At 67.2% G+C, this 115,343-nt stretch carries 106 protein-coding genes and 2 pseudogenes; 38 read left to right on the top strand and 70 right to left on the bottom strand.

Annotated features, from left to right (window positions below):
* Positions 1-516 precede the first annotated feature (516 nt).
* The 11 genes from IU450_RS32955 to IU450_RS33005 all read right to left on the bottom strand — a co-directional run bounded on the left by IU450_RS32955 (position 517) and on the right by IU450_RS33005 (position 13,553).
* Positions 517-1,044 (bottom strand): DUF6301 family protein, encoded by a 528-nt coding sequence (locus IU450_RS32955; protein WP_195153622.1) that lies wholly within the window; start codon positions 1,042-1,044, stop codon positions 517-519.
* Positions 1,041-1,499 carry a TY-Chap domain-containing protein gene (locus tag IU450_RS32960; RefSeq protein ID WP_195153623.1) on the bottom strand — a complete coding sequence of 153 codons (459 nt, stop codon included), beginning with the start codon at positions 1,497-1,499 and terminating at the stop codon, positions 1,041-1,043. Before IU450_RS32960 ends, IU450_RS32955 begins: the two co-directional genes overlap by 4 nt.
* Positions 1,496-1,987 (bottom strand): DUF6301 family protein, encoded by a 492-nt coding sequence (locus IU450_RS32965; protein ID WP_195153624.1) that lies wholly within the window; start codon positions 1,985-1,987, stop codon positions 1,496-1,498. The genes IU450_RS32960 and IU450_RS32965 overlap by 4 nt, the downstream gene beginning before the upstream one ends.
* A gap of 202 nt (positions 1,988-2,189) precedes the next feature.
* Positions 2,190-8,432: a toxin glutamine deamidase domain-containing protein gene (locus tag IU450_RS32970; protein WP_195153625.1), complete on the bottom strand. Its 6,243-nt coding sequence runs from the start codon at positions 8,430-8,432 to the stop codon at positions 2,190-2,192.
* 1 nt (position 8,433) lies between these two features.
* Entirely contained in the window at positions 8,434-8,748 is a 315-nt protein-coding gene (locus tag IU450_RS32975; RefSeq protein WP_195153626.1) for a WXG100 family type VII secretion target, read from the bottom strand.
* Positions 8,745-9,263 carry a YbaB/EbfC family nucleoid-associated protein gene (locus tag IU450_RS32980; protein ID WP_195153627.1) on the bottom strand — a complete coding sequence of 173 codons (519 nt, stop codon included), beginning with the start codon at positions 9,261-9,263 and terminating at the stop codon, positions 8,745-8,747. The genes IU450_RS32975 and IU450_RS32980 overlap by 4 nt, the downstream gene beginning before the upstream one ends.
* A 158-nt stretch (positions 9,264-9,421) precedes the next feature.
* A complete protein-coding gene (locus tag IU450_RS32985) occupies positions 9,422-10,195 on the bottom strand; it encodes an ESX secretion-associated protein EspG (RefSeq protein WP_195153628.1) in 774 nt (257 codons plus the stop codon).
* Between the two features lie 91 nt (positions 10,196-10,286).
* Positions 10,287-11,489 carry a WXG100 family type VII secretion target gene (locus tag IU450_RS32990; RefSeq protein WP_195153629.1) on the bottom strand — a complete coding sequence of 401 codons (1,203 nt, stop codon included), beginning with the start codon at positions 11,487-11,489 and terminating at the stop codon, positions 10,287-10,289.
* 9 nt (positions 11,490-11,498) lie between these two features.
* Entirely contained in the window at positions 11,499-11,933 is a 435-nt protein-coding gene (locus IU450_RS32995; protein ID WP_324197913.1) for a hypothetical protein, read from the bottom strand.
* 85 nt (positions 11,934-12,018) lie between these two features.
* Positions 12,019-12,759: a DUF3558 domain-containing protein gene (locus IU450_RS33000; protein WP_324197914.1), complete on the bottom strand. Its 741-nt coding sequence runs from the start codon at positions 12,757-12,759 to the stop codon at positions 12,019-12,021.
* A gap of 506 nt (positions 12,760-13,265) precedes the next feature.
* Positions 13,266-13,553, bottom strand: coding sequence for a hypothetical protein (locus IU450_RS33005; protein ID WP_195153632.1), 288 nt, complete (start codon positions 13,551-13,553; stop codon positions 13,266-13,268).
* 289 nt (positions 13,554-13,842) lie between these two features.
* Between IU450_RS33005 and IU450_RS33010 the strand changes: the two genes are divergently transcribed.
* Entirely contained in the window at positions 13,843-14,601 is a 759-nt protein-coding gene (locus IU450_RS33010; protein ID WP_195153633.1) for a hypothetical protein, read from the top strand.
* Positions 14,602-15,001: 400 nt separating this feature from the next.
* Here IU450_RS33010 and IU450_RS41075 read toward each other — a convergent pair whose 3' ends face one another.
* From IU450_RS41075 to IU450_RS33025, 3 genes are all read right to left on the bottom strand, one after another.
* The gene (locus tag IU450_RS41075) at positions 15,002-15,418 is read right to left on the bottom strand and encodes a hypothetical protein (protein ID WP_324197915.1); all 417 of its coding nucleotides are present in this window, start codon (positions 15,416-15,418) and stop codon (positions 15,002-15,004) included.
* Between the two features lie 187 nt (positions 15,419-15,605).
* Positions 15,606-16,025 carry a hypothetical protein gene (locus IU450_RS33020; protein ID WP_228835465.1) on the bottom strand — a complete coding sequence of 140 codons (420 nt, stop codon included), beginning with the start codon at positions 16,023-16,025 and terminating at the stop codon, positions 15,606-15,608.
* 274 nt (positions 16,026-16,299) lie between these two features.
* Positions 16,300-16,884 carry a hypothetical protein gene (locus IU450_RS33025; RefSeq protein WP_324197916.1) on the bottom strand — a complete coding sequence of 195 codons (585 nt, stop codon included), beginning with the start codon at positions 16,882-16,884 and terminating at the stop codon, positions 16,300-16,302.
* A gap of 644 nt (positions 16,885-17,528) precedes the next feature.
* Here IU450_RS33025 and IU450_RS40260 point away from each other — a divergent pair.
* Positions 17,529-17,717 (top strand): annotated as a pseudogene (locus IU450_RS40260) (terpene synthase family protein); the annotation flags it as partial.
* A 54-nt stretch (positions 17,718-17,771) separates the two neighbouring features.
* On the opposite strand, the pseudogene IU450_RS33030 reads toward IU450_RS40260, so the two are convergent.
* A pseudogene (locus IU450_RS33030) lies at positions 17,772-18,187 on the bottom strand (transposase); the annotation flags it as partial.
* 558 nt (positions 18,188-18,745) lie between these two features.
* Here IU450_RS33030 and IU450_RS33035 point away from each other — a divergent pair.
* Positions 18,746-20,545, top strand: coding sequence for a serine/threonine-protein kinase PknD (locus IU450_RS33035; protein ID WP_195153635.1), 1,800 nt, complete (start codon positions 18,746-18,748; stop codon positions 20,543-20,545).
* Between the two features lie 77 nt (positions 20,546-20,622).
* On the opposite strand, the gene IU450_RS33040 is transcribed toward IU450_RS33035, so the two are convergent.
* Positions 20,623-21,303, bottom strand: coding sequence for a TetR/AcrR family transcriptional regulator (locus IU450_RS33040; RefSeq protein WP_195153636.1), 681 nt, complete (start codon positions 21,301-21,303; stop codon positions 20,623-20,625).
* Positions 21,304-21,370: 67 nt separating this feature from the next.
* Between IU450_RS33040 and IU450_RS33045 the strand changes: the two genes are divergently transcribed.
* Positions 21,371-22,480 carry an FAD-dependent oxidoreductase gene (locus tag IU450_RS33045; RefSeq protein WP_195153637.1) on the top strand — a complete coding sequence of 370 codons (1,110 nt, stop codon included), beginning with the start codon at positions 21,371-21,373 and terminating at the stop codon, positions 22,478-22,480.
* A 97-nt stretch (positions 22,481-22,577) separates the two neighbouring features.
* Here IU450_RS33045 and IU450_RS33050 read toward each other — a convergent pair whose 3' ends face one another.
* The 4 genes from IU450_RS33050 to IU450_RS33065 all read right to left on the bottom strand — a co-directional run bounded on the left by IU450_RS33050 (position 22,578) and on the right by IU450_RS33065 (position 24,665).
* On the bottom strand, positions 22,578-22,877 hold the full coding sequence (locus tag IU450_RS33050) for a hypothetical protein (RefSeq protein ID WP_195153638.1): 300 nt from the start codon (positions 22,875-22,877) through the stop codon (positions 22,578-22,580).
* Between the two features lie 82 nt (positions 22,878-22,959).
* Positions 22,960-23,331 (bottom strand): DUF1048 domain-containing protein, encoded by a 372-nt coding sequence (locus tag IU450_RS33055; protein ID WP_195153639.1) that lies wholly within the window; start codon positions 23,329-23,331, stop codon positions 22,960-22,962.
* Between the two features lie 2 nt (positions 23,332-23,333).
* Positions 23,334-23,663, bottom strand: coding sequence for a PadR family transcriptional regulator (locus tag IU450_RS33060; RefSeq protein WP_195153741.1), 330 nt, complete (start codon positions 23,661-23,663; stop codon positions 23,334-23,336).
* A gap of 159 nt (positions 23,664-23,822) precedes the next feature.
* Positions 23,823-24,665, bottom strand: coding sequence for a hypothetical protein (locus IU450_RS33065; RefSeq protein WP_195153640.1), 843 nt, complete (start codon positions 24,663-24,665; stop codon positions 23,823-23,825).
* A 388-nt stretch (positions 24,666-25,053) separates the two neighbouring features.
* Between IU450_RS33065 and IU450_RS33070 the strand changes: the two genes are divergently transcribed.
* Together IU450_RS33070 and IU450_RS33075 are read left to right on the top strand one after the other, a co-directional pair.
* On the top strand, positions 25,054-25,557 hold the full coding sequence (locus tag IU450_RS33070) for a hypothetical protein (RefSeq protein ID WP_195153641.1): 504 nt from the start codon (positions 25,054-25,056) through the stop codon (positions 25,555-25,557).
* A 1-nt stretch (position 25,558) separates the two neighbouring features.
* The gene (locus tag IU450_RS33075) at positions 25,559-26,725 is read left to right on the top strand and encodes an MAB_1171c family putative transporter (protein ID WP_195153642.1); all 1,167 of its coding nucleotides are present in this window, start codon (positions 25,559-25,561) and stop codon (positions 26,723-26,725) included.
* Between the two features lie 121 nt (positions 26,726-26,846).
* On the opposite strand, the gene IU450_RS33080 is transcribed toward IU450_RS33075, so the two are convergent.
* Positions 26,847-27,641 carry a hypothetical protein gene (locus IU450_RS33080; protein WP_195153643.1) on the bottom strand — a complete coding sequence of 265 codons (795 nt, stop codon included), beginning with the start codon at positions 27,639-27,641 and terminating at the stop codon, positions 26,847-26,849.
* Positions 27,642-27,704: 63 nt separating this feature from the next.
* Here IU450_RS33080 and IU450_RS33085 point away from each other — a divergent pair, with 63 nt between their 5' ends.
* Entirely contained in the window at positions 27,705-28,736 is a 1,032-nt protein-coding gene (locus tag IU450_RS33085) for a DUF2293 domain-containing protein (RefSeq protein WP_324197917.1), read from the top strand.
* A 106-nt stretch (positions 28,737-28,842) separates the two neighbouring features.
* Here the strand turns inward: IU450_RS33085 and IU450_RS33090 are convergent, their stop codons facing one another.
* The 3 genes from IU450_RS33090 to IU450_RS33100 all read right to left on the bottom strand — a co-directional run bounded on the left by IU450_RS33090 (position 28,843) and on the right by IU450_RS33100 (position 30,473).
* A complete protein-coding gene (locus tag IU450_RS33090) occupies positions 28,843-29,289 on the bottom strand; it encodes a hypothetical protein (RefSeq protein ID WP_195153644.1) in 447 nt (148 codons plus the stop codon).
* Positions 29,264-29,752: a hypothetical protein gene (locus tag IU450_RS33095; RefSeq protein WP_195153645.1), complete on the bottom strand. Its 489-nt coding sequence runs from the start codon at positions 29,750-29,752 to the stop codon at positions 29,264-29,266. Before IU450_RS33095 ends, IU450_RS33090 begins: the two co-directional genes overlap by 26 nt.
* A gap of 157 nt (positions 29,753-29,909) precedes the next feature.
* Positions 29,910-30,473 carry a TetR/AcrR family transcriptional regulator gene (locus tag IU450_RS33100; protein WP_228835468.1) on the bottom strand — a complete coding sequence of 188 codons (564 nt, stop codon included), beginning with the start codon at positions 30,471-30,473 and terminating at the stop codon, positions 29,910-29,912.
* A gap of 210 nt (positions 30,474-30,683) precedes the next feature.
* On the opposite strand from IU450_RS33100, the gene IU450_RS33105 reads away from it, so the two are divergent.
* Positions 30,684-33,449, top strand: coding sequence for an aminotransferase class I/II-fold pyridoxal phosphate-dependent enzyme (locus IU450_RS33105; protein ID WP_195153646.1), 2,766 nt, complete (start codon positions 30,684-30,686; stop codon positions 33,447-33,449).
* Here IU450_RS33105 and IU450_RS33110 read toward each other — a convergent pair.
* The 17 genes from IU450_RS33110 to IU450_RS33190 all read right to left on the bottom strand — a co-directional run bounded on the left by IU450_RS33110 (position 33,432) and on the right by IU450_RS33190 (position 51,367).
* Positions 33,432-34,631, bottom strand: a complete 1,200-nt coding sequence (locus tag IU450_RS33110; RefSeq protein WP_195153744.1) for an acetyl-CoA C-acyltransferase — start codon at positions 34,629-34,631, stop codon at positions 33,432-33,434. The genes IU450_RS33105 and IU450_RS33110 overlap by 18 nt on opposite strands.
* 93 nt (positions 34,632-34,724) lie before the next feature.
* Positions 34,725-35,375, bottom strand: a complete 651-nt coding sequence (locus tag IU450_RS33115) for a TetR/AcrR family transcriptional regulator (RefSeq protein ID WP_195153647.1) — start codon at positions 35,373-35,375, stop codon at positions 34,725-34,727.
* 134 nt (positions 35,376-35,509) lie between these two features.
* Positions 35,510-37,201 (bottom strand): MFS transporter, encoded by a 1,692-nt coding sequence (locus IU450_RS33120; RefSeq protein WP_195153745.1) that lies wholly within the window; start codon positions 37,199-37,201, stop codon positions 35,510-35,512.
* On the bottom strand, positions 37,201-38,784 hold the full coding sequence (locus IU450_RS33125; protein WP_195153648.1) for a long-chain-fatty-acid--CoA ligase: 1,584 nt from the start codon (positions 38,782-38,784) through the stop codon (positions 37,201-37,203). The genes IU450_RS33120 and IU450_RS33125 overlap by 1 nt, the downstream gene beginning before the upstream one ends.
* Positions 38,781-39,233: a MaoC family dehydratase gene (locus IU450_RS33130; RefSeq protein WP_195153649.1), complete on the bottom strand. Its 453-nt coding sequence runs from the start codon at positions 39,231-39,233 to the stop codon at positions 38,781-38,783. Before IU450_RS33130 ends, IU450_RS33125 begins: the two co-directional genes overlap by 4 nt.
* 12 nt (positions 39,234-39,245) lie before the next feature.
* Entirely contained in the window at positions 39,246-40,379 is a 1,134-nt protein-coding gene (locus tag IU450_RS33135; protein WP_195153650.1) for an acyl-CoA dehydrogenase family protein, read from the bottom strand.
* On the bottom strand, positions 40,376-41,560 hold the full coding sequence (locus IU450_RS33140; RefSeq protein ID WP_195153651.1) for an acyl-CoA dehydrogenase family protein: 1,185 nt from the start codon (positions 41,558-41,560) through the stop codon (positions 40,376-40,378). The genes IU450_RS33135 and IU450_RS33140 overlap by 4 nt, the downstream gene beginning before the upstream one ends.
* Positions 41,557-42,330 (bottom strand): 3-oxoacyl-ACP reductase FabG, encoded by a 774-nt coding sequence (gene fabG, locus IU450_RS33145; RefSeq protein WP_195153652.1) that lies wholly within the window; start codon positions 42,328-42,330, stop codon positions 41,557-41,559. Before fabG (IU450_RS33145) ends, IU450_RS33140 begins: the two co-directional genes overlap by 4 nt.
* A 56-nt stretch (positions 42,331-42,386) precedes the next feature.
* Positions 42,387-43,427: a phosphotransferase family protein gene (locus IU450_RS33150; RefSeq protein ID WP_195153653.1), complete on the bottom strand. Its 1,041-nt coding sequence runs from the start codon at positions 43,425-43,427 to the stop codon at positions 42,387-42,389.
* Positions 43,428-43,450: 23 nt separating this feature from the next.
* Positions 43,451-44,140: an HAD family hydrolase gene (locus IU450_RS33155; RefSeq protein ID WP_195153654.1), complete on the bottom strand. Its 690-nt coding sequence runs from the start codon at positions 44,138-44,140 to the stop codon at positions 43,451-43,453.
* Entirely contained in the window at positions 44,137-44,946 is an 810-nt protein-coding gene (locus IU450_RS33160) for an SDR family oxidoreductase (RefSeq protein ID WP_416382930.1), read from the bottom strand. The genes IU450_RS33155 and IU450_RS33160 overlap by 4 nt, the downstream gene beginning before the upstream one ends.
* A 40-nt stretch (positions 44,947-44,986) precedes the next feature.
* Positions 44,987-45,796 carry an enoyl-CoA hydratase-related protein gene (locus tag IU450_RS33165; protein WP_195153655.1) on the bottom strand — a complete coding sequence of 270 codons (810 nt, stop codon included), beginning with the start codon at positions 45,794-45,796 and terminating at the stop codon, positions 44,987-44,989.
* On the bottom strand, positions 45,793-47,052 hold the full coding sequence (locus IU450_RS33170) for an acyl-CoA dehydrogenase family protein (RefSeq protein WP_195153656.1): 1,260 nt from the start codon (positions 47,050-47,052) through the stop codon (positions 45,793-45,795). Before IU450_RS33170 ends, IU450_RS33165 begins: the two co-directional genes overlap by 4 nt.
* A 126-nt stretch (positions 47,053-47,178) precedes the next feature.
* A complete protein-coding gene (locus IU450_RS33175; protein ID WP_195153657.1) occupies positions 47,179-47,769 on the bottom strand; it encodes a QsdR family transcriptional regulator in 591 nt (196 codons plus the stop codon).
* Positions 47,750-49,183 (bottom strand): FAD-dependent oxidoreductase, encoded by a 1,434-nt coding sequence (locus IU450_RS33180; protein ID WP_195153658.1) that lies wholly within the window; start codon positions 49,181-49,183, stop codon positions 47,750-47,752. Before IU450_RS33180 ends, IU450_RS33175 begins: the two co-directional genes overlap by 20 nt.
* Before the next feature lie 10 nt (positions 49,184-49,193).
* Positions 49,194-50,075, bottom strand: coding sequence for a diiron oxygenase (locus tag IU450_RS33185; RefSeq protein WP_324197918.1), 882 nt, complete (start codon positions 50,073-50,075; stop codon positions 49,194-49,196).
* 101 nt (positions 50,076-50,176) lie between these two features.
* Complete coding sequence (locus tag IU450_RS33190; protein WP_195153659.1) at positions 50,177-51,367, bottom strand: lipase family protein; 1,191 nt, start codon at positions 51,365-51,367, stop codon at positions 50,177-50,179.
* A 334-nt stretch (positions 51,368-51,701) separates the two neighbouring features.
* Here IU450_RS33190 and IU450_RS33195 point away from each other — a divergent pair, with 334 nt between their 5' ends.
* From IU450_RS33195 to IU450_RS33205, 3 genes are all read left to right on the top strand, one after another.
* Positions 51,702-52,376 carry a hypothetical protein gene (locus IU450_RS33195; RefSeq protein ID WP_195153660.1) on the top strand — a complete coding sequence of 225 codons (675 nt, stop codon included), beginning with the start codon at positions 51,702-51,704 and terminating at the stop codon, positions 52,374-52,376.
* Positions 52,377-52,547: 171 nt separating this feature from the next.
* Complete coding sequence (locus IU450_RS33200; protein WP_195153748.1) at positions 52,548-54,044, top strand: carboxylesterase family protein; 1,497 nt, start codon at positions 52,548-52,550, stop codon at positions 54,042-54,044.
* 43 nt (positions 54,045-54,087) lie between these two features.
* Positions 54,088-54,615, top strand: a complete 528-nt coding sequence (locus IU450_RS33205; RefSeq protein WP_195153661.1) for a CAP family protein — start codon at positions 54,088-54,090, stop codon at positions 54,613-54,615.
* Between the two features lie 479 nt (positions 54,616-55,094).
* Here IU450_RS33205 and IU450_RS33210 read toward each other — a convergent pair whose 3' ends face one another.
* Positions 55,095-55,583 (bottom strand): hypothetical protein, encoded by a 489-nt coding sequence (locus IU450_RS33210; protein WP_195153662.1) that lies wholly within the window; start codon positions 55,581-55,583, stop codon positions 55,095-55,097.
* 245 nt (positions 55,584-55,828) lie between these two features.
* Here IU450_RS33210 and IU450_RS33215 point away from each other — a divergent pair, with 245 nt between their 5' ends.
* The 3 genes from IU450_RS33215 (at position 55,829) to IU450_RS33225 (ending at position 58,140) form a co-directional block, all read left to right on the top strand.
* Positions 55,829-56,254 (top strand): VOC family protein, encoded by a 426-nt coding sequence (locus tag IU450_RS33215; protein ID WP_195153663.1) that lies wholly within the window; start codon positions 55,829-55,831, stop codon positions 56,252-56,254.
* Positions 56,255-56,462: 208 nt separating this feature from the next.
* On the top strand, positions 56,463-57,362 hold the full coding sequence (gene bla / locus IU450_RS33220; protein ID WP_195153664.1) for a class A beta-lactamase: 900 nt from the start codon (positions 56,463-56,465) through the stop codon (positions 57,360-57,362).
* A gap of 178 nt (positions 57,363-57,540) precedes the next feature.
* Positions 57,541-58,140 carry a hypothetical protein gene (locus IU450_RS33225; protein ID WP_195153665.1) on the top strand — a complete coding sequence of 200 codons (600 nt, stop codon included), beginning with the start codon at positions 57,541-57,543 and terminating at the stop codon, positions 58,138-58,140.
* Between the two features lie 364 nt (positions 58,141-58,504).
* Here IU450_RS33225 and IU450_RS40700 read toward each other — a convergent pair whose 3' ends face one another.
* The gene (locus tag IU450_RS40700; protein WP_195153666.1) at positions 58,505-59,608 is read right to left on the bottom strand and encodes a hypothetical protein; all 1,104 of its coding nucleotides are present in this window, start codon (positions 59,606-59,608) and stop codon (positions 58,505-58,507) included.
* Between the two features lie 236 nt (positions 59,609-59,844).
* On the opposite strand from IU450_RS40700, the gene IU450_RS33235 reads away from it, so the two are divergent.
* The 5 genes from IU450_RS33235 to IU450_RS33255 are packed head-to-tail and all read left to right on the top strand — an operon-like array spanning position 59,845 to position 66,109.
* Positions 59,845-61,851 (top strand): hypothetical protein, encoded by a 2,007-nt coding sequence (locus IU450_RS33235; RefSeq protein WP_195153667.1) that lies wholly within the window; start codon positions 59,845-59,847, stop codon positions 61,849-61,851.
* A gap of 22 nt (positions 61,852-61,873) precedes the next feature.
* A complete protein-coding gene (locus IU450_RS33240) occupies positions 61,874-62,209 on the top strand; it encodes a hypothetical protein (protein WP_195153668.1) in 336 nt (111 codons plus the stop codon).
* 7 nt (positions 62,210-62,216) lie between these two features.
* The gene (locus tag IU450_RS33245; protein WP_195153669.1) at positions 62,217-62,690 is read left to right on the top strand and encodes a YbaB/EbfC family nucleoid-associated protein; all 474 of its coding nucleotides are present in this window, start codon (positions 62,217-62,219) and stop codon (positions 62,688-62,690) included.
* A gap of 60 nt (positions 62,691-62,750) precedes the next feature.
* Complete coding sequence (locus IU450_RS33250) at positions 62,751-65,312, top strand: WXG100 family type VII secretion target (RefSeq protein ID WP_195153670.1); 2,562 nt, start codon at positions 62,751-62,753, stop codon at positions 65,310-65,312.
* Positions 65,309-66,109 carry an ESX secretion-associated protein EspG gene (locus tag IU450_RS33255; RefSeq protein WP_195153671.1) on the top strand — a complete coding sequence of 267 codons (801 nt, stop codon included), beginning with the start codon at positions 65,309-65,311 and terminating at the stop codon, positions 66,107-66,109. Before IU450_RS33250 ends, IU450_RS33255 begins: the two co-directional genes overlap by 4 nt.
* 34 nt (positions 66,110-66,143) lie before the next feature.
* Here IU450_RS33255 and IU450_RS33260 read toward each other — a convergent pair whose 3' ends face one another.
* Positions 66,144-67,097 carry a fatty acid desaturase gene (locus IU450_RS33260; RefSeq protein ID WP_324197919.1) on the bottom strand — a complete coding sequence of 318 codons (954 nt, stop codon included), beginning with the start codon at positions 67,095-67,097 and terminating at the stop codon, positions 66,144-66,146.
* A 668-nt stretch (positions 67,098-67,765) separates the two neighbouring features.
* Positions 67,766-68,290: a hypothetical protein gene (locus tag IU450_RS33265; protein ID WP_195153672.1), complete on the bottom strand. Its 525-nt coding sequence runs from the start codon at positions 68,288-68,290 to the stop codon at positions 67,766-67,768.
* Positions 68,291-68,587: 297 nt separating this feature from the next.
* Here IU450_RS33265 and IU450_RS33270 point away from each other — a divergent pair, with 297 nt between their 5' ends.
* Positions 68,588-69,331, top strand: a complete 744-nt coding sequence (locus IU450_RS33270; RefSeq protein ID WP_195153673.1) for a hypothetical protein — start codon at positions 68,588-68,590, stop codon at positions 69,329-69,331.
* Positions 69,332-69,342: 11 nt separating this feature from the next.
* Here IU450_RS33270 and IU450_RS33275 read toward each other — a convergent pair whose 3' ends face one another.
* On the bottom strand, positions 69,343-69,594 hold the full coding sequence (locus IU450_RS33275) for a hypothetical protein (RefSeq protein ID WP_195153757.1): 252 nt from the start codon (positions 69,592-69,594) through the stop codon (positions 69,343-69,345).
* A gap of 17 nt (positions 69,595-69,611) precedes the next feature.
* On the opposite strand from IU450_RS33275, the gene IU450_RS33280 reads away from it, so the two are divergent.
* On the top strand, positions 69,612-70,268 hold the full coding sequence (locus IU450_RS33280; protein ID WP_195153674.1) for a hypothetical protein: 657 nt from the start codon (positions 69,612-69,614) through the stop codon (positions 70,266-70,268).
* Positions 70,269-70,390: 122 nt separating this feature from the next.
* Here the strand turns inward: IU450_RS33280 and IU450_RS33285 are convergent, their stop codons facing one another.
* Complete coding sequence (locus tag IU450_RS33285; protein WP_195153675.1) at positions 70,391-73,594, bottom strand: BTAD domain-containing putative transcriptional regulator; 3,204 nt, start codon at positions 73,592-73,594, stop codon at positions 70,391-70,393.
* A gap of 27 nt (positions 73,595-73,621) precedes the next feature.
* On the opposite strand from IU450_RS33285, the gene IU450_RS33290 reads away from it, so the two are divergent.
* Entirely contained in the window at positions 73,622-74,368 is a 747-nt protein-coding gene (locus IU450_RS33290; protein WP_195153676.1) for a hypothetical protein, read from the top strand.
* A 136-nt stretch (positions 74,369-74,504) separates the two neighbouring features.
* On the opposite strand, the gene IU450_RS33295 is transcribed toward IU450_RS33290, so the two are convergent.
* On the bottom strand, positions 74,505-74,927 hold the full coding sequence (locus IU450_RS33295; RefSeq protein WP_195153677.1) for a hypothetical protein: 423 nt from the start codon (positions 74,925-74,927) through the stop codon (positions 74,505-74,507).
* 211 nt (positions 74,928-75,138) lie between these two features.
* On the opposite strand from IU450_RS33295, the gene IU450_RS33300 reads away from it, so the two are divergent.
* Positions 75,139-76,122 carry a hypothetical protein gene (locus tag IU450_RS33300; protein ID WP_195153678.1) on the top strand — a complete coding sequence of 328 codons (984 nt, stop codon included), beginning with the start codon at positions 75,139-75,141 and terminating at the stop codon, positions 76,120-76,122.
* A 93-nt stretch (positions 76,123-76,215) separates the two neighbouring features.
* Here IU450_RS33300 and IU450_RS33305 read toward each other — a convergent pair whose 3' ends face one another.
* Positions 76,216-76,416, bottom strand: a complete 201-nt coding sequence (locus IU450_RS33305; RefSeq protein ID WP_195153679.1) for a hypothetical protein — start codon at positions 76,414-76,416, stop codon at positions 76,216-76,218.
* A gap of 222 nt (positions 76,417-76,638) precedes the next feature.
* Entirely contained in the window at positions 76,639-77,178 is a 540-nt protein-coding gene (locus IU450_RS33310) for an AAA family ATPase (RefSeq protein ID WP_195153680.1), read from the bottom strand.
* Positions 77,179-77,642: 464 nt separating this feature from the next.
* On the opposite strand from IU450_RS33310, the gene IU450_RS33315 reads away from it, so the two are divergent.
* A complete protein-coding gene (locus tag IU450_RS33315; protein ID WP_195153681.1) occupies positions 77,643-78,290 on the top strand; it encodes a LysM peptidoglycan-binding domain-containing protein in 648 nt (215 codons plus the stop codon).
* A 16-nt stretch (positions 78,291-78,306) separates the two neighbouring features.
* Here IU450_RS33315 and IU450_RS33320 read toward each other — a convergent pair whose 3' ends face one another.
* Positions 78,307-79,548 (bottom strand): PepSY-associated TM helix domain-containing protein, encoded by a 1,242-nt coding sequence (locus IU450_RS33320; protein WP_195153682.1) that lies wholly within the window; start codon positions 79,546-79,548, stop codon positions 78,307-78,309.
* A 212-nt stretch (positions 79,549-79,760) separates the two neighbouring features.
* The gene (locus IU450_RS33325) at positions 79,761-80,249 is read right to left on the bottom strand and encodes a hypothetical protein (RefSeq protein ID WP_324197920.1); all 489 of its coding nucleotides are present in this window, start codon (positions 80,247-80,249) and stop codon (positions 79,761-79,763) included.
* A gap of 826 nt (positions 80,250-81,075) precedes the next feature.
* Here IU450_RS33325 and IU450_RS33330 point away from each other — a divergent pair.
* Complete coding sequence (locus IU450_RS33330; RefSeq protein ID WP_195153684.1) at positions 81,076-81,633, top strand: hypothetical protein; 558 nt, start codon at positions 81,076-81,078, stop codon at positions 81,631-81,633.
* 17 nt (positions 81,634-81,650) lie between these two features.
* Here the strand turns inward: IU450_RS33330 and IU450_RS33335 are convergent, their stop codons facing one another.
* On the bottom strand, positions 81,651-82,208 hold the full coding sequence (locus IU450_RS33335; RefSeq protein WP_195153685.1) for a TetR/AcrR family transcriptional regulator: 558 nt from the start codon (positions 82,206-82,208) through the stop codon (positions 81,651-81,653).
* Positions 82,209-82,592: 384 nt separating this feature from the next.
* On the opposite strand from IU450_RS33335, the gene IU450_RS33340 reads away from it, so the two are divergent.
* Both IU450_RS33340 and IU450_RS33345 read left to right on the top strand, forming a co-directional pair.
* The gene (locus IU450_RS33340; protein WP_195153686.1) at positions 82,593-84,164 is read left to right on the top strand and encodes an LVIVD repeat-containing protein; all 1,572 of its coding nucleotides are present in this window, start codon (positions 82,593-82,595) and stop codon (positions 84,162-84,164) included.
* Positions 84,161-84,811: a DUF305 domain-containing protein gene (locus IU450_RS33345; protein ID WP_195153687.1), complete on the top strand. Its 651-nt coding sequence runs from the start codon at positions 84,161-84,163 to the stop codon at positions 84,809-84,811. The genes IU450_RS33340 and IU450_RS33345 overlap by 4 nt, the downstream gene beginning before the upstream one ends.
* Positions 84,812-84,871: 60 nt before the next feature.
* Here the strand turns inward: IU450_RS33345 and IU450_RS33350 are convergent, their stop codons facing one another.
* Entirely contained in the window at positions 84,872-85,348 is a 477-nt protein-coding gene (locus IU450_RS33350; protein WP_195153688.1) for an SRPBCC family protein, read from the bottom strand.
* A 168-nt stretch (positions 85,349-85,516) separates the two neighbouring features.
* Between IU450_RS33350 and fabG (IU450_RS33355) the strand changes: the two genes are divergently transcribed.
* From fabG (IU450_RS33355) to IU450_RS33370, 4 genes are read left to right on the top strand one after another with little or no spacing between them, the layout of a single operon-like run.
* Positions 85,517-86,269, top strand: a complete 753-nt coding sequence (gene fabG, locus IU450_RS33355; protein ID WP_195153689.1) for a 3-oxoacyl-ACP reductase FabG — start codon at positions 85,517-85,519, stop codon at positions 86,267-86,269.
* A gap of 55 nt (positions 86,270-86,324) precedes the next feature.
* Complete coding sequence (locus IU450_RS33360; protein WP_195153690.1) at positions 86,325-87,191, top strand: carbohydrate ABC transporter permease; 867 nt, start codon at positions 86,325-86,327, stop codon at positions 87,189-87,191.
* Positions 87,181-88,002: a carbohydrate ABC transporter permease gene (locus tag IU450_RS33365; protein ID WP_195153691.1), complete on the top strand. Its 822-nt coding sequence runs from the start codon at positions 87,181-87,183 to the stop codon at positions 88,000-88,002. The genes IU450_RS33360 and IU450_RS33365 overlap by 11 nt, the downstream gene beginning before the upstream one ends.
* Positions 87,999-89,273 carry an ABC transporter substrate-binding protein gene (locus IU450_RS33370; RefSeq protein ID WP_195153692.1) on the top strand — a complete coding sequence of 425 codons (1,275 nt, stop codon included), beginning with the start codon at positions 87,999-88,001 and terminating at the stop codon, positions 89,271-89,273. Before IU450_RS33365 ends, IU450_RS33370 begins: the two co-directional genes overlap by 4 nt.
* A gap of 296 nt (positions 89,274-89,569) precedes the next feature.
* Here IU450_RS33370 and IU450_RS33375 read toward each other — a convergent pair whose 3' ends face one another.
* From IU450_RS33375 to aztB, 6 genes are all read right to left on the bottom strand, one after another.
* The gene (locus IU450_RS33375) at positions 89,570-90,859 is read right to left on the bottom strand and encodes a YhgE/Pip domain-containing protein (protein WP_195153693.1); all 1,290 of its coding nucleotides are present in this window, start codon (positions 90,857-90,859) and stop codon (positions 89,570-89,572) included.
* Between the two features lie 154 nt (positions 90,860-91,013).
* On the bottom strand, positions 91,014-92,138 hold the full coding sequence (locus IU450_RS33380; RefSeq protein ID WP_195153694.1) for an amidohydrolase family protein: 1,125 nt from the start codon (positions 92,136-92,138) through the stop codon (positions 91,014-91,016).
* 185 nt (positions 92,139-92,323) lie between these two features.
* The gene (locus tag IU450_RS33385) at positions 92,324-94,174 is read right to left on the bottom strand and encodes a hypothetical protein (protein WP_228835473.1); all 1,851 of its coding nucleotides are present in this window, start codon (positions 94,172-94,174) and stop codon (positions 92,324-92,326) included.
* A gap of 364 nt (positions 94,175-94,538) precedes the next feature.
* On the bottom strand, positions 94,539-95,708 hold the full coding sequence (aztD, locus tag IU450_RS33390) for a zinc metallochaperone AztD (protein ID WP_195153695.1): 1,170 nt from the start codon (positions 95,706-95,708) through the stop codon (positions 94,539-94,541).
* A 34-nt stretch (positions 95,709-95,742) separates the two neighbouring features.
* Positions 95,743-96,660 carry a zinc ABC transporter substrate-binding protein AztC gene (aztC, locus tag IU450_RS33395; RefSeq protein WP_195153696.1) on the bottom strand — a complete coding sequence of 306 codons (918 nt, stop codon included), beginning with the start codon at positions 96,658-96,660 and terminating at the stop codon, positions 95,743-95,745.
* On the bottom strand, positions 96,657-98,663 hold the full coding sequence (gene aztB, locus IU450_RS33400) for a zinc ABC transporter permease AztB (protein WP_195153697.1): 2,007 nt from the start codon (positions 98,661-98,663) through the stop codon (positions 96,657-96,659). Before aztB ends, aztC begins: the two co-directional genes overlap by 4 nt.
* Before the next feature lie 58 nt (positions 98,664-98,721).
* Between aztB and aztA the strand changes: the two genes are divergently transcribed.
* Positions 98,722-99,420, top strand: coding sequence for a zinc ABC transporter ATP-binding protein AztA (gene aztA / locus IU450_RS33405; protein WP_195153698.1), 699 nt, complete (start codon positions 98,722-98,724; stop codon positions 99,418-99,420).
* On the opposite strand, the gene IU450_RS33410 is transcribed toward aztA, so the two are convergent.
* Positions 99,417-100,616, bottom strand: coding sequence for an MCE family protein (locus tag IU450_RS33410; RefSeq protein ID WP_228835474.1), 1,200 nt, complete (start codon positions 100,614-100,616; stop codon positions 99,417-99,419). The two genes, aztA and IU450_RS33410, sit on opposite strands and share 4 nt — an antisense overlap.
* A gap of 192 nt (positions 100,617-100,808) precedes the next feature.
* On the opposite strand from IU450_RS33410, the gene IU450_RS33415 reads away from it, so the two are divergent.
* Entirely contained in the window at positions 100,809-102,173 is a 1,365-nt protein-coding gene (locus IU450_RS33415; RefSeq protein WP_195153699.1) for a cytochrome P450, read from the top strand.
* Positions 102,174-102,273: 100 nt separating this feature from the next.
* Here IU450_RS33415 and IU450_RS33420 read toward each other — a convergent pair whose 3' ends face one another.
* From IU450_RS33420 to IU450_RS33450, 7 genes are all read right to left on the bottom strand, one after another.
* Positions 102,274-103,500 (bottom strand): cytochrome P450, encoded by a 1,227-nt coding sequence (locus tag IU450_RS33420; RefSeq protein ID WP_195153700.1) that lies wholly within the window; start codon positions 103,498-103,500, stop codon positions 102,274-102,276.
* 31 nt (positions 103,501-103,531) lie between these two features.
* Complete coding sequence (locus IU450_RS33425; protein ID WP_195153701.1) at positions 103,532-104,653, bottom strand: dihydrodipicolinate reductase; 1,122 nt, start codon at positions 104,651-104,653, stop codon at positions 103,532-103,534.
* 1 nt (position 104,654) lies between these two features.
* A complete protein-coding gene (locus IU450_RS33430; RefSeq protein WP_195153702.1) occupies positions 104,655-106,265 on the bottom strand; it encodes an acyl-CoA synthetase in 1,611 nt (536 codons plus the stop codon).
* Between the two features lie 25 nt (positions 106,266-106,290).
* The gene (locus IU450_RS33435) at positions 106,291-107,541 is read right to left on the bottom strand and encodes a hypothetical protein (RefSeq protein ID WP_195153703.1); all 1,251 of its coding nucleotides are present in this window, start codon (positions 107,539-107,541) and stop codon (positions 106,291-106,293) included.
* 5 nt (positions 107,542-107,546) lie between these two features.
* Positions 107,547-108,098, bottom strand: coding sequence for a nuclear transport factor 2 family protein (locus IU450_RS33440; RefSeq protein ID WP_195153704.1), 552 nt, complete (start codon positions 108,096-108,098; stop codon positions 107,547-107,549).
* Positions 108,098-108,325 carry a ferredoxin gene (locus tag IU450_RS33445; protein WP_195153705.1) on the bottom strand — a complete coding sequence of 76 codons (228 nt, stop codon included), beginning with the start codon at positions 108,323-108,325 and terminating at the stop codon, positions 108,098-108,100. The genes IU450_RS33440 and IU450_RS33445 overlap by 1 nt, the downstream gene beginning before the upstream one ends.
* 61 nt (positions 108,326-108,386) lie before the next feature.
* The gene (locus IU450_RS33450) at positions 108,387-109,589 is read right to left on the bottom strand and encodes a cytochrome P450 (RefSeq protein ID WP_195153706.1); all 1,203 of its coding nucleotides are present in this window, start codon (positions 109,587-109,589) and stop codon (positions 108,387-108,389) included.
* 361 nt (positions 109,590-109,950) lie between these two features.
* Between IU450_RS33450 and IU450_RS33455 the strand changes: the two genes are divergently transcribed.
* Both IU450_RS33455 and IU450_RS33460 read left to right on the top strand, forming a co-directional pair.
* Positions 109,951-110,826: an LLM class F420-dependent oxidoreductase gene (locus IU450_RS33455; protein WP_195153707.1), complete on the top strand. Its 876-nt coding sequence runs from the start codon at positions 109,951-109,953 to the stop codon at positions 110,824-110,826.
* Between the two features lie 114 nt (positions 110,827-110,940).
* A complete protein-coding gene (locus IU450_RS33460; protein ID WP_195153708.1) occupies positions 110,941-111,519 on the top strand; it encodes a TetR/AcrR family transcriptional regulator in 579 nt (192 codons plus the stop codon).
* Between the two features lie 33 nt (positions 111,520-111,552).
* On the opposite strand, the gene IU450_RS33465 is transcribed toward IU450_RS33460, so the two are convergent.
* Positions 111,553-112,419 carry a mycofactocin-coupled SDR family oxidoreductase gene (locus tag IU450_RS33465; protein WP_195153709.1) on the bottom strand — a complete coding sequence of 289 codons (867 nt, stop codon included), beginning with the start codon at positions 112,417-112,419 and terminating at the stop codon, positions 111,553-111,555.
* Between the two features lie 173 nt (positions 112,420-112,592).
* Between IU450_RS33465 and IU450_RS33470 the strand changes: the two genes are divergently transcribed.
* The 3 genes from IU450_RS33470 (at position 112,593) to IU450_RS33480 (ending at position 114,587) form a co-directional block, all read left to right on the top strand.
* Positions 112,593-113,078: a nitroreductase family deazaflavin-dependent oxidoreductase gene (locus tag IU450_RS33470; protein WP_195153710.1), complete on the top strand. Its 486-nt coding sequence runs from the start codon at positions 112,593-112,595 to the stop codon at positions 113,076-113,078.
* 137 nt (positions 113,079-113,215) lie between these two features.
* The gene (locus IU450_RS33475) at positions 113,216-113,614 is read left to right on the top strand and encodes a helix-turn-helix domain-containing protein (RefSeq protein ID WP_195153711.1); all 399 of its coding nucleotides are present in this window, start codon (positions 113,216-113,218) and stop codon (positions 113,612-113,614) included.
* A 208-nt stretch (positions 113,615-113,822) separates the two neighbouring features.
* Complete coding sequence (locus tag IU450_RS33480; protein WP_195153712.1) at positions 113,823-114,587, top strand: hypothetical protein; 765 nt, start codon at positions 113,823-113,825, stop codon at positions 114,585-114,587.
* Positions 114,588-114,641: 54 nt separating this feature from the next.
* On the opposite strand, the gene IU450_RS33485 is transcribed toward IU450_RS33480, so the two are convergent.
* On the bottom strand, positions 114,642-115,136 hold the full coding sequence (locus IU450_RS33485; protein WP_195153713.1) for a hypothetical protein: 495 nt from the start codon (positions 115,134-115,136) through the stop codon (positions 114,642-114,644).
* Positions 115,137-115,343 lie beyond the last annotated feature (207 nt).

Below are 115,343 nucleotides of genomic sequence, written 5' to 3' on the forward strand. Positions count from 1 at the left end.
CACGCCGGCAAGCTGCCGATACGGATGAAGCGGTGCTATCGAAGGGCCTCAAGGTCGTGCTGCATGGTGGGAACGAATCGACTTGCCGCGACGAGGAGAATCGAAAGGAATGACGGCGCTATATCATTCGACTCGCAGGGGACCCCTACGCCCGAAAGGTGGGCCGGACACGGCGAGTGCGCGGCAGCCAGAGCAAGCCGGTGACCGATAGAGATCAGACTGCCGCCATCCGATAGTGGGCGCGCAAGAAAAGCATCGAGGTCTCTAGCTGCGGGCGCATCGCTGCCGAAGTACTCGAACAGTACAAACACGCGAGTCAGTAACCAGCGCTTGCAACGGTCTGTCGCTAGGTTGGGGCGCCGCACGGCAGACCGCCGCTGCAATCGGTTCCAGGCGGCTGTTTCCGTGCCAGCCTCGTCAATGACGCATACCGATGCGTAACTATGGGGCGCAGCCGTGCATCGGCTGCCTCTAAGGCGCCGTACAACTCAGCAGAGATCCACCACGAGCCGCTGATCAGCGGGTCCGCCGCAGCTGCGCGTTGTTCGCCTGGTCGTAATTGGTCAGCCATGAGTTAGCGACCAAGCGCAGTCGTATCGTAAGGCCCAGATCCGTCAACAGCAGCGTCGTTTCCTCACCGCTCCATCGGACCTCGGGACTCGAACCGACGATCTCTGCGGTCGGTGCTCCGAGCGCGCCGGCCAGGGCGGCAGCCGCTCGTGTGTAGGCATCGTGGACCGCAGCTCGGCCAGCGGCGTCGTCCGAAGCCAGTGTGATGAGGGCAATTTCGATCCGTTCTGCGTCACCGTCGCTGCCGATCACGTCACAGCTGCCGGGCCCGAGGCCGCTGTCGAAGCGAACCCAGTCACTGGACTGAATGATCGGATCCCGCCACCCGAAGACCACGAGAAGCCGCATAAGGTTATCCATCCGCCACGACCAGACCAGCGACTCTAACTGGAGGGCTAGCTCGACGATCGCTAAGTCGTCCATCACCCGCCAACCGGCCGCACTGTCGTCAGAGCTCGAACCGACGCTACTCATAGCACGTTCCCTCTTGTCGAGAGTCCAAGGTACGGCAACTCCACCTGGCGATTGCCGTCACGCTCGTTCCATGCCTCGTACACTAACGTCGCCGGATCCGCGATACCGAATGCGTCGCGTAGGCCGGTCACTATCCGCGACGCCAACTGTCGGTAGCCGTCCGAGCCGGCTGGCCACTGCAATTCGTACCACCAGTTGTCGCAGTGGTCGGCGTCGGGTTGCTGCCACCCGCAACTGGTGATGAGCTGGCCTCCGGTGTCACCGACTCGTACATCGGGATCGAGCCAGCTGTCGCCCGGGAGCTCGGCCCAAATCATGTCGTCGAGTTGCCGAAACTGTACGAAGCGGCGCCGCTCTTTCGGTTGCCCAGCCTCACCTATGATTACGACGGTGCCGGTCGACAAGGTCGCCAGGTGCTGGGTCAGACCATCGGCGAACTCTGACCAACTCGTCATATCAGCCCCTGCTCTTGCAGTTCTATCGTCTTGTCGTGCATAGCCAGCCACGAGTTGGTCACCAGATACAAACGTACCGTCGTTCGAAGGCACACCAGTTGCAGCGTCGTCTTCTCTCCCGCCCAACGAATCTCGGGGTCTTCGCCAGGTTGCCGACTCGACGGCTCTCCGAGGCTACTGGTAAGCGTCGACGCCAGGCGCGCGAAAGAATCGCGCAACGATGCTTGACCGGCCTCATCCCTGCTTGCCCTGGAGGTCACTGCCACTTCGATCACTTCAGCCTGGTCACCGCGGCCTTGGACACCGCCGCTTGCCATCCCGAAGCCCACGTCCAGGATGGCTGACCGCTCCCCGAGACTCTGGACATCCCAGCCGAACTCCGCAGCTAACTGCGGTATGTCGGACATCCGCCATGACCAATCCAACGACCGCAGTCGGGTCGCCAGCTCGATGATTTCCGCGTCACTGAGGGTGCGCCATTCAGTCACAGGAACACCCTACATTGCCTGGGGACAGAATCTCGCGATCACGACCAAACCGCGCGATATGTACCTGGTTTGACATGGATAGTCCTCCTTTCTGCACTCTGCGGGCTGTCGTATAGTGCATTGTCCGCCGCCGCAATACAGCGCGAATAATTGCCATGGCAGCACCCTTATGGTCATCACTCACCTCCTGCTCACCGTCGCATCAATACCCCCGATAGAGTCCTCTTTCACGTTCCCGGGCCACGTCTCGGCTACGGCCGCGCATCTGCAATTCCTCAGCAGTTGGCCGCGTAAGAGCCGCCTCCTGCGCCGGAATGGCCTGACTGATCCGGGTCAAATGAACCAGTGCGACGTGATCGACTGAAACTCCCCGTTCAATAGCTTTCGCGGCTTCCGCCAGGCGCGGGGCTAGCGAATCATAGGGGACAAGAATTGGTGCTCGGCCTGGTAACTCGTAGATGTATGCTTGCTTACTCCTGTCGAAGCCACTCGGCTCATTTTCCAGGCAAAGCAGGTACGCCTTAGCGTCGAATGAAGATTCCCGCCCTTCCGGAATCCTCAGGGTGGGATTCTGCTCTACAGCGAGATTATGCTGGTGTATTGCCTCGCGAGCAACAGCTTCTCTCAACGGCGTAAGCGATTCTTCTCGCGATTCCGCAATAGCCTGAGACAGCTCCACTGCGTGTTGAGGGGCAAGGCCGATCGCCTCGATAGTGCGAGTATCGTTTACGCGCTCCGCGGCGACGATTTGCTCGATCGCCCGGTGCGCTTCGACGGCGCGCGTGAAGTCCGCCCCCCGCCCGCTATCGCGACCGATTGTCAGCTCATTGACCTTTTCAGCAGCTTGCGCCAAGAGTTGCGCACGCTCCGGCAGCTGCGATTCTCTGGACTCTACAATTCGTTCCGTCAGAGAATTCATCAATCCGCGATCGACAGCCCGCAGGTTGGCGATGAGCGCTCGGTCCCGATCAACGATCTCGGCCGCCACCAATTCAGAGGCGACCTCTTTGAGGCTTGGGTGCAGATCGAGGTTGGCCAAGATTGCTTGGCTTCTCTCATTCTCCAACTCGTGAACTTTGTCCAGATGTTCATAAGTCGCGAAGAGTTCCTTACTCAAGGTTCCGGGTTCCAGGGCTTGCGCCGAGTTGATCCGTTCCATGGCTTCAAGGATCTGGCTCCGCAGCTCCTCTACCGTTTTCCCAGGGACTGCGCTTGTTTGCGCGAATTCGACCGCATCCAACACGGGTTGGCGGTCGTCGGGATGCAGTGCTTGCAGTAGCTCGACCCGGAGATCCTCCATCTCCTTCGCCATTTGCTGTTCCTGCTCTCGTCTTTCGACGAGCTCGAAGGCGCGAGACTTATCAATGCCGCCAAGAATCTCCGGCAAGAACGACTGACCGTCACGTTCGATATTGAAATGCGACACGTTGACGGTGCCGTCGCGGGATACGTGGACAAGATTGTACTCGACTTGGAGAGTTCCGTCGGCGTGGGCTCGGAGCAGCTGATCGCGAGCCTTCAAGAACTGTTGCCCTTCCGGACTGTTCGGGTCCAGGCCACGCTCACGCATCTGCTCAGGTGTTTCCGAGAGCAGTCGCTGAAGGTTCTTTTCGATGGCCGCGGTGCGCTCGGCGTACTCGCGCGAGCCCTGCTGAGCGCGTCCGTTTTCGGTATTGGCAGCACCCAGCGGTGAAGTGCCGCCCTTACACTCATCAATGATCAGCGTGGGCGGATGACCAGTGAAAGAGATCACATCGAAGGTGTCGCGTCCATCCACCGCGTTCTCGAACGGGGTCAGCAGCACAGCGTCAGGACGGTCGGTGGCGTGGGAGATTCCACCCAACTCCCCCATTTCTTTTGACGTGAGCACCTTTTCGATGCCAAGTCGGTTGTACTCTCGGGCGTTGTCCCGCATCTCGTGCAACCGCTCGAGCTTGGCTATTTTATCCTGGTCGGTGAGCGAGAGGTCGTTGGCGATACGGTCTTCTCTGTCTTCGATAAGCCCGGCGAGCTTTTTCTCGCTCAGCTGGTCGATCTTGTCGACGTCGAACTCTCTCATATGGGCTTTGACCACTTCGGCGGCAGCAGCGCGGTCGCGGTCTTGCCGGGTGGCCTCGGCAGCCAGTTCGTCAAGCCTCGACCGTATGTCTGGGTTCGCTACTTCGTGAGCTTGGGTCGGACCCTTATCTGCCAGGAAGGCGATGTCCTCTCTGGCCGCGGGATCGGTGACCCAGCCACTCCCGTTCCTCAGCTGGTATTGGCTGTCGCGGTAGGTGCCTTCGGGGTCTCCGAATTGATGCCATCTTCCATCGGGGTCTCGGTAGGAGTTGGCCGGATCGCCCGGTCGGTGCAGCATGCCGTCCGCGTCGCGGTACATGCCCGGCGGGGTCGACTGATCGTCACGTGAGGGGTTTGATCCCTCTGAGGAAGAGTCCGGGTCCCGGTCATTCGGCCGCTCATGCGGATCACCCTCTGCTCCACCTGGTTCAGTGTGGCCTGGTGGCGCGATGTCCGGCACCTGTGCCGATCTCGGGGTGAGTACCTCGTTGGGCGCGGCGCCCAGTGAGTTCAGTACTCGAACGTCCCTTGCTCCGGCCAGGTCCCGTCCACCCGGCTGCGCATCTCTGCCCAGGCCACTGCGTTCGCCGAGGTGGTGTCGGTCGGTTGGTAGGACAGGGTGTGCTTGTCGATCAGCAGTTGGTGCGTGATGGTCGGTTCTGGGGGTTGCGCCATCGACTGTGCTTCGAGCTGATACTCGATCGTCTGTTGATCTTCCTGCGTCCGATGGATGCTCACGCGCCACTGGCGCGGGTAAACCTGGCTGCCCTGGATCGGTTGTCCGTTCCGGATCGCTTCGTCGTACATCTGCCCGATCACGTGCGGGGGAAGGCTTGAATGCGCTGTCACTACTCCGGTCTGGGCGTTGATCACGTAGTTCCCCAGCCCGAGTCCTATCCCCTTGGCGGTCTCCTCTGGCGTCAGGATCCTCCGACAGACCCACCCGAACTCGGTCTTGAGTATCTGGAACTGTTGATCGGTCGGGAAGATGCGTGCCAGATACTGTTCCACTTGCTCCCGCGTCTGAAGCTGTTCTGGCACTGTTGATTCCTCCATCGGGGCCATTTGCCATAAACCAGAGCGACGATGAGTTCGCGGACATGTAGGCCGGCGGTGTATCTGATAGCAGTCGCTGCTGCGGATCCCACCATACGGGTCCGCTGGCGTCGTAGGGGTAGACGATGACGGTCGCGTGCGAGCCGTCGACCACCGGCGAGCCGTCTGGGTGGTAGCGCAATTCACCTGTGTTGACGTCGCGGGCATGCCATTCGTTGACGATCAGTGCCGACGATCCCGGGCCCAGATGAGCAATCCATTGGTGGAGTGCGTCGAACTGTTCCTGGATGGTCTTGCCCTGATGGTCGAAGTTTTGCCATTCACCCCCGAGCCATTCGGTAGCGCGTTCCAGTCCCCCCTCTTCACCTCCGGTGCGATCGAGTGTTCCGTCTGCCAGCACATCGGCCCACCTCGGGACCCCGACCTGTGGGTCGCCGTGGAAGGATGAGATCGCGGCCAGCGCTTGTTCGACGCAGTTGTTGCTGCGTCCCGGATTTTCCGGACCGCCGTCGTTGATCAGCTGCCCGTAGGGGTTGGTGCGGGGATCTGCTCCGACCAGGAAGCGGTTGCTATCGCGGAGCGCATCCTCGACCGCGGCTTGGAAGGCCGAATCCTCAAGGTGATTCAGTCGACCGTTGCCGACAACCCGCGTTCGGGGCAGGCCCTGGAACCGGGACGGGGTGTTGGCGCGAGCGATGTCGTTACTGATGTGACGCAGGTCCACCGCGTCAAGACCCGGAGTGTGCCCGGTATCGGTGGGCAGGCCGAGTTGGTCGCGGAGGTGGTCAGCGAGGACGTCGGGGTGGTCGTTCGGGTGCCAAGTGTTCGGACCGGTCGGCGCGTGGTCGACATGGATGTGCAGGTGTGCCGCGGCCGGGTCCTCGGTGTGCACGACGTCGACCAGCAGGCGGTCGCCGCTGAGAAGTCGCTCACCGCTGTTGAAGGCTCGGTCGGCGCCCAGCTGGGCGTTTTCGAGGACCTGCTGTAGTTCCTGCGGGGATATGTGGTCACCATGTGAGAGATGCACCTGGATGGTGATCAGCGCGACAGGGTCATCCGGGTTGCCGGTGAAGCGATGCACATCGTAGGCGGCGTCTTCGTTCGAGCGTCCGCGCGGCGTGACCGAAGTCAGGCGGCTGTCGTCATCGGCCTGGTGTCGGTAGCGCTCGCGCTCGGGGCGAGCTTCGTTGACGTGCGGTGCGTCGCGAGGGGCAGGGTGTTGAGCCGGAGCACCGGGATCGCGCGGCTGCTGATGAGAATCATGCGGCCGAGCGACAGAGGCATCCCCCACGGGCCGGCGCTCTGGAGTGGTCGTAGTCGGCCGATCAGAGTCCGGCCGTAGCTCCGAAGCGTGCGGCCTTTGCTCAGACTCGTGAAGAGACCGAGCGGCAGTGGACTCGGCATCATGTGCCAGGCTTCTCGGCGTTGAGGCTGGGGACGGCGCAGCAGCAGCTTGCGGGAGCCGAGCCTCCGGTCGCGCTGCGGTGGGCGTGTCAGGACGTGCAGCTGCCGGTGGAACCGCAGTAGAGGTGGGCAGTCCAGCTTGCGGAGCATCTGCAGGCACAGCGTGACTGGGTGCGCTCGGCCGAGCGACCTCATGCGCAGGTGCGCTCAGGCCGAGAGTGGGTGACGGGCCTACCGAAGAGGTTGTCGGTACCGAGGGACCATCAGCCACCGCAGTCGACGTCACAGGGGCAACCGCACTCGTACTCGGATGGCTTGGCGACGTCGGTGCGCCCGAGACCACGTCAGCAACACCACTGACTGTTCTGGGGGTAGCGGCCTCGTGAGGCGTCGCGGCTGGTGCCTGCACGCCCGACGGCGGCGCGTCGGGTTGGACGGACGGCGTATCAAGCGCGTGGGTTGACTCGGTGGTAGGCGGATGAAAAACGGTTTCGATGTCCAGTGAGCCGTGCCCAGACAGCAGCGTGGAGCCGTCCGGTAGGCGTTCCATCCGCGGACCGCTGCTTTGGCTTTCGGCAAGCGGCGGCGAGGACTGTTCCTGTGGCAGTGTCGGGGTTTCGTGATGGCCTGGGGGCATCGCGTCGGTATGCGCGGGTGGCGTTGCAGCGGGCGGCGCGTCGCTATGCACGGTCGGCCGACTGGTGGTGTCTGCGGTGGTCGGCGATGGACTGTCGTGCTGGTGATCCGGACGAACTGTTTCTGTGCCAGTCGAGGCCAGCGTCGTAGTGACTTCATGCTGAGTGGGCGACGGCGGTGCCTCAAGTGAGGTGTGCTCGACGGCCGGTGTTTGAGGACTGGGTTTGGTCTCAGTCGTAGCTACTGGAGTTGGCTCGGCCTCGATGGTAGGAGATGGCTTTGTGCCGATGTCCTGGGGGCTGCTGAGGTCGAGGTGCGGCGCGGTGCCATGGTCGACGCTCGGAGCCGTCGAGTCGTGGTTGTGGTGGGCTCCCGCACCGGCGGCGAAGATGGCGCCGTTGGCGACGGATGAGGTCGCCATCGGTGCGCTGAAGTCGAAGTTGCCGCCGAATGGCACCGTCGCTGCGGTGCCCGCTGCGTAGGCGGCTGTGCCGACGGCACCGTCGACCGCGGTTTGGGTGGCGGCTTTGCCGAGTTTGGAGCTTGCCGCCTCGACGGCGTTACTTCCGAGACCGCTGGCACCAAGTCCGCCGCCGATCGCGCCAGCGACCGTTCCGGTCAAGGTACCGAGACCGACTTGATTCCAGTCCTTGGCGTTTAGTCCATCGCGGTGACCGTCGGCGATCTGTACAAGCCGGGCACCGAGGTCCACGCCACCGCTTTGCAGGATGCCCCAGCCAACACCTTTCAACGCGGCGCGGGCGGCGGCTTTGGCCGCGGCCCGTGTCAGCATGCGCTGGATGAGTTGTCTGATCGCCATCCGGATTGTGATCTGAGTGGCGACCCGCGCCGCTACCTCCGCGGCTGCTGCGGCCGGGGCGCCAATCCCTGTCGCAGCAACGCCCAGAGCCCAAAGCGCCTGGGCGGCGAAGATAACGAGTGCCGCGATGATGACCATCTTGGTGTGCTCGATGTCATTGGCGCCGTCGTTCAGGCTGTCAGCCAGGGAGTGGCATCGTTTGATCAACGCTGGCAGTGATCCCTCTGGACCGTCGATCTGCCGCCAGTAGTCGGCGAGCGCGTCGTGGGTCTTGCCGCTATCGAGCGCGGTGAGGACGTCTCGTAGGGCTCCGTCGGCGTCGACCTCGATGTCGCTGTCGAGCACGGTGGCTAAGGTGTCCCATGCGTCGGCGACTCGCCGCATTGCGGTTTCGTCACCCTCGGGCCAGTCACCCGCGCCGACAACCCATTTGGCAACCCATTGCAGTTCGCCCGGCAGCTCTATGCCCATGTCACGGCCTGATCTGGTTCACTCTGTCAGCGGTCGATTGATCTTGCGCCTGAACCTTGTCGGCGATAAGGACGACGCTGTCGCCGAGATTCGTCAGTACTTTCGCCAGGCCGTCGGTTCCTTTCAACCCGTCGTCTGCGCCGGGCACGTAATCCTTGGCGAAGGACTGTCCGATCTTGTCCGACCCCCAACACGTGCCTTCGGCCTCGATAACTCGCCGCAAGTCAGCGGCTGCGGCTTTGACACGATCAGACGCGCCGACGAACCGAGGTTGGGTGGCGCGTAGTGCTTCTGGATTGACGCCGAAGTCGCTCACGGGCGCTCCTCCAGATACGAGGCGTTGCGGAAGTATTCGTCTTCGTCATCGTCCTCGACCCGAGGCCGCTTGGGCTTCGACGGTGCCGGGCTGGGCGGACGCGGAACAACTGACTTGAACAAGTCTTTGACACTAGGAGCGCCGGGAATTAGGTCGGGAAGGTCGGGCATGCCGTCCACCAGCTCCTCGATGGGCCCTAGCGTTTGCTGGGCCCGCTCGGCGACCAGTTGAGCAGCCAACTGGGCAGCTTCGGTGACGGACCGGCCGAGCTTTTCGGGTGTGGAGCGCTTGAATGCTTCCGGCACGACATGTACCTCGATGGGGATTCCGGCGATATTGCTCACCACTCGGACCAGTCGGTCGGAGGACCACGCCTCAGCTGTCGCTGACGACAGGCGGGATTGCGCAGCGACGAATCCCTGGCGCTGCTGCTGCAACTGCTCGAGCATCGAGTCGACCTGCGCCCCTAGCCCACTGCTGTGTGCGCCGAGAGGATCCTGCTCGATGCCAGCCATTCATGCTCCTCATATCCGAGATCGAGTCCGTCAATCTAATCCGACGCAGCAGACCGCCGATCGGTTCCATCGAATCGCAGTTTCTTTGGCGGTGTGCCGCGCCGACGCTGTCGCACGTGCAGCGGTCCGGGCGAGCCACTGTGAGCCCAGTTGAACAGCTACCACCTGGTGCGCGCATCTTCCTGCAGGCGTTGCAGGGCACGTTCGATCCAGGTCGTGAATTGAGTAGACAGCCCCTCCACCGAAGCGGGACTCACCGTGACTTGATCACCGCTGCGGCGCTCGAGATAGCGCCCGTCATCGGTAAGGTCATGCCACTGCAGCACGAACAGGGGCTGTGACACCACATTGACGGGGCCAGTGAGCAGGCCAGCGCTACCGCCGCCGTCGGCCGGACGATGAACCAGCCGCTCGTATCTTTCCCGTGGGCTGGCGCGGGAGACATCTTCGAGACGGGTACCGTCGTTCGGCTGCAGATCTCGGACATCGAAGGTCGCGGGTTTATGCTGACCCGGTTCACGAGCGGGGATCGACTTTGCCAAAAGTGCCGGAAGGTCCTCAGGGTTGAACAGGCGCAGTCGGATTGGTCCGTCCTGTTCGACGTTGGCGGTCTGGTAGAGCGATACGGCTTGGTGCTTGGTCCGCGCACCCACGATCCGGTACATCCGCACGCTGCCGTCGCGGCCCTTGTGCTTGGTGGTGCCGCCGAGTATTTCGATCCGCAGATCGGAGGTCGTCAGGGTGTCGAGAGCGAGCTGGATCCGCTCCATCTCGTTCCAGGAGTAGCGCTCGCGCACGACCAGGCGGTGCGCCGCGAACTCGTCTCGAAGTGCAAAGCGGCTTCGATAGTGCAATGGATTCGGGAAGCGATCGTTGGCGTCGCTGTACCAAAGAGCAGCGAAGTCATCCGGATCCCAGGTCCATTCGTCCATACAACGTCCATTCGTTCATGTCAGCCACCCATCACGCTGCAAGCCGTTGCGGCGACGGCACATCCTCACGCGTTTGCGCGTCTGCCAGCGTTCAGATTTCCGTGGACTCGGTCGTTGGGCTGGCCTCTGTACTTTCGTCGTCGTCCGTCGATAGACCGACATACTGCGGGTCCCGGCCGATCACTCCCGCCGGGATGGTCCGCGGCAGCTCGCCGATCAGCTCAGCGGTGTTCTCCTTAATAATCAGGTAGTCCGGAGTCTTGTGGGTGGACTCTTCATCGGACTTGCCACGACCAGCGCCGCCCATCCCAGGCACCATTCCCGGCGTGCCGATGCCTGCGCGACTGCTCGCCAATGGGCTGGCCGCGGACGCGTTGACGCTTGGGTTCGGCGTACCCGGCACGCTGCTTCCGGGGAGGGGCGCACGACTTTCAGGGCCGCCCGGAACAACAGAATTCGGCGTGTGGGGCGTGCTCGGGGAGAGCGTGCCGGTCGGCACGGTGGTGGCTGGCGTGGTAGCCGGAGAAGTGGGTGTGCCGGTGTCGGTCGCCGTCGGGTCGTAGCCGGTCAGCTTGGTCACCGGCGAATCAGAATTCGGCTGCTGCATCAATTCGTCCGTCGTGGGCACGTCCTGCGCCTGATCCGTTGGCATACTGGGCGAGCCAGGATCGATCGGTGAATCCGGGCTGCCGGGCGACGACGGGTTGAAGCTACTGTCTACCGTCGGACTAGTTCCGGGATTGAACGCCGGTGCATCGGACTGTTGTGTCGGATTGACCCCGGACGGCAACACAGGCACCTGCGCGTCGTAGTCAGCGAAACGAGTGACGTAGATGTTGTGCATGGCATCGCGGGCACTCTGCTCGGCCTCGTTGCGGGAGCGCTCTTCCTCAGCAGCACGGGGCGGCCAGACATTCGCAGTCCACGAGTGATCGGCGTAGCCGGGGATCGCATTGCGCGTATCGACGATAGCCGCCGCCGACTCAGTGATCTTGTTCGACAGCTGCGTCAGCATCGGCTCGAGTGTCCGCGCGGCGTCGGTATACCGCTTGATCGCGTCCTTGGCAGCATCAGCCGCCGACCCTTCCCATGCCTGCGAGATCGAGCTGATCACCGATCGGGCGAAGGTCTCGACGCCTTGATCCCACATCGTAGCGGCGTTGGAGTACTGCACGGCCGCGTTGTAGGCATTATGGGTGTTGAGTGACTCGAATGCATCCTTGATCTCGCGGTGCGACCAGGCGCCGGTGTACTCGCCGTTCCCCGGGATCTGCTTCGGTTCGTTTTCCTGCATGGACGGCCGTCATTCCTTCGCGAAGGGCACTGAGAAGATGCGCTGCAGTGCTGGGGCTTGCTGCGGCAACGTGGCCTCGAGCTCGCGGTAGCGTGCACCCCACTCGGCGTCCTGCTGGCTGTAGCGCTCACGTATGGCACGGAACAGATCCTGGATGTCCTCGACGACCCGGTAGTGCGACTCCATCACCGCATACACGCTGTTCTGGGAGCCTTTGGCCTTCTCGCGGTACCGTTTGACCATCGTCGTTCCTGACACCAGCTCGTTGCCGCTCTTGCTTCGGTAGTGCTCGCCGAGGCCCCAGGCCTGCTGCTGCGCGATGTCGGTCATCATCTGCTGGATGTCGCGAATCTTGGTCTTGAAGAACTCGCAGTCGCGATCGACATAGACGAACTGCTCCGGATCCATCCGCACCAGCAGCCGGCCCTCGCGTGCGTCATTCACCAAGTTCGCCAACGGCCGAGGTAGGTTGTCGTCCCCGCTCAATGAATCCAGTCTCTCTATCAGTGCGTCTTGGCCACCGACCCGGTCACGCCGTCGCGGGCATGGTCGGCACCACTTTCTCCGCGAGCGTCCGGGCGAGTTCACATGAATCAACGCTGCCCGTGTCGCGGTTCGAGGCTGGGTTATTGAGGTTGAACTCCAGGCTGCCGCCCTGCATCGATACGTCCACCGTGCAGGCCTCCTTGATGTAAGGGCCGTCGAACTGCCGGGTGGAGATCGCTTGGCGGCCGGCAATGGTGAATTCCTTTGCCTCCCCGAGCTGCTTGGCACGCACCATCTCGACGGTCAGATTGGTCGTGCGGATACTCACTACATAGCCGTTGGATCGACCGTACCGGCAGCCGCGCCACTTGACGCCGCCATCCGCCTCGGCGTCCGCTTGTCCCCTGAGTGTGAGGTTCTCCGATGACAGGACGACGGCCGGGATGTCCTTGCAAGGGTCGTACCCCTGGGGCGCACCAGCTGCAAGGGGTGGCACTGCTATAGGCGAAGGACTGTCCGAAGATGCGTGACCCCCACTACTCGAGGATCCACATCCGACGAGCGCGACGGCCGCGACGATGGCCAAGCCTGAAATGCTCACTGTTTCGCCGCAGCGTGTCATCTGGCTCCCCTCACGGCCTCGGCGCACTGGTGGCGTCAGGTGGATCAGAACCCGGCACCTGGCTTCCTGTTGGCTGCCTCGGTGCACCGTACCGTGAGCCTCTTTGCACTCGCAAGCACGCCTGCAGACTATGGGTATCGCAGATCTCCGCTGCTGCAACATGTTTCAGCCAGCAGTGCCGTATCCGACGAGCCATAACTCACCAGCCCGCCGTCGCGGCTTTGGCTCCGAATACACCTTCGGACGTCGTCCATGGCTGGCACACCTCCGATCCTGTCTGAAGGCTTATGCAAGAAGGCCGACGCGACGATGATTGCGAATCCGGGTCCGCCGGGTCCATTCTCAGGTGCGCCGGGGCGGGCGTAGGCGTTGCGCTTGGTGGCACCTGCCGCTCGTCGACCGCTACGTCGAAGTCTTCTATCACCAGCTGACCGGAACAGATCCCCAGGTCACCCGCGTTCCCTTCTTCGATGTTCCCCTCCGAGGGCGCCAACCTGCGCATCATTTGCGCAGGTCAGGGCGATGTATGCAGAACTCAGGCCACCGGACCTCGCAAGAAACCCGAGGCCACGCGTCGCAGGTCGCACCCTAGGCGCGCGCACGACACACCGACCACACTGCCACACACCGATCAACCAGATCGCCTGCCTGGCCAGCACCGCCCCGATTCAGCTCACACCGCCACCGTCTCCATGATCGCGGAGCCAGACCAACAGCTCGGCAATCGCCTTGGCCTGCACCGCGGCGAGGCGCTCTCCTTCCGCACCGTCGACATAGCGAATCTCGAACGACGCCGAGACGCCACCGCGCGCACCAGGTAGCTCGCCCAGACGACCACGACTGACATCCTGGCCTTCCGCTCTTGCGGTACCAGCAAACCCCTGACTCGGCGATACTTCCAACCCCGATGCCGTCGAGTCGGAGTTGGCGGGATCGACCTGTTCCTCGCCAGCCATACCGACCATTGTCGGCCACCCACGCACCGAGCGTGGGCAACTACGCGAACATTATCGCCGACAAGCTCACACAACGCGGTCCGACTACCCCACACTTCCCGACGGCAGCCGATGACCGTCGTGAACCTGGCTCCATGCAAGTAGCCGAACTCGACGCTGTGCTTAATGCCTGGAGTAAACCAGGCTTTCGACGCTCGCGGCCATCCACGAAGCTCTACGATCAGCGGCACGGGTTGCGTGCCGCTTCGCCTGTGGCGGGTGAACTAGGGATGCGTGAGGGGAGCCCACTGTGGAGAACGTCGACATCGAAGCCCTGCGGTCGGCATTCCGGAGCACCGTTGGTGACGAGGCAGATCCGGTGCTATTTGCCGCAGCAGCGATCGCTCAACGGGCGTGGCGCAACTCCGAGGTCGAGCTCGCTCACGCCGGTGACGGACTCAACCGGATCAGCGACGGCGAGATGTTCGCCGCGAACGTCGTGATGTTCCGGATCGTGCGTGATCATCTGCGCATGCCCGGGAGCGAGTGGTCAGAGCTGGCATCGGAATTGATTCGCGCAGACAGAGTGATCGCTGGCCGCACGGCCGCCGACCTCCTCGGCACCCTCCACGAGCCTTGGACACACACCGTCACCAGCGTGTTCGACACCTGTTCGCAGATCGAGAGCCAGCACGGACGCGACTACTTGATCGCTATGAACGCCGCACCGGCGTCCGTCAGGGTCAGCGTCACTGACTGGGGGATGCCGCAATGGCCCGCCGTCGTCGACGCTTTCGTCAACGACCTCGACAGTCCGCCGCCGGTGGATAGCGAGGATCTCCGTCGCGGGTTGCTGACGGCTCCTGACACTCTTGGAGGCAAGGTTCTTCAGTGGTGCATCGAAGACGGACGACCGCCAGGCCGTTCAACTGATTGGAAGGTCGGCCCGGAAATTTGGTGTATTCCTGGTTACATACTGAGGAAAAGAAACAGGTCAAGCCCGCCTAACGGGCTTGACCTGCTGTTTCTGCTCCCCCATCTGGACTCGAACCAGAAACCTGCCGATTGACATTCGGCTGGCCGTCGAAAGCTGGGGCCAATCTGGGGCCACACGCTATGCGCGGCCGAGAACGACCAGCACGTTTCGAATGTTGCCGCACGCTCGAATACCGGGTTTGACGTGTGCAAATGACATTAGCCCAGACCTGGGGGTCAAGTGGTCGCAGGTTCAAATCCTGTCAGCCCGACAACGAAAACCCCTTCCTACCTGGGTCGGAAGGGGTTTTCTCGTTCCGGGGACACGCTCTGATTCGAGCGGTTCTCACAGATATCTCACGCTTTTCGGGCCGGTGGAGCCCCGGGCCCACCGTTCGAGCACGTTTCGGTTGTCCGGAACAGTCTCCGGCACGCCGATGTGTGTCTTGGCCACCGCGCGGGTGTTGCCCAGCTGGCGGGCGGCGCGTTCGAGGTCACCGTAGGCGTGGTCGACCGCGGTGGCCGCGCCTTTGCGGAACCACGTCGACCACCCACACCACCGTCCAGTCCCGAGGCGGCCCGCAGGTGTAGGCGGGGGTGCCCGGGATCTCCTCACCGTTGGCCCACACCCGAACCTGGGCACGGAACGCCGGTAGCGCGTCGTGATCCTGGACTTTGCCGCGGGCCGGTGGTTTGCGGCGGGTGAACGCGGCGACCCCGTCGATCGGCTTGCTGTCGAGCACTCCGTGCCGCACACAGCGATGGCCATCATCGCGCAGAATGATTTTGTACTGTTCGGCTTTTCGCCGTGAACCCATGGCTGCAAGGCGTTTGAGGTGGCGGTCGAGTTCACCGTCGCTCAGCGCGCCAATGCCGCCGACCAGCACATCCAGTCGCCGGTTCCCCCCCACCGATCACGTGCTAGAGGAAGCAGCGATTCTGCCGCAGCGACGGCTCGTGGGCATCAGCGCGTCGGTGAGCACCACCCCGCGCACGATGTCGTCGTCGAAGGTCGACTCGATCGTATCGCCCATCGGCCGCTCGAACAGCGCCTCCGGGTGGGCGCCGCCCGCGCGCTGGACCGCGACCCCCGACCGGTCAGCGAGCGGCCCCGGTACCTCCGAACAGCTTGCCCAGCCCCCGTGGGCGGCGTGTGGCCTGGCCTCCGGTTCCCTGCCCGGCAATGGCGCCGGGTGCGCTCGGTGCGACATCGGTGGTACCGGTGGGGCTGGAATAAATAGGTGTGTCTCGGCGGGTTGTTTTGAGTTCGCGGCGGGCGGCACGTCCGCGGCGGGCGGTCCGTCGCGCGCCGGCCAGCAACATGCTTAGACCGGCGATTCCGACGCCGCCGACGACTATGCCGTAGAGGAACAGTACGCCGGTGGATCCGGTGACGTGATAGCCGAATACCGCGAAGTTGTCGGTCAATGCGTGGTTGCCACCACTGTTGGCGAATACTCCCGCGACGCCGATGACCACGGCGGCGACAAGGATGACGAGCCCGATGATGACGATCATAAGGATCCCTCGGATCTGTTGGTGCTTCTCAGTACACGCCGAACCCCTCCGAATGTCAACACCGTAGGTCTACAGCATAGAGGGAAGTCGGGGCGGATGAAGCCGGACACCGCGAACGGTGTCGGACACCCCGCAGAGGGACGAACGTCTACTCCGGCGTGGCAGTCGCCTCGAGCGGCCTGGTGCCGGTGTTCGGCACTACCGACGCTGGCAAGCCCTAACTGACCGCCGTGTGGTGGGCCACGCCGCTCGGCGTGGCCCACCACGTGGTCTGTCAGACCGCGCACCAGCGAACGCGATCATTCGGGCCGTCAGCGATGAGAACACCGCCGCTCGGGTGAACAGCGACCCCGCTCGGACCGTTCATCCTCGCGGCAGTCGCGTCCCCTCCGTCGCCGGAGTATCCGGAGACCCCGCTACCGGCGACCGTGGTGATAATCCCTCGCGGGTCAACCCGGCGGATCCGACTGTTGTTGGTGTCAGCGATATAGAGGTTCCCCGACGGTTCCACGGCCACGTCTTTCGGACCGCTCAATGTGGCGGCCACCGCTGGCCCCGTATCGCCGTCACTGCCGAAGTCCCCGGTCCCGCCGACCGTCGTGATGATCCCTTGCGGATCGATCCGGCGAATTCGGCAACTGCTGCTGTCGGAGATATAGACATTGCCCGCGCCGTCGACGGCCACCCCGCCCGGATAACCGATGTCCGCGGCAGTGGCGTGACCACCGTCCCCCGGAGAACCCCGAGCCGCCGTTCCCGGCCACTGTGGTGATGGTCCCCTGCGGATCGAACCGACGAATCCGGCAATTGCGGCTGTCGCGGACCTCAACGCCGACAAGCCGGAGTGTGGCCGAAACACATTCTCAAACAACAGATTTCACCACCCACCGGCGAGGCGAGAGGTGGGAATCGTGGTCGGCTGCGCTCGATCCGGACTGCCTGTAGGTGATCGCACCATCCGCGACGGATCGCGGCCGGATCTGAGTTTGCCGTTGCGGGCGATCGGATGCCCACCGCCAGTACCGGCGAGCCGGGCGAACGGTCTTCGAACGTCCGCAGATGCCGCGGAGCGCGCGATCTCACTTGTGGCGGCTGGCCAGTTGGGTGGTTGGCCGCCAAGGTCTCCGGAACATTCGCATCTGCGGTGGCATGGCATTTGCCTTTGTGGCACAACCGATTTGATGTCGCTACAAGCTCCGGGCATGCGAGGATCTGTGGTGGCCGGGTATCGGGCCACCGACGCCTTCGAGGGCGCTCGAATCCCCGAATCACAGATAGAGCGTGAGAATGCCACAGAATGTTCAGTTCGAGTTGCCTTTCCCCTTGCGGGTCAGTCCGGACCTGGAACTTGCTCGCCGACACAACCTGGAGTGGGTCCAGCGGCTGGGCTTGGTGACCAGCGAAGAGTCCTTGCGCTGGTACTCGATGTGGGATATGCCCAAGCTCGCGGCGTTCGGCATGCCGTACGCCGTCGCAGACGGGCTGGACCTGTGCGCCGATGCCATGGCGTTGTTCTTCCTCTTCGACGATCAGCTCGACGGCCCCTTGGGCGGTCGTCCTGATCGAGTGGCGAGCCTGTGCCAAGGGTTCATCGACGTCGCGCACGGTGCGCAGCCGTCCGGGTCCCCGCTGCTCCACGCGTTTCACGACGTATGGAACCGGTGCTGCGAAAGGATGCCGGCGCGGTGGCGAGCGCGTGTTGCGGGCGAATGGGAGTACTACTTCGCGACCCATGCCCATGAGGCGCAGATGGATGACGCATGTTTGCACGACGGTGTGTCCCACACGGTGTTGATCGCGTCGGGAAGGCCTGTGAGGCCGTCGCAGACGGCGATGCATACATCGGTGACGCCGCGGTTTTTGACCTCGGTCAGTACCTGCAAGCAGATGTCGGCGAAATGGGCGGCGACCTCGCCGGTGGTCAACCCCTTCGCGGTCAGCGACAACACGATCTCGTCGATCCCGGTCAGGCGGCGCTGACGTTTCTTGACGATCTGCGGGTCGAACGACGAGTTCGTGTCCCTGGGCACCTCGATCTCGACCGGGCCGATCTCGGTCAGCACCGTCTTCGACCGGGTTCCGTTGCGTGAGTTGCCTGTTCCGCGACCAGCCGGGTCGTGTTTCTCATAGCCGACGTGTTCGGTCATCTCCGCTTCCAGGGCCTTTGTGGAACGTATGCGGTGTCCCCCACGCGAATGGTGAACTCCGGAAAGCCTTTCGGAACAACAACGACCACCCACGAATGAAGAGACTCTTCCGTGGACACGGTGGCCGGACTGCCGCTGCGGATTCCTCCGGCCGGTAGGGGCAGAGCACATCGGTATTTCGTAGGTAGCGAATCCGGGGGCACGATCGTAGACCCGGTGCGGGCATGGAAGTGCGGCGGTTCGAGCGGCTCGGCACCGTAATCGGTTCGCTGTCGGACGGGCCTTTTATGCAATATGGCCCGGCTTCCGAGTGGTGCTGGTCGGTCGGTTTCACGAAGTTGGTCACATGCGTCCGAGGTACACTGAAACTCGCGACAAGGTAGTTGGCGAATTTCCTTGGCACGATCCGCGCACTCGGTGGCGGGAGTGCCCGGCCGCGCACTTGCCGACACGAGCACGGGAATTCGCCCGCCGACTCCGACTGTCCGGCCTGGCTGAATCAAGGGGCCACGCTCGGGGTTGTAATGCAATCGAGGACACCGTTCGCCAATCGGGTGGTCATGGGACGGCACGATGGATGACACGTTACTGGGTGGCGGGGACGCCACCCGGGGGTCAGCGGAGGCGTTCGGGCGCTATCGGCTTCTGTCGCTGCTGGGCCAAGGCGGCATGGGCCAGGTGTGGCGGGCGCATGACTCGCTGACCAACCGGGTGGTGGCGCTCAAGGTGTTGCCCGAGCGGTTCGCCGATGACGAGCAGTTGCGCGAGCGGTTCCGCCGGGAGTGCCGCGCGGTGGCGCAGTTGACCGATCCGCATGTGATCCCCATCCACGACTTCGGCGACATCGACGGTCGGCTCTATCTGAATATGCGCTTGATCGAGGGCACCGACCTGCGCACGTTGATCGCGCGCGAAGGGGCCTTGTCGCCGCGGCGGGCAGTGGCGATCATCGCGCAGGTGGCCGGCGCGCTGCAGGCGGCCCACGACGCCGGGCTGGTCCACCGCGATGTCAAACCCTCCAACATCCTGCTCGGAAGCGACGAGTTCGCCTCCCTCATCGACTTCGGGATCGTCCACGCCACCGACGAACGTACGCTGACCACGATCGGCGAGACCATCGGCACCGTCGCCTACATGGCGCCGGAGGAAATCGGCACCGGGGTCAAGGCCGATGCCCGAGTGGACGTGTACGCGTTGACGTGCGTGCTGTACGAGTGCCTGACCGGCCATCCGCCGTTTGCGAGCGAGTTGGGGCCGCAAGGTGTGATCGCCCATCACCTGCACACGCCGCCGCCGCGTCCCAGCACCACTACACCCGATGTACCCACTGCGTTCGATGCGGTTATCGCCAAGGGAATGGCCAAAGATCCGGACGATCGTTACCAGACCGTGCGCGAGCTGGCCGCCGCGGCCCGCGCCGCGGTGGACGATTCCGCGGTCAGCACCCCTGGGGGCGTGGCCGCGCGCCAAGGGTGGCGAATCGGCTTGTCGCCCAGGACCGCCATGCTGCTCGGCGCCGCGGTCACGGTTGCGGTGGTGGCCGCCGTAGCTGTCGTCGTCGGTGTCCAACTGGATTCAGGCGGTGGGGACTCGCCCACATCTATCGCCCCGGACTACTCGTCACAGACTCCGCTGCCGTTCACCGGCGTCAGTCTGCCCACCGGTGTGGAGGTCGACACGGCGGGCAACGTCTACGTCACCGACATGGGTAACGATCGGGTGGTGAAACTGGCGGCGGGCGCGTCGGCGCCGACCGCGCTGCCGTTCACCGGCCTGAAGAATCCTCAGGATGTGGCGGTCGACCCGGCGGGCAACGTCTACGTCACCGATACCAGTAACAATCGGGTGGTGAAACTGGCGGCGGGCGCGTCGGCGCCGACCGCGCTGCCGTTCACCGGCCTGAAGAATCCCGAAGGTGTGGCGGTCGACAGCGCGGGAGACGTCTACGTCGCCGACCGGGGTAATAATCGGGTGGTGAAATTGGCGGCGGGCGCGTCGGCGCCGACGACGCTGCCGTTCACCGAGCTCAAAGATCCCCAGGGGTTGGCGGTCGACACGGCCGGCAACGTCTACGTCACCGAATTGGGTACCGAGCGGGTGTTGAGGTTGGCGGCGGGCGCGGCGGCACCGACCACGTTGCCGTTCACCGGGCTCCAAGATCCCCAGGGGTTGGCGGTCGACACTGCGGGAGAGGTGTACGTCGTCGACTGGGGTAACGAATGGGTGGTGAGGTTGACGCCGGGCGCGTCGACGCCGACCACGTTGCCGTTCACCGGGCTCAAAGATCCTCAGGGGGTGGCGGTCGACACTGCGAACAACGTGTACGTCACCGACCTGGGTCCGAATCCGGTGGTGAAACTCCCGGTCGGCTGAACATCGGTCATACGATTCGTCGTTTCGGCTACCCACCTCGACCGCTCTTTCCTCTGGGCGGTGGACCGCGCCTCCGCCTATCGCCTCAGGTGGGCCTCGATGCCGTCGAGGAGGAAGGCGAGGCCGGTCCGGAAGGTTTCGTCGGCGTCCAGGTGGGCGCCGTCGCGTACGACCGTGGCCAGCGCGGGGAATCGGCCGGTCGCGAAGGTCCGCTCCAGATAAGGCCCGAAGGCGGCCTGCCACTGCTGCTTGTCCATCCCGGTGGCCCGCTCGGCGCGCCTCTCGGTGATCTCCCGGCGGACCGCGCCGATCACATACGCATTGACCGCGTCGACCACCGGCATGACGGTGTCCACGTCGACGCCGGCCATCGCAGCCACCACAGCCTCTCCCCTGGCCAGCGCGTGCGGCCCGAGCTGGGGCCGCCCACCGATCAGGTCGGCAAACCATTCATGCTGATGAGCCGCCTGCCGGGTGGTTTCGGCCAGGGACCGTAGCACCTCTCGCCAACCGTCTCCGGCCGGTCGGATCTCGGCGTAGACCGCATCGACCATCAGGTCGAGCAACTCCTCCTTGGTCGCGATATAGCCGTACAGCCGCATCGGCCCGACGTCCAGTACGGCGGCGACCTTGCGCAGCGACACCGCCGCCAGACCATCCGCATCGGCCAGCCGAATCGCCGCTCCTACGATCCGCTCCCGGCTCAACCGGGCAGGCACCGGTCGATCCGGCGGCTCCGGCCTCTCCCACACCAACATGCCGCTGACAATACAACGCATGGCGCGATACAGTGTATCGAAAAATACGCTGTATCGAAGGGAAACCATGGACATCGCGATAGTCGGAGCCGGACTGGCCGGCCTCACCCTCGCCCGAGTGCTGCACGTGAACGGCATCGACGCCGTCGTGTACGAACGTGAACCCTCGCGCGACGCGCGTGGTCAGGGCGGCATGCTCGACATACATTCCGGGCAGCGAGCGCTGCATGAGGCCGACCTGATCGACCGGTTCCACGTGATCGCCCGCGGCGAAGGTCAGGACATGCGCCTTCTGGAGCCGGACGGCACCTTGCTACTCCAGGAGGACACGCCCGACGACGCCCCGCTCGAGCGACCCGAGGTCGACCGCGCCGATCTGCGCAACATGTTGCTGGATTCCCTCCCCGAGGACGTGGTGCGCTGGGGGCACGCATCCGAATCCGCCGACAACGGCCTGCTGCACTTCGCCGACGGCAGCAGCGCGACATATGACCTGCTGGTCGGCGCGGACGGGGCACACTCCCGGGTCCGCGCGCTGCTCACCGACGCCCGCCCGACGCATATCGGCCAGAACGTCGTCGAACTCGGCATTCCCGACATCGACCGCACCCACCCCGACCTCGCGGCGATGGTCGGGCGCGGCAACTACTGGGTGCTCGGCAACGGACTATCCCTGGCGGCGCAGCGCAACGGCGACGGCCGCGTCCGCATCGGCCTCAGCTTCTACAACACCGCCGAGGACTGGTTCGCTACCAGCGGGATCCCGTTCGACGACCCGGCCGCCGCCCGGGCGCGGCTGATCGACCTGCTCCCCGGCTGGGACGCCCGGTTCACCGCGCTGATCGCGGCCTGCGACGACACGGTCGTGCCGCGGTCGATCACCACTCTCCCGGTCGGCCTGACCTGGCCGTCGACGCCGGACGTCACGCTGCTCGGCGATGCCGCGCACCTGATGCCGCCGGTGGGAGAGGGCGCCAACATGGCGCTGCTCGACGGCGCCCAACTCGGCCTCGCGCTGGCCGCGCACCCGGCCGACTTTCCCGCCGCCGTCGAGGATTACGAACGCGAGATGTTCGAACGCACCAGCGCTGCCGCCCGGATGTCCGCCCACATGCAGGAAATGCTGACATCGCCGAACGCCGGCCGGAGACTGCTCGCGTTCTTCCAGTCGAGCTGAAACGGGGCACAAACATGGCCTTCTACGCCACCACGTCGGCAGGCGAGACTCCCTGAACCCGCACTGTCAGCGAACTCGACGGCTTGCTGGTTCAGTCTCAGCGCTCCCCGCGGCCGGGGGCGACCTCGCGCACGGCCTCGGCGACGGCGCGGAAGTCCTTGCGCAGGATGTTGCCGTGGTTGCTGGGGACCTTCGCGTGGATCTTGATGTTCGGGTTGCGTTCGACCACCTGGTGGAGAGAGGCGCGAATGCGTTCCTGCTGCGTGGCCATGTGGCCGTTGAGGTAGACCACAGGGACACCGGGGCCGCCGGTGTCGGTGACGGCCAGGGCCGTGTCATCGACCGGCACCCAGCCGGTCCACGTCGTATCGGTCGCGGACGTGCTGTTCATCGTCATGTGTTCCACCTGCTCGCGTTGGGCGCGTTGTTCGACTTCGCCAGATCCGCACGCGGATCGCCGATTCGGAGGTTGTGCACGGTCAGCGGGACCCCTGTTGCTCGGCGCGCGTGATGGCGTCGGTCAGCTGCTTCCGCGCACGAGCTGGGACGTAGCCGCCCTCCGAGTAGTTCTGGACGAACACCCCGGCGAACTCGACCGGGTCCTCTCCGACGATCTCGCGGATCGGCGTTCCGTCCGCCGCGGCCTGCTCGAACAGGTCGGCGAGGTCTTCGAACCTCGACGCATCACTGTCGCCGTCGACCGGCACGAAGTACATCATGTACCGCTCGATCGCTTCGACCGCCGTGCGATAGTTCGGCGGAAGGTGGCGCACACGCGCCTTGTACTGCCGCCATCGCCGCTTGGGGCCGATCACTTTCGCGATGAGGCCGCCCTTTTCGACACCGAACACGGTTACTTCCCTCCTTCGTGGAGCTGTTCGAGCCGTTCTGCGAGGAAGCTCCACGTCCTCCAGAACTCTTCGAGATATTCCCGTCCCTGAGCGTTGAGGGAGTACACCTTGCGCGGCGGCCCCTTCTCGGACGGGACCTTCTCCACGTCGACGAGGCCGCGCTGCTCGATCCTGACCAGCAACGCGTAGATGGTGCCCTCGGCGATATCGGAGAAGCCCTGCTCCCGCAACCACGCCGTGATCTCGTAGCCGTAGGCGGGCCGACGGGACAGGATCGCGAGGACGATGCCCTCGAGCGTTCCCTTGAGCATCTCCGTCACCTGCTTGCCCACGGAACACTCCCTCATCTACTAAGTGTTGCTGACTACTAGTAGATAGTAACGCCGACTACCAGTACATAGCAACACTTAATAGCCGAAGGCCGAGCCGAACAAACGTGTGGCAGTGGGCGACCTGATCGCTGCGGTGAGCTCTACGGCCTGAACTCGCGACTACCAGGTTGCGGCTGGAGCGTCGTATATCTGCGTGACCTGGACAGTCTCGGAAGATACGTGGAAAGGCATGCCCGGCAGATGGTCATGCGCTAGACGGGTGACCCGCTCGGCGTCGGCGGTCCTGGTGGCTGGAAAGCCATGGGGATCGGGAGTCTGCGGGTCGAAGTTCCACTCGTCTTCCCAGCGCATAGTTCCGTGGAACTCGTAGTAGATGCTGTCCGAGTGCACGGGCTCCGCCGGACGCGCGGGGCGGCCCGACCGGGAGGGGAGCCTGCTGCGCAACTGCGACCGCAGCTCGATTCCGGCGGCTTCCTCCGGTGTCAGCGCGCTGCCGAAACGGGCCGTGATCGTCCCTTCGACGAACGCGGTGAAAGCGCCGAGCGAAGGCAGGTCATCGTCGCAGACCACGACAGCACTGGTGCGCACCGGGGCGGTCGCGGCGCGGGCGCGAGCGGCCGGCTCGGTCAGTGCCTGCTTGATACGCTCGACCTCTCGCCAGTGCGAGCTGCCCAGGATATTGAGGTGATTGCTGCCAGGCCGGATCACCTGCGTCATCCGTCGGCGATCCAGATGGAACGGCGCACCCCCACCGAACACATAGTGCCGGGTCAGTTCGCGATGCAGCGGATTGTCATACCGGTGGGCAGCGATCTCGGCGAGCACGACGTCGAGGAGGCCCTGGGTCCCGAAATCGGCGGGACCAGAAATGTGATGACCCGTCCAATAACCGGGCGGGCGGCGCAAGTGCGCGGGCGGGGTGGGATCGCCTGACCGCACCCGCTCCCCCGGCCGGACCGTCGGCGGCTCCTGCTGCGCTGGTCCGTCACGCTGAACCGTCAACGGGCGCAACCGCTGTGCGAGATCGGCTACCGCAGCATTTCCCACCGTCCGCTGCAACCCGAGAATGCGCTGGCGAATCTCCTGAACCGCCGGCTCCGCCCGCACGCCCCGCCGCACGGCACTCGCCACACGATCGGCACCAGGGTGCCCCACCGCCCATTCCATACCTCCATTAGAGGCTCAGCCGGTGCAGCCCGCAGGACGATCACGACCGAAGTGCCCGCCCCGACTGCACTTTCGGGCAATCTCCGCTCACCGTCGCGGTGATGTCGTGGCTGATCCGCCAATGGCAAATGCGAGAACGCTTGCGCGACAAGCGACGTCAGCGACAATGCTCCGTAGGCGACAATGTCGGCACAGGTCACGTGCTCAACGAGGGGAAGGCGCAATGGAGGATCTCGCCGCGCGATTCGAGGAGCTGGGTCGCCTGGTACCGATCCCCCACCCATGGGACATCACGGAATACATCGAGCGGGTGGCGCAGTACCGGGGACGGCCGATCACGTTGTGCCCGACCGACGTCGGCGCCCTCTCGGAGAGCGGATGCGGCACCGGAAGTGGCCTGTGGATCGCCCGGGAAGGCGACGACGTGATCATGTACGGGGCCGACACCGAATGGCATGCCGATCACATCATCGCCCACGAAATCGGTCACATGCTGCTCGGCCACGGAGGGACTGCCGGTGACGCGGCGGCTGATCTGCCGTTGCGCGAATTGATGCCCTCGCTGTCGCTGGAAACCATCCGCGGCGTACTGCGCCGCCAAGACTACGGCAGTGAGCGCGAGCGCGCCGCCGAAACCTTCGCCGACCTGCTGCTGGTCGAAGCGATGCTGCCGAAGCGGTCGGCGAGCCGGTTCCGCTCGACGTTCTTCCGAAACCGGCACCGATGAGATGACCTCTCCGATACCGGGTCTGATCACCTGGCCCGTCCTGACCGGTCTCATATTCGTGCTCGCCGGTCGGTGGTGGCTGTTGCGGGACAGCATCGTCGACCGGCTCATCAATGGCGCGATCGCTGCCGCTGTCTTCGAACACCTGTTGCGGGAGGCATGGTTCGAACAGTCACTGACCTGGCTGCTGCCCGGCGACGACAGCGACGTGGTGAACCTCGCCCGCCAGCTCTCGCTGGGAGCAACCGTGTTGGCCATCTCGCATATCTACGGCATCGCCGAGTTGTGGGCAGGCGCCGATCCCGCCCACACGTGGCGCAGGCAGCGGCGCTATTACCTCATCGCGATCACCGCCACCGCGGTCATCCTGATCGCAGGGACACCCGCCCGCCGCGCCGACCAATTGATCGATCAAGCCCTGGGTTGGCCTGCTATCGTGGTCTGGGTCGCGTTTTCCCTGCCGCTCGGGGCTACGACCTTGCTCCTCGGCCGGGTAACTGTGCGCGAGATACGCGCCGCGGGAGACGGCATCTGGCAGGAACGTGCACTATACACAGCGGTCCTCGGCACCGTGGTGGGCTTGGGGATCGTAGCGGTCGTGTACCCGCTCGAGGCCATCAGCAGTGTCCTGACAGGCCGACCGTCACTCGATCCCGAGATGCACTGGAAAGCATGGAGCGGCTTCCTTCTTTCTGCCGTCGGCGCCCCCGCCGTGGTCACGGTGCCGCTGATCAGCGCCCTGCTCACCCACCTCGGATGGGACCGCACCGGCAGATACTGCCGCCGCCTGCAGCCGATGTGGGCCGATCTCACCGCAGCCGTACCCGAAATCGTCCTGGAGATGCGGCGCGACCACAACGGCCGAACCGACCCGGCCATCCGTCTGCACCGCATGACGGTCGAGATCCGCGACAGCCTGCTGCATCTCAAGCGCTACAGCGACAGCCCCGACGATCTGGCCGCCACCGACGGTAACCCACATGTCTATGCCCGCCGCATCGCCGAGGCCATTGCCACCAAAGCCGCCGGGCGCCCCCCGAGCGCGAGCCTTTTCTCGCCCCGGCACCAAGTCCGGCTGGGGACACGGGACCTCAACGCGGAACTGCACCGGCTACTCGCCCTTGCCGAGGCATGGCCACACGTCCGCGGCCTGACGAAGTCGCCGTAGCGTCGCGTACAGATCTGACTGCCGTCGCCGTCGACCTACCTGAGGTGATGCGGTGGCCGGGACGACTCCGTTGCTCGGGCACACGACGCTACAGCTCGCGCCGAGTGGTGGTGAACCGCGGCTAGAGTGGGGCGTCGCGCCACCAGCGGTCGTACAGGTCCTGGCCGGAAGTGCCGCCGCGGACCAGGATCTGGCAGAAATCGCGGATGGGCGGGTCGAACTGCACCAGGACTGTGCCCACCATTCGGCCGTCCGCGCCGGCGATGTCGCCCCAGATGACTCGTCCGGTCCCGGAGACTCGCTGCCACGGCTCGTCTCCGCGCACGGTCATGTCGGTGAACGGTGCCACCGGGTTCGGCCGCCGATCGGTAGTGCAGTTCACGACGAGTCGATCCACCGGGTTTCGGTCGCCGTTGCACAGAAGCCGGGCCAGCTCGCCGAGCTGCGAATTCAATTCGACCGAGTTCGCATCCCGGTCTACCGGACCGCATCGAATGCCCTGATAGCCGACGGCATTCGGCGTCGCGGGCAAAAGCCTCGGGAACTGCCGGACCACCGTCTGATAACTGCTCCGGTCGGTGCGGTCGCCGGTGGCGGTGGTGGGCGCCGCCGCGGTACTCCACCCGGCGACCGACGTCGGCGAGGCCACGGGCCCGCTGTCGGATTTGCCGGTCAGCGCGACGATCGCCCCGGTACCGAGCACGACGGCGGTCACCGCGAGGGCCGTGACGAGCACGAATCGACCCCGCGATCGGGATGCGACGGAACTGGCCGCCGAACTCGGCTGTTCTTCCGCCCCGAGCGCAGTCCCGAGCGCCGCGGCGAGTTCCCCGCACGACGGGTAGCGGTGGTCCGGGTCCTTGGCCAGCGCGCGGGCCACCACCTCGTCGACCCCCGGCGGCAGTGCGGGTCGCATCGCGGACGGGCGCGGCGGTGCGTCCTGCAGAGCCCGCCCGCCACTGCGCTAGGGTTCGAACCCGTGTCCAAGCTGCGGCGGCGCGTGGTCGAGGCTGCGCAAGCAACGCTGGCCCAACGCAAATACGTGTCGGCGGTCGATGTATTCGGCGTTCTGGGGTGGGTGCGAACCCGTCAAGTCGATCGCTGGCGCCACGGGCAGGTTCCGTCGTTGGAGCAAGTAGCGGCGGTGGATGGGCGGCGCATGCAGGAGGCGGCGGAGCTGCTGGGCGAGTGGGCCCGCGAGCACGGGCTCACCGCGAGCACCGCGGCGTACCTGTCGAGCGGGCGTGATCGCGAGACGCTGCGGTTCGTCGACAACGGCGAGGACGAGGCTTTCCGCGTGCACTGGCTCTCGGCGGAACTCAGCCCGGCGCGGCGCGAACAGGTCGTCCGACGCCAGAACCAGGTCCCGGATCTGACGGTAGTCGAGGCCGCGGAGCCATGGACGTGCGCCGAATGCGCCGAAACCGGCCCGTATCTGATCACCTCCGCGGCCGGAGCGTTGTGCCTGACCTGTTCGGACCTCGACCATCTGGAGTTCCTGCCCGCCGGGAACGCGGCGCTGAGCCGCCGCGCCAAGAAGGAGAGCACCCTCGCTGCCGTCGTGGTCCGCTTCAACCGGCGACGCAAACGCTACGAGCGGCTGGGCATCCTCGTCGAGGAGGCCGCCCTCGCCCGCGCCGAACAGCAATGCCTGGCCGACGACGATGCCCGCGCCCGCCGCCGCGACCGCGACCGCGTTCGCCGCGCCGCGCAGGACGTCGAATACCGCGCCCGCATGTCCGAGGAGATCCGGCGACTGTTCCCCGGTTGCCCCAGCGACCGCGCCACCGAGATCGCCGAACATGCCGCGGCGCGCGGCAGCGGCCGCGTTGGCCGCACCGCGGCAGCCAAGATTCTCTCCCCCGAAGCGCTCACCCTCGCCGTCATAGCCTCTATCCGCCACCGCGACACCGACTACGACCAGCTCCTCATGACCGGCATCCCCCGCCCGGAGGCCAGAGCCCGGATCCGTCCCACCGTCGACCACGTCCTCGAAACATGGCGACGATGACGCGCCCCGGTCGGCCGCGAACTCTCCGCCGCCGCACACCTTGACGCGCACGGATACGGATCGGTCGTTCAATGCTTGCTTCCTGGCCGGTGCCTACCCAGCGCGTTCAGGCGGCGCGGTGGAGGGCGTGGACATCGAGAATGTCCACGGACCAGTGATCGGTCAGCGTGAAGCCGAAATGCTGGTAGAGGGGGACGTTTTCCGGGTCGGCGGTGGTCAACCAGATGTCGTCGAATTCACCGAGGATCAGGTCCAGGAGGCGGCGGCCCGCGCCGTGTCCGGGGTGCTCGGCGCCGATGAATTCGAGCGTCCAGGCATGCGGCGGTTTGCGGCGGTCGGCTTCGCGAGAGTAGCCGAGGGTGCGGTGGATCGCTGTGGGGCCGCAACGAAGCAGGATTCGCGCGGCCCAGGTCAACTGCGCGACCGCGTCGGGGGCGCACCCGGGTGGGCTGAGCAGGGCGGCGGCGCCCGGCGTGGTGCGCGTGACCAGATGCGGCAATCGAGCGGTGGCGGCGAACCAGTGACGTTTACGGTCCCCTGCGACCCAGGACATTCCGGGCTCGGATTCGAAAGCTCGGGCGAGAACGAGGGCCGGTTCCAATGGGGACCTCCGGAATCAAATGGCAGATCAGCAATTTGAGATAGAACAGCGGGATGAACCAGGCCAGCAACGCCGGTACCGGGAACGCGATCAGGTTGATCAGGAATACGGTCATGTAGGTCGCCATGGCGACGGGGCGGCGCAACGCGGCCTGCACCGATTCGATCAGCACCGCGGACCCGAGCAGCAGTAGCGTGTTGGCCACGAACCAGGCCGGATCGCCGAGGAGCAGCAAACCCACCACCGCGATGTGCAGGGTGTGAACCGCGACGAACGTCAAACGGCCCCGCGATGAGCCGGTGCGGTGATACCAGCGTTTCGCCGAGTTCGTCGCGTTGGTGAGCACGCCGCCGACCAAGTCGCAGGCTATGACGGCGAGCGCCCCGACCTCCACGACGCTGCGGCCGGAAAGCATTGGCCAGCAATATATTACGAGCAGAATGACACACACGGCGCCGCCGATGCACTCGACGGCCGACTCGGCTCGAGTCTTCCCGGGGCCCATGAACCGCTCCAGTCGCCCGGCCCATCCGGGCCGCGTCGCCGGGATCGTCCAATCCGCTCGGAGGTCCCTACGCACGAGGTCCCCACAATCCGGCCAGAAGACTGAAGATCTGATCGGGGTCGCCGCCACTGGTGAGCGCCCAGTGGTCACCGGCGCGCAGAACGGCCGCGGACGCCGCGGTCAGCAGCTCGCTGTCCACGTCCGCTCGGACGACGCCGAGTGCGACGCCGTTGGCGAGCACGGAGCCGAGCCACGACTGCTCGTCCCCTGCCGGTATACGGGCGATCGCGGCGTCGGCCAGCGCGAGGTCCAGTGGATTGTCCCGGAGGAAACGGACCAGCGCGGCCGAGTTCTCGCGCAGACGCGTCCAGAACGCGTCGGAAGTGTCGGCAGCTACCCACGCCCCCAACTGTTGTCGCAGCCGATCGGCGACATCCGACAGCACCAGCGCGAGTATGTCTTCTTTCCCGTCGAAATACTGGTAGGCCGAGCTTTTCGAGATGCCGGCGTTGGCGATGATCGTGTTGTACGACGCCCCCTCCGGCCCGTGATGGGCGAACTCGACCTTCGCGGCGTCGATGATGGCGCGTTGTCGTTCCGGCGGGAGGCGGTGAAAACGAGGGAGCGGCATGCACCAACAGTACACACCTTTGGTGCACACCAGTAGTGCACTATCATTCGAAGCGACCCGCCCACTGGTGCCGTCGCCCCATCGCTTCTCGAGTTAGCTAGGAATTCGCCGTACGGCGGGGCACAATATCTGCAGGATGAATGTCCCGGAGTGATCCTGTCGGGTTCGACAGATCACTTCGCCCACTGATCGGAGGGCGAAACGGACGACATGCACCGAGACGGCGAGCGCCCGAGAGGGCTTTGCGTTTCCGCGCTGGCGGCGGTGGCGAACCCGTCGTACTCGCGAATCGACACGTGGAACCTGCTCGACGACGTCTGCCGTCGGCTCGCCGATGTCAATCGTGCCGGGCTGGACACCACCCACGAAGTCGCCCGGGTGCGGCGCCTCCTCGATCGTCTCGCCGCCTTCGAGCGGTACTGGCTGTACCCGGGCGCGGCGCGGCTGGCGGCGTTTCGCGGGTATCTCGCCGATCTCGCGACGGTGCGGCTCACCGAGGAAGTGTCGCTGGCCGTGCGGCTGCTCTCCGAGTACGGCGACCGCGCGGCCATGTTCGACACGTACGCGCCGCTGGCCGATCAGGAACTCGTGGCGCGGGCCAAACAGCAGCAGTTCTACACCGTTCTGCTCGGCGACGACTCCCCGCCCGAGGCCCCCGAGGGCTTGGCGGAGAGCCTGCGGGCGCTGCGCGACCCCTCGGACGACGTGCAGTTCGAGTTGCTCGTCGTTTCGAGCATCGAGGACGCCATCACCGCCGTCGCGTTGAACGGCGAGATCCAAGCGGCGATCATCCGGCACGACCTGCCGCTTCGTTCCCGCGACCGGGTGCCGTTGATGACCACGCTGCTCGGCGCCAACGACGACGTGGTCGCGAGCGAGCGCACCCACGACTGGATCGAATGCGGCGAGTGGATCAGGGAGCTGCGGCCGCATATCGACCTGTATCTGCTCACCGACGAGTCGATCGCCGCGGAGACCGAGGACGAGCCGAACGTCTACGATCGCACGTTCTATCGGCTCAACGACGTCACCGACCTGTACAGCACGGTGCTCGCCGGCGTCCGGAGCCGTTTCGCCACACCGTTTTTCGACGCCCTGCGTGCCTATGCGGCCGCCCCGGTCGGCCAGTTCCACGCCCTTCCCGTAGCGCGTGGCGCCAGCATCTTCAACTCAAAGTCGCTGCAGGACATGGGCGAGTTCTATGGCCGCAACATCTTCATGGCCGAGACGTCGTCCACCTCCGGTGGGCTGGACTCACTGCTGGACCCGCACGGCACGATCAGGGCGGCGATGGACAAAGCCGCCGAGACGTGGTGTGCCGATCAGACGTACTTCGTGACCAACGGGACATCCACCGCGAACAAGATCGTCGTGCAGGCCCTGACCCGGCCGGGCGACATCGTCCTGATCGACCGCAATTGCCATAAGTCGCACCACTACGGCCTGGTGCTCGCCGGGGCGTACCCGATGTACCTGGACGCCTACCCGCTCGCGCCGTTCGCGATCTACGGAGCCGTGTCCCTGCACACCATCAAGAAGGCGCTGCTGGACCTCGAGGTGGCCGGCCAACTTGACCGAGTGCGCATGCTGCTGCTGACCAATTGCACTTTCGACGGCATCGTCTACAACCCGCGGCGCGTGATGGAGGAGGTCCTGGCGATCAAGCCGGACATCTGCTTCCTGTGGGACGAGGCGTGGTACGCGTTCGCCACCGCGGTGCCGTGGGCACGACAGCGGACCGCGATGGTCGCCGCCGGGCAACTCGAATCGGCGTTGTCCTCGCCCGGCTACGCCGAGGAGTACCGCGAGTGGCATGCGTCGATGCGGGGAGTCGACCGTGCCGAGTGGAGCAACCACCGGCTGCTTCCCGATCCAGAGCGTGCGCGGGTGCGCGTGTACGCGACGCATTCCACGCACAAGTCGCTGTCGGCGCTTCGGCAGGCGTCGATGATCCACGTCCGCGACCAGGATTTCAAAGCTCTCGTCCGCGAGGCGTTCGCCGAGGCGTTCTTGACCCACACCTCGACGTCACCGAACCAGCAACTGCTCGCGTCGTTGGATCTGGCGCGTCGCCAGGTCGACATCGAGGGCTTCCAGCTGGTCCGGCACGTCTACGACATGGCGCTGGTGTTCCGTCACCGCGTCCGCAAAGACCGGCTGATCGGCAAGTGGTTCCGCATCCTCGACGAGGACGACCTGGTGCCCGACGAGTTCCGGTCCGCTGCGGTCCATTCGTATCGGCAGGTCAGGCAGGGGGGCTTGGCGGAGTGGAACGAGGCGTGGCGGTCGGATCAGTTCGTGCTCGACCCCACCCGGGTCACCCTGTTCATCGGCGACACCGGCATGAACGGGTACGAGTTCCGCGAGAAGATCCTGATGGACCGCTTCGGCATCCAGATCAACAAGACCTCGATCAACAGTGTGCTGTTGATCTTCACGATCGGCGTCACCTGGTCGAGCGTGCACTACCTGCTCGACGTGCTGCGCCGGGTGGCCACCGACTTCGAGAGCAGCCGCAGCGCGGCCGGTAAGGCCGATCGCGCCCTGCAACAGCGCCGGGTCGACGAGATCACCAAGGATCTGCCTGCGCTGCCCGACTTCAGCGTGTTCGACAGCGCGTTTCGTCCCGACGGCGCCAGCTCGTTCGGCGACATGCGATCGGCCTTCTACGCCGGATACGAGGAGTCCGACCGCGAACACGTTCTGCTCGGCGACGCCGGGCGACGGCTCGCCAAAGGGAAAACCCTGGTGTCCGCGACCTTCGTCGTCCCCTATCCACCCGGCTTCCCGGTGCTGGTCCCGGGGCAGGTGATCTCGAGGGAGATCCTGTATTTCCTGGCCGACCTCGATGTCAAGGAAATCCACGGATACAACCCCGACCTCGGGTTGTCGGTCTTCACCGAGGCCGCGCTGGCGCGGCTGGCCGCGGCTCGGCAAGCGCCGAGCGCGGCCCTTGCGTCAGGCAACTTCGAATAGCCCGGCTGCCCCCATTCCGCCGCCGATGCACATGCTGACCACCACATAGCGGACGCCTCGGCGGCGACCCTCTATCAATGCGTGGCCGACCTGTCGTGAGCCGGTCATCCCATAGGGGTGACCTACGGAGATGGCGCCGCCGTCGACGTTGCAGCGTTGTGGGTCGATACCGAGTTCGTCGCGGCAGTACAGAGCCTGAGAGGCGAAGGCTTCGTTGAGTTCCCACAGGCCGATGTCGTCGACGGTGAGGTGGTGGCGCCGGAGCAACTCGGGTATCGCGAAGACCGGGCCGACACCCATCTCGTCGGGTGCGCATCCGGCGACGGCCATGCCGCGATAAACCCCCAGCGGCGTGAGTCCTCGGCGCTCGGCCTCGCGGGCTTCCATCAGCACGCAGGCGGATGCCCCGTCCGACAGCTGAGAGGAGTTGCCCGCGGTGACGCTGGCTCGGGTGGTGAGTTGTCCGTCTGCCAGTACGGTCCGTAACGCCGCCAGGTCGGCCGCGGTCGTCGTAGGGCGGTTTCCTTCGTCATGTCGCAAGGTCACCACTTCTTCTGTGGGGGAATCGCCTTCGGCTGCTGGGACGGTCTTCACCGTCGTGATGGGGACGATCTCCGCGTCGAACCGCCCGGCTGCTCGAGCTTCGGCGGTTCGCCGCTGGGATACGAGCGCGAACTCGTCCTGCGCCTCGCGGCTCACGCCATATCGCTCGGCAACCAATTCGGCCGTGTGCAGCATCGGCATATAGATATCGGGACGATGCTCCAGCAGCCAGGGATCCTGCGCACGATACAGATTCAGATTGTTGTTCTGCACCAGCGAGATCGATTCGACGCCGCCACCGATCGTGGTTTGCATTCCGTCGACGACGATTTGCTTGGCCGCGGTGGCGATCGCCATCAGGCCGGAAGAACATTGACGATCGATACTCATGCCGGGTACCGATTCGGGAAGTCCGGCGCGGAGCACCGCCTGCCTGGCGATATTGGGGCCGGAAGAGCCCTGCTGCAGTGCACAGCCGAGCACGACGTCATCGATCTCGGCCGCGTCGAGGCCGGCTCGCCGCACGGCGTGGGAGATCACGTGACCGGCCAGCTCCTGGGCCTGGGTGTTGTTGAACGCTCCGCGGTATGCCTTGGCAATCGGCGTGCGGGCGGTGGAAAGGACAACGGCTTCTCGCACTTCGTTCACTCTCTCGAACATGACGTCAACATCAAGTTGTGGCGCGTCTGGTGATGCTTCGGTTTCGGGTGGTTGCCGGGGGCGACCCGGTTCTTACGGTTGGGAGGGGGAAGACAGTCTGAGGGAATTCGCCCACAGCCGTGTGGTGAGTGACACCAGATCGTCGAGGGTGCGCGGCCGCCCGGGGTCCCCGTCCTCGGAGGACACGAAATACCAGTACGCGATGCGGCTGACCATCGCAGACAGCGCCCACGACGTGAAGACCGGATCCAATTCATCGTCGACCGCACCGCGCCGCTGCAGTTGTTCGATGCTGTGCGCGTTGCGGAGAACGAACGCGTGCGCGCGTTTGCGCCGTAGATCCCGGAATTCCGGCTCGATCTGAACGACCTGTTCCAGGATCGCCATCAACTGGGCATTGCGTTCGTAGGCGGTGAAATAGGCGCGATTGCTCGCCTCGATGACCGCCCATGGGTCGTCGTCGTCGCTGACGTGCGGCGCGCCCGGGTGCAGCATATCTTCCTGAGCCTGCTCCAGCACCGCCGCGAAGATTTCTTCCTTGCTCGCGAAGTAGGTGTAGAAAGTGCCCGTCGAGCAGTGGGCCTCCATGGTGATGTCGGCGAGCCGTGCGTCGAGGTATCCCATGCGCTCGAAGACCGCGCGAGCCGCGGCGATCAGTGTCTGCCGGGTGCGTTGGCCGCGTTCGGTGGTGGGCAGCTCGCGTAGCAGGGCCTTCGGCACCATTGACGGCGGCTCGGAATCACGTCCCCGGGTTGATGACGGCATAGCAGTAGTTATACGGGACCGGTTGGCTGCCCTCCGATGAGCGCGGATCCGGAACGGCCGATGCCGGCACGTCCCGATGCGGGCGGGTGACTTCATCTCGCCTCCCGCGCCGCCTCGGACAGACCGAGTTCGGCCAATTGCCGTCCGACTTCCGCTCGGTGGCGCGCCTCGTCCTGCCGTGCCCGTTTCGGGCTCCATCGGCCGCTCATGACGAACGTCAGCGGGATGAAGACGAGCTGGCCTGCCAGGCACACCAACCACCATCGCTGCCATTGCGCCGGGTTGCGCCGTTCGGCGTCGGCGACGGCCGGGCCGTGCACCCGAAGGAATTGCTGGTCCGCCCGCGGGATCGGGTGGTCGGTCAATTGCCGGACTCGCGCTCGGGCGGTCGGTTCATCGGGGGCGGCCCCGCCGGCCAGCAGTTGCGTGACCGCGTCGTCGCGTGTACGAGCATCCGAGGCTCCGTCGGCCAGCGCCGCGCGGGTCGCCGGAGTGAGACTGTCCAACGTGGCGAGCTGGGACCGATAAGCGGTGGTGATCCGGGACACCTCGTGACCTTGGTCGGCGAGGGTGGACACCGCAGGCAGCATCAGCCCGAACCCGGCCAGCGCCAGGGTGACGACGAGTCTGTTGATCCATGCCCACAGGGCCAGGCCGGTCGCCGTGGCGGCCGGATTGTGGCGTTCGACGGTTTCGGTGAAGCCGGCCATCCAGGTGCAATACGCCAGCCCGGTCCCGCTACCGAGCACCACGAGCACGATCGCGAAATGGTGGAAGCTGGTGTCGGGTCGCGTGGCCAGCCCGGCGAACACAGCCACCGCGCCGGCGCTGAGAACGCCACCGGCGATCATGAAAGGTTTACGTACGCGCAGCCGGTCCGAGATCGCCCCGCTGATCGGCAGGGCGAGCCCGATACTGATCCAGAACCATTCGGCGAGCGCGTTGGCCCGCGCCTCCGAATAGCCGAAGACGGTGGCGAAGTAGACGACGAAGAATCCGACAGCGATGTAATAGAAGATCAAGTACACGCTGATCGCCCCTGCCGAGGCGACGACATCGAGGCGCAGCATCTGTCGCCAGTGCCCTTGCAAGGCGCGGACAGGATCGATCTGGCGTGCGCGTGCCTCGATCAACTCCCGGTCGCGCAGGCTGACCATGAGTTGGTCACGCAGCCTCGGCGCCAATTCGCGCAAACCGAGCAGGGCGATCACCGCCGCGATCAAACCGATCGTCCCGCAGACCCGGAACTGGAACTGCCAATCGGGATGGGCGGCCGCGGTGCGGCTCGATATGGTGGTCACCAGGATGCTGCCCAGGACCGGACCCAAAGTCCAGTACCCCATCGCCGAGGCGCGGCCCAACTGCGGCGAGAAGTCGCGGATCAGCGCCGGGGTGGCCACCAGGACGACGCCCTCCACCGCGCACAGCAGGACGAAAAGGCAACTGTACATGCCGAAGCTGGAAGCTGCGGGCAAGCCGAACAGGACCAGCAATCCGGTGATCAGCAGCCCGGCGACGACGAGGTTGGCGCGGCCCCACCGATCCGCGAGCCCGGCGGCGAGCGAAGCGAAAGCGCCGAGCAGATTCCCGATCACGGCGATCCCCACGAATTCGCCGAACGAAGCATCCAACGCGCTCATGATGGTTGTCGCCACTGCCCCTTGGACATACAGCTCGTAGTACAACACGACGGTGCACAACACCGTGATAGCCAGATACGAATACCGCTTCGGGGCAGACGGATAATGATCCAGCTGGCGGCGCCACAACCAATTCAAGGGCATCACGTGGCCCCCCTCTTTCCTTCGGCAGTACTCTGCGAAACGGGCCGGTTCGTGAACAGCGCAGGCAAATCACGCTTGACGATCTTGCCGGACGGCCCTTTGGGTAATTCATCGATGATTCGGACGCTGCGGGGGTATTTGTAGGCGGCGACACGTTGGCGGCAGAATTCGATGATTTGCCGCGGCTCGGCCCGCGTGCCGGGTCGCAGCGTCACCACGGCGTGCACTTCCTCGCCGAGGCGTGCGTCGGGGACCCCGATCACGGCGGCCTCGGCGATGGCGGGGTGGGTATAGAGGACTTCTTCGACCTCGCGCGGATAGACGTTGTATCCGCCGCGGATGACTAGGTCCTTCTTGCGGTCGACGACGAACAGGTAACCGTCGTCGTCCCGGTAGCCCAGATCGCCGGTGTGGAGCCAACCGTGGGTGAAAGCGGCGGCGGTCGCGTCGGGGCGGCGGTGATACCGCTCGATCACATTGTGTCCGGTCAACACGATCTCGCCGATGTGGTCCGGTCCCGGCGGGAGAGGATTGCCCTGGTCGTCGACGATGCGCAGCTGGACACCCCAGATCGGTTTGCCGACCGACCCGAACCGTCTGTCACCGGGCCTGTTGACCGTGGCCGAGCCCGCGGTCTCCGACAAGCCGTACCCCTCGACGATCGGGATGCCGAATCGCTGCTCGAATCGGCTGTGGATCTCGGCGGGCATGGACGCTCCCCCGGACGCGCCGATCCGCAGTCGGGACAGGTCGAATCGAGAGGAGTCGGCCCCCAGCAGTTCGAAGTACATCGTCGGTACGCCGAGCACGATGCTCACCCCGTCCCGTTCCATCTGGCGTAGGGCCTCATCGGCACTGAATCGGCGCATCACCGACAGCGCGGCGCCGAAACGCACTGCGGCATTGAGCATTCCCAGGCCGTAGACGTGGAACATCGACAGACCCCCCAGAGCGATATCGCCGGGGCGCACATCGACCGTCTCCGCCGACAGCGTGCAGTTCATGTACAGCTGGAAGTGCGTAAGGGGGGCGCCTTTGGGCGCTCCTGTGGTGCCACTCGTGTACAGCAGCACCGCCGTGTCGGTCGGGGAGGTCGGCTCGATCCCGCCGACGCCGATCCCCGCCGCACCGCTGTCATCGATCAGTAGCTCGCGATAGGAACGCACCTGGGCCGGCAACTCCGCCGCCGCTTCGCAGACCGCGAAAATACTTACACCATCGCTTATTTCGGATCCCACGCAGACCTCGTCGAGAAACCGGTGATGGGCCAGCACGGCGCATGCGCCGGAGTCGGCGAGAAGGTAAGCCAGTTCGCGAGCCTTCAGCAGTGGATTGAGCAGCAGGACCGTAACCCCTGCTGCGAGGGCCCCGAAATAGGCGACGACGAATTCGACGCCGTTCGGCAGCGCGATCGCGAGCACCGAGCCCCGCTCCATACCCTCGCGGGCGAGCCCGCGGGCGAATCGGCTGGCCTCGTCGTCGATCTCGGCATAGCTCATCGGACGGCCATCGATGAGCAGACAGGGCGCTTGCGGGGCGGCGGTGCGCGACTCACGCAAGATGGCGGCCAGGTTGAAACTCATAGCACGACCAGGGCGAGTATCTCGGCCACGCAGGCGGGTTTGGGCGCCCCCTCGATCTCGATCGTGTGCCGCATCGTGAGCCGGGCTCCGTCGGGAAGCTCCGACACGTCGAGCAGTTCAGCGCGGTCGCGCAGCCGCGAGCCGACCGGGACGGGGGCGGGGAACCGCACTTTTCCGGTGCCGTAGTTGACCCCCATGCGGGCGCCCTCCATCGAGAACAACCGCTCGCTGAAGTACGGGATCAGCGACAGGGTGAGGTAACCGTGGGCGATCGTTGCACCGAACGGGCCGCGAGCGGCCCGTTGCGGGTCGGTGTGGATCCATTGATGATCTCCGGTGGCCTCGGCGAACCGGTCGATCCGCTGTTGGGTGATGGTGAGCCAGTCGGTGATTCCGACGATGTCGCCGACGGCGGCGGTGAGCTCGTCGAAGGTGGCGAATACTCGCATCTGTGTGCCGTTCTACGCGGGGAGGTCCAGCAGGGTTGCCAGGGCAGCGTGGTGCGCCTCGACCGAACCGAGTGCCAACTGGTCGGCTTTGGCCCGCTTCAGATACAGATGAGCGGGGTGTTCCCAGGTGAAACCGATGCCCCCGTGCAACTGGACGGCCTCTTCGGCGGCTTGCACCGCGGTGCGGGAACAGAACGCCTGCGCGACGCTGACTGCGATCGGAACGTCGCGATCGGCATCGGCGACACAGGTTGCGGCGTACCTAGCGGCCGCACGGGCTTGGCCGAGGTTCACGTGCAGGTCGGCCAGCCGGTGCTTGACCGCTTGGTAGGAGCCGACGGGACGACCGAACTGGTATCGGGTCTTGACGTATTCCACGGTGGAGTCCAGACAGTAGGCGGCGATTCCGACCTGCTCGGCGGCCAATATCGCGGCGCCCACCGAGAGCGCGTGGCGCAGCGCGGCTTCGGCGTCACGGCCGTGGGCCAGCAAAGTGGCAGGCGCCGAATACAACCGCAGTGTCGCGATCGGACGGGTGAGATCCAGCGACGTCACCGCTTCGATGGCGACACCGTCGGAATCGGCGTCGACCAGGTAGAGGCCGACGGTTCCGTCGGCCGCTCGGGCGGGCACGACGATCCCCTGGGCAGGCATCAGATCGGCGATCGAGTCGATGGCGCCGGTCAATTCGAGGCCATCCGCCTGCACCGTGGTCGCCACGTCGCCGGTGGGCGACGCGGTCAAGGGCACCGCGAGCGTTGTGAGCGTGGATCCGTCGGCGATCGCGGCGAGCAGGTCGAGTGTGTCGGGCCGGTGCGGCGCGCCCAGCAGGGCCGCGGTAGCGAAGACCGTGCCCAGGTAGGGCAGCGGCGCGACCGTTCGGCCGATCTCTTCGGCGACCACCGCGACCTCACGCCAGGTCGCGCCGGCTCCGCCGGATTCCTCGGCGATCGGCAGACCGGCGAGACCGATCTCGTGCGCGAGAGTCGACCAGGCCCGGCCGTCGTAGGGCTCGTCGGTCTCGATCCGCGCCAGGATCGATGTCGCGGTGGCCGCGTCGGCCAGAAACGCGCGTACGGTGGCGCGCAGGTCGTCTTCGTCCGCGCTGTAGAGCAGATGTTCGGCCGGTTCCAGGGTGGCGTTCATCGGGGCAGGTCCTTCCAGGCGACGCCGGTGTCGTGGCGGGTCTCGGCGGGCAGGCCGAGCACTCGCTCGGCGATGATGTTTCGCAGGATTTCGCTGGTGCCGCCCTCGATCGAATTGCCTTTGGCGCGCAGGTACCGGTAGCCGGCACTGCGGGCACGGAAATCGACCGTGGCGGGACGGCGCATTTCCCAGCGCTCGTAGCGCAGTGCCTCCTCGCCGAGCAGATCCAGTTCCAGCGATGACGCCGCTTGGTTGATGCGGGCGAAGGCGATCTTCGCGCCGGCCCCTTCGTTGCCGGTGCCGCCGGAAGCGAGCAGACGACGCTGCCGCTCGCCGGCCAAGCGGGCGACTTCGGCTTCGACCCACAACCCGACAAGTCGTTCACGCAGACCGGGTTTGCGCAGTTCGGGGCGATCGCGCCAGAGGTCGGCGACGATGCCGATCATGCCGTCCTCGCGCGGCGCCGCGCCGCCGCCGATGAAGACTCGTTCGTTCATCAGCGTGGTCATCGCGACGGACCAGCCTGCACCCACCTCGCCGAGCCGGTCGGCGTCGGGGATGCGCGCCTCGGTCAGGAATACCTCGTTGAATTCGGCCTCACCGGTGGCCTGACGCAGCGGGCGAACATCGACGCCGGGCTGGTCCATATCGCACACGAAATAGGTCAGTCCGCGATGCTTGGTCGCCTCGGGGTCGGTGCGAGCCAGCAGTATCGCGAATCGGGCTTCGTGGGCCATGGAGGTCCACACCTTCTGGCCGGTGACCACCCAGTCGTCGCCGTCACGGATCGCCCGTGTGCCGACCGCCGCCAGATCCGAGCCCGCATCCGGTTCGCTGAACAGCTGGCACCAGACCTGTTCTCCGGTCCACAGCGGTCGCAGCCATCGCGACTGTTGTTCGGCTGTGCCGTGGGCCAGGATGGTCGGCGCGGCCATGCCCAGGCCGACACCGATCCGTCCTGGATCGTTGCCGGGTGCGTCCGCCTCGGTGAACAGGGCGTCGACATGGGGTTGCAGCGCTCGCGGTGCGCCCAGGCCGCCGAGACCTTGTGGGTAGTGGATCCAGGCCAGCCCGGCGTCGAATCGGGCCCGCAGGAAAGCCAGTGGTTCGGTCTGCCGCGGATCGTTGGCGCGGAGGAATTCGGCGACGTGCTTTTCGATTTCGTCGATGGTGGGATTCACGCGACCGGACCTCCGGCGACGTAGAGCACCTGACCGGAGACGTACCCCGCCCCCTCGCTGGTGAGGAAGGCTATGGCATGGGCGATGTCCTCGGGCGAACCGACCCGGCCGACCGCGATTTTCGCCGCCATCGCGGCTTGGAGCTCGTCGAAGTCGATGCCGGTGCGGGCGGCCGCTGCGGCGGTCATGTCGGTCACGGTGAACCCGGGGGCCACGGCATTGACGGTGGCGCCGAACCGGCCGAGCTCGATGGCCAGAGTCTTGGTGAATCCCTGCAAACCGGCTTTGGCGGCAGCGTAATTGGCCTGCCCGCGGTTGCCCAGCGCCGAGGTGCTCGACAGGTTCACGATTCGTCCCCAACCGGCATCGGTGATGTGCTTTTGCACCGCACGCGACATGAGGAAGGCGCCGCGCAGGTGGACGCCGACGACCGTGTCCCAGTCCTCGTCGGTCATCTTGAACAGCAGGTTGTCGCGGGTGACCCCGGCATTGTTGACCAGCACTGTCGGCGGTCCCAACTCCTCGACGACCCGGCCGACCGCGTGCTCGACCTGCCCGGGGTCGGCGACATCGGCGCCGAAAGCCGCGGCGCGCCCGCCGGTTTCGGCGATGGCGCGCACTGTGTCGGCGCACTGCTCGGAGTCGAGATCGAGCACGGCCACGGCCATGCCCTCGGCCGCGAGCCGCACGGCGGTCGCGGCGCCGATGCCGCGCGCGGCGCCGGTGACGATCGCGACGCGCTCGGTGGGATCAGGAACGGAAGATGTCATGAGTTTCCTCGAAAACGTTGAAGAAGTGAGTATTTCGATGCCGTCGAGCGGCGGCTTCAGTCGCTGAGCGCGGATAGTCCGTGCGCCGCGATGGGCTCGACCAGTGCGCCGATGCGCTCGAAACCCGGTCCGACCGTCTTGCCCTTGCGGTATCGGAAGTGGATTCCTTCGAGAATCGCGGCGACCTTGAAGAACCCGAAAGCCAGGTACCAGGACAGATCGGACAGGTCGGCGCCGGTCTGAGTGCCGTAGCGGCGCAGCAGCTCCGCGGACGGCGCGAATCCGGCGTCGGCGCTGACACCGCCGGACAGTGGGTTGCCGGGCATCTCCGCCAGCCCGTCCCAGTACGCCGCGAACAGCCCGAGGTCGGCCAAGGGGTCACCGATCGTGGACAGCTCCCAGTCCACGATCGCGGCCAGTGAATCGTCCTCGGCCACAATGGTGTTGTCGAGCCGGAAGTCGCCGTGCACCACCGCGCCGGCCCGATCGGGCGGGACCGCGCCCATCAGCCGATCGCGCAGTCGGCCCAGGTCGGGAAGTTCGCGGCTGCGGGAGGCGGCCAACTGCTTGGACCAGCGTTGCAGCTGGCGGCACAGATAGCCCTCCGGACGGCCCAGTCCTTCGAGTCCGACGGTGTGTGGACCGATCGTGTGCAGCTCGGCCAGCGCGTCGACGAGCGCGAACGATATGCGGCGCGCCCGTGCCGGTCCGAGGTGGGCGGTGTCGGCACGGGTGCGATAGACCGTGCCCTCGACCTCACGCATCAGATAGAAAGGCGCGCCGATGAGATGCGGGTCGTCGCACAAGAGGACGACATCGGGCACCGGGACGGCGGTGGGCGCCAATGCCGACATGACCCGGTATTCGCGGGCCATATCGTGTGCGGTGGCGAGCACGTGACCCAGCGGAGGGCGACGCAGCACCCATCTTCGCGTGCCGTCGGTCAGGCGATAGGTGAGGTTGGAGCGACCGCCGGCGATCAGCTCGATGCGCAGGGCGCTCGTATCGATCTCGGGCAGTTCGCTGCCCAAGTACTGTCGCAGGGCATCGAGGTCGACCCCGATGTCGTCGCCGGGTGATGCGGGAGTTTCGGTCACGATATTTCTCTCTTGCTGCGGGATCACCGCGTCCAATGGGCGGGGCGGTGACGTCGCCAGATCGTCTTGTGCTGGTTCGGTGTCGGCGGCAGCTGCGGGAACACCCCGAAGCGGGTGGCGAGTTCTTCCGCGGTGGTGGCGGCATCGCCGTGCACGATGCCGTCGATTCCGGCGCGGCGGGCGCCGTCGATGTTGTGCGGCAGATCGTCGATCATGACGACGTTCGCCGGATCGACTCCGAGTTTCCGGCAGGCCAGCTGGTACATCGCCCGGGACGGCTTGCGCAGTCCGACCTCGGCCGACACGATGGCGACATCCACCAGCGCGCGGAGGTCGACGCCGTCGTAGCAACCGCGTCCCAGCGAGTTCGACACCAGCGCAACCGGATGCCCCGCCGCCTTGATCCCGGCGACCAGTTCGATCATCGCGGCATCGGGTCGGATTCCTGATCGCATTCGCTGCAGCAAACCGGTGGCCTCGACGGTCCCGCCGTGCTGGGTGAGCGCGGTGGCCATGACCGTTTCGAAATGCTCGTCGGTGAGGCGACCTGTCTCGAATTCGATGAAAGCCGAATGGACGAGCGGATCGGAAACAAGGAGGCGGAACGGAAGCTCCGGTGCGACACCGATACTTCGCGCGAACGCTCGAAATCCATCGAACACGCTCGTGGTCAGCACTCCGCCGAAGTCGATGAAGACGGCCCGGGTCTTCATGTCGTCGATGTCCTGTCATCAGGGGCAACCGCCGAGAAGGACCGGAACCGGCCTGCGTCGCCGAGCATCTGGCCACCGTCGACGACCAGTGTCGTTCCGGTGATCCAGGACGCGGCCTCGGAGACGAGGAAGAGGATGGCGGCGCCGATGTCGTCCGGTTCTCCGATCCGCGTCATCGCGGTGGCGCTCGCTACTTCGGACTCGTGCTCTTCCCACAATGCCTTGGCCAGTTGGGTGCGGACCACACCCGGCGCGACCGCGTTGACCCGGACTCGCGGACCGAGCTCCAGCGCCAGCTGCTCGGTGAGGTGAACGACGGCGGCCTTGGAGGCGTTGTAGAAGCCGAGGCCCGACTCGTGGAGAAATCCGCCGATCGAGGCAGTATTGACGATTGCTCCCCCGTGCTCGCCCATCCATGCCTCGACAGCCAATTTCGTCCACAGAATCGGCGCCCAGACGTTGACGTCGAAGGTTTTGGCGAATCGGGCTTTGTCTTGGCCGATGAGTGGGCCGAAGGCCGGATTCGTACCGGCATTGTTGATCAGGATATCGATGCTGCCGTAGGTCCCGAGTGCGAAGTCGATGCACTTGCGGGCAGCGTCTTCGTCGGCGACGTGTGCGCCGAATCCCACCGCGCCCGCACCGATGGCTTCCGCCGCCGCCTCGGCGTCCGCCTGCGAGCGCGATGTGAGTACCACTTTCGCTCCCGCCGTCACCAGCGCACGGGCGGTCGCCGATCCGATTCCCCGCGAGCCCCCGGTGACGATCGCGGTCTTCCCGCTCAGTTCCTGCAAAGGGTGGTTCACCAGCCCTCCTTTTCGATGCTCATGTCCGTCCCTCGGGTGCTCACCGCGACCGCAATGCTTGGAAAGCGGGATCTCGCCGCTGCAGATAGCTCGTCACGCCTTCGGCGGCATCGGGGTGGCGGAACGACTCGAGCATGAGCCGGTCGGCCTCGACGGCGGCAGGCTCGAATTCGGTGTGCAGGCCCTCGTACACCTGCTGCTTGATAACGCTCATCGAGCTCGGCGAGCTGAAGGCGGCGAGCTCGGCGGCGTAGTCCACGGCGGCTTGGACCAGGTCCTCCGCCGCCACCACACGGTCGGCGAGGCCGAGTCGGCAAGCTTCCTCGCCGCTGACCACCCGGCCCGACAGCAGCAGGTCCAGCGCCTTGCTCGTTCCGATCAAGCGCGGCAGCAGCCAGGCGATTCCGTATTCGGCGATCAGACCGCGCCGCACGAACGCCGTGGTGAATTTCGCCGCGGGTGTGGTGAAACGAAGGTCGCAGTACAACGCCTCGACCAGGCCCAAACCCGCCGCGGCACCGTTGACGGCTGCGATCATCGGCTTGCGCACCGTCAGCGGATGCCACCGTGGCCGCGACCGCTCGGGCGGTCGCAAGTCGTCCGTGGTGCTGACGTCGTGCAGGTCGTCCAGATCCGCACCGGCGCAGAAGCCGCGGCCTGTCCCGGTGACCACGATCGACCGCACCTCGGGATCGCTGTCGGCGGCGTCGAGGAGTTCGAAGTATCGCTGCTCCAACTCGTCGTTCCACGCATTGAGGCGCGCGGGCCGATTCAAGGTGAGAACGAGCACGGCACCGCGCCGCTCGGCGAGCACCGGCTGTTCGGTCTCGGCACGCTCCGGCTGACTCATCGCTGTTCCCGTCCTTCGATCGAAGCGGTGTGTCCGGATCGGACGGTGGCACGGTGTTTACGCAGTTCGTGCGTGGCGATAGCGCGTTTGTGCACTTCATCGGGGCCGTCGGCAAGGCGCAACGTGCGCAGGCTCGCCCAGAAGCGGGCCAACGGGACATCGTCGGTGACCCCTGCTCCGCCATGGACCTGAATTGCGCGATCGACGATTTCGAGCGCCATGCCGGGTGCCGCGACCTTGATGGCGGCGATCTCCGTGCGGGCGGCCTTGTTCCCGACGGTGTCCATCATCCAGGCCGCTTTGAGTGTCAACAGCCGAGTCTTCTCGATCTCGACGCGCGCCTCGGCGATCCAGTCCTGGATATTGCTCCGCTCGCTCAGCGGCGACCCGAAGGTCACGCGGGCGTCCGCGCGCAGGCACATCAGTTCCAGCGCCCGCTCCGCCACACCGATCGCTCGCATGCAGTGGTGGATGCGGCCTGGTCCCAGACGAGCCTGGCTGATCGCGAAGCCCTCCCCCTCACCCGCCAGCAGGTCGGCGGCCGGGACCCGGACGTTGCGAAAATCGATTTCGGCATGTCCCTCGCGGTCGAGGTATCCGAACACGGGAAGACTGCGGACAATCGTGACGCCCGGGGCGTGCATCGGCACGACGACCATCGACTGCCTGCGATGTACGGGGCCTTCCTGCGTGGTCTTGCCCATCACGATCAGCACCGCGCAGTTCTTGTGCATGGCATTGGAGGCGAACCACTTCCGGCCGTTGAGTACGTACTCGTCGCCGTCTCGCTCGATTCGCAGCTCGATATTCGTGGCATCCGAACTGGCCACCGCGGGCTCGGTCATCGCGAACGCCGAACGGATCGTTCCCGCCAGCAACGGTTTCAGATATTTCTCCTGATGCTCCGCGGTCCCGAAGAGCGTCAGCACCTCCATGTTCCCCGTATCCGGTGCGGCGCAGTTGCACGCCTCCGGCGCCAAATGCGGGCTGCGGCCCATGATTTCGGCGAGCGGCGCGTATTCCAGATTCGTCAGCCCCGGTCCCCACTGCGGGTTCGGATGAAAGAGATTCCACAGCCCGCGGCGGTGAGCCTCGGCCTTGAGCTCCTCGAGGACCGTCGGGTGATGATGCGCATCTCCCGACGCCCGTATCTGTTCCTCGTACACAGCCTCGGCCGGATAGACGCATTCGTCCATGAATGCCAGCAAATCGGCCTGATACCGCTTCGCGCGGTCGGACACAGTGAACAATTCCACGAAAACTCCTTGATCGAGCGTTACGGCCGGACTCGGCCCAGAAACCCCTGTTTTTTGTTGTACTTGAACATGACGTCAATTTCAATATCTTCGGCAGAAGCCTCCCGCGAGGCCCTCCGGTTCGGCTCAGCTCGCTTGCAGCGCCCCGTCGACAAGGGCCGCGACCAGCGTCGAGGCAGCGGATACGCTCGCCTGGCGACCAGCGACGATGTCCGCGTACAGAATCGACTCACCCAGCCTGACCACCCCGTACGCGAGGGTGTCCAGATCGACCAGCGGACGCAGGCCGGCCGCGTCGACGTCTCGCTCGAGCAGTTGCCGCACAGCGGCGACCATCCGCGGCTGCATCGCACCCATCGGGTCGGTCAGGGCCCGGATCGCGGTCACCGGCTCCTCGGCCAGCAACTTCTGCAGGCTGGGGTCTCTACCGCTTCGGGCCCCGTGATCGGTCATGATCCACACGCTGCGCAGCCCGCCGTCGTGATCGCGCACCCGGTCCCCCCAGGACTGCCGCCAACGTCCGGCCGATGTGGCCAGGCTTCGCTCGGCCAGCCACCAGAGCGCCTCACTCAAGAGCTGATCGCGGTTGCCGGCCCGGCGGAACAAGGTGGCTCGAGAAATATGCAACTCGGCCGCCAGCGTGCCGAGATCGAGACGTTGTCCCGCCACGATGGACGCGACCGCACGCTGAACGATGTCATCCTTGGCCACCGGCATGTCCCCTACCGTATGCCGACGTCGCCGCTCGACGGGGGTCGCTCCGGATGCGCTCGATATCGGCGACGATTCGGTCGACCGTTTCGGCAGCACATCGGCGGTTGTCGCCGACGCCTCCGTGGGCGCCCCGCTTGGCCCAGCCCACCACGTACAGTCCGTCGATCGATGCACCGGTGTCAGGCGAGACAACTCTGCCGCGACGGTTGGACACGACTCCGTCCTCCGCGAACGGAACTCCCGCCACCGCGGTGGAGGCGAAGCCCGTCGCGTTGACGACCGAATCGGCGGTGAATGTTCGCTTCGCGGTGGTTTCCAGCCGGATTCGACCGCCGACGGAATGCAGTGACGTGACCTCGTTACCGAACCACAGGGTGACCGGGAGTTTGCGAGTATCAACGGTCGGCCTCCGATCTTCGGCCAGCTCGGCGAACAGCCGCTGCACCGGATCGGCGGACCCGACGTCAGGCGGTGCCCCGTCGCGGGCAATGGTCAGGTCGATGTCCAGTTCGGTCAGTTCGTGCAGAGCCGACATGGTGAAAGACGGGCGCCGGACAGACGATCGAGCGACCACAGCCACCTGTGCGATCGGCTCCCCGGCGCGGGTGACGATGCGCCGCCTGGCGATAGCCGCCGCCACATCCAACGCGACGTTGCCGCCTCCCACGATCAGGGCCTTCGGACCTCTCAGCAGCCGTGCCTGCGTGCCGTGCCGGACGGCGTCGTTCGCCGCGGACAGCAGAGTTATCGCCTGATGCATCCCGGGAATTCGCGGTACCCCGATCGCCCGCGACCTCGAGGCTCCGAAAGCGAGGACAACCACATCGAACTCTCGCTGGAGAGCAGCGATCGAGACGTCGGCGCCCACACGGACGTTCATCCGCGTCTCGACCCTGTCGTCGGAGAACGGAATATCGAAAAGGCGGACCATATCTCGGATTCCCTGGTGATTCCAGGACACTGCCGTACGCAGCAGCCCTCCGACCTCGGCTTGCTGTTCGAAGACGGTGATCCGAATCGAGCTGGATCGTTGCAGCAGCTCTCGCACCGTGTACATGGCGGCCGCTCCAGCGCCGACGACAGCGAGCCGCAGTGGCCTGTCGGCCTGCGGGAATGCCCGCGGAAGACCGAGACGCACCGGGCCGCGCTGCCGTGCCGTAGGAAGATCGGCGAAGAAATCGCGAGTACGCCGGGCGTACAACCGCTCCGAACCGGAGAGCGCGCTGTCCGGTCGGATGGCTCCCGCCGGGCAGGCTTGGACACATGCCGAGCAGTCGATGCAGGCGCCCGGGTCGATGTACAGGTGTTCGACGGTGTCGAATTCCGGTTCCGCGGGCGTCGGACGGATGCAGTTCTGGGGGCACACCTGGATGCAAGAAGCATCTTTGCAGCAATGCCCGAGGATGACGTGGGTCATGAACGTCCGTTCAGAGAAGGTTCGACTTGCGATAGATCCACCGCGCGAACCCGTTCAGCAGATCTTCTTCGTCCAAGAAGGCCACCAGCGGTGCCGCGGCGCGCCGGAACATCATGCGGTGATGTTCGTTGCGGCCGATTTCCGCGCTGACGGACCGCCATTGCAAGCCGAGGCCGCTGTATATCCGTCGATTGATCAACCCTTTGGCAATGAGATGCGCGCCGACTGCGATGAGTACTGCACTGAGATAACGTCGCGTCCGAGATGCCCGCACCAGAGTGTCTCGGATTCTCTGGCGCGCAAACGCCATATGCCGCGATTCTTCGACTACATGCACGTAGGAGGTGCGACGCACCGTCTCCGCGACCCGGTCGTCAGCCATCCAGTCTCGTTGCATGACATCGAAGATCTCCTCACCGGCCAGCACGATCGCGTAGGCGATCTCGTCCCACGCGAAGTTCCGGAACAACCAGCCGGTGAAGATGAGCGAGCGATCCAGGGGGTGGCGTCGCACCTCCAGCCGATGAATCGCGTCGGCGAACATGAGCGAGTGCAAATTCTCGTCGGCGCATTCGTTGAACAGGAATTTCACGTCCGGCCGGGTCGGATCGGCGCTGTGATTGCGGCGCAGCAGGACGATTTGCAGTGCGACTTCGAGCCAGATCGCCACGCTCAGAAAGTGGGCCGCCTCGGATCTGGTGAGCTCCCTCCTGACGGCTTCCGGCATGCGCGTCCAGGTCGGCGTGCCGAAAAGCGGAGACCACTCGGGAGTCATTCCGTAACGATCATGATCTACCTCGTCGACATCGATTCCGCGCAGATCGAACGAGAGGCGTTGCGCCGAACGGAGGAGGTCCTCGTACATACGCGCGGAATTCTCAGGCACAGCCACCGCAACACCCTCCACTGGTGATGGCCCGAACCTTCAGCACCGCAGCGAGGCGGATGTACCGGGATGCACGCATATCTCCTCCGTTTCGGCTGGTTCGCGGGTCAGCTCGCGCAATTGCCTTGGGCAGGTTGACCGGCCAGCCTGCGCCCCAGCCAATCCAGCGCCGCGTTTCCGCCGAGCGCGGCAGCGACGATATGGTCGGCGGCCGGAAGGGCATGCCATTCGACCACATTGCCGAGCCGGCACCAATCGGAACGAACTTGTACGCCGAATTCGAAGGACACGATGTCATCGTTCACCCCGTGGAACAGGTAGATCGGGTAGCCCGGCGCCCGTGTGCCCAACCGGTCTGCCGCCAGGCGCGCCTGCCACTCGGGCGTCTCGATCGGATCACGTGTCAGCATCCGGTCCAGTGATTTGCCTTGACCGGCCATCAGATTGTCCAGGACACAGCCGGTCCGGACCTTTTGCGCGAAGCTGCGCCCCTCGTCGGTCAGATAGGAATCGAGCTGCAGCTCGGGGTAAGCCGCATCGTGACCGATAGCGATCATGAAATACGCAGCCGGATTGCCGAGCCTGCCCTGTTGCTTCAGGGCGTCCGTAAGGGTGTCGGCCGGAACCCCGCCTGCGACCACAGCCTTGATGTGAAGTTCGGGCGCATATTCCTCGGACAGCTCGGCGGCCCATGAGCTGGCGTGACCGCCTTGCGAGTACCCGACTATTCCCACCGGAGAAGCCGCGGTGACCCCCCGCGCGTTGGCTTCCGGCAATCGTTCGGCTGCCCGAGCCGCATCCAGGACCGCAGTACCCTCGGCACGTCCGACGAGGTAGGTGTGGTCTCCGGGAGTTCCCAAGCCCTGATAGTCGGTGACCACGACCGCCCAGCCTTTCTCCAGAATCCCACTGATCTCCCGCGGACCGCCCGTGGCCGACGGCGCGCACTGATCGCCGATTCCCACCGTCCCCACGGCGTATGTCACCAACGGACGCGTCCCCGCGCGGCCGTCTCTCGGAATGAGGATCCTGCCGGAGACGACATTCGGCTGCCCCAGCGCGTCGGTCGAGCGGTAGTGAATCTTCCAAGCGTCGACCGGGGCAGGCACGCCGGGAAAGAGATCGAACGTGGACGGCTCGACACGGACCACATCTCCGGCCAGGCCCGCAACGTCCGGATCCTCGGAGCGAGCGATACCTGCGCCGGCCAACGGGCTGGCCATCAGCACGGCCGTGACCGCGGCCGTCGTCAACCGTTGCCCGAGCGGCTTCCGCAGCCGGGGGAGGATGGACTTCATTGTTCTCCTCGAATCTTGTTGCATGACAGGATGTTCGATCCGTAACGACCTACCGGGGTGCTGGACACCTCACTTGTCGACGGAATACGCTCATGAAACACTTCGTCACTCTGTTTCACAATCCTTGATTTATCCGAGCGAGAGTGGTATATGCAGTTCGCTTCCACCAACACCGCCCATCCCGCGCGCCGGAGAGGCCTTGACTCGCCCGAGAGAAGGGCATATAGCTATATGAACCCGACGTCACATTCAATTCTGGGACGTCGCGCCTGTAGTGGCACTCGGCCACCGTCTACCCGCGGCTTTCTGCCGCGAAGAACCGAAAGAGAAGACCATGGACGTCACAAATCGTGCACTGATGACAGCGGCGGCCTTGGTCGCGGCCGGCACGCTCACCGCCGCAACCGCCCACGCCGAACCTCCGGCCGTAGATCAAGCCCCCCAGGTGCACTACACCGCGTCGGTCGACGGTGACACGGCGGTGATCACCGTGGACCCGTCCAGCGAGTTGAGCGCGGACGGCGCGATATTCCAGATCCGCACCGCCTCGGGGCAGGTGCTGGCCGGAGTTCCACTGGAACTACACGTCGACGACATCGCCTTCCCCATCGATGTCACCCTCACCGGCAACACCGCCCGGCTGACTCCCAGCCTGGACATCGCGCGAGCACAGTACCGGCCCATCACGCAATCGGTTGCAGGGCAAGTCTCTTCCGAACGTGAGCAAGACGCCTTGGCGCGTGTCGGCTCGACCCTCGCCAAGGGCGTCGGCATCGCAGGAGTACTCGGCGCTGCGGGCGCGGGTGTCATCGGCTGCCTGCTGGGCGGAATCGCCGGGGCGGTCGCGACCGCCCCGCTGGCGATGATGCTCGGCGCAGGCCCCGTTATCGGATGCCTGATCGGCGCGGTTTCATTCGCCCCGACGGGAGCTGTCACCGGCGTTCTCCGTGCCGCGGTCCCCGTGGCAATCCCCGCGTTCCTCGAGTACTTCACCACGGTCAACACCTGAGCACCGGTGCCACTGCTCGCCTGAACAGCTCGTCCCGCCTCCATCGCGCTACCGCGCCCGCGAGACGGTGGTATTCGGGCGCCACCCGTCTCACCACATGCGCATTAGATGTCCAGCACGTTGCCGGTGCTGTTGCTCGACTTCCCGCGGGTCGCGGGCGAAAGGGTTGATATGGAAACAATCGTCTCGACAACGAGCGGAAAGATACGGGGCTTCACCCGGCGGAATGTCGGCACATTCCTCGGCATACCGTATGCGGCAGCACCGGTCGGCCCGGCGCGGTTCGAGCTGCCCAAGCCCGTGCCGATGTGGTCCGGGGTGCGCGACGCCGTCGAGTACGGGCCCGATTGCGCGCAGACACCCTATCCACCACCGATCGCGGCGCTCTTCGGCAGCGAATGCGCTCCCGGCGACGACTGTTTACATCTGAATGTCTGGACGCCCGATCCCGGTGGCCGCGGGCTGCCGGTACTGGTCTGGATTCACGGAGGCAGCTTCACCCGCGGCTCCAACGCACGGGCCCTGTACGACGGCAGCGCCTTCGCACGCGATGGCGTGGTCCTGGTCTCGCTGAACTACCGACTGGGCATCTCCGGCTTCGCCGCCGTGCCGGGCACGCCGCTCAATCGCGGCCTGCACGATCAAATCTCGGCGCTGCGCTGGATACAGGACAACATCGAGGCCTTCGGCGGCGATCCCGGCAATGTCACGATCTTCGGGGAGTCGGCAGGTGGAATGAGCGTGATGACATTGCTCGCCTCCCCACCAGCCCGCGGCCTGTTCCAGCGCGCGATCGTGCAGAGCGCCAACGGCTCCGCGGTCACTACCGCCGCCGATGCGGGCAAAGTCGCGGAACGACTCGCCGCCGAGCTCGGAATAGCGCCAATCGCGGAGGAGTTCGGTCGGGTCGACACGAAACAGCTGTGTGCGGCACAAGACGCGATCGACCGTGATCTCATGAGGGATCCGGACCCCGCACGATGGGGGAACTCCGTCGTCGTCAACGGCCTGGGCCTCATGGGCTTCCTGCCCGTCGTCGACGGTGAGCTGATTCCTGCCCCACCACTGGAAGCCATGGTCAACGAGCCGAGTCGAGCGGTGCCGATCCTCGCGGGCTGGAACACCGAGGAGTTCCGGTTGTTCACCATCCCGACCGGAGTCGCCGCGGGCATAAGCTACGACACGTTGCCGACAATCCTGTCGCGCTCCGGCATACCCCCACAGGTCACCGCGGCCTACGGCGCCAACCGGCCGCAAGCGTCGGCCGCCGACGTCTTCGCCGCCGTACTGACCGACTCGGCCTTCCGCAACGATTCGGTCCGCGTCGCGGAAACTACCGCCGCCACGGGGGTTCCCGCGTATCTGTACGAATTCGCCTGGCGGTCGGGCATCCAAAGCCTCGGCGCATGCCACGCCCTCGAGATACCTTTCGTATTCGACCAGCTTTCGAAAGCGCATACGTTGACCGGCCCCAATCCGCCCCAGCACTTGGCCGACGAAATGCACCGCGCATGGGTCGACTTCGCCGATCACGGCGACCCTGGCTGGCAGCGCTTCGATCCCGGCACCAAGCTCGTACACACCTTCGACTCGCCGCAGTCACGTGACGTAAGTGATCCACGCGGTGACGAGTTGCGCGCCCTGCGTGAATCTCGCGCGAGCCGGTGACCCTCGTCGCCCTCTCCTCAGTCTGGTACCGGGAAGGAATTCGATGAAGTTTTCGCGGACAGCGGTCGCCGGGGTCGTGGCGGCTGTCGTCACCGGGGTGGTGTCGAGTGCGGGTCCGGCTCATGCGGATGCGTGGAGTGACCAGGTTCTCGCCTCCCACGATCAGGCGCGCGGGCAATACGGCGCGCCCTCGCTGACATGGAACTCCGCTCTGTACGCCGACACGGTCGCGTGGGCGAAGGCCTGTAGGTTCGAGCATTCGGACCCGCAAGGGCGATATGGCGAAAACCTCTACGCCGCCGGGAACATGGACGCCGGCATCGATGACGCGGTGACGGCGTGGATGCAGGAGGCCTCCCAGTACGACTACGCCAATCCGACGTTCTCCATGGGAACCGGTCATTTCACTCAGGTCGTGTGGAAGTCCACCACCCAGGTCACCGCGGCTGTCGTCGACTGTCCGGCGGGCACCATCTTCCCGGGATATCCGGCCAGATTTTTCGTTGCCCGTTACACCCCACCCGGTAACCAGCTGGGGCAGTTCGAGCAGAACGTGGGCCGCCACGTGTGAACAGGATGCATCGCCACCCGTCGTCAGACTTCGGGCGGGTTGCGCACCCGTTCCTGTGTCCCCGGCACGGTCGTCGTCCGAACGCGAGGTGATGCACGAGCCGTAGCGGGCGTGTCGTGACACAGGGCAAATCGGTGGCGAGGCTCCGTATGGGTAGCGAGTATGTACCGATGCCGCATTCATCTGAGGGTCAGAATGTTTCGTCGAATATGGAACCTGAGAGCATGAAGGCCCGCCCTCGAAGGGTTCGTGTGGTTCGAGCGGGCCTGCCATCACCGTGTGGGGTCCACATTCGACGTCGCGCCGCGGTCGAATCGGGCCCTGGTCGGCCTCCAAGCCGCTACGGTCCGAGGTGGGTGCGGGGTGCCCGCCCCCTGGGGGCACTCCCACCCACCCGGGGGGTGGGCGCCCTCCACCCCCCGGGGCCCCCGAGGGGGCTTGTGCGGGAACGTGAGTCCGGGCGGGGCCTGATCAGCTGATCAGGCCGGTACCCCGACCAGTCCCCACGCTTCGACCGCGTCGCGGGAGTACCAATGCCCCGTCCATTCCCGCCCGGAATCCAAGGCCTCATAGAACTCCTCGTCATCGGGCAGCGCCGGGCCGTGGGCGTAGACGATTCCAGGGCTGTCGCCGTGGAAGCGGCGGGCGCGCTCGACCGCGCGAGCGGAGCGCTCCGCCACATACGCCCGGTGGGTGATCAACCACTCCTCGCTCGTGCGACCATCCGGGCCGCCGTAGTCGAGGGGGTAATGCATCTGATACTCCAGCCGCGCCACCTGCTCACCGGCGTGCTCGTACACCCACACGATCCACCCGGGAACCTCCGGCTGCGCAGCCAGCGCACGGGCAGCGAATCCACCACGCGCGATCGGGCTTTCCGAATCGCCGTGCGCCGCCGCCGTGACACCGGCGACTGCGGCGGAGTCGATGCCGCTCCATACCCGGTCTTTCCGATGCCTACCTCCCATAGCCGATAACTCTAATTCCCCGCACCGACACAGACGACGGTTCGCTCGAAGTTGGCCCGTGACCAGCCGATCCTCGGATGCGAAGTGGGGCGACCAGCACGTAGGCGAGAAGTGAAAGCCCGCTGTCCGAACCCGCTTTCACGACAGCTGACGGAAAGAACGGCCAGGCTGTCGCGCCGACGTGCTTCTCGGCCATAGAGCACGCGATCCCCACGACGACGCGGGCGCACTTCTAACCTCGTCGAGTGCACTTGGAACTGATCGCCGTAGTCGTCGCGGAGTACGACCCCGCCATCGACTTCTTCGTGAATACTCTCGGCTTCGAACTGGTCGAGGACGTCCCGTCGATGACCAACGACGGACGTCCGAAACGATGGGTCGTCGTTCGCCCGCCCGGCGCGCAGACCGGGATCTTGCTCGCCCGCGCCGACGGCACCCGCCAGCTCGCTGCCATCGGTGACCAGACGGCAGGCCGCGTCGGATTCTTCCTTCGCGTGGACGACTTCGAGCAGGCATACCGGCGGATGACCGCGGCGAACGTCGAATTCGTGACCCGGCCGCGCACCGAGCCCTACGGCAGGGTCGCCGTCTTCCTCGACATCGCAGGCAACCGCTGGGACCTTCTCGGCCCCGTCGACAACCCGGCCGCCGATGCCGGGGAAAGACGATAGTCCCAGGTCGCAATAGTCTTGCTCCACCGACAGCGGCCGGCGCTGCCTTCGGCGAGCCCGGGCTCGAGAGTGACGCATGAGCCGATCGCGTCGACTGCCGGCTCCACCTCGCTGAAGGGCATCAGCCATCCGAAGTCTGGTGCAAGTAGGTGTCCGGCGCCGGCCGCTATCGTCGTTGCAGTCGTCCCTGTGGAAGGAAGGCCGGAGCTTGTCGCCCTCAACCATCAGTCGCCGCAGACTTCTCGGGGCGGCAGCGCTCTTACCGTTGGCCGGATGCGCGACGGAGAACCCACCACCCGCTTCCCCTGTCGCGCGGACCGACGACCACCACGCTCGGCTCAACGAGCTGGAACAGGAATTCGACGCGCGGTTGGGTGTGTACGCGCTCGCGACCGGCACCGGGACCACCATCGCTCATCGGGCGGACGAGCGATTCGCATTCTGCTCGACGTTCAAGACGCTGGCGGCGGCGGCCGTCTTGCACCGAAATCCGCTGACGCACCTGGAAACGGTCGTCACCTACACCGAAGACGATCTGCTGAAAAACGCCTCGATCACCCCGCGGCACGTGGCCACGGGGATGACGATCCGCCAGCTCTGTGACGCCGCCGTCCGCTACAGCGACGGCACGGCGGGCAACCTCCTTCTGCGGGACATCGGCGGACCCGCCCAGCTGACGGAGTATGTGCGCAGCCTCGGCGACATGGTCACCCGCATGGATCGCATCGAGCCGGCGATCACGGAAGCCACGCCCGGAGACCTCCGCGACACGACTTCCCCCCGCGCGTTCGGCACCGTGTACCAAAAGATCGTGCTAGGCGACGCGCTGCCCGCCGACAAGCGCGCTTTCCTCCGTGACCTTCTGGAGCGCAACGCGACTGCCGCAGGGGCGCAGCGCATCCGGGCGGGTGTGCCGCGAGGATGGACGGTAGCCGACAAGACAGGGACGGGCGACTACGGCACCCTCAACGACATAGCCATCGTGTGGCCCCCGGCCTCCGCGCCGGTCGTCATCGCGATCATGTCCAGCAAAGCCACCGCGGACGCCGCATACGACCAGGCTCTCATCGCCCAAGCCGCCGAATACGCAGTAGCCGAACTCACCTGACTGCTCACCACGTCTGTCGGACACTTGCGAACCGCCCGAGTGCCTGCGACTTCCGTGTGACTCGCAAGCGTTCGGTGGCGGCCCACCGCCGGTAGAGTTCGGTCGAGGGCATCGCCGAGCGCGAATCGGGCGTCGGGACTGGCATCGAGATGAGGAGGCTCCGATCGAGACATCGCGTGTGCGTGATGGGCATACCGAAGGCGGACAGGACACCACCACTGCACCGGGTTTCGCGGTCCTGACGGGAACAGTCCTCGGTGTCGCGGTTCTTTTGTGCGTCCACCTCGACTGGGCGCCGTTCGTCCAGAACCCGACCGGTCCCGACCAGCTCGTCGGCCTGTTGATCGGCGGGCTGCTGCTGAGCGTTTGCCTGCTGGTGTGGGCGATCAAGACGCTCTACTTGCTCGGCAGAGCGCGCCGGTGGTCATGGAAGGTCGCCGCGGTGCCGGTGGTCGTGCTCGCGGGCCTGGTGACCGGATTGGTTCTCCGGCCCGCCAGCTTCGACTCCGCACAGGAAGACGTCGCGGTCGCGATGCTGCGCGAGACCGGGCCGAGTACCCGCCGAGACCTGAGCTTCGGTGGGCTCGAGATCAGCTTGGTCGATGGGTTTGTCGGCTCCGCTGCCAGCGGATGGGTCTACTCCCCCGGGGCCGAGCCGGTGGCGACTGGCGATCGTCGGTTCGAGAAGTTGTCCGGAGACTGGTATTCGTTACCCCACCGTGCGCCCGCCGCGTTCACCGCCGATCCGCCTGCCTCGGTTGTCGCCGACGGATCCTGACAGTGCGCAAGATCGCGGGAACGAATCCGACCGCGATCGACACCGACGCCGCCATCACAGCCAGAGCCGTTGCGCGCCACGGCCACACGGGGCCGTCGAGTCGTAGGTGCCGGTCGGGATACTCGGTGAATTTCGCGGCGACCCTGGCCGTGGCGCGATCGGTATGCGCAGCCAGATCCCGCAGCAACGGGTCGAACGCGAACTCGCCAGGGCGGGGGTTCGCGCCGGGGCGGATCTCCCGATCGACCTGCGCGACGGTCAGAAGCGAGTGTGGTCGAGCCGCGCGCTCCCCAGGATCCGGCGCTGTTCGTGCCGCATCGGCGGACGCGCTCGGTGTCGCGGTGCCACCGAGCCCCCGGCTCGCCTACTCGCCCGCCGCCACGCCCGCCATGGTCAGCTGGAGGTAGGCGTCATCGATTTCGCCCTCGCCGAAAAACTCGGTGAGCGCGGCACGTACGATCTTTCCGCCCTCGGCGGCGTGCACCAGACCGAGCGCCGCCTCGCGAACCCGGGTGCCCGGTTCGTCCTCGACCAGCGCGGCGACGACGGCGGCGGTGTTCTCCCGGCTCCACACAGCGGGGACTGCCGGGGCGACGTCCACGGCGGCCGGTGCGGCTCCGCGATACCACCTGCCGCGATCCCACCAGTAGCAGAAGGACAGCAGGCCGGTGCCTGCGCGCGGGTTCAGCAGCGGATTCGCGACCCAGGCGGGTGCGCCCGCGTAGAGGTCCGGCATCGGCGCCCCGGCGTTGTAGACCGCGTCGAGAACGGGGTCGTTCCACACTCCGCCGGACAGGACGGCACGATCGCCGGGGACGATCCAGAGCGAGGACCCGCTGCGCTCGGCTCCCTCGAACAAGCCGAGCGCGGGCAGGACCCGCGGCCCCCACGGGGAACCGACCGCCACGAATGCCGCCGAGAGCACCGCCCAGCGCGCCACCAGTAACGGCAACGCGGGCAGACCGTCCTCCACCACCGCCGTGCCCGGCTCCGCCCGCGCCGCCGTCTCGGCGGGCCGCGACTGCCGGTCGGCATGCCCGATATGAGCGGCGAGCCACACCGGCAGCCGGTCGCGCGGGAATGCCTCGAGATCCGCTTGATAGACCTCGGCGGGGAAGAGGTGATCGTCGGGGAACGGTTCGTCGCCGAAGTCGTAGTCGGTCTGCACTTCACCGGACGCCGAGACCACGAGCAGATATCGCCACCAGGGCCCATCGGGCCGGGCGGCCGACGCCTCCCGATGCGTGCGGACCAGCGCGAGGACCTCCTCCGGCGGCACGATCTGGACCGGACGGCCCTGCTCGTCGGTGGCGACGACCGAGGCCAGCTCGGCCACGGCCGTCAGCACGAAGATCGCCTGGATCTCGTGGCTGCCCTGCGGCCCGAGCCCGGTCAGCAGCTCGGCGATCCGGCGGCTCGCCTCATCCGGGGGCTGTCCGCCCGCGGGCGGCTTCTCGGCAGCGGTCACGACGTGGCACCTCCTCGTTCGCGGCGCGAGGCTACCACCCGGTGGAGAACGAACGGTGTTGCCGACACCGGGTTTTCGCCTCCGGCCGATCGACCAATGCTGTGCGCGAGCAGAATTCGCTTGCGTGTCGATGAAGGTTCAACTTGTTGCGGTGTAATCCGATGACGTCGACCGCCGAGGAGGCGAGCTGTGGGGAGCAAGCCTAGAGGGCGCTTCGGAGCCACCACGGAGCCGCGGTGACCATCTACATGCCCGAGGGGTTGCAGTGGCTGGCCTGGGTGGCGGGCACGACCTGGCCGAAGGGCGACGAGGACGCCGCGTGGGCGGCCTCGGAGGCGTGGAAGACGGCAAGCAAGGAACTCGAGGCGCTGCTCGCAGGCATCGATGAGGCCGAGCAGGCCACCGTGGCGGCATACCCGCAAGGGGAAGGCGGCGCCGCGATGGGGGCCCGCTACGACGTCCTGCGCACCGGGGATCAATCCCTGGAGGCACTGGCGAAGCTGATGAGCACGGTCGGCGACAGCGCGTTCGACATGGGCACCGAGATCCAGGCGACCAAGATCACCGTCATCGTGACCCTGGCCTGGCTCGCCCTCGAGATCCTGTGGGCATGGCTGTTCCCACCGACCGCGCCCGCCGTGGAGGCGGCCGCGATCACCACGACCCGGTCCTTCCTCAAGGTGTTCGAGGACTTCGTCCAGAAGATCATCACGAATATCGCCGCCCGGCTCGGCGCACCGACGGTCAAGCGGCACTTCTGGACCCGCGCGGCGCAGCTGCGGCCGGTGCTGCCCACGGCGAAGGGGTACGGCGTCTACGGGGCGCGGGCGATCGAGGCCGCCGCCATCACCGGAACGATCAACGGTGCGGTGCAGGTTGGCCAGCTCGCGGCGGGCAAGCGCCGCCACTTCAACGGCGGTGAGTTCGGACTGTCCATTCTCGCCGGTGTCGCCGGTGTGATCCCCGGCCGCGAGTTCGGCCGGTATCTCGGGAAGGGCATCGACAAGGCGGCGGGTAAGAACCTGGACAACGTGTTCGGCCGGGTGGGCCGCGGTGTCGTGATCGGCGGCGCCTCCGGCGCCGTCGGCACCGCGTTCGGCAACGTGGCGGCGGGCGCGGTCACCGGTGACTGGTCGTCGTTCTCGTCCGGCGCGGGCTGGGTCGGCGGCATCGCTCGCGGTGGCCTGGTCGGCGGTGCGCGCGGCGGATTCGCCCTGGGAACTCCGATTCCCCCGGGGCGCGGGGACATCCGCTCCTACGTGTGGATGCCGAAACCGTCGACCGGCAACACCGGACGCCCACCGGTCCAGGACGGATCGTCCACCGGCACGGGTACCGGCCGGTCCGGGTCGACCACCGGCTCGTCGGCGAGCGTGCCCTCCGGGCGCGCGTCGCAGGCGGCGTCCACGGTCGCCGGTTCCACCGGTACTCCGGCGGGCCCAGCGCCGCACCCCACCGGCTCCACCTCCGGCGGCTCGCGCCCACCCTCCGGGGTCGTCGGCGGCGGCGTCGCGTCGACCCACTCGGGCCGCGACGACGGCGTCTCGTCCTCGGGCGGCTCGGGCCACACCGTGTACCACGACGCCACCAGCCAGTACAGCGGAGGCGGGCCGTCCTCCCGGCCCGCCACGCCCGACAGCGTCAGCACGGGATCGGGCCCGTCGGTGTACCACAGTGCGGTCAGCACCATTTCGAGTTCTTCTTCCTCGTCCGGGGGATCGGCGTCGGGCTACACCACCGGTTCCAGCGCGGGCCAGTCCGGCCAATTCACCGGCCGGCCGCCTACCTCTTGGGAGTCGTCGGTGGACGGCTGGGGCTCGACCGGAGGCCCGCCGCCCGGCAACACGGGATCGGGATTCCCCGGGGGAGCGCCGCTTCCACCCGTGCCCCACGGTCCGACGCTGCCCGCGACGCCCGCGCCCAGCGGGCACACGGCGCCACCACCTCCCCCCGGTGGTGGCCCGCGCCCCTCCGGCTCGCAGGTGACCGGTACGTCCGGCACACACGGGAACCCGATCGCCACCAGCGCCGACGAGCCGTTCCTCGGTGAGGGCAAGGACGTGCGCGGCAAGCCCCGCCCGAAGCAATGGCCCTCGGTGGAGCCGCTGCCCGGCCCCTTCACGCCACCTCCCGGCGGCGCTTCGCAGCCGAACGACTGGTTGCCCGGTGCTGCCTCCCCCGGTTCAGGCGCACAGGCCGGCGCCGCGGGGTCCGAGGAAGTCGATGTTCCTTTCACCCTCTAGACCGCTGATCGAAAGGAGTGCCATGGCCGCCGACCACGTGGAGGTCGACCCCCATAAGCTGCGCCGGGCCTCGGAGCTGACCGCGGAGTTGTCGACGAAGGTCACCGCGACCGCCGAGAAACTCCGGAACACTCTGGCGGGCATCGAATCCGACGCCACCACGATGCCGTGGGGAGACGACAAGCGGGGCAGGAAGTTCGCCCAGGGCGACAAGGGTTACCAGGCGGCGCGCAAGAACCTGCTCGCAGGCGCCACAGGCGCCGCGCAGACCTTGCACGACATGTCGGAGGGCCAGCGCGAGGCCGCGGACTCGCTGACCGGCACCGACCATGCCTCCGGCGGGCAGCTGGGGAAGTGAGCGGCACATGGTGAACGAACGCCTGCGCGCGGACATGGCGACAATGCTGGAGGGCCTCGGCGAGCAGTTCCGCGGGATCGCCGAATTGCAGAAGCAGCGCTCGCTGCTCACGGCCACGGTCACCGCGTGCGACAAGCGCATCGAGGTCACGGTCAACGCCGACGGCGTGCTGATCGCCACCAGATTCGCCGACGACGTCCTGGATCTGAGCCTCGAGGAGATCGCCGAGAACATCACGGCGGCCGTGCAGGCGGCGGCCGCCGAGGTCGCTGAGCGCGGTAGGGAACTGATGGCGCCGCTACTGGAACGCAGGAACGCGCTGCCGAAGCTCTCGGAGATCGTCGAAGGGGCCCCCGACCTGGGCGAGATGATCCCGACCGCGCCCGCCCCGCCCATGGCGCCGCCCGATCCGACCCGCTGGCCCGTCGATGATTCCGGCGCCACGGGACCGCGGTCGGTGGTCGCCGACAACGACGACTGACGCCTCGGCAGTGGACACCCGAAGGAGCCGGGCCCCGATCCCCGGCGGAGAAAGGTGACGATGGCCCTCGAACCGAAAACGTGGTCCGGACTGGAGAACCAGGCGAAAGCGGGATATCTGAAGTTCGATCCCGCCGACGCCCTGGCCGCGGCCAAGGCTTGCGCCGATCTGGTCGACGACCTGCTCGGGATGGCCGCCGCGGTGGCCGACCTGCGCCTGAACAACTTCGCGCCGATCGGCACGCTGACCTCCGGCGCCCAGCTGGCGATGGCGTTCACCACCAAGGGGACCCGCCTGCACACCATCCTGAACGACCACGCGAAGATCGTCACCGACATGGGCGAGACCTATATCGCCGCGGGCAAGTCGTACACGAAGACCGACGGAGTTTCCGGGGACACCTTCAAGGCGCTCAGCGCGCTGAAGATGCCGACCGAGGCGACACCCTACACCCCGGGCAAGAAGGCCCCCGGTGCGCCCGACGCCGAATTCGACAAGCCCAGCGGTGGTTTCACCTGGAAGGACAAGGACGGGCACATCCACGTCGAGAAGGCGAACGCCGAGAGCTTCCCCTCGTCATTGAAGGACTACCAGGGCGCGAAGGACACCGGCGTCACGGCCAACATCGAGAACAAGGACAGTCTCAGCTTCACCGAGTTGTACGAGCTGGGGCGCGATCTCGATCCGCAGCCGGTACTCGCCGCCGCGGGCACCTGGCACAGTCTGGCCAACGATCTGCTGGGCAAGCTGAACGGTTTCGTGTCCGTGATCTCCGCGGGTACCGAGGCATGGGAGGGGCAGGGCGCGACCGCGGCCGCCGAAGCGGTCCGCAGCTACGCCGACGGGGTTCAGCCGCTGATCACCTCCATGATCGCGATGAGCCAGAATCTGGACTACACGGCGCAGTGGCTGCATCTCACCAAACTGAGCATGCCAGCGACCTCGGATCCCGGTGACTGCTGCCCGGGCAGGGTCACCCGGCGGTACCGCGACGAATGGCAGAAGCATTACGGCGAGGGCATGAAGAACACGGTGTCGGTGATGCCGGTGGTGAACGGGCCGATCGCCGCACCACAGCCCTCCGGCGGCCAAGGGCAGAACCAGCCCGGCAACAACCAGAACAGCCCCGGGAACAACCCGAACGGCCAAGGCTCGCAGACGGGAACCGGTGGTGGGCAGTACCCCGGCTACGGAGACCATGGCAACGACGGCCAGACCCCCAGCGAGGACTATCAGGCCGGTTACCAGGAGGGTTACCGGGAGGGTCTGGAGGCCGGACAGGGCAACGGCGGCTCCGGATCCACCGGCGGCGGTACGGGCTCGGGCACCGGCGCTGGTCTGCCCGGTGACACCCAGACCGCGGGCGCCTCGCACGAGAGCGGTGGCGCCTCCCTGCCCCGCGGCTACGACGCCGCTTCCGCCGGAACCGGCGCGCAGTCGGGCGGCGGACCCGCCGGCAGTGGCTCCGGTTCCGGCCCCGCCGGACTGTTCGGCGGTTCCGTCGGGTCCCAGGGCAGCGCGGCGCCCGCGCGTTCGTCCGGCGGGTCGGGAAGTTCCGCCTCTCCCCGGGGGAGCACGTCCTCCGGCGGGCAGCCCGAATCCTCCGCGGGCGGCAGTATGCCCGATGTTCCCTCCCTCGGCTCGGTCCCGTTGCCGCGCATGTCCTCCGGATCGGGTGGCTCGCCCGGCGGGACGCCGTCGAAAGCGAGCGGCACGGCTCCCGGCGCGGGCACGGCGTCGCTCGAGGACGCGCTGGCACGGGCCACGGGCACGGACCCCGCACAGGTGCGGTCGGTGCTCGACAATCTCCCCGGCCTGCTGAACGAGGACACCCTGTCGCAACTCACCGGGTTGCCGCCGGAGCAGGTGCGCTCGATCCTGGACAGCATTCCGGACGTCGTCGACGAGAACGCGCTGTCGAAACTCAGCGGTGTGGACCCGGCGGGGGTGCGCTCGGTCCTGGAGAACCTTCCCAACGCACTCGACGAGCAGGCGCTCGCTGCGGCGACCCGCACGGACGGGCCGTCAGCCGCCGGAGCCGGTCTCGCACCGCGAGACTCGGCATCGGCGGCGGGTGCCGCGGGCGCGCAAGGCGCCGGTTCGCTCGCCTCCGCGGGCCGGGATCTGCTCGGGCAGGTGGGGAAGGCGCTCACCCAGGGTCTCGAGGCGCTCACCCAGCTCGGGAGCACGCTGCCGGGTGCGGAGAAACTGCAGGAGCTGTTGCGGCAGTTCGATCCGAATGCGCTGGCGGCCGGGGCCGGGCACGGTCCCGTCGAGCCCGCGGGTGCGGGTGGCTCGGGACCCGGGCCGGGCGGCGTGGGAACCGGAGTGGAGGCCGGGCTGTCGGAACATCCGACCCAGCAATCCCGTGCCGCGCACCTGTTCCCGCGCGCGTCGCTGCCCGGCGCCGAAGCGCCGATCTATCCCGCCGCGGCGGCCGGTGCGCACCAGGACGGTGTGCCCGCCGGCGCGCCCATGATGGGAGCGCCAGGCGCCGCCGCGGGCGGCGCCGGACAGGGCAACACCGCCCACAAGCCCGCGAGGTTCCTGCAGTCGAAGACCCATCTCGACGACGCCATCGGGGCGGTGCCCGATCGGGTGAAGCCGGTGATCGACTCGTGAGCGCGACCTGGGAATTCACCGATCTGGAATTCAACCTGCTGTGCGAGGAGGTTCGGCAGGGTGAGCTACCCGCCCCGTTCGTCTTCACCAGCCGCACCCGGCTCGCGGCGGACTACGAGCTGGAGAAGGCCCAGATCCGGCAGCAGCTGCGGCAACGGCTCGACCACGATCTGGACGCCATGGCCGGCGCGCTCGCCAAACCCGACGTCTTCGTCGTCGCGCACGCTTGGAACGACCAGGATTTCGGCAACCCCGAAGCGCGCACCCGGGTGCACGCGGTCCGGCACCGAGCGCGCGGCTATGTGATCACCCAGCGGCCTGGCGAAACACTGGCGCACAGCGGCGGATTCGACGCCGCCGAGTGCGACCCGCACGCCTTGGCCGACACCGTGGTGGGACTGCTTCCCCGCTGCGGAGCGGGCCGCCTCGACGACATCCGCCTCTCGCTCCCGGCTGGTGAACCGGAGCCCGAGCGCGAGCGCAGGGCCACGATCTCCGACAACGACGACGATCCCGACGACGACGCGCACCGTAGCGCCGCGTTCTTCGATGCCCCCGCCGTCAGCACCGGAATCGTCAAGGTGCTGCAGGGCCGCTCGAAGTACGGACCTCGCGGACGTATCGAAGCGGGCCTGCTGTGGCGGGACCTCCCCGACGACGGACGCTACGTGATGCCCCTGGATCACCCGGCCCCGGTCGCCACCGCCATGGGCAGCGACCGGCTGACCCTGTGGGTGCGCGACCGGATCGAGGAGATCCTGTCGCGGATGGATTCGCACATGGAAACCGAGGAGTGATCCGCCACGGCGTCGCCGTCGCACCCGCGTCGGCTCAGCGATCGGTGCGTCCGATCGGGCCGTGGATCTGGCGGGCCACCGCACGGAACCAGCCCGAGTCGTACCGGCCGTCCTCGGCCTCGAAGGCGGGCCGGAGTTCGTACCAGCGCAGGCCCGGCCGGCGATGGTGCATGCCGTGCAGGTTGAAGCTCAGGGCCAGGATCTCCAGTGGCGCGGGCAGTTCCAGGTTCAGCGCCTCGAGCGGCTCGTCGAGGTCGGTGCCGTAGTGGTACGCGTTGTCCGACAGCGAGACGATCACGGCGCGCCCGGCCAACGCCGCGAGCAGCATCCACCAGTGCGCACCGTAGGCGGCGAACGCCGCGCCGTGCAGCACCGTGATCGCGGCCGCGTCGACGCGCAACTGCCGCAGCACCTCCCCCTGCGCGACGCGCTCGAGCAGCGGCCCCGCCACCGTCTCCGGACCGTCCACCGTCCGGGCGAGGCGGCGCACCGCCGCGGCGGGCAGCACCGCCAGCACGACGGCCGCGACCTCGAGTAGATACAGTCCGCCGAACAGCCGCAGGTAGTACCCGGGCGCGGCCTTCGCCCAACTGGAGGTCGCCGGGTCGTAGATCTCGGCCCGCTCACGGGTCCGGCTGTAGCGGTGGTGCAGCAGGTGACCGGCTTTGAGCAACGCGAACGGCGAGCCGTACAGCACGGCGAGCACACGTCCGTTCCGGTCGTTGCGGGCGCGCCGACGGTGTAGATTGCCGTGCACGGCCTCGTGGATCACCGACCAGAGCGTCGTCGTCAGCAGCGCCGACGGCAGCAGTACCCAACCCCAAGCACGGTCGCGGGGCAACAGCAGCAGCGGTAGCGCGAAGAGCTGGAAAAGACCGAGCGCCAGCACTCCGGCGGTCAACCACGATCCGATCCGCCGGTCGTCGTCGCGGCGCCGCGCGCGGACGGCGTTGCCGGTGCGCCGTTGGGTCATCTCGCCCTCGATCACCTCTCCGGTCTTCCTCCGGAAACCGAGCGTGCCCGATCCGCCCCACGAACACCCCTACACACGCTGTCGCGCCCCTTACGTCCGCGCAACGAAACGGTGATGTGGCAGAACAACGCACGGGTTTCACGGGTGGCAGGGGCTGATCGGCGCACCGAGGCGAGGACACCGGCTCATACTCTCGGCTAGGCGGACGGCCGAGGCGGACGTTCCTGATCGTTTCGACGCGGTGAACTACGCCGAGGCCGAGATCGTAACCATCTGTCCCGCAGTTCCAGACTGATCTCCGGCGTGTAGTCGGCGGCGTACACCGACATGTAGACGGCAGTCACGCCGAAGTAGCCGAGCAGGAAGAATGCCGGGCTGAGCCCCACCTGGATATCGAAATCGCAGACCACGACAGCGACCAGCAGCGCACCGAGGTACTTGTGGAAGAAGCCGAGAGTCTTGTCGGTCTCGGTCGTCTCAGGTGGGCGTGAGTGGCGTCCGCTTCGATCCGCCCGATGACCACGAGGGCGAGCACGATTAGCAGAAGGAGCCAGTTGTGCCGGAGGGGGATCCAGTCTGCTCGGCCGGTTCTGTTGAAGATCGCACCTCCGAAGATCTCCAGATCGGGGAGATCGGCCCGCACCCCCGATGGCCAATCGGAATCGTCGCCGAGTTCCTGCCCGCTATTCGCCGGAAGCGTCACGATGGCGGCGTACACCGAGATGAAGATGACAGTCGGATATACCAAGAGCTGCAAGGGATTGAACTTGAAGTCTCTCTGCAGGCGCTGCATCTCGAGCGCGCTTCGCCGGGCGATCCGGAGATTCCCGTGTGATTCGCTGAATGGCCGGCTGCAATGTCGACATCAGCACTCGGGTCTGGAACAACGAAACCCGGACAGGGAGCAGCACGGCGGCGAAGACGCCGCCGGCGAGGAGGACGGCCAGCGGCCACGCCGCGACCAATGGCAATGAGACACCGTCGAGCACTCGGACGGCGAAGGCAAGGATTCTGCGCCAACAGCCGGTCGCCCACTCGTTGTTCGTCACCGCAACGACCGACGGCACCAGAACCGCGTACGCGACGAATGCGGCAGCGGCCTGCTTGGCGTTGCGCAGGCCTTGCACAAGCTTCGGAACACCGACAACCGCCACCACCAGACTGAGGATCCCGGCAAGCCAGCTGACTTTCTCGACTGCGTCCCACACGTCGCGCTCCTCACCCAGCGTGACTCACCGCAGACAACGGAAGTGATGCGGCGATCGACAGTTGTATCGTGCCTGACGCTGTGCCACGGTGGGGGCTATGTCCCATTTTTTTGCAACGCTCGCGCGACGGCCGTTGCGGGATTCAAGATCGCGCTGATCGCAATCATTCTTCGAACATCTTGCAGCGCTTAGTGTCCCGGATACCCCTCTGTCCGGACCGGGTCCGATGTGGACCGCAGTGGACTGCGATGCCCACCTCGGTCCGCGACACCGAACCTACTTCTGATTCGGAGCGACGTGCAGCCAACTCCTTGGTCGGCCAATGACTCTCGACTCGATCGAGTACCGAGCGCGGCGCCGGGACGGCTCGCCGGTTCCCGCCCGTCGCTGTCCACGCTGAACGGCTACTGGGGCTATCTGGGCGCCGTGGCAGGCAGCATCGTCACGCTTGTCCTGCTGTTCCAGCCGTGGCTGAGGGTCGCCGGCGCCGACGGCAAGGCCAGCGCCAATGCGTTCGGCCGGGTCAGCGCGACCACCTCCTACCTGAACGCCTGGTCGGCGACGCAGGCGCCCGCCGCGCGGATCAGCGGCGGCCTGGCGCTGCTCGCCGCGGCCGCGATCGTCGTCACCGTCTGCTCGGTGGCGGCGAATCTGCGGTATCGCACCGAGGTGCTGGCGCGGGCGGCGACGATCTCCACGGTGACCACCGCGGCGCTGGTCGTGCTCACCGTGCTCTACATCAACAGCAAAGCTCCCGAGCTGCGCGCCCCGCTCGCTCGCTCCTCGGACTTGGGTGGACAAGTCGGAATGGTGACGAGCTGGGCCTTCGGCAACGGCAGCCTCATCGTGCCGGGAGTCAGGCAAGTCTCCTACGACACCGCGGGATTGACCTACTGGGCGCTGCTCGCGGGCGCCACTTCACTCGGCTCGGCCATCATCGCGGTCACCCAATGGGTGTACAACCATCCACCCGCGGCCCTCCGCCTGCCGTATCGCATCGCCGGCTCGAAACGCTCCGGCGATCCGGCCCGGCGAGAGTGAACAGGCTGCGCTCACTGCCGCTGCGCCGGTCGGCGGCGGAACAATCGCCGGATGTATTCGCCGACACCGGCGAGCGCCCGCGGTTCCGCTGTGGTTTCGACGGTTTCCTGGGCCGACGTCGCCTGGGCGAATCGCACGTGCAGTTGTTCCCGGACCTGGTCCGGGGTATAGGCACGGCGGCGGCGCTCGGCGCGCACCACCACGACACCGGTGGCGACCACACCGGCCGCACCCGCCAATCCCAACGCCTTCCACCACCTCATACGCATAGGCTACGACCATGACGGGTGCGGGCATCAGTCTCGACCGAGCGGTCGAGGTCACCAGGACGGGCGACATCTGGCTTTTCCGAGGCCATTCGACAGCCGACCGGGTGATCCGGATGACGACGAACAGTCCGGTGAACCATGTCGGGATGTCCGTCGTGATCGAGGATCTGCCCGCGTTGATCTGGCACGCCGAGCTCGGGCGATCCCTGCCCGACATGTGGTCGGGAAACGCGCACCGTGGCGTCCAGTTGCACAACCTGCGCGATGCCGTACTGGTGTGGGCCCACCGCTACGGTCAGCAGGCCTGGTTGCGCCAGTTGGACCCTCCCGCCACCCGGGAGATGGAGGACAGCGTGCTGCGCACCATCGCCCGGCTCGACGGCACCCCGTTCCCCTCCACCGCCGGTCTGGCGGCGCGCTGGCTACGCGGTCGCGCCCGCCTGCCGCGCCGCAAGTCGCGTCGGTCCACTGCCCGCGAGGTGGAGAACGCGTACTGCGCCGAAATCGTCGCCGCGACATACCAAGCGATGGGACTGCTGCCGCAACACCGGAGCCCTGACTGGTACGACCCGGGCCGGTTCTGGAGCGGAGACGGCTTGCGGCTGTCCGGCGACTACGAGCTGACCGGCGAGATAGCCGTCCGAACACCGCCTCCTACGGACTCCTGACCGACGAGTTCCCCGCTGTCGGTTGCCCGTATCCACCGCTGTTCGCGGTCGTGATCCCGAGCCACGGAAGGGGCGATCGTACCGGCACTCGTGAGCTGCCTTCCGGCGCAGGGGATTACCGCTCAGGCGAACGGCCACCGGGACAGGCGGGCCTCCGCACGCGACTCGTACGGCCGCGCGCCGAGTGCGCGCGCCCGGTTCCGCGCGGCGACCACCTCGTCGCGGGCGCCAGGGAGACCGAGGATTCCGCGTGCGGTGCCGCGGTAGAGCCCGGACGGGCCGAGACACACCAGTCCCGGCCATTGCACGATCAACGTCTCCCCCCACCCCCTGGTCAGCGGCTCGAGTTCGGCGGTGAATTCGACCACCCGGTCGCGATACCGCGGCGCGCGCAGGCCGACCACGAGCAGCGCCTCGATCAACAGCGGCACGCGCACGACGACGCGCGGGCCGTGCAGGCTTCCCGGCAGGGCGATGATCGACTCGATCGATGACATCGCCCGGTCGTGGTCATCGATCTCCGCCGCGGCCATCGCGACCACGAGCGCGAAGTCCTCGTCGAAGTCCTCCGCCATGCGGTCGGCTTCGCCCAGTACCTCGCCGAGGCGTCCGCGATGCCACAGCTCGATCGAACTGCTCGTCAGCACCGACGCCTCGGCGAGCAGCCGAGCCCGGTCGTCGACCGCGCCCAGATCGTCGGCGAAGCGCGTCATCAGCGCCCGTGACTGCTGGTAGTCGCCACGCAGCACGGCGAGCATCACCTGCCACCACAGCTGGGTGGCCGCGAGATCGGTGCCTGCGTCGGAGGCGAGCCCGGCGAACTCGGCCGACAGCCGGCGAACCAGCCGCATATCGCCCGCCTCCAGGGCACAGACCCGGCGCAAGTGGACCGCCGTCGCCCGCGCCGTGCGGTCGTGGCCCGCCAGTTCCTCGAGTTCCTCGGCGATCTTGCGCCGGTCGGCGACGGTGGCCGGTTCCCAGGTGCACACGAATTCGGCCAGCAGTACCTGCGGCCATGATCGGCTGCCCGGTGCGCTGCGCGCCCGCGCCTCGGCCAGGGCGTCGAGATCGCCCGCGATGCCGTGGATCGCGCGGTCGGCGGCCTCGATCGCTTCCACGTCGGCGACCAGATCGGCGTCGAGATCGAGGCGATGGGCCAGTGCCTGTGCGCGTAACGCCGACGAACCGGCCTGCACCACACCGTATCCGGAGAAGTAACCGGCCACACCCCGCGGCGCCGCCAGCAGCGCGGTGCGCGCCAGTCCGGACCAGTCGCGGCGTTCACCGCATCGCCGACCGGCTCGGTCGAAACACGCGGCGGCCGCGTCGTAGTGGCCGAGCCGGTTGTGCGCCTGTCCCGCGAGCAGATCGAACTCGATCGACAGCTCCGCATCATCCGGATCCGCGTGCCGGATTCCGCGCGCGGCAAGGTCGGCGCACTCGGTGGCCGCGTCCCGCCGCAGAGCGTCCCGCGCCGCCGCGAGACAGGCGCGCGCCGCAGCGGAATCCAGCGCGTCGAGTGCGGCGGCGCTGCGATGCAGTGCCTGCGCGGTCAGGGCGCCGGGTCGCAGCTCGGCCAGCGCGTCCGCGATCCGCCTGTGCAACAGCGCCGTCCGTACCCCACCGATCGTGGCGAGCACGGCGGCGCGCACGAGTTCGTGCCCGAAGGCGGCGACGCCGTCCTGGACCGAGACGACCCGCGCGGCGACGAGTTCACCGATCCGATCGTCGAACCCCGCAGCGCCGTCGGCGGCGGCGAGCAGTCCGATCGAAGCGTGCGGGCCGATGACGGCCAGCACCTCGGCGAGCGCGCGGGCCGACGGCGAAACGACGCCCAGCTTCGCCGCCGTGATCTCGGCCGCCGCGCCTCCGACGTCCAGCGGTCGGCCCGCCCGGACGAGATCGCACAGTTGTGCCGCGACGAACGGACTGCCCCCGCTCAACTCGACGATCTGAGCGCGCACCTCGGGATCGACCGACCCCGGACCAGCGCGTACCAGCTCGTCCACGGCCGCGTCGGACAGCGGCGGCAGCTCCACCGCGACATGGGTTCCCGCGGACTGCAGCGACCGCACCGCGGCGCCCACCTCGTCCGGAAGCGGCTCGGGCCGGACGGTGAGCATCAGCAGGACGGGGTGGGCGCGCAGCACCCGCACGGCCGCCGCGATCATCCGTACCGAATCGGGATCGGCCCACTGCACGTCATCGATGATCGCGACCACCCGGCCGGTTTCGCGCGCCACGTCCGCGAACAGCGCGGCGAGCGCGCGCGGCGTCGGGAGGTCGGGGAGGACGCGCCCGGCCAGGGCCGCCTGATCCAGCCACGGCGTCAGCGTCGCCAGGGCAGAGGCGCTCACGCCACTGATGCCCGCGGTGAAGAAGGCCACGTCGCCGTGGCGTCGCACGGCGTCCTCGACCACGGCCGTCTTGCCGATTCCAGGGGCGCCGCGCACCGTCACGACGGTCAGCCCCTGCTGCGAGCGGGCGCGGGCGCGGTCGAGGACAGCGGCGACGTCGGCACGTCCGACGAGGGCCGACCGCCCCGTCGACGGCGTCGCCGGATTGCGGATCTCGTTCTCGATCCGAACCGTGTCGGGTGCGGGATCGAGCCCGAGATCTTCGCGCAGCGAACGCCGCAACCGGACGAGAACGTCCAGCGCCTCCGCGATCCGCCCGCTGTCGCGCAGCGCCAGCGCCAGCAGCCTGGCCGTGCCCTCCCGATGCGGATGCCGTGAACGTTCGTCGGCGAGGACTGTGACCGCGTGCCGTGCGCGGCCCAGCACGATCAGTCCTTCGGCGCACAATTCGACGAGTTCGGATCGCAACTCGTCCAGACGCGCCCGTTCCGGCGCGAGTTCGGCGACGTCGTCGACGTCGGACAACGCGTCGCCGCGCCACAGGCGCAGAGCGCGTTCCAGCAGATCGACGGTCCGGGCCACGTCCCCGTCGGCGTGGGCCGCGCGGGCATCCCTGGACAGTACGTCGAGCAGGTCGAGATCGGTGCCCGATCCGCCGCACCGCAGCACGTAGCCGTTCGGACCCGTCTCGATCCGGAAGTCGGGAACGGGCCGCAGCGCCCGGCGCAGCCGCGACACGTAGCCCTGCAGGGTGACCAGGGCGCTGTCGGGCGGGTTTCCTCGCCACAGCAGTTCGCACAGGTAGTGCGCGCTGCGGGTGGTGCGCTCGGCGGCGAGGATGACCAGGAGGTCGGCGTGTTTGCGCGCCGGGATGGTGAGGCGGGCGCCGTCCGGACCGCGCACCTCGAGCGGTCCGAGCACCGCGATGGCCGGCGGGTGGTCGCCGGACCCGCCGCGCACCAGCGTCACACCAGCGCCCTGGTCGAGTCTCGGCTCATGACACACACCCCAGCACTCCTGCCAACCCCGACCACCGGCGAAGATCGGACCGTCGTCGGCGGCCCCTCTCGCGAGACTGTACTGCGGATGTGCGGTGCGGCGCTGACCATCGGCGGCGTCCTGTGCATCGCGGGCGGCACCCTGCATCCGATCGTCGCGGGAAAGGGCCATTCGGTGGAGGCGCTCACCGCCTCTGGCACACCGATCGCGCAGATCCTGCTCGGCATCGGCACCGTCCTGCTGATCCTCGGCCTGCCCGGCATGTACGCGTGGCTGCGGCCGAAGCTCGGCGTGGCCGGATTCGTCGGCACGGTCTGCTATCTGGTCGGCAACATCGTCACCGGGACGGGGCATCTCACCGTGGAAGTGTTCGTCGCCCACCCGTTCGCGTCCGATCCCGCCACCGCGCACCTGATCGCCGACAACGACAACATGATCGACACGACCGCGTTCGCGCTGCTCAACACGATCGGCGGCTCGGTCATGCTCACCGGAATGGGCCTGCTGGGCGCGAGCATGCTGCGCAACAACACGGTTGCGCGCTGGATCGCGGTGCTCACACTGCTCGGCATGGTGGGCTTCTTCCTCCCGATTCCCGCCACTCAGGGGCTGTCGGGATTCATCTACGAAGCGCCACGCGGCATCGCCGTCGCCGCGATCGGTGTCCTGATGCTGCGCCGACCGAGCGGCTTGCGTCGCTGGGCGAAGCGCCTGACCTCGTCGGATGACGAGCGGACCGAGTGATCGGGCCGATTCTGGTCGAGAAGCCTGCCCGAGAGGGAAGAAAATTGCTCCCGCCGGTCCGGAGCGTTCTGGTGCGAACGATCAGACCGGCGGGAGACTTGGTGTTCCCGACTGCCGCCGAGCGGAACGGGAAATGTCAGGCGGCGGTGACGGTCAGCACGTAGCTTGCGGCCGCGCCGTCCGCGGAAGAGACGACGACCTGGTAGTCGTTGCCGTCGGCGACGAGATCGGCATGCGGAACCTCGGCGGCGACCTGCGGCCCGATCAGCGGGGCCACCGAGACGCGGGCGTTGCCGTTCGCGGAGGTGACGTCGAAGCTCAGGCGCTGGCCCGGCGCGGTGGCGATGGAGTAGCTGTCGGACTTGCCCTGGCCCACATTGCCGCTGGCCTCGGTGCTGTTCTGACCGGGGTTGATCTGCAGGCGATACACAGTGCCCGGCACCGACGGAATGCCGGGCGCGGCCTGTGCGGTCGCGACGCCTCCGGCCGCGAAGGCGACGACGGCGAGCACCGCGGGCACGGTACGCCACGACGAACGAAACACTCGAGATGCGATCATGGTCACCATCTTTCCTCACGCGGTGGTCGAGTTCACAGGCGACTCCGCGGAATCGGTGGCCGGTCGCCCAGGCCACCGCGTCGGGATGCCGCCGCCCCTGGACACGTGCAGGTGTTTGTTGTCGGCCATTCCCCAGAACTGCCGGTCACAGATATCCGACAATGGGAAAGCCCGGCGTTCGTCGCGGGCCAGTGGCCGATAGGAGAACCCGATGACCCAGCTCGAGTCCCCCTCCACCGCAACCCACTCCCCCACACCCGAACATCCCACGGCGACCAGCGTGTTCGTCAACGGGCACTTTCCACGACGGCGCCGACTGGTCCTGCTGCTCGGCGTGCTCGGCGGATTCGCGCTCACCGTGGTGTGGTCGGCGTCGTTCGTGGACAGCGCGATCGGCGGCACGGTGGCCGACGGGCTGCTCGGGCACGATGCGGAGGAAACCGCGATCACCGGCATCGGCGCAGGCGTCGTCTTCGCGCTCGTCTCCGGTCTGGCCGGCACCTTCACCGCGTGCAATATCGCCGTGTTCGGTGCGGTGGCTCCGCTGGCGGGCAGCGCGGGCGACTGGCGCAGCCGGATGCGGACGGTGCTGCGGCCGCTGCTGTGGATGGCGGCCGGAATGGTCGCGGTATCCGCTGCTTACGGCGTTGTCGTCGGCATCTTCGGCACCGATATGCCGCAATTCTCCACCGCGCCCAGCCAACCCGGCCTGCTACCGGCGCGCCTCGTCCAATCCATGGTGGTGTTCGGCGTGATCGGGCTGATCATGATCTACCTCGGCCTCGCCGTCCTCGGCCTGGTGCGCGACCCGTTCGCCCGCATCGCCGCCCGCTTCCCCAACGCACCCCTGGTCTTCTTCGGCGGACTGATCGGCGCCTTCCTGATCGGACGCCCGTTCCCGTTGTTCCGCAAGCTGTTTCGCGATGTCGCCGAAGAGGGCAATCCCCTCTACGCCGCTGGCGCCTTCGTCTTGCAGTCCCTCGGCAACATCCTGATCCTCGCCGCCCTGCTGATTCTCACCGTCCTCGTCGGTGGCCGCCTGCAACGCTGGTTGCAAGCCGACCCGCGCCGGGTGAGCGTCCTCAGCGCCACCGCGCTGCTCATCGTCGGCGTCTTCACCTTCCTCTACTGGGACGTACGCCTGCCGGCCATGCGAGACATCATTCCGTGGTACCCGGTAGCTCCTTGGGTATAGGCCCTTCGCCAGGTCCGGCGGAACTCCACGCGAACGTTCCGGCACGCCAACGGGCCGGGCGGTCGATGCCGCCCGGCCCGTGTTCGATCGGTGTCAGCGACCGCTGTGGCTGTGCTGGCCGCCCCGCGCCTTCGCCTCCGTGGGCTGGGCTTGCGCGCCCTTGCGCCCGGCCGCGCTCGGGTCGGCGGAGTGGCTCGCGCCGAAGCTTCCTGTGCTGGCCCGGCCGCCGCGGCGCGCCTGTTCCTCGGTGTCCGAACGGTTACCGAACTGACCGGGATTGTTCTTGTCTGCCATCACTTGCTCCTTTCGGTAGCGGATGAAACCGACTGTGGCTCTGTGCGCCACGTCTTCGTGCTACCCGCCGCATGGGTGGGGAATCAGCTCGCAAGCTTCTTCACACGATCGCAAAGGTTCGTCTCCCGGTTCCGCGCTGCGCGGTCCATGGCCGGCTGTGCAGCGATCCGACGGCAGGCCGCGCGTTGTGGCGCATCTCGATCGTCGTACCACCACCCCGTTTCAACTCAATCGGTATTCGCCCGAAGCGAGGACGCGCCGGACTTCGGCGGCGGTCTCGACGGCGTCGAGCCGTCCGGTATCGATCGCGTGATCCTCGAGGTCGGCCAGATGCGCGAATGCGGCGTACAAACCGGTGATCGCCTCGACATCCTTCAGTTCGCGCTCGGCGCGCTGCCTCGCGCGTGACAGCGTGGTGTCCAGGTCGGGCCTGAGGACCACATAGGACAGCGTCAGGCCGTCGCGTTCCGCGGCCGCGCGGAACGGCGGCAGGAACCACGGTCCGACGATCCCGTCGACCACGACGTCGTAGCCGCCACGCGCGAACGTCGTGACGGTCGCGACGATCGCGTCGATGACCACTTCGTTCTGCCGGTGCGCTTCGGACAGGAACGGCAGGACGAATCCGCTGCGGATCGAGCGATAGAACAGGTCGGTCGTCAGGTGAACCGCCGGGGAACTCGCCTCGGAAGCGAGCAGTTCGGCCACAGTCGTCTTACCCGCCCCGGGCGGGCCGGTCAGGATGATCACTTCACCGGTCACATTCTTGGAAGGTAGTCGCGTGACCTGGTGAGAAACAGTCTTGTCTTTTCAGCTGGGCTCGGCCGCCCACGGGAAGTCCGCGGCCGCGATCAGGCCGGAAGGCGCCCGGCACGGTGGCTCAGCAGGGCGGCGTGTCGAGTTTGTCGAGCCGCTCGCCGCATGATCAAGGACCGGCAATGGACCCGGCCCGGCAACAGCTGGCTGCCCGGCACCGACACCCCGGCCTCTCGCGAACCCTGACGGGGCCGGTTCGGCACGACGCGAGGCAACCGGCGAAAACGAGTAGTCCGCTACTCACGATCGCGCGACCGGGAACGACGAGCATTCAGGAGTGCGGGAACCCCGCGTGGACAGCATGTGCGCGTACGGGAGGCGGCCGGACTCGAGGCTCGCGGCAGCGACGAACGGCCGGACCCGTGCGCGTCACCAACTGTCGGCAGCCTCGGAAAGGAAACGCGAGAGAGATGAAGAAGTACGAAGTTCGACCCGGCGACACCCTCTTCGAGATCGCGCAGCGGGAGTACGGAGACGGCAGCTTGTTCCCGGCGATCGCGCGCCAGAACCATCTCGCCGATCCGGATTCGATCGAAATCGGACAACAGCTCCTGATCCCGTACATCACGCGCCGTCACCTGGTCACCACGACCGATTCCACCGCGGCGCGCAAGCAGATCACGCACCGCCACTACGGGACCGAGGATGTCGACATCCAGCTGATCTGGGAGGTCGTCAACGGCGTGGCACAACACGAGATCCAGCGAGGTGCGTGGCTGCACATGCCGGAACTCGCCGATGTCGGACACCACACGGTGATCGAAGGCGAGACGTTCGGCCTGCTCGCCGCCCGGTGGTACGGCGACGACCATCTCGCGCTGATCATCGCCCTGGCCAACCACCTGCCCTTGCAAACGGAACCGGATCCCGGCCAGGTGCTCATCGCGCCCGGCCTGAACCGCCGCCGCAGCGTGGCGGGCGATACGCTCCGATCGATGTGCGAGGACGAGTACGGGCCCGCGGATCTGGACACCAGGGTAGGGGTCGTCGCAGCGGCGAATCACCTCGAGCAGCCCGACTCGCTCTTCTCTCGCCAGGTGATCCACTTCCCGTCCTGACCCCCATCGGGAGTGGCTAAATGGTCGCGCGGTCTCGGCGGTGTTCGGTCCGGCGGCGCAACAGCCAGGTCGACAAGCCGGTGAGCGCGAGCGCGAGCGGAGTCAGGCCGAAGGCCAGCCACACCAGTCGCCACCATCCGTTCACCATCCAGCCGAAGTGCGCGGGCTCGAAGACCTTGGCGTAGAAGGTGTTCGCCAGCGGTCTGCCGTGACTCGCGTCGACCACCTTGATGTCGGAGCCGTCGTGGGCGTTCACGTACACCAAGACGTCACCGCTGTAGAACAGGCGGTGCTCGCGGGGTGAATAGGCGCCTGCGACGGAGGCTCGGTAATAGGGGGCGGCATCCGTGGGCAACAGAAGATAAGCGAGCCTGCCGGAAGCGGCCCGGTGCGCGATCGCGCCGGCCTCGCCGATGGTTATCGGCGGTCGGTCAGCGCCGGTCGAACGCGGCACGAAATACTTCTCGGTGCGTTCGAGGGTCGTGTTGCCCCCGGTCGCGACGAGCCAAGCCCGCGCGACGGCCGGCCACTCCATGGTGATTCCGGTGATCCCCCACATCAACAGGAACGGCACGGCGAGAACGCCGAGGACGCTGTGCAGGTCGCGGTCGCGAGCGAATCGACCCTTCCGCAACCGCACCCGGAACCCGTTGCGCAGCCGTTTGAGCGACGGCCACCAGATGATCGCGCCGGACACCGCGAGCGATATCAGCAGCAGGCCGAGCGAGCAGAGAATCGACGCCGCCCACGTGATGCCGATGAGCGGAGCCTGGTTCTCCAGGATCGGCAGCGCACCGGAGTAGCGCAGACAGCCGAATGCGCAGTCGTGCAGGTTGACCAGCCAGCCGAGTACGCCGTCGGTCAGATTCACCCGCTCGCTGATCCGTCCGGTGCCCGGATCGACGGAGTACGCGGCGGTGAACGTCGTGTTCCCGACCACGATCACGCCGCCGTCCCTGCCGATCCAGCCTGCGTCGAAACCGGGATCGGCCGCGCGTACCAGCGCGACGGCGCGCTCGGTGTCGACCACCGGCGGCGCGTCCGTGTGCCGATAGAACGAGGAGTGCTGGGCTCGGAACAGTTCGGCGTGGTACAGCAGGATCGCGCCGGATGTCGACTGGACGACGAGGACCGTGCCGAGAATCAACGCCGTCCAGCGGTGTATCGAGATCAGCGCGCGCCGCACCGGTTTTCGAGAACGCTTCCGCGCTCGAACGATCCGCTTGCCAGGCTCGTGCACCACCGCGGTCGCGTTCATAAGGTTAGGCTAACTTGAACAAGCGCCTTTCCCTGGAGTGGGCAGAGCGAGCTCGGACGGTCGACGACAGCGAAACTCCCCGGCCCAGCCCCGATCGGACGGACGGACACGCACGCCCCGCTCCACCGGTCCCGGCCGGGCACGGGCGTACTTCCGCGCACACGCATGCTCGGCGGAGGGCCTCAGACGCCCTGATCCGCTGCGTGATTCCCTTACCCCGCGGGCACGTCGACGCCGTATCTCCGATACACCGACGACTCCCCCGCCCGGAACGCCTCGGTGTGGGCGACCACCTCGGTCGCGAGCCCGGCGGCCTGTAGCGCTCGCGCTTTGAAGGCCCGCCCGGCCAGGCTGACCCGATGCTGGACCGCCCCGACCCGATGGTCGAGTTCGGCGGGAAGACCCTCTCCCCACATCGTCACCTCGGTGAGCCCGCGATCGAGGCAGTCGAGTACACCGTCGCGAACTCGACTGTCGCACAAGTACATCTCGGATGCGACGGCGATCGCGTGCGGCCACGTCTCGCGCACCGGCGCGGCCATGAACTGCTCGAGGTCGAGCACCGTCGCGCCGAGGATGCGCAGCGGGCGGGTATCCGGGTGACCGGCCACCAGCACCGTGACCTCCCATCCCGCGACGGTTCGATCGAACAACCACCCGCCCGCGTAGCGCACGACGTCGGCTACGTCGGGTGCGGCCACCGCCAAGCGGTACCGATGTGGGCACCGGCGAGCCTGAGCTCGCCAGCGAGCGACGGAGCGCAGTCCTGGAGCGCCTCGGTCAACGGAATCGACGGATCGTACAGCCATGGTTCCCATCCCGCTATCACCAACGAAGGTATCGATAGGTCCGGCCGCGGACACCAACTCCGATGGGTACCAGCCATCGTGCCGGCCATAGCGGATCAGCGAGTCGGGCGGCCCGTGGGCGGCCGCATGCCGAACCAGCGAAGGATCCGGAGAGCGGGACGGCGGGTAAGGGTGGATCGCCGGACCCCTCGCCGGAAGGTTCTGCCGCACACACACTAAGGCGGGCGGCGAGCCTGCGAGAGCGCTTCGAGCGAGCCATATTGTGACCTATATCACTAGCTCAGCAACTTGCTGGTCAAATCACTCGACCCGCCTACCGACTGGGCTTCCCGCGACGGCGCTACCGCCCGTTCCCCGGCCACGGCAGACAGAGACGGGTAGCGGCGCACGAATCGGACCGCCCGGCGCACGCGCCGCACTACCCGGCACGCTTCCCGATAACCTCACTACAACAGCATTTTCCGGCACATTCGATTCGACCCGCACTTACTCGCGCTCGCGGAACTCACCGCGGACGACATGCTTGACGATACTGCGCACATCGTTCAAACTGTTCTCTACCGGACAATGTTGTCCGGAATCTCACCAGGGCTGAACCGTGCCTGTCGGCAATATTGCGGCAATCGCTATCGAGCGATTGCCGCGCAACGATTCCACCTGCGACCGAGGGGGGCGGCACGGGCAAGTCGGCGTCTCGGCGACGATCATCAGGAGACGCATGCTCACCTCCACCAGTCGTGCCGATCCGGACGACCCGCTCACCGCGACGGCGTTCGATCTCCGCGCGGGCGCCGCCGTTCTCGCCGAGTTCGGTGCTCCCCCGGCCGACCCGTTCAGCATCCGGCACCGCCTGGCGGACCTGATGCCACTGGGCACACCGATCCGCCCGCTGCCCGCGCACCTGCGCCACCTCGGCGTCCTGCTGCGCTGCTGCATCGACCACATGGCGATCACCGCCGAGATCGCGCAGATCCATGATCTGATCGGGCTCGCCGACGAGCTCGTCGAACTGGTCGACATCATCAGTGACTCCGCCGCTCATACCACCGAAGGCATTGTCGCCGTAAATGATTCGATACAGCGACAGACCCACGCCGCAGCGGTGAGATCGCGCACCCGCGGCGCCGAGGCCACGGTACACCGGTTGCTCGCGCGCTGGTCGGCCGAAGCCGGAATAGACTTCGCGCAACGGGAATTCGCCAATGGGCTGCTGAACGTGATCCGTTCCTTCGAGCGCGTCGCCGACGCGCTGGCGACCATCGACCGCTCGCCCTGAACGCGGCCGCCGCGCCCTCAGCCGCGCAGAGCGCGATCCAGCAAGGCCCACGCCTGCCGGGCAGTCTCCTTTTTCGACTGCGCGTCGGTCTTGGACAGGACGGCCGCCAGCATCGCCAGCGCCATGACGACGTCCGCGGTGGTGATGTCCGCACTGATCGTGCCGCGCTGACTCGGATCCTCGAGCTTCTCCGCGATCAGGGTGATCAGCCGTCGCGCCACCTCGAACAGGCGCATGTCGTCGGTGTTGGTCGGATGGATCATCGCGATGAATGCCGCCGAGGTGGTGATCTGGTCGACCATGATGGCCAGCAGATCGTCGACGGTGACCGCGGGGTCGGCCGCCACCGCCTCGATGCCCTCGATGTTCTCCTCGAACACCGCGAGCGCGATGCTCTCCCGCGTCGGGAAATGCCGATAGAGCACACCCTGCCCCACCCCGGCGGCCCGCGCGATGGAGCTGAACGGCGCGTCGAAGCCGCTGTCCGCGAAGACCTCCCGCGCCGCCTGGATCAGGGCTGCCCGATTGCCGGCCGCCGCCTTCGGCCCCCTGTTCACACGGCGTGGCGAGGTCATTCGGGCAAGGTTACCGGACCCCGATGTACCGGCCGCAGCACGCCGAACGCCCAGCACGGGAGCGTGCGCCCGCCCGTTGTGGCGGCTCGGTATTGACGCGGCGTGGTGATCTCCCGCACACTACCCTGGGGTAACCGGACAACACAGTCCGGCAGGGCGTGGGCCAGATCGTCCCAGCTCGGCGGGTAGGGACGCCGGTCTGCCGTGCCGGATCAGGCGCTCGTTCGACGCCGTGCCCCACCGGGCCGTCCGGATGACAACGCTGCCGTCACCACGGCAGCCGCACCGCAAGCGCTCGGAACCGACTACCAGCCGTCCGAGATCGCAGGGACTGTATCCGAGCAATGGGAAAGGCGCCCTCGCCCGCCGAGGGCCGGTACGTCCATGACTTCGTTCATCACCCGCTGGGTCCGGCGCTCCTTCGCGATCGTCAGCGCCGCGGCGGTTCTCCTGCCGGTCGGCATCGTCGCCGCACAACCGGATTCCGAGCCTTCCGGCCGGGTTCGAGAGATCGGCGCCATCGCCGGGACCGCGGCCGCGCGTGCCGTCTGCAATCCCGGTTCGGCCCCCGAAACGGGATTGCAGGGAGACGTTCCCGCGGCCGACCGCGACAGCGGCCGCAGCACTCAGGGCTACAGCTGCAACGTCACCCGGCTCGGCACCTACGGCGGCCGCGGCGGCGGCATCAACTCGGTGACCTTCGACCACTGCGCCTATATCGGCACCTTCTTCCCGGGCAACCTGCTCGGGCCGGAGGAAGGTGTCCAGGTGCTCGACGTCGCCGATCCCACCGGCCCCGTCCGCACCGCCACGCTCACCGAACCGGCCATGCTGGCGGGCACCTGGGAGAGCCTGAAGGTCAACCAGGCGCGAAAGCTGCTCGTCGGCACCGGCGTTCCCGCGTTGGTCGGTGTGGGCCTGCTGTCGGTCTACGACATCACCGACTGCGCGCACCCACGCCTGCTCAATCCCGGGCCGGGAACCGACCTGGCGATGCCGTTGCCGATCACTGCCCATGAGGGCGGGTTCTCCCCCGATGGCAACACCTACTGGAGTTCCGGCGTCGCGCCGGGCCTGATCAGCGCCGTCGACCTCACCGACCCGGCCGCTCCCCGCGTGATCTGGCAGAGCCTGCCCGGTATGTCCATGCACGGCTTCGGGTTCAGCCTCGACGGCAACCTCATGTACCTGGCCGACAACATGGGCGGGCTGATGATCCTCGACGTCGCCGCGGTGCAACGCCGCGACCCGGACCCGCAGGTGCGCGAACTCTCGCACCTCACCTGGACCGACGGGTGGGCCAGCCAGCACAACATCCCGGTCACCTATCACGGCAAGCCGTACGTGTTCGCCACCGACGAGGCCGGATCCGGTGGCGTGAAGATCATCGACGTCTCCGAGCCCGCGAATCCGCGCATCGCCGAGACCATCAAGCTCGAGATCAACCTGCCCGAAAACCAGGACACCGCCATGGCTTCCGCCGCGGGCGGTTCCCTGTTCGCCTACGACGCGCACTACTGCGCCGCCGACCGGCCGGCCGATCCCACGGCGCTGGCGTGCAGCTGGACCTCCTCCGGCATCCGCGTCTTCGACGTCCGGGACCCGTCCGGCGTCCGCGAGATCGCCTACTACAACCCGCCCGCGCGCACGGGGCACAACACCGAGCTCGCGAATTCGCCGCACGCCCTCGCGTCGATCATCGGCCCGCCGGTGCTGGCCGGTCCCGCGGTGGTGCAGGCGGTGCTGCAGGGCGGATTCGATGTCTCGCAGGCCACGAGCGAACGCACCGGCATGCTCGCCTTCGGTGACCTCTCCACGGACTGGTGCTTCTCGCCGCCGGAGTGGCGCGGCAACCAGGTGTGGACCACCTGCGCCGACAACGGCTTCCTCGCGCTGGAGGTGGACCGCGACGTCTACACCCCGCCCGCCGACCAGCGCTCGACCACGGGATCATGACCCGCGGCGCGTGGTCCAAGGCCGCCGCGCTCGCCGCCCTGGCCGTGCTGCTGCTGGTGGCGGTAGCGGCGCTGCGACCACTGGTGGTCGGCGCGGACGGCACCGCCGCACCTCTGCTCGACGACACCGAGATCGGTTTCGTGCGAGACATGGTCGCCCACCACAACCAGGCCCTGCTCATGGTGCAGCGCCTGGACACCGGGGTCGACCCGGCGGTACGCGCGCTGGCCCAGCAGATCGCCGACAGCCAGCGCACCGAGATCGGCATGATGCTCGGCTGGCTGCGGATGGCCCGGATCGCGGTGACCAATCCGCACCCCATGGCGTGGATGGACACCGGCACGCCCGGCGCCCATCACGGCCAGGATCCGGCCGGTGCGGACCCCACCGCACACGCGACGATGCCCGGCATGGCGAGCCAGGCCGACCTCGACGCGCTCGCCGCGGCCCGCGGCGACGAGGCGGCGAGCCGGTTTCTGCGCTTGATGCAGCGCCACCACTACGGCGGCATACAGATGGCGCAGGCGGCGGACCGGCGATTGAACGGCGGCGTTGTCGAGCAGACCGCCCGCGACATGATCAGCACACAAGGGCAGGAAGTCGGCGTCATCGGCTTACTGCTGGTCCGAGGGACCGCACTGCGCTGAGATGTATTCGAGGTCGTCCAGCGCCGCTTCGGCCTTACCCTGCGCACCGTCGTCGAGTACTTACTCCTGCGTCGAAACCGCCTGCTGTTCAGCGAGTTCGGCGAGGCGGTCGAGGGATGCCGACAGTTTGTCCGCCGTGGTGGCGCGGGCGCGGACCTGACGCTTCTCGTCGGTGAGCGTCGTCCAGTCGTAGGTGTGGGTCACTCGGGTGCGGCCCTCGCCCGCCGGCTCCAGCTCCCAGCGCCAGAGGTGGCCGGGCGGCTCTTTGCCGGGTTCGGACGGGCGCCATGCGATACGGCTGCCCTCGGCGAACTCCACCACGTGGTTGTCGCGTACGGCGCCGTTGGTCAGGGTGGTGCTGAAGACCGCACCGGCTTCGCGCACCCGCTGCCCCGTCGCGGCCTCGGCCAAGTTGTCGTTGCCGTCCCACCGCGGCTGCTCGGCGGGATCGGCGATGAGTTCGAAGATCTCCGCCGGACCCGCGCTGATCTCGCGGCTGGCGCTGACGATACGGGGAACCTCGTTCTGGTCGGTCACGTGCCGATCGAAGCATCGGGCGTACAGCTGAGCAAGCCTTCTGCTCGAGCTTCGAGGTAATTCCGGCGCCGATGCGGGCGCGTGCCCGGCGGCGGGTCGCCGCCGTCATCACGGCGGAGGCGGTGCGGTATGACTGACTCGACATCCGACCGACGAAGGGATGCGCTCATGGGCGAGCGAGTTGCGATAGTGTCCGGCGCCGCACGAGGGATCGGTGCGGCGATCGCCGGGCGATTGGCCGCGGACGGGCTTCGGGTCGGCGTGCTCGACCTCGACGCGGCTGCCTGCGCGGGCACCGTCGGCGCGATCACCGAGGCGGGCGGGCAAGCCGTCGCACTCGGCGCCGACGTATCGGACGAGGAGTCGGTGGCCGCCGCCGTCCGGCAACTGGAGGACGAACTGGGCGCGCCGACCGTCGTGGTGAACAACGCGGGCATCCTGCGGGACAACCTGCTGTTCAAGATGACCGTCGAGGACTGGGATGCGGTGCTGAACGTGCACCTGCGCGGAGCGTTCCTGCTCACCCGCGCGGTGCAGAAGTACATGGTCGAACAGAAGTGGGGACGGGTGGTCAACCTGTCGAGCACCTCGGCGCTCGGCAACCGTGGTCAAGCCAACTACTCGGCGGCCAAGGCGGGCATGCAAGGATTCACCAAGACCTTGGCGTTCGAACTGGGCAAGTTCGGTGTCACGGCCAACGCCATCGCCCCCGGTTTCATCGTCACCGACATGACCGCCGCCACCGCCGACCGCGTCGGCGTCTCGTTCGAGGACTTCCAGAAAGCGGCCGCGGCGCAGATTCCGGTGCAGCGGGTCGGCACTCCCGAGGACATCGCGCATACCGCCTCGTTCCTGGTGAGCGAGGGCGCGGGTTTCGTCTCCGGCCAGGTGATCTACGTGGCGGGCGGTCCGACCGACTGACGCCGCCGCCCCGCCCGGCGTGTGGCGGCGGGCGGGGGCGGTAACGTCGCAGCACATGAACCGGCGTGCGGCTCGTCGTACCGTGACGAGCTATGTTCTTCTGCTGCCGAGCCTGATCGGTGTCGGAGTGTTCCTTGTGCTGCCGATCCTGGTGGTGACATGGCTCAGTCTGCACAGCTGGAACCTGTTGGGACCCATGCGATTCGTGGGGCTGAGCAACTGGCGCTCGGTACTGGGTGACGCCGCGTTCGGCCATGCCCTGCTGGTGACGCTGGCATTGACCGCGATCGTGGTCCCCGTGCAGACCGTGCTGGGTTTCACGGTCGCGGCTCTGCTGGCGCGGCGGCGCGGTGCGACGGGTCTGCGGGTGCTGTACGCGCTGCCGTGGATGTGCGCGCCGGTGGCGGTGGGCGTGGTGTGGCAGTGGATGTTCGCGCCGACCGGGGGCGCCGTCAACGCCGTGCTCGGCCGGCGCGTCGAATGGCTGTCGGATCCGGCGCTGGCGCTGCCGTCGGTGGCCGCGGTGAGCGTGTGGGCGAACTTCGGGTACGTGGCACTGTTCTTCGTGGCCGGGATCCGCGCGATACCGAGTGAGATCCTCGACGCGGGAGCGCTGGACGGGGCCACCGGCTGGCGCCGGATCCGCTGGCTGATCCTGCCGCTGCTGCGCCCGACGATGTTCTTCGTGCTCGTCACGGGTGTGCTCACCGCGTTCCAGACCTTCGACACCGTGTACGCGCTGACCAAGGGCGGACCGGGCGATCGCACGGACGTGGTCGCGATGCGGATCTTCTCCGAGGCGTTCGACGCGGCTCGGCCCGGGCGCGCCGCCGTCATGGCACTCGTGGTGTTCGCGGTGATGCTGGCGATCACCGTGGCACAGCACCGCTACTTCCGGGATCGGACCACCTATGAGCTCTGAACGTCTCCGTTCCACGGCGGCTTACGCGGTGGTCTCGGCCGGTGCGCTACTGACCGTCGCGCCGCTGCTGCTCAGCGCGGTCACCGCGGTGAAGACGCCCGACCAGTTCGCGGCCGGATCGCCACTGGCCCTGCCGCATCCGGCCACCACGGACAACTTCCGGACCGTCCTGGACTACGGGTTCGGGCGGGCGGTGCTGGTGACCGCGCTGATGACGGTCTTCGTCACCGGCGGCCAGCTGGTCACCTCCGTGGCGGCGGCGTACGCGTTCGCCCGCACCGAGTTCCCGGGCCGCGATGCGCTGTTCTGGGTGTATCTGGCCACCATGATGGTGCCGCCCATGGTGACGTTGATCCCGCTGTATCTGATGTTCGCGCAACTGGAGCTGCTCAACACCTTCTGGGCGCTGGTACTGCCGTTCGTGTTCGGCTCGCCCTACGCGGTCTTCCTGCTGCGCCAGTATTTTCGCGCGATTCCGCAGGAGCTGATCGGTGCGGCGCGGCTCGACGGCGCGAATACCCTCGACATCATCGTGCACGTGATGGTGCCGATGAGCAGGCCGGTGCTGGCGACGCTGACGCTCATCACGATCGTCTCGCAGTGGAACAACTTCATGTGGCCGCTGGTCGCGAGCAGCGGCCGCTCGTGGCAGGTGCTGACCGTGGCGACGGCGAATCTGCAGACCCGGTACAACGCGCAGTGGACCCTGGTGATGGCGGCCACGACGCTGGCCATCGCGCCTTTGGTGGTGCTGTTCGTGGTCTTTCAGCGGCAGGTGCTGCGCTCGATCGCGTGGACGGGAGTCAAATGAGGACCTCGACCCGCGTGCTACTCGCCCTCGCGCTCGCCGCCGCGCTGCTGGTGGGCGCCGTCTTGTGGCTGGGCCGCGGCGGTGAAGGGACCGGCCGCACCGTGGTGGGATTGCGGATCTGGGACGAGAGTTTCGTTCCCCGCTATCGAGCCTCGCTCGCGGAGTTCGAACGGGCGAATCCCGACCTCGAAGTGCGGATCACGGTGGTGCCGTGGTCGACCTATCAGCAGAAGCTGCGCTTGGACGTGGCGGGCGGCACCGCCGACGACCTGTTCTGGACCAACCTGTACGAGGACTACGCCGATGCCGGGCGGTTGCTCGACATCGGGGCGGCGCTCGGTCCCGACGCCGCGCGGTCCTGGGACCCGTCGGCGGTCGCGCAGTACACCCGTGACGGAACACTCTGGGCGGTACCGCAATTCGTCGACGCGGGCACAGCGGTGTACTACAACCGGGAATTGCTCGCTGCCGCACAGGTGGATCCCGCCGAGCTGGCCGCGCTGCGGTGGAGTCCGCACGGTGACGACGGCTTACGTCCGCTGCTGCGCAGGCTGGCGGCGGTCGGCGCGTGGGCGTACAACGCGGGCCACGACTTCCAGTCCATCGAGCTGCCGTATCTGGGTTCGGCGGGCGCGCGATTCCAGGACGACCACGACCGCTTCGTGTTCGACAGCCCGCAAGGCATCGCGGCGTTCGATTATCTGGTGCGGTTGATCGCCGAGGGGCTCACGCCCTCGCCCGCGGACACCAACACCAATCCCGACTTCGCGAAGAATGCCTTCCTGCAAGGCAAACTCGCGCTGTTCCAGTCGGGAACGTTCAACCTCGCGCAGATCTCCGAGCAGGCCCGCTTCCCGTGGGGCGTAGCGCTGCTGCCCGAAGGCCCGGACGGACGGGTGAGCACGAACAACGCGATCGGCGTCGCCGCGAACGCCGACACCCGGCATCCGGACGCGGTGCGCCGGGTCCTGGCCTGGCTCGGCAGCGGCGCGGGCAATCGCTACCTGGCCGAGGACGGCGCCGCCATTCCGGCCGTCGTCGCCGAACAGCAGCGCTATCGCGACTATTGGGGCGGGAAGGGAGTAGACGTCGCGCCCTTCTTCGACGTGCTGCGCGGCCCGCGCATCTCCTCCGGCGGCGGGCCGGGCTTCCCGGCCGCGCTCCGCGCCGTCGATCCGATCTTCGCCGAGATGTATCTGCGCCGGATTCCGGTGCCGGAAGCGCTGTCCCGCGCGCGCTCCACGGCCGAGTCGGCCGCCGCCCAGAACTGAGCGAGGATGCTGCGCGACGATCAGTGTGACCAGTCCACCCCCACTGCCGCTGGGCGGTGAACAGCACGGATGTCGAATGGCGATATCCCAGGTGCAGACGCCGTTGGATCTGCGTGCGCACCTCGTCGACGAGGTCGACGTCGCGCCGTGGCGTGCCCGGGCCGACGACGAAGGCCAGTTCCACATCGAGCCTGCTCCCGACTTTGGAAGCGCGCCCGCGATTCCCCACACCAGGGGACAGCACGACGAAGCACACCGAGGCCCGCAGCGAGAACAGAAGCGCGCGCACGGCCGGACTACGTCTCGGCGCCGCGACCGCGATCCGCGGTGCGCGCCAACCCTTTCCGGTCGTAGAAGATCGTCACCGCCGCACCGAAGCACAGGCCGATGACGAGTCCGAGCAACGCCATCCAGATACCGCGTTCCAAACCCGCCGCGCCCCTGGCTTCGAAATAGAGAATGGCGCGGATGCCGAGAAAGACCTGGTGCATCGGCTCGAAGATGGACAGCCAGGCGAAGTACGTGGGTGTCGCTTCGATCGGCACCGTTCCGCCTGCCGAGGGCAGCCCCAGGACGATGAACAGGATCAGGTTCACCAGCATGCCCACGGCTCCGAACGCGGCCAGTATCGACAGCGCCGTGACGCCGACGGCGAGAATGGCGAACGCGCTGTAGAGGAACAACAGCAGGGCCCGGTCGATGGGCATGTCCAAGACCGTCGCGACCGCCAGGAACAGGGCGGACACGATCGGTGCGACGACGGCGAGAACGCCCCACTTGAGCAACAGTGTCCGTACCCGGGAGATCGGGGTGGGCGGGTAGTGCACGTACCACGGCCCGTATTCGGTGGGTGTGAAGCCGAGGGAGGCGTCCACCATGGTGTGGATGATCATGGCGCCGGTGAATCCGGCCAGCAGGATCAGCAGCGTGTAGAAGAAGGCCGACAGCCCGCCGCCGGTGCCTTCGGGCAGCGGCCGGTACGGCGCGATCACCACGTCGATGGGATCGGCCAGCAGCAACTGACTGGCGCCGGACAGCGGCGGCGGGGCCGTTCCGGAGGACCGGAGCTGGGCGTCGACGGTGTCGGTGAGCTGCTTGCCGACGGTGGCGTCGACCTTCTCCAGCGCCTGTTCGGCGATCCGGAGCGTGATCTGCGTGGCATAGGTCCCGGTGCGCGGGTTGGTTTCGACGGTGATCACCGGTCGGTCGACCTTCCCGGAAACCACACTCGCTGCGCCGAGGATGGCGAGCCGCTTCGTGAAATCGCTCGGGATGACGATCGCTCCGTAGATCTTGCCGTCACGCAACAGGCGCTGCGCTTCGGTGACACCGAGAACGCGCAGGTCGACTTTGTCGGCCGGGACGTTCGCGGTGAGCGCTTCGGTGATCTGATTGCCGACGTTGGCCGGCTGCCCGCCCAACGTGTCACCGACATCCTGATTCACGACGGCCAGCGGCAGGTCGTGCAGATTCTTCTCCGGGTTGACGACGTACCCCAGGTACATCACCGACAGCAAGGCCATGAGCAGGGTGACGACCACGACGGGTCTGGTCCAGGTACGAACACGCGTGGGCTTCCCTGCCATGGGACCGGCTCCTCTCGGTGACTGCTCGGCGGTGGCGCGGACGTGTTCGGCGAACTCTTAGTTATCTTCGCCGGTGCGCGGCCGTCAAGGGCGGGATCGCGGTTGGCGAGTGTCGCTGTGCGACGCGGCCGATGGCGGATCGACACCGACCGGGTCAGGCGCCGACCGCTTCGGCCAGCCTGGGAAGCTGCCGCAGCGGGTTGATCCGTTCGATTTCCATCCGCTGTTCGGCGTCGAATACCTCATCGAGCCCGGGCGCCGGATCGTGCGTGCCGGTCTGCGGGAGAGTGAGCGCGCTGAACGGCCAGTCGGAACCGAAGACGACGTGCTCGCGCGTGCTGACGGCGAGCACGCTGGCCATAGCCGCGGCCGAACCGCTCAGCGCGGTGTCGTAGTAGAAGTTCGCGATCTGGCGTTGCATGTCGAGTATCGACGGCCGGGGCAGATCGGCGGGCCAGAGTTCGCCGAGCACCGTCTGCGAGGCCACGCTGACGCGGTGGGACACGAAGGGCAGGGTGCCGCCCGCATGCGCCAGCTGGAAGCGGATGTTCGGGTAGCGCTGCGTCAAGCCGGTGGCCATCATGAAGGTCGCCGCCCGAGTGGTGTCGAAGGTGAATTCCTCCAGGAAGTCCGGCAGCGGCAGCTGCGGTTTGGCGTCGGCGGGGATGGCGGCCGGGTGCACGAATACGTAGGCGTTGCGCTGATTCAGCGCGATCATCAGTGGCTCGAAACGCGGATCGCCGAGGTAGACCCCGTCGTAGGCGGACAGCAGGACCACACCGTCGAGGTGCAGCTCGTCCAGCGCGTAGGCGGCCTCCGCGATGGAAGCGGGAATATCGGGCATCGGCAGCACCGCGAAGGCGCCGAATCGGTCGGCGTGCGTCTTGAACAGCCCCGCGGCATAGGTGTTGCAGTAGCGGGCCATGTCCTCGGCTTCCTTGCCGTGCAGGAACGACACGCCGGGGTCGGAGACCGACAGTGCCTGCGCCTGGATCCCGTAGTAGTCCATGAACGCCAGCGCCTGTTCCGGCGACCAGTCCGGCGTCGGGTATCCCCCGATGGTGACGTGACCATGGTCGAGTAGCGCCGCGCGGTAGTCCGGCGGGAGGAAATGCGCGTGCAGGTCGATCCGGTAGGCGCCCGAGGGCGCAGGCTGCCGGGTGCGCGCCGGGGTCGCCCGAGCGACCGCCGCCGTCGCTGCGACGCCGAGCGTTCCTGCGACGACGCCGCCCAGGGCACGACGCCTGCTCATCTTCCTGCGGGATCGGAAATCGGTCATCAAAGTCCTCACGCTGCCACGAATGTCGATGAAATCATCAGTCACGATGAAACCGTCGTCAAGAGCAAATGACGAAATAGTCAGAGCCGTGGCTGTGGCCATCCAGCTACCGCTAGGCAGCACAAGGCAGCGCCCGCGCGGCCCGTCGATCACGACCTGAGTACGCGGAGAAAAGCGGCCGCGGTTCAGTTGTCGTACGACGCGACACCGACCGGGCCGACACCGATGCAGAGATCGAGACCTGTTGTCCGGGAAGCGATTCGAAGTGCCGAACCGCTGCCGACGACGCGAACGAACACGGTGTTCGGCCCTTTGCGGACCGGCGCAGACACGGTCTCGCCCTGTTCCATGGCGACGCTTATCCGGCCATCGCGACTGGCGAGGTAGTTGAGCTGCGCCGTCCACTTGTTCGCGATCATCGGGCCATCGAGGGGCAGTCGGGCCTGCGCGCTGCCGTGGATCCGGTGTCCACAGCCGGGCTCCGGTCCCGGGAGGATGATCCGGTTCCACCAGACCGCCGCCTCGACGATCGCCCCCTCGTCGGTGATCATGCGCAGGTGGGGTGTCGAGTCCGCGAACGTGCCGGGAGCGGCCACGGGCGCCAGCGCGTTTCTGGTGAGGTTCTGCGGATACGCCAACGGATTCAACACATTCCACGGCACCTCCTGCTCGAGCAGGGGCGCGCCGTCCCACGCGCGCAGTGCCGATTTCACGTTCGTGACATAGGTTTCGGTGGGACCGACCCGCCACGATTGCACGAACGTCCGCGTGGACCACAGACTGCTCACCAGGAACGCCACCGTCACCGCGACCGTCACAGGTCGGCCGGGAAGCGCCGCGAGCATCGGGCCGCGCGACGGCCGGGGGTGAGCACGCAGCATCAGTGCACCCGCGGCGGCCACCACCACGGCCATGTCGGCGAAGTAGCGCAGCGACTGCATGAGCTCGCCCGCGGTGTTCGGCCCGCCCCGCGCCAGTGCCACGGCCAGCTGCGCGATCAGGACGTAGGCCGCGGCCGTCAGCCAGACCGCTGCGATCCGCTGCCGGGCGCGCATCGACAGCGCCACCACCAGGGCCAGTGCGATCCAGGCCGCCACCACCGCCCATCCCGGCGGGTCCGCCCACGGCGTCGACGGCAGCCACCGCTCCCACACCCAAGGCCCGCCGAACAAGGCGGGCACGATCCCCAGCGAAGCCGCGCCGGGCAGCAGGTCGCGCAGTTCGTCCGCGCTACTCGGCAGGGCGGGATCATCGACGACCACGAGATATCCGATCGACCAGCAGGCCAGCACCGCGCTCGAGCCGATCCACAGCGCCGCGCCCCGCCGCGCCACCACTCGGATCGCGGCCGCGCGGCCGTCGACGTGGCGGACCAGCGCCGTGACGGCGAAGGCGACGAACGGCACGACCGCCGACTTCTCGAAGAACAGCAGCGCCACCACCAGCACCGCTACCCCGGACAGCGCGTGTCGTCGCCGACCGGTCCGGACGAGCAGCACCGCGTCACCGATTACCCAGGCCAGGGCGAACTGTAGCGGCAATGCGTTCAAGGCGGCCGCCCACCAGGCGAACGCCGGAATCGTCAAGGGGCAGAACAGGTAGAAGACCAGTGGGGGCAGCATCGACCAGCGTGGGCCCAGCAGCACCAGCAGCATCCGCACCACGGCCACCGACGCGCCGAGCTGCATGACCAGCAGCACCACCACCGGACCGGCCCAGGACAGCGGGGCCACGGCGGTCACCGCCCACGCCGTGACGAAGGCCAGCGGCATGAAGTGTCCGTCGTGGTCGTACAGCAGCAGGTCCGTGGACCACAGACCGAATCGAGCCGCTCGGCCGACCAGGATGAAATCGTCCCAGTAGAAGTACCCGCTGTCCGCTACCCACCAACGAATCGCCAGCTGCACCACGACCAGGCAGCACGCGATGACGACGACCGGCCGCGCGTTCGCGATCCTCCGGAACCGACCCCGCGCCGACGCCCCGGACCGAGGGGCGCGTGCGGACTCCGGATGGGCGAGCACAGCAGTGTCCATGCCATCCCACCGTAGCGTCGGTCGGGCCGGGAATCCTGCCTTCGCGGCTACCGGCAACTCATGTCCGCTACCGCCAGTACGTCGGGGAACTCGACGGCTGGATCTCCTCCGCGCTGAACGCCACGATGACCGACGAGCCGCCGTAGATGTCGCCGAAGCCGTCCCGAAGCCCGAAATAACATTAGTCCGGCGTTTCGGTGTGCCCGGCGAGAATGCCCGACAGCCGCTTCAGCGCCGCTGGGTCGAGATCGCCCGCGCGATCTTGCACGGTATCCGGATCGTCGTCGGGTGCGGCGGGATGGAACAGCGGGCGTACGGCGCGAACACCGTCGCGGCGGGCCGGGTGTCCCGGGAGAGCCCCGGGTCAGTGACCGACCGCACCGCTCACTTCGTTCGGTGTGCCCGGCAGGGTGGCGGTCGCCGTCTTCGCTCCGCTCGCCAGGTCGATGCGGTGGACCTGCTCGGTGGCGGGATCGGACACGTAGGCGATGCCGCCGCGGACGAACAGCGCGGGTCGCGGCTTCTGCCATTCCAGCGGCTCCTGCCAGGCGCCGATGACCGGGATCGTGCGGACGACCGCGCCCGCGACGGGATCGATCACGTGGATGCGGCCGTCGGTGCCCAGGATCAGGGCTTCGCCCTGCGGGCCGCGGGCCAGCGAGCGGAAGGTGTAGCTGGTGCCCAGGTCGACCAGTCGCAACATGCCGGTGACCGTGTCGATCAGCGAGACCTGCTGTGGGCGTTCGAGTTCGGCGTCCTCGTCCTGCTTGTAGTCACCGAGGACGACAGGCGAGGCGTCGCTGCCTGCCTGGTTGCCGATCCGGCCGTACGCGGTCGGACTGGTCACTTTGGTGATCCTGCCGTCGCGGTAGACGAGCACGCCGTTCTGGCAGCCGATCACGACGGCCTCGCCCGCGGCGGTCGCCTCACCGTGCACGCCAGGGCAGTCCTCGTTGCGCGCCTTCTCGGCGCGGTTGCGGTCCAGCACCACGATTCCGGTGCGCTTCTCCTCGGTGCCGAGCGTGACCACGAGGTCGCCGTTGGTCAGTTCGATCGCCACGCCGTGGTGCGGCGCGGCCGCGCGGTAGGTCGACGTCTTCGGCTTCCCGTCGGCGAGTTCGGCGGTGTCGAACGCGACGACTTCGCCGGTGCCGTCGCTGAACAGGACAGTGCGCCCGGCATGGCGCACCACGTGTCCCGGTTCGGGGCCGGGGAAGTCGGTGCCGGTGAATTCGGCCGTAGTGGCGTCGAAGACGCGGAAGCCCTCTTTGGTCGAGACGATCAGGTGCCGGTCGTCACCCGCCGGGTTGAGCCGGTTGAAGCCGTCGAGACCGACCGTTTCCGCGAGATCGAGGGTGGTGCCGTCCAGCACGTAGATTCCGCCGTCGTGGGTGACCGCGACAGGGTCGGCGATCCGTTCGCGCCGGGTGTCCTGCTCGGCGGAGGTGTCGGCGCCGCATCCGGCGACGGCGAGTACTGCGGTCAGCAAGCCGGTCAGGGCAGCCGATTTCGTGGTTCGTGACCGAACAGGCATGGGTGACTCCGTCTTTCGTTCTACTGGTTGGGCGCTAAGGGGCGGCGAGGCCGCGCACGATCGACTCGGTGTTGGCGCGCATCATCTCCAGGTAGGTGCCCGCGCCGCCGCCGGGTTCGGTGAGCGATTCGGAGTACAGGGGAATCACCTGGACGTGCACGCCGACCTGGTCGGCGAGCACCCGGGTCAATCGGTCGGGTTGCGCGGAGTCGGCGAAGATCGCGCTCACCCCGGCGGCGCGGATCGTTCCGGCGAGCGCGGCGAGATCCGACGGACTCGGTGACGCGAGCGTGGTTCCACCCGGTATCACGGCGCCGACCACCTCGAAACCGAATCGCTGTGCCAGATAACCGAAGACGTGATGGTTGGTGACCAACTTGCGCCGCTCGGCCGGGATCGTCGCGAACCGCTCGGTCATCCAGCGGTCGAGCCGATCGAGTTCGGCCAGGTAGTCGTCGGCCCGGGCTCGGACGGCCGCGGCGTCGACGCCGTCGACGTGGTCGACGATCCGGTCGCGGATGACCTCCACCGCCCTGCGCACGCGGCGCGGATCGGTCCAGAAGTGCGGATCGGGCTTCCCGTTCGCGTCCTGTGCCGAGTAGCTGATCGGATCGATCGCCGCTCCGACGGACACGCCTGCCACTCCGGACGCCTCGGCCGCCTCGACGTTGTGGAGAACGCTCTGCTCGAGCCCGAGGCCGTTGTAGACGATCAGGCTCGCCCGTTCGAGCTGGGCCGCCTGCTGAGCGGAGATCGCGAAGAAGTGCGGGTCCGCGTCCGCCGGCATGAGGACGGTGACCTCGACCGTGTCACCGGTGACGGCGCGGGTGAGGTCACCGAGGATGTTGGTGGTGACGATGATTCCGGCGCGATCCGCGCCGGAGTTCGAGCATGCGGTCAGCGCGAGCAGCGCGGCACCGATCAGCGCGCACAAACGAGCGGTGAGTCTCATCGGCCCGTCTCCACCATCGCGGCCGGGGTGATGTCCAGGGTGAACGTTCGTGCGGTGCGCAGGTTGTCCGTGTAGTCGATCTCGTGGATCAGCCTCGCCACGGGGTCGTTGAGATAGGCGCGGTGTTCGTCGACCAGGATCACCGGCGCGGGCGCGCCGTCGAGCACCGGCGCGGTGAGCGCCCGCGCTCCGGTGGACTCGCGGCCGGACGCGGCGTCGTAGCTGTGCAGGAGACCATCCGCGGTGAGGGTCAGCAGGGCGGCCCCCTCACCCGCCGTGTTCGCCGCGATCACCGGACCGGTGTCCACCGGCGTCCAGGTCTTGCGCCGGACATCGAGCACCCAGACGCCGCGCCGACCTGCCTTCGCCGCCAGCGTGGTGCTGCCGGGGCGGTGGAAGAATTCGGTCGCGCGATCGGCGTCGGCGGTTCCGGGCGGATAGGGGATCTTCTCGCCGGTGAACACCGCGTCGCGTGCCGTCACCACCAAAGCCCCGTCGGCGCAACCGAAGACGACGCCACGTCTGGTCACCGCCGAGCCGCGCGGATCGGGACACCGCTCGGCGACGACCGCGGCCGGTGCGCCGTCCCGCGTGCGGACTTCGACCTGCGCACGGGCGGGTACGGCCACGAGCACGTGCTCGGCGTACGGCACGGCGGCCGCGTCGGCGATCACGCCGTGCCTGCGCAGTGTCCCGGCGCCGAGCGCGGACCGGTCCAGCAGCGCGGTGGCGCCCGATTCGAAAGTCACTGCCGTGAGAACACTGTCGCCGTGCGCGCTCGTCACCGGACCGCCGTCGAACGTGCCCAGCTCGTGGGCGGGTGCGCGGTAGTAGTGCACGTGATCGCCATGGTCGACCGTCCAGGAGCCCGCGTCGACGACCCGCACCCGGTCGCGAGCCGACAAGAACGCGAAGCGCCCGTCGGTGCGCACACGGTCGACGCCCGCCGTCCCGCCGAGGTCGGTGACGTCCTCGGTGACGAGGTCGATCACCCGCACGGCGCCGGTCGCGTTGTCGGCCACGACGAGACGCGGCTGCGCCTCGTCCGCCTCCTGCGCACCCGCCACGTACCCGTGCGGCGTCGGCACCGCCGCCGAGTCGGATTCCTCTGTCCCGCAACCGATCAGCGGAGTCACCGCGGCGAGGACCAGCAGCAGCGCCAGCGGTTGCGGAGTCACGCGAAAGGAGCGGACCCGGTCACGCAGCCAGGCCGTCAGCGCCGAGACGAAGAACAGGCCGACGGCCGTCGCCGCGATGGTGGCCCCCGCGGCGGTGCGCGCGTGCCACGAGACCAGCAGCCCGGCAACGGTGGCCACGGCGCCCAGCGCCGCGGCGGTGAGCATGATCGCCGGAATGCGATGCACCCAGTAGACGGCCGCCGCGGGCGGCGCGATGAGCAGGCCGAAGACCAGCAGCGTGCCGACGATGTGGAACGACGCGACGATCGCGAGGGTCACCAGACCGATCAGCGCCACGTTCGCCACGCGCGGCCGCAATCCGAGGGTGTGCGCCTTGCGCGGATCGAAAGTGAGCGCGACGAACGCCCGGTAACCCAGCAGGGAGACCACGGCGGCGATGACCACAGCCACTGCCAGGTACCACAGGTCGCGCTCCCCCACGGCGAGCACGTCACCGAAGAGGAAGCCGGTCAGGTCGACCGCGAACGAGGGCGAACGGGACACGATGATCACGCCCGCCGAGAGCATCCCTACGAACAGCAACCCGATGCCGGTGTCCGCGGCGAACCTGGTGCCACGGCCGAGCACCGAGACGCCGACCGCCATCGCCGCGGCGCTGAACGCCGCGCCCAGCAACAGGTTTCCGCCGAGCAGCGCGGCGATCGCCACGCCGGGCAGCATGCCGTGCGCCATCGCGTCGCTGAGGAAGGCCATGCCGCGCAGCACCACCCACGTCCCCGCGAGGGCGCACAGGCACGACACGAGCAGCCCACCCCACAACGCCCGCTGCACGAACGACACCTCGAACGGGGCCAACCACTCCATGGAGCAGCACTCTACAATGATAACGGTTTTCATTTCAACGAGGTGATCGGAGCCCGCCATGTCGCCGCCAGCTGTCCATGTCGCCGAGGTGACGGCCGGTTACCGCGGCCATGCGGTCCTGCACGAGGTCACCGCCACGATCCCGGGCGGACAGGTGACCGCGCTCGTCGGCCCCAACGGATCCGGCAAGTCCACCCTGCTCGGCGTTCTCGCCGGCGTCACCACGCCCACGACGGGAACCGTTCGCCGGGAGCATCTGCGGCGACCGGCCTTCGTCGTGCAGCACAGCGGCGTCCCCGCGACCCTGCCGATCACCGTCCGCGAGACCGTCGCGATGGGACGCTGGGCACATCGCGGAGCATGGCGGCGTCTCACCCGGCAGGATCGCGCCGTCGTGCTCGCGTGCCTGGACCGGATGGCCATCGCCGACCTGGCCGACCGCAGGCTCGGCACGCTCTCCGGAGGTCAGCGTCAGCGGGCCCTGCTGGCCCAGGCGCTCGCGCAGGAGTCGGACCTGCTCCTGCTCGACGAACCGACCACCGGACTGGACGCGGCCGCGCAGCAGGAGATCGCCGACGCCATCCGCAGCGTCGGGGCACACGGCGTGACAGTCGTCCACGCCACGCACCGCCACGAGGATGCCCTGCGCGCCGACCACTGCCTGCTGTTGCACGACGGCCGCGTCACCGGCCAGGGCGATCCGCACACCGTCCTCGGCCGACCCGGCACCGAACCGCGGAAAGTCACGGTCGACTAGCGCGGCACCCCGGGCAGACCGGCGAAAAGGATCTGAAAGACCTTGGGAGCGTTGGGGGTGACCGTGGTGGTCGGCGTGAAAGGCGCGCCTTTGTTGGTATCGGTGACCACGTAGTCGGCGTGGGAGCCAGGGACCCGGTCGAGGATTCCGGCGCAGCGCGGGCCGCCGGTCGCGTTCACCTTCGGCAGGTCGTCGGGATATTCGTAAGGCTGCGCGCCGTACATGAAGCTCGCGTTGAAGATGGCCCCTGGCGCGAATCCTCCGATGATCGCCTCGGCCGCGGGAAGCGCATTGGCGATGCCGACGACCACGCAGTACAGCACTGGTGAATACGTGTCGAGCAGCGAACTGGTCGGCCGCAAGGTCTCCAGTACCGCGGTGAGCCCCGGCTCGTTTTCGGTGAGCGCCGACCGGGTCGTGTCGGCCAAGCCGATGAGATTGAGCAGCACGGCATCCAGGTCGGCAGCGCCCTGCGCGACCGTCCCGCCGGTCACGGTGGCGTTGCCTGCCGTGCGCAACAGATCGGGCGCGGTGTCGGCATACAGCCCGGTGACCCGACCGGCCGAGGACAGATCCCGCCGCAGCGCGGGCAGGCTCGGATTGATCTGCCGCAGATAGTCGTCGGAGCGGGCGAGGAGATCACCCAGCCGGTCGCCGCGGCCCTGGAGCGCCGTGCCGAGCGCGGACAGAGCGGCGTTGAGTTCGGCCGGTTCGATCTGGGCCAGGATGTCACTCAGGCGCTGGAACAGCGTGTTGTATTCGACGGTGACCGAGTCCGCGCGGATCGTCGCGCCGGGTCGCATGGGCGTCGGCGAGGGGACGCCCGGCACGATGAAATTCACGTATTTGGCGCCGAATACGGTGGTGGAGCGGATATCGACGGTCGCGTTGGCGGGCACCAGCTCCAGCAGCTCGGGATCGAGCGCCAGACGCAAGCGCGCCCGGTCGGCCCGGGACTCCACCGCACTCACCCTGCCGATCTCGACGCCCCGCATCCGCACCTTGGCATCGGGATCGAGGACCAGTCCCGAGCGGGGCGCCTCGACGGTGACGGTCACCGTCGACTGGAACCGTCCGGCGTACATCGCGACGGCGACTACGACGACCGCGGTGACGAGCAGGATCAGCGCCGCCCCGGCGATCTTCAGCCGAAATATCCGCCACGTGACCACCATGGTCTGCCTGCCGAAATTCATCTTCGATCCACCGATCACTTCTTGTCGCGGGCTGTGCCCAGACGGCGGTGCGGCACACCTTCGGCTCTCGGCGTCCGGTCGGCGCGACGACGGCCGTGGCCGGGTCGTCTTGCCGGACGCCGACTAGCCGTAGTACTGTCCAGACACGTGTCCATCATAAAACTTGGACACTTATCTGGGGAAGGATTTCCAATGACTCTGGTGAAACCACATCGGGTATCCGGAGGCGACCACGAGCACGGTCATCTGGAGGAGTTCCGCGTCGACCCGATCGGACTGATGCGGCGGGTCCGCGAGGAGTGCGGCGACGTCGGATCGTTCGACCTCGCGGGGCGTCAGGTCATCCTGCTCTCCGGCGCGGAGGCCAACGAATTCTTCTTCCGCTCCGGTGACGACGACCTCGACCAGGCCGCCGCCTACCCTTTCATGAAGCCCATCTTCGGTGACGGCGTCGTTTTCGACGCCAGCCCGGAACGCCGCAAGGAGATGCTGCACAACCAGGCCCTGCGCGCCGAACACATGCGCGGGCACGCCGCCACCATCGCGCGTGAGGTCGAGCGGATGCTGGCGCGCTGGGGCGACGAGGGCGAGATCGATCTGCTCGACTTCTTCGCCGAACTGACCATCTACACATCCTCGGCCTGCCTGATCGGCGTGAAGTTCCGCAACGACCTCGACGACCGCTTCGCGCACCTCTACCACGACCTGGAGCGGGGCACCGACGCGCTGGCCTACGTCGACCCGTACGCCCCGATCGAGAGCTTCCGCCGCCGCGACCAGGCGCGGGCCGAGCTGGTCGAGCTGGTCCAGGCGATCATGGATCGCCGGGCTGCCGACCCGCCGACGGGCAAGGACGACCGGGACATGCTCGACGTGCTCATCTCGATCCCGGGCGACAACGGCGAACCGCGATTCAGCGCCAGTGAGATCACCGGCATCTTCATCTCCATGATGTTCGCGGGGCATCACACCACCTCCGGCACGGCGGCCTGGACGATCATCGAATTGCTGCGCCACCCCGAGGTGCTCGGCCGGGTCGTCGCCGAACTCGACGAGCTCTACGCCGACGGCTCCGACATCAGTTTCGGCGCGCTGCGCCGGATCCCGCACCTGGAATCCGTGCTCAAGGAGACGCTGCGCCTGCACCCGCCCCTGATCATCCTGATGCGGGTGGCCCGAGGTGAGTTCGACGTCTGCGGACATCGCATCGCAGCCGGTGACCACGTCGCCGCCACGCCCGCCATCTCGAACCGGATTCCGGAGGACTTCCCCGATCCCGACGCTTTCGATCCCGGCCGCTACATCGATCCGAATCAGGCCGACCTCGTCAACCGCTGGACCTGGATTCCGTTCGGCGCGGGCCGACACCGCTGTGTCGGCGCGGCGTTCGCGCTCATGCAGCTCAAGGCGATCTTCTCGCTGCTGTTGCGGGACTGGGAGTTCGAGATGACCCAGCCGTCGGAGAGCTACCGCAACGACCACTCCAAGATGGTGGTGCAGCTCGCGCAACCCTGCACCGTGCGTTACCGCAGGCGCCGTAAGTCCGACAACGGCTGACGGCGCGGCCGGGCCCGCAGCGCTCCCCGCCCTCGACTGCGGGCTCCCAGCCACTGGCGACGGGAGCACGCCGCCGGGGGCGGGGAGCATACAGCCGCGGCTACTCGTATCGCACCCGCCAGCTCTTGATTCCGTTGATCCAGCCCGACCGCAGCCGCACCGGATCGGACACCTGCCGCAGGCCGGGCATCACCTCGGCGATGGCGTTGAACATCAGATCGATCTCCAGCCTGGCCAGGTTCGCGCCGACGCAGTAGTGCGTGCCGGTGCCGCCGAAACCGACGTGCGGGTTCGGACTGCGCAGCACGTCGAAGGTGAACGGATCCGCGAAGCCGTCCTCGTCGAAATTGGCCGAGCTGTAGAACAATCCGAGCCGCTCGCCCTGGCGGATCCGCTGCCCGCCCAGCTCCAGGTCCTCGGTGGCGGTTCGCTGAAACGCGGTCACCGGGGTCGCCCAGCGCACGATCTCGTCGGGGGCGGTCCGCGGACGCTCCTGCCGGTAGATTTCCCACTGTTCCGGGTTGTCCACGAACGCCTTCATCCCGTGGGTGATGGCGTTGCGGGTGGTCTCGTTCCCCGCCACGGCGAGCAGGATGACGAAGAAGCCGAATTCGTCGGAGCCGAGCGCCTCGCCGTCGACGTCGGCGTGCACCAGCTCGCTCACGATGTCGCCGACCGGGCAGGCACGGCGCTGCTCGGCCATGTTCCAGGCATAGCCGAGGATTTCCGCGGAGGCCATGGCGGGATCGCCGTACTCCGGATCGTCGTAGTTGAGCATCTGATTGGACCAGTCGAACAGCTTGCGCCGATCCGCCTGCGGCACGCCGATCAGCTCGGCGATCGCCTGCAGCGGGAGTTCACAGGCCACCTGCTCGACGAAGTCACCGCCCCCGGCCCGTTTGGCGCCGTGCACGATGCGCGCGGCACGCTCGGTGAGCGCCGCCCGCAGGTTCTCCACCGCCCGCGGCGTGAAGCCCTTGGAGATGATCCGCCGGATCTTGGAATGTTTGGGCGGGTCCATGTTCACCAGCAGTGCGCCGGTGAGCGCCATCTGCTCCGGCGTGATGTCGCCGGGCAGCCGGATGATGGCCCCTTTGCGCTCCGAGGAGAACAGTTCCGGGTGCTTCGAGATCTCCTTGATGTCGGCGAGCTTGCTCACCACCCAGTAGCCTCCGTCGCGGAAGCCGCCGGAGGTCTCGTCGGATTGCGCGTTCCACCACACCGGGGCGGTCCGTCGCAGGTGCGCGAATTCCTCGATCGGACTTCGGTTCTCCCACAACGCCGGATCGGTGAAGTCGAATCCGACCGGCAAGGCCGGTGCTGCCATGACTACCTCCTAGATGAAACGTGCGAACCGATCAGCGCGGCGAAGGACGGCGCGCGACGTCGGGATCGGCAGGCGAAGCATCGGCCGCGTCGCCACCGGTCCCGCGCAGCGAGGCGGCGGCGCGACCCGCGACGAGCGGCAGGTCGAGATAGGTCCGCACACCCGGTTCGGCGGCGACGACGTACGGAATGGAATTCACGCAGTGCATGGCCGTGGCGACGATGCCGGGGTTGCGGACCAGACCGGCGGCGGCGCTGTGCGCGTGCATACCGGTGAACGTCACGGTCGCCCCTGGATCGCCGACGATCTCCACCTCGTATCGCTCGCCCGCCGGACCGAAGGCCCATGGCGGATCGAGGTTCTCCTCACCCATGAACCAGTTCACCGCGGCCGTGATCACCGGTGTGCCCCGCACGGTTCCCTGCCAGCGGAAGCGTTGCGCGGCGACGCGGCCGGGGGCGATCGGACCGATCGGCGAGTCGATCGGCGCGGTGGCCACCGCCACCTCGTGCGTCACGCGCAACTGCTCGTCGAGTGCGATGCCCAGCGCGTCCGCGATCATCCACACCGACTGGCCGTAGCCGCCCGCGAGGACGTTCGCCATCACACTGGTGGCGGCCTGTTGCGGCGTGGCGCCGAACAGCATCCAGTCCCGAATCACCTCGGGCGCGCCGTAGGTGCGGATATCGGAGAACTCCTCGGCGCGGACTTCGGTGATCGCGCCCGACAGCGCCGAGACCACCAGCGGAATCTTCTCGGTGATACCGCCGGGATGTATTCCCGCGCCGTGCAATGTGACTCCGGCCGCGCGGCACAGCTCGTCGTACCGCTGCCGCTCCGCGCGGCGCGGATGGAACCAGCCCAGGGGTGTGACGATGTTCTTGCCGGAGCGCAGGATCGCGCGCACGGTCTCGGTGTCGGCCATGAAGGGGCTGTAGAGCACGCAGTCGGCCTGCATGGCGAGCAGCCGGTCGGCGTCGGTCGTCGCACGCACTCCGATCGGCCGGCGGCCGACGAGCTCACCCAGATCCCTGCCGTCCTTGTCGGCGCTGTGCACCCACGCTCCGGCCAGTTCCAGCTCGGGATGGTCGAGAATGCCCTCGATGGCGGCTCGGCCGACCCCGCCGGTCGCCCATTGGATCACCCGGATCACGTCAGTCCACCTTGTGGTCGGGTCCCCGGCCAGAGACGTACTCCTTGGCCCACCGGTAATCGGGTTTGCCGCTCGGCGCCCGCACGACGGTCTCCGCGATCCAGATCTGCTTCGGCACTTTGTATCCGGCCAGATACCGGCGAACGTGGGCGTGCAGGTCGGTGAACTCGACCGGCCCCGGGCCCGACAGCGCCACCACCGCGGCGACCTGATGTCCCCAGCGCTCGTGCGGCACCCCGATCACCACCGCGTCGGCGATCGCGTCGTGCGCCTTCACGACGCTTTCGACCTCTTCGACGAACACCTTCTCGCCACCGGTGTTGATCACCATGTTGCCGCGGCCGATCAGCGTGATCGACCCGTCGGTCTCGGCGCGGGCGCGGTCGTCGGTGACGACCATGCGCAGGCCGTCGACGGTCTTGAACAGCTTCTCGGTCTTGCCGGGATCCTTGTAGTAGCCGATCGGCACGTTGCCGGTCTTGGCCAGCCAGCCCTCCGAACCGGGCGGAACCCGACGTCCGTCGTCGTCCACGACGACCGCGCCGCGGCCGGTCTGCACCCGCGGTCCGCGCGCGGGATCGTCGTGCTTCTGCGCGAATCCGATACCGCCGAAACCGGTCTCCGACGATCCGATGGAGTCCGACACCACCGCCCACGGAAACAACTCCAGCAGTGTGTTCTTCACCGATTGCGACAGCAGCGCGGCGCCGGAGGCGATCGCGAGCAACGACGACGCGTCCACCGGCTCGCGCCGGTACGCCTCGATCAGCGGGCGGGCCATGGCGTCACCGGTGATCACCATGACCTGAGGTCGCTGCCGCGCGACGGTCCGCCAGACGCGTTCCGCGTCGAAACGGGATTCGAGGATCACGGTGTTTCCCGACCACAGCGCGGTGAAGGTGGGCATCATGGCGGCGGCGTGGATCAGCGGCGGCAACACCAGCCAGGTGCTCGGATCGGTCTGGGCGCCGGTGCGGGACTGCTGGAACTCGTCGGCGACCGGCTCGCCGGTGTAGAAGTCGATGCCGCCGCCGAGGACCCGCCACATGTCCTCCTGCCGCCACATCACGCCTTTCGGCATGCCGGTGGTTCCCCCGGTGTACATCATGAACAGGTCATCGGGGCCGCGCCGGACCACCGGACGGTCCGTCGGCCGGTCGGCGAGAGCCGATTCGTAGGTCGCCTCCGCGAAGTCAGCTGTGCCTGTAACCAACTCGTCCTCAACACAGATCGTGTGCCGCAGCATGGACGTTTGCGCCCTGGCTTCCTGCACGGCTTCGGAGTAACAGGAGTGATGCACGAGCACTTCCAGATCCGCGTTGGCGTAGACATAGGCCAGTTCGCCGACGCCGTACCGGTAATTGATGTTGATCGGGACGGCGGCGAGCTTGAAGCACGCGATCAGCGTCTCCATCGTCTCGATGCCGTTGTGCATCTGGAACCCCACGTGGGTCCCCTGGCCGACGCCCACGGTCACCAGATAGTGCGCGAGCTGGTTGGCCCGGGCGTCGAGTTCACCGAAGGTGACCCGGCGTCCGGACTGGATCAGCGCCGCCCGCTCGGGCATGGCGTCCACGGAGTGCTCGAAGAGGTCGGCGAAATTGTTGGCCATGTCGTTCCATCTCTGGGTGGGGCTGTCACACGACGGTGAGCGGAAGGGGTATCCCCCGGTCGGTGAAGGTGAAGGCGGCGCCGGTGCTGAACCGGGTGATCGCGACCTCCGTCGCCTCCCGGAACGGTTTGTCGCCCAGCGTGATGCCCGCGCACCACCCGTGCTCGCCCGCGGTGCGGACCTCGGCGGAAAAGCGCGGATTCACGCCGCGGACCAGGGCGTTGAGGGGCTCCAGGTGCTCCGGTCCGAGCATCGACGGCCAGGTTCCGTCGGTGTGCGCGCCGCTCGCGGACGGAAACGTCACCGTCACCGTCTCGCCGGTGTCGCCGATCTCGATTCCGGTGTAGGGCAGCGGATTCAGAGCGGGATGTAGCCGCAGCACCGTCGCGAGCGCGACGGCGTCGTCACCGAGACCGAGACAGTTGCGCAGGCGTTCACTGGTGATCCCGGCGATCCCGGCGAACTGTCTGCGCCCGATCTCCAGCGCCGCCGCGGCGTCCGTCCTGGCGCGTACCGCGATCATGAAACCCAGGGTGAGCAGATGCTGCTGCAAGCAGACCTCGTCGGCGAGGCGGACCAGCGCGGAGCGGGAGAAGTCCGCGAAGCGCACGTCGCTGAGCAACGGTCCGGAGTAGTCCGGCCGCCCTTCGTCGTCGCGGTCGATTTCGCCCAGTTCCAGCCCGGCCGCCGCCGACCCGGCGACCAGTTCGGCGTTGGGCGGCACCGGCGGCGGCGCGTGCGCGGGATCGATGATCACCGTCCACGCGCACACCGGCTTCCGATCGGCCGGCTTGCGCGGTGGCCGGTGGATCGGCCGGACCTGGGCGTGCGGGTTGGTGGCCAGGGCGGTCGCGTCGAACGTGGGGTCTTCGATGTCGTGGCACATCGACACGACGAAGTCCTCGCCCATCGGTTCCACGTCGGCGAGCGCGCCGCAGTGGTCGAGCCAGAACTCGCCGTGGTGGTGATCGTCGACCCGGAAGCGAAAGTCCATGAACTGCGGTGGCGCGCCGATGTCCAGTTGCAGGCCTTTGAAGATGGTCTCCACGCCGTCGCCCGCGAAGCCGAGCGCGCGCTGCATGCGCCGGGTGTAGACCGGGCTGGCCACCTGCCACTCCTCGATGGCGATCTCGGTCATGCCCTCGCGGCCGAACGCGGCGATCGAATGCGCCATGCCGGAGCGGTCGATGAGGTGCCCGCACAGCAGCAGTTCGGGCACCAGCGCGGCCAAGGTGTCCCGATCCAAGTCGGCGAATCGGCTGTGGGGTGCGGCCATGTCGGTCACCACAGCGCGACGGGCGATTCGCCGATGCGATACCAGCCCGGCAGCGGCTTGCCGGAAACGGAGCGCTCGATGCGCTTCTGCATGCCCGGCGTGAGCGCTTTATCGGTGATCATCTCGAGAAACAGCGCCGAGACGTTGCCGAAGTCGAAGAAATCGCGCTGCCAGGACCACTGGAAGTCGCCACCGTAGCGGAACCAGCTGCCGCCGATGCCCTCGGGCGAGTAGTTGCGCCCATCGGGACGTTTCGCCTCGCTGATCTGCTTCCACAATCCGATGACGTTGCCGCTGCGTTCGTCGACCACGAATTCCTGGTAGGGATAGCTCCACCCCTCCAGCCCGGCCATCTCCTGGCCGAGGGCCAGCTCGCGGATCTCGTCGCGCCCGACGGCCATGAATTCCTGGGTGGGGCCGTAATTCCAGCCGTAGGTGGCGTCTTCGGTGTACATCTGCGCGAGCGGCTTCCAGTCGCCCTTCTCCTCGCAGCGCTGGTTCTCCACGATCCAGCGCTGAATCATCTCGTCGAGTTCGGCGCGGTCGAAACTTGGCATCAGTCGGTACCTTTCGGAGAAGAGTCGGTCGCGCGTTCGCCGGCGATCGACAGGGCTTGGGTGGGGCAGTATCGAATCGCGTTCGCCACGGCGGGCTCGTGCTCGCCGGTCGGTGCGTCGTCGAGGATCTCGACCAGGCCGCGTTTGGGCACCGTGAACACCTCCGGCGCCTCGGCCTGACAGACCGCGTGTCCTTGACACAGATCGAGGTCGGCCCGGATTCTCACGGCCGGCTCCTCGCGGCCAGGCGGAGCGATCCCGGCACACGTGTCCGGTCGGGTCGACGGCTCATCGGGTCTCCACGGTGACGGGCAGGTGTGCGAAGCCACGCACGTTGGACGAATGAACACGGGCGATCCCGGACTCGACGACGTCATAGGAACGCACTCGGGAAGCGAACTCCTGCAACGCGACCGTCGCTTCCAGCCGCGCCAGGTGCGCCCCAAGGCAGAAGTGCACCCCCGCACCGAAACTGGCCGACCCCGACTTGTCGGCGCGATCGATTCGGAAACTGTCGCCGTCCTCGAACACCGCGGGATCACGATTGGCCGAGCCGATCAGCAACAACACCTTCGCCCCCGCCGGAATCACACCGCCGTGGTAATCGAGATCCTGTGTCGCAGTGCGTGCGATCACCTGGCTGGAAGTGTCGTACCGCAATGTCTCCTCCACCCAGTCGGAGACCAGATCCGGGTCCGCGACGACTTTCGCGTACTCCCCCGGATTCCGCGCGGCCCAATACAAGGCGTTGCCCAGCAGTTTCGTGGTGGTCTCGTTACCGGCCACCACCATCAGGAACAAGAAGCCGATGATCTCCTCATCGGACAACCGGTCGCCCTCGATCTCGGCGTCCAGCAGCGCCGAGGTCAGATCGTCCTTCCGCGCGCGGCGGCGCTCGGCCACCATCTCGGTGTAATAACCCAGCAGCTTCATCGACGCCTCCGCCGCGGCCATCGGGATGTCGAGTACACCGTCCTCCCGATGCACCACCAGATCCGCCAACCGGCGGATCTCCACCCGATCCGCGGCCGGGACCCCCATGAGTTCGGAGATGACGTCCATCGGCAGCTTGCCCGCGACCTCATCGATCCAATCGAAGGCCCCACCGGCCAGCGCGGGCTCCAGATACGACAGCGTCAACTCCAGGATCCGGTCTTCCATCTCCGCGACCCGCTTCGGCGTGAACCCCTTGAACACCAATCGCCGCATCCGCACGTGTCGCGGATCGTCCATCGCCAGAAACGACATCACCCGACGCGCATGCGGCCCCCACGCCGCCGGATCCAGCGACACCCCATTGGCACTCGACAACCGCACGCTGTCGCGGAAACCCCCGATCACATCCGCATGCCGGGACAACGCCCAGAACCCCAGAGCCGGGTTGTGATACAGCGGCGCCTCCTCCCGCAGCCGGCGGTACGTCGGGTACGGATCCTCATGGAACCCGTAGTCATACGGATCGAACACCAGCGGCTCCACCGCAGCCGTCATCGCCCACACTCCGAATCCGAGAACAAGTTCTCCACGGGAAGCAGCCAGGCCCCACTGAGGAGAGACACATAGCTGGACATGTGTCTGGACGGTACCACTGTCGCATTTTCAGGACAATCCCGAACGAGCGATCTCTTCGAAACCGGCATGGAGGGCCCGCGAACCGCCGGGCCGCCCTCCAAAACAAGAACGCGTTCTTGCCCGACTCGATCTGCCGGACTATATTCCGAACAGATGTCCAGACACTAAGTACGCAGCCCGCGCGCCCCGCACCGGCGGCGCACACCGGCAGCGCACCGAGGGGCGCCCGGCGGCGGTGGACCGATCGCCACATCGAACAACCCGAGAAGGCAGGGATTCCATGCGATTCGGCATCGTACTGTTCACCAGCGACCGGGGCATCACCCCGGCCGCGGCTGCCCGTGCGACGGAACAGGCGGGATTCGACGCCTTCTACGTCCCCGAGCACACCCACATCCCGGTCGCGCGCAACGCGGCGCATCCGCAGACCGGCGACGCTTCCCTCCCCGACGATCGGTACCTGCGCACGCTGGATCCCTGGGTGGCGCTGTCCATGGCGGCCGCCGTCACCGAACACATCGAGCTGGCCACCGCCGTCGCGCTCCCCGCCGAGCACGATCCGATCACCCTGGCCAAGACGATCGCCTCGCTCGACCATCTCAGCGGCGGCCGGGTGGTCCTCGGCGCCGGATTCGGGTGGAACACCGAGGAACTGGCCGATCACGGCGTGCCCGCGAACAGACGGCGCGCCGTGCTGCGCGAGTACCTGACGGCGATGCGGGCGCTGTGGAGTCAGGACGAGGCAAGCCACGAGGGCGAGTACGTGCGCTTCGGCCCGAGCTGGGCGTGGCCGAAACCGGTGCGGCGCTCGGTACCGGTACTGATCGGCGCGGCGGGTACCGAACGCACCTTCCGATGGATCACCGAGTCCGCCGACGGCTGGATCACCACACCGGGGGAGACGGACATCTCGGATCGGCTCGCACAGCTGCACGGGATCTGGCGGCAGGCAGGGCGAGCCGGACGTCCGCGCGTGGTGGCCCTCGACTACAAACCGGACGCCACACGCCTGGCCGAGTGGGACCACGCCGGCGTCACCGACGTCGTGTACGGCCTACCGGACAAGGACGAACCGGCGGTGCTGGACTACCTCGCGCGCCTGTCCGACAAGTTGGCGCGGATCGGCCGCCCACTCGGCGCGGTGGACCGACCATAGCTCCCAGCTCCCAGCTCCCACCACCGCCCGGCAATTGCGCCGTGGCCGGAAACACAACGGTTCCAGCAGCGTGAATGTTGCTCGAACAAAATATCGACACTACCATCTAGACACATGTCCGAAAACAATTCCAGAACTGTCGAGGCGACGCGGCGGCGCTTGTCCGGAAAGCAGGCCGACACCGTCGACAAGCTCACCCGGTCGGCGCTGGAAGTGCTTTCGCGGGAGGGTTTCGCGGGCATGACCATTCGCATGGTCGCCGCCAACGCCAAGGTCGGCACCGCGACCGCGTACACCTATTTCTCCTCCAAGGAACACCTGATCGCGGAAATCTTCTGGCGCAGACTGCGGGCGACGCCCTCGCCCGTGAGCGAAGATCCGGACGCCACCGTGCGCGTGATCGCCGAATTGCGCGGTATCGCACTGCTGGTCGCCGACGAACCGGAATTGTCCGGCGCGGTCACCAGCGCGCTGCTCGGCCGCGATCCCGACGTCGAACATTTGCGAGCGCGCATCGGACTGGAAATTCGGGCGCGTCTCGCGCGCGCCCTCGCCGGAAATGCCGACCCGGATATTCTGGAATCGCTCGAATTGCTCTACGCGGGCGCGCTGCTACACGCCGGGATGGGTTACGAATCGTATTCGGATATCGCGAACCGCATCGAACGGTGCGCATTGCTCATCCTGAAGTGAAGCTCATCCTGAAGTGACACACCGCCTTTCGCGTCACTGACCGGCCAGGCCCAGTTTCAGCGACGCCCCGCCGTCGACGAACATCTGCAAGCCGGTCACGTACCGCGACTCGTCGGAGGCCAGGAACGTGACCGCATTCGAGATGTCCGAGGACTCGACGAACGGAATCGGCATGGCCTGCATGAAGGGGAAGGTGACCTCCGCGTCCTCGCGCGTCGGGTTCTGCACGTCGGGACGGAAGATCTGGTACATGCCCGGGTTGTGCAGCATGTCGGTGTCCACGTTGGTCGGGTGCACCGCGTTGATCCGAATCGAGCTGGGGCCCAATGTCAGCGCCAAAGTCTGGGTGTAGGAACGGACCATCTTCTTCGACAGACCGTAGCCGTCGCCACCGGGGCCCTGCAGCGCCTGCTGGCCGTTGAAACCGGTTTGCGGCACCAGCCCCGCGACCGAACCGGTCACGATGATCGAGGCGCCCGCGCCCAGATGCGGCAGGGCGGCGTGCACCGTGTTCACCACGCCCACGAAGTTGACGTCGAAGACGTCGACGAATCCCTGCAGCGGCACATGATGGCCGAGCGGGCAGATTCCGGCGTTCGCGACGACCACGTCCAAACGCCCGAGTTCGGCGACGCCCGCCGCGATCTCCGCTTGCAGCGCGGGGCGATCACGCACGTCGACCTTCTTGGCCACGACCCGGCGACCCGTCTTCGCCACCAGCTCCTTGGTCTCGGCGAGGTCCGCCTCGGTCGCCAGCGCGTAGTCGTTGCTGCCGATGTCGGCGCAGATGTCGAAGGCGATGATGTCCGCGCCCTCCTCCGCCAGAGCGACCGCGTGACTGCGGCCCTGGCCCCGCGCCGCACCGGTCACCAGGACGACTTTGCCGCTGACCCGATCCATGTTTCCTCCACCGCGCTCGTCACCGGTTCCGCCGCCCGTGCACCGCCGGGCGCATCTATGGAATAGTTACCGGACATCTGTCTGGACGATACTACGGACAAAGGTATGGATCAATCATTCGCTACGCCGCTCGACGTCACCCCGGCACCCCTGCTCCCCCGGGAGGCGCGCTGATGCCGGACCGACCGCGCCATCTCGATTCCCCGCTCGTCACGACGCTCATCAAGTACATGTCCAAAGCGCAGGTCTGGGCCTTCCGCCGGACCCGGGGGCGCATCGGCGGGCAATGGCGCATCGGCGCGGGCTTCCGGAAGCCGGTACCGGTCTTGCTGCTCGAGCACCGGGGCCGGAAGTCGGGCAAGCTGTTCACCGTTCCGCTGCTGTATCTGGTCGACGGCACCGACCTGGTGATCGTCGCCTCACAGGGCGGGTTGCCGAGCCATCCCCAGTGGTACTTCAACCTCCTGGCCCATCCGGCCACCCGGGTGCAGATCGGCGCCGAGCACCGCCGCGTCCACGCCCGCGTGGCCACGCGGGCGGAGAGAGACCGATTGTGGCCCTTGCTGGTAGCCCTCTACGCGGACTTCGACACCTACCGGTCCTGGACGGAGCGCGAGATTCCGGTGCTGCTGCTCCAGCCGGAGGACGGGTCGCACTGAGCAGGCGCCCGGCGCGTCGAGCAGGGTCCGCGGCCCACGCTCCCCCATGATGTTCAGCGTTCCCCGCGCGGTGGACGCCGCCCGCCGCCGGAGCGGTGCGACGCAATCGATCGACTCGACAGAGGATGGGAGAGCGTGTGGCGAAAATGGGTAGGCGGAAACGATCCAGGCTGATCACCAACGGGATGCTGCGGGAAAAACATCCGACGGAAGAGCCCGGCGCTCCTGCGCCGCTCGCCGAGCCCGGGCCCGAGCCCGAACTCGCGGAGGTGGCCGAGCCGGCTCCCGCGCTCGACCTCGACACGCTCGCCGCGCGCGTCCGTTCGCGGCGGCGTGAGATGAAGTGGACCCAGGCGGACGTGGCGGGCAACGGCGGCCCACCGGCCAAAGTGGTCAGCGAGATCGAGCGGTCTCGCAACCCGGAGCCCAGCGCCGAGGTGCTCGACCGGCTCGACGCGGGTCTCGACTGGCCACCCGGTACCAGCGCGTCGATCCTGCGGGCCGAGCCGGCAAGCGAACTCGCGGTGGCGCGCTGAGGCGACGGATTCGGAAAGCGGCCGGTCGGAGAAATTTCTGGACATCTTTCCGGACATCTCCGACCGGTCGAGCCGGAACGCTCATAGGTTGCTGCGGGCGCTGCTAGGCTGCTCAGCGACCTTGGACGACTGCTCTTGCGCCACCGGAGTGCGCGGGTCCGGCCGTGCTGGACGCAGCTGCGAAACCTGATGAAGGAATGGACGAATCATGAGACTCCGCGGCATCACTGCGGCAGCGATACTCGCCATCGGCTCGTTGACCATCGGCGCAGGCCTCGCTCACGCCGAACCCGCTCCCGACATCACCTACTCGGCCAGGCTCGTCGACCACATGGTCGTCGCCGCGCTGCGGGGCGGAACCTTCGAATTGTCCAAAGCGCTGCGGGACAAGCCCGCGGGTGACGAGAACGCCCGACTAACCGAGCGGGACGGCGTGCTCGTCGACCGCACCGGCGCCCCCGCCGACGTCGCGCAGGTGATCGACGTGGTCGATGTCCGTGACCGCGACGGCCACGTCGCCATGACGCTGCCCCTCGACTTCCGGATCGCGGGCACCGGCATTCCGGTCCGTCCGGAGTTGAAGAAGGACAGCACGGTCCTCGAGCTGAAACCGACCAGGCCGGAAGGCGTCGCGGTCAGCGAAACGCTCGTCGCGACACCGGTCGCGTCCATGACCGAAAACCAGCGCGCCCGTGACGAATTCGCCAGCCAGTTCGGACTCGCCACCGCCATCGGCGGTTTCGTCGGCACCGCTATCGGCGCCACGATCGGCTGTCTGGTCACCATCGCCGTCGGTTGCGTGGCCGGTCTGCTGACCGGCGCGAGCCTCGGCGGCATCCTCGGCACCATCGCGGTCGGCGGGCCCACCCTCGTCGTGGCAGGTGTCGACCTGCTCACCACGCTGCAGGCAGCCGAGGGCACCACCCGCTTCGCGGACAAGCCCACGCAAATCGCACCGGCACAACCCAAGTGACCTTCTCCCGGCGGCGCCGATGCCGCCGGGACGAAGCCGTGAACGACCGCGTCGCTACAGCGGCGCGGTCGTCGTGTTCGAGCGACCCACGCGCTCGTCGTTGATCAGGTGATAGGCCCGCCCCAGGTCGTCGAGTGCCCGCTCCCATCTGGAGTCCGCGTCGTGGCCGCGGGGGTTGCGGCTGAGCAGCAGCAGCACTTCGGCCGCATCCGTCGACCGCGCGGCGGCGTCCAGCAGTACCGGCACCGGGTCCACGGTGGTGCCCGCGGCCAACGCGCCGATGCGATCGTGCAGCCAGTGCGCGTCGAAACGCACCTGCTCCGTGGGATTCTCACCGTTCACCGGCAAGGTGCTCATCGCGGCGGCTCGGGCGGCCTCCGTGTCGTCCATCGTCGTGGTGACGACCTGGCGCAGCTCACTGCTCGCAATCCGATGTAGCAAACCGACCAGTAGGACACGCTCGGCGTCCGGACCACGCAGACCCAGGTCACCCAGCCGTGCGCCGACCTCGTCCGGGTCGACACGCAGAATCGACAGAACCGCTCGCAACTGCGCGATCGTTACCACTTCGTCCGCCCCTCCTCATCGTCGCGGCCCCACCATCACACTTCGGCGACAGCCTGCCAAACCCGAGGCAGGTTAACCATCGGGTAGCCATTTTGCCGATCCGGCGTGTCTTCTTCGGACTCCGTATTCGGCGGGCAACCCGCCGCGCCCGACCATCGGGGGCACATCTTGATCCCTAGGCGCGGAAGA

The sequence above is a fragment of the Nocardia abscessus genome (assembly GCF_015477775.1).
Classification (GTDB): domain Bacteria; phylum Actinomycetota; class Actinomycetes; order Mycobacteriales; family Mycobacteriaceae; genus Nocardia; species Nocardia abscessus_A.

Bases quoted from the DNA above. Each gene is read 5' to 3' on its own strand.
- IU450_RS33465 (WP_195153709.1), bottom strand. From the start codon at position 112,419: ATGGATCGGGTCAGCGGCAAAGTCGTCCTGGTGACCGGTGCGGCGCGG.
- IU450_RS33430 (WP_195153702.1), bottom strand. From the start codon at position 106,265: ATGGCCAACAATTTCGCCGACCTCTTCGAGCACTCCGTGGACGCCATG.
- IU450_RS33000 (WP_324197914.1), bottom strand. From the start codon at position 12,759: ATGTTGCAGCAGCGGAGATCTGCGATACCCATAGTCTGCAGGCGTGCT.
- IU450_RS33385 (WP_228835473.1), bottom strand. From the start codon at position 94,174: ATGGACACTGCTGTGCTCGCCCATCCGGAGTCCGCACGCGCCCCTCGG.
- IU450_RS32985 (WP_195153628.1), bottom strand. From the start codon at position 10,195: ATGGACGAATGGACCTGGGATCCGGATGACTTCGCTGCTCTTTGGTAC.
- IU450_RS33365 (WP_195153691.1), top strand. From the start codon at position 87,181: ATGAGCTCTGAACGTCTCCGTTCCACGGCGGCTTACGCGGTGGTCTCG.
- IU450_RS33175 (WP_195153657.1), bottom strand. From the start codon at position 47,769: ATGCCGGTGGCCAAGGATGACATCGTTCAGCGTGCGGTCGCGTCCATC.
- IU450_RS33315 (WP_195153681.1), top strand. From the start codon at position 77,643: ATGAAGAAGTACGAAGTTCGACCCGGCGACACCCTCTTCGAGATCGCG.
- IU450_RS33070 (WP_195153641.1), top strand. From the start codon at position 25,054: ATGGAGGATCTCGCCGCGCGATTCGAGGAGCTGGGTCGCCTGGTACCG.
- IU450_RS33295 (WP_195153677.1), bottom strand. From the start codon at position 74,927: ATGATCGCATCTCGAGTGTTTCGTTCGTCGTGGCGTACCGTGCCCGCG.
- aztC (WP_195153696.1), bottom strand. From the start codon at position 96,660: ATGAGACTCACCGCTCGTTTGTGCGCGCTGATCGGTGCCGCGCTGCTC.
- IU450_RS33275 (WP_195153757.1), bottom strand. From the start codon at position 69,594: ATGAGGTGGTGGAAGGCGTTGGGATTGGCGGGTGCGGCCGGTGTGGTC.
- IU450_RS32955 (WP_195153622.1), bottom strand. From the start codon at position 1,044: ATGAGTAGCGTCGGTTCGAGCTCTGACGACAGTGCGGCCGGTTGGCGG.
- IU450_RS33155 (WP_195153654.1), bottom strand. From the start codon at position 44,140: ATGAAGACCCGGGCCGTCTTCATCGACTTCGGCGGAGTGCTGACCACG.
- IU450_RS33205 (WP_195153661.1), top strand. From the start codon at position 54,088: ATGAAGTTTTCGCGGACAGCGGTCGCCGGGGTCGTGGCGGCTGTCGTC.
- IU450_RS33470 (WP_195153710.1), top strand. From the start codon at position 112,593: ATGCCGGACCGACCGCGCCATCTCGATTCCCCGCTCGTCACGACGCTC.
- aztB (WP_195153697.1), bottom strand. From the start codon at position 98,663: ATGGAGTGGTTGGCCCCGTTCGAGGTGTCGTTCGTGCAGCGGGCGTTG.
- IU450_RS33300 (WP_195153678.1), top strand. From the start codon at position 75,139: ATGACCCAGCTCGAGTCCCCCTCCACCGCAACCCACTCCCCCACACCC.
- IU450_RS33210 (WP_195153662.1), bottom strand. From the start codon at position 55,583: ATGGGAGGTAGGCATCGGAAAGACCGGGTATGGAGCGGCATCGACTCC.
- IU450_RS33020 (WP_228835465.1), bottom strand. From the start codon at position 16,025: ATGATCGTCATCATCGGGCTCGTCATCCTTGTCGCCGCCGTGGTCATC.
- IU450_RS33335 (WP_195153685.1), bottom strand. From the start codon at position 82,208: ATGACCTCGCCACGCCGTGTGAACAGGGGGCCGAAGGCGGCGGCCGGC.
- IU450_RS33460 (WP_195153708.1), top strand. From the start codon at position 110,941: ATGTCCGAAAACAATTCCAGAACTGTCGAGGCGACGCGGCGGCGCTTG.
- IU450_RS33290 (WP_195153676.1), top strand. From the start codon at position 73,622: ATGACACACACCCCAGCACTCCTGCCAACCCCGACCACCGGCGAAGAT.
- fabG (WP_195153652.1), bottom strand. From the start codon at position 42,330: ATGACATCTTCCGTTCCTGATCCCACCGAGCGCGTCGCGATCGTCACC.
- IU450_RS33130 (WP_195153649.1), bottom strand. From the start codon at position 39,233: ATGCGAGTATTCGCCACCTTCGACGAGCTCACCGCCGCCGTCGGCGAC.
- IU450_RS33190 (WP_195153659.1), bottom strand. From the start codon at position 51,367: ATGAAGTCCATCCTCCCCCGGCTGCGGAAGCCGCTCGGGCAACGGTTG.
- IU450_RS33330 (WP_195153684.1), top strand. From the start codon at position 81,076: ATGCTCACCTCCACCAGTCGTGCCGATCCGGACGACCCGCTCACCGCG.
- IU450_RS33050 (WP_195153638.1), bottom strand. From the start codon at position 22,877: ATGACGATGAACAGCACGTCCGCGACCGATACGACGTGGACCGGCTGG.
- IU450_RS33200 (WP_195153748.1), top strand. From the start codon at position 52,548: ATGGAAACAATCGTCTCGACAACGAGCGGAAAGATACGGGGCTTCACC.
- IU450_RS33040 (WP_195153636.1), bottom strand. From the start codon at position 21,303: ATGTTGGTGTGGGAGAGGCCGGAGCCGCCGGATCGACCGGTGCCTGCC.
- IU450_RS33120 (WP_195153745.1), bottom strand. From the start codon at position 37,201: ATGCCCTTGAATTGGTTGTGGCGCCGCCAGCTGGATCATTATCCGTCT.
- IU450_RS33125 (WP_195153648.1), bottom strand. From the start codon at position 38,784: ATGAGTTTCAACCTGGCCGCCATCTTGCGTGAGTCGCGCACCGCCGCC.
- IU450_RS33240 (WP_195153668.1), top strand. From the start codon at position 61,874: ATGGCCGCCGACCACGTGGAGGTCGACCCCCATAAGCTGCGCCGGGCC.
- IU450_RS33005 (WP_195153632.1), bottom strand. From the start codon at position 13,553: ATGGCTGGCGAGGAACAGGTCGATCCCGCCAACTCCGACTCGACGGCA.
- IU450_RS33080 (WP_195153643.1), bottom strand. From the start codon at position 27,641: ATGCGACCCGCACTGCCGCCGGGGGTCGACGAGGTGGTGGCCCGCGCG.
- IU450_RS33420 (WP_195153700.1), bottom strand. From the start codon at position 103,500: ATGGCAGCACCGGCCTTGCCGGTCGGATTCGACTTCACCGATCCGGCG.
- IU450_RS33415 (WP_195153699.1), top strand. From the start codon at position 100,809: ATGACTCTGGTGAAACCACATCGGGTATCCGGAGGCGACCACGAGCAC.
- IU450_RS33435 (WP_195153703.1), bottom strand. From the start codon at position 107,541: ATGGCCGCACCCCACAGCCGATTCGCCGACTTGGATCGGGACACCTTG.
- aztA (WP_195153698.1), top strand. From the start codon at position 98,722: ATGTCGCCGCCAGCTGTCCATGTCGCCGAGGTGACGGCCGGTTACCGC.
- IU450_RS33410 (WP_228835474.1), bottom strand. From the start codon at position 100,616: ATGAATTTCGGCAGGCAGACCATGGTGGTCACGTGGCGGATATTTCGG.
- IU450_RS33320 (WP_195153682.1), bottom strand. From the start codon at position 79,548: ATGAACGCGACCGCGGTGGTGCACGAGCCTGGCAAGCGGATCGTTCGA.
- IU450_RS33360 (WP_195153690.1), top strand. From the start codon at position 86,325: ATGAACCGGCGTGCGGCTCGTCGTACCGTGACGAGCTATGTTCTTCTG.
- IU450_RS32970 (WP_195153625.1), bottom strand. From the start codon at position 8,432: ATGGGCATAGAGCTGCCGGGCGAACTGCAATGGGTTGCCAAATGGGTT.
- IU450_RS33075 (WP_195153642.1), top strand. From the start codon at position 25,559: ATGACCTCTCCGATACCGGGTCTGATCACCTGGCCCGTCCTGACCGGT.
- IU450_RS33100 (WP_228835468.1), bottom strand. From the start codon at position 30,473: ATGCCGCTCCCTCGTTTTCACCGCCTCCCGCCGGAACGACAACGCGCC.
- IU450_RS33045 (WP_195153637.1), top strand. From the start codon at position 21,371: ATGGACATCGCGATAGTCGGAGCCGGACTGGCCGGCCTCACCCTCGCC.
- IU450_RS33340 (WP_195153686.1), top strand. From the start codon at position 82,593: ATGACTTCGTTCATCACCCGCTGGGTCCGGCGCTCCTTCGCGATCGTC.
- IU450_RS33105 (WP_195153646.1), top strand. From the start codon at position 30,684: ATGCACCGAGACGGCGAGCGCCCGAGAGGGCTTTGCGTTTCCGCGCTG.
- IU450_RS33450 (WP_195153706.1), bottom strand. From the start codon at position 109,589: ATGACGGCTGCGGTGGAGCCGCTGGTGTTCGATCCGTATGACTACGGG.
- IU450_RS33370 (WP_195153692.1), top strand. From the start codon at position 87,999: ATGAGGACCTCGACCCGCGTGCTACTCGCCCTCGCGCTCGCCGCCGCG.
- IU450_RS33345 (WP_195153687.1), top strand. From the start codon at position 84,161: ATGACCCGCGGCGCGTGGTCCAAGGCCGCCGCGCTCGCCGCCCTGGCC.
- IU450_RS33280 (WP_195153674.1), top strand. From the start codon at position 69,612: ATGACGGGTGCGGGCATCAGTCTCGACCGAGCGGTCGAGGTCACCAGG.
- IU450_RS33305 (WP_195153679.1), bottom strand. From the start codon at position 76,416: ATGGCAGACAAGAACAATCCCGGTCAGTTCGGTAACCGTTCGGACACC.
- IU450_RS33095 (WP_195153645.1), bottom strand. From the start codon at position 29,752: ATGCTTTCCGGCCGCAGCGTCGTGGAGGTCGGGGCGCTCGCCGTCATA.
- IU450_RS32980 (WP_195153627.1), bottom strand. From the start codon at position 9,263: ATGGCTGGCATCGAGCAGGATCCTCTCGGCGCACACAGCAGTGGGCTA.
- IU450_RS33165 (WP_195153655.1), bottom strand. From the start codon at position 45,796: ATGAGTCAGCCGGAGCGTGCCGAGACCGAACAGCCGGTGCTCGCCGAG.
- IU450_RS33135 (WP_195153650.1), bottom strand. From the start codon at position 40,379: ATGAACGCCACCCTGGAACCGGCCGAACATCTGCTCTACAGCGCGGAC.
- IU450_RS33090 (WP_195153644.1), bottom strand. From the start codon at position 29,289: ATGTCCTGGGTCGCAGGGGACCGTAAACGTCACTGGTTCGCCGCCACC.
- IU450_RS33115 (WP_195153647.1), bottom strand. From the start codon at position 35,375: ATGGTGCCGAAGGCCCTGCTACGCGAGCTGCCCACCACCGAACGCGGC.
- IU450_RS33195 (WP_195153660.1), top strand. From the start codon at position 51,702: ATGGACGTCACAAATCGTGCACTGATGACAGCGGCGGCCTTGGTCGCG.
- aztD (WP_195153695.1), bottom strand. From the start codon at position 95,708: ATGCCTGTTCGGTCACGAACCACGAAATCGGCTGCCCTGACCGGCTTG.
- fabG (WP_195153689.1), top strand. From the start codon at position 85,517: ATGGGCGAGCGAGTTGCGATAGTGTCCGGCGCCGCACGAGGGATCGGT.
- IU450_RS33455 (WP_195153707.1), top strand. From the start codon at position 109,951: ATGCGATTCGGCATCGTACTGTTCACCAGCGACCGGGGCATCACCCCG.
- IU450_RS33245 (WP_195153669.1), top strand. From the start codon at position 62,217: ATGGTGAACGAACGCCTGCGCGCGGACATGGCGACAATGCTGGAGGGC.
- IU450_RS33380 (WP_195153694.1), bottom strand. From the start codon at position 92,138: ATGACCGATTTCCGATCCCGCAGGAAGATGAGCAGGCGTCGTGCCCTG.
- IU450_RS32960 (WP_195153623.1), bottom strand. From the start codon at position 1,499: ATGACGAGTTGGTCAGAGTTCGCCGATGGTCTGACCCAGCACCTGGCG.
- IU450_RS33480 (WP_195153712.1), top strand. From the start codon at position 113,823: ATGAGACTCCGCGGCATCACTGCGGCAGCGATACTCGCCATCGGCTCG.
- IU450_RS33250 (WP_195153670.1), top strand. From the start codon at position 62,751: ATGGCCCTCGAACCGAAAACGTGGTCCGGACTGGAGAACCAGGCGAAA.
- IU450_RS33440 (WP_195153704.1), bottom strand. From the start codon at position 108,098: ATGCCAAGTTTCGACCGCGCCGAACTCGACGAGATGATTCAGCGCTGG.
- IU450_RS32990 (WP_195153629.1), bottom strand. From the start codon at position 11,489: ATGCAGGAAAACGAACCGAAGCAGATCCCGGGGAACGGCGAGTACACC.
- IU450_RS33375 (WP_195153693.1), bottom strand. From the start codon at position 90,859: ATGGCAGGGAAGCCCACGCGTGTTCGTACCTGGACCAGACCCGTCGTG.
- IU450_RS33180 (WP_195153658.1), bottom strand. From the start codon at position 49,183: ATGACCCACGTCATCCTCGGGCATTGCTGCAAAGATGCTTCTTGCATC.
- IU450_RS33035 (WP_195153635.1), top strand. From the start codon at position 18,746: ATGGATGACACGTTACTGGGTGGCGGGGACGCCACCCGGGGGTCAGCG.